The 115,343-nt window shown below is 47.3% G+C and carries 86 protein-coding genes and 3 pseudogenes (1 of these 89 running past the window's edge); 30 read left to right on the top strand and 59 right to left on the bottom strand.

Annotated elements, in window-relative coordinates; translation table 11 throughout:
• From EKM92_RS08090 to EKM92_RS08080, 3 genes are all read right to left on the bottom strand, one after another.
• Window positions 1-71: the 5' portion of an AraC family transcriptional regulator gene (locus tag EKM92_RS08090; RefSeq protein ID WP_125709672.1), read on the bottom strand. Its footprint begins 802 nt before the window's first position; the window shows 71 of its 873 coding nt (coding positions 1-71); its start codon is at window positions 69-71; its stop codon lies off the left edge, out of view.
• A gap of 11 nt (window positions 72-82) precedes the next feature.
• Window positions 83-889, bottom strand: a complete 807-nt coding sequence (locus EKM92_RS08085) for a Cof-type HAD-IIB family hydrolase (RefSeq protein ID WP_125709670.1) — start codon at window positions 887-889, stop codon at window positions 83-85.
• A gap of 68 nt (window positions 890-957) precedes the next feature.
• Entirely contained in the window at window positions 958-1,698 is a 741-nt protein-coding gene (locus tag EKM92_RS08080) for a LysR family transcriptional regulator (protein WP_125709668.1), read from the bottom strand.
• A 103-nt stretch (window positions 1,699-1,801) separates the two neighbouring features.
• Here EKM92_RS08080 and EKM92_RS08075 point away from each other — a divergent pair, with 103 nt between their 5' ends.
• The gene (locus tag EKM92_RS08075) at window positions 1,802-2,191 is read left to right on the top strand and encodes a tautomerase family protein (RefSeq protein WP_125709666.1); all 390 of its coding nucleotides are present in this window, start codon (window positions 1,802-1,804) and stop codon (window positions 2,189-2,191) included.
• 39 nt (window positions 2,192-2,230) lie between these two features.
• A complete protein-coding gene (locus EKM92_RS08070) occupies window positions 2,231-2,584 on the top strand; it encodes a PTS sugar transporter subunit IIB (RefSeq protein WP_125709664.1) in 354 nt (117 codons plus the stop codon).
• 152 nt (window positions 2,585-2,736) lie between these two features.
• Here EKM92_RS08070 and EKM92_RS08065 read toward each other — a convergent pair whose 3' ends face one another.
• Window positions 2,737-3,660, bottom strand: a complete 924-nt coding sequence (locus tag EKM92_RS08065; protein WP_225420754.1) for a DNA/RNA non-specific endonuclease — start codon at window positions 3,658-3,660, stop codon at window positions 2,737-2,739.
• Between the two features lie 9 nt (window positions 3,661-3,669).
• Window positions 3,670-4,431: a sunset domain-containing protein gene (locus tag EKM92_RS08060; RefSeq protein ID WP_125709662.1), complete on the bottom strand. Its 762-nt coding sequence runs from the start codon at window positions 4,429-4,431 to the stop codon at window positions 3,670-3,672.
• A 188-nt stretch (window positions 4,432-4,619) separates the two neighbouring features.
• Between EKM92_RS08060 and EKM92_RS08055 the strand changes: the two genes are divergently transcribed.
• Window positions 4,620-5,186, top strand: a complete 567-nt coding sequence (locus EKM92_RS08055; RefSeq protein ID WP_125709660.1) for a cadmium resistance transporter — start codon at window positions 4,620-4,622, stop codon at window positions 5,184-5,186.
• Between the two features lie 105 nt (window positions 5,187-5,291).
• Window positions 5,292-6,971, top strand: coding sequence for an ABC transporter ATP-binding protein (locus EKM92_RS08050; RefSeq protein WP_164509941.1), 1,680 nt, complete (start codon window positions 5,292-5,294; stop codon window positions 6,969-6,971).
• 178 nt (window positions 6,972-7,149) lie between these two features.
• Here the strand turns inward: EKM92_RS08050 and EKM92_RS08045 are convergent, their stop codons facing one another.
• Window positions 7,150-7,755 carry a TetR/AcrR family transcriptional regulator gene (locus EKM92_RS08045; RefSeq protein ID WP_125709656.1) on the bottom strand — a complete coding sequence of 202 codons (606 nt, stop codon included), beginning with the start codon at window positions 7,753-7,755 and terminating at the stop codon, window positions 7,150-7,152.
• 220 nt (window positions 7,756-7,975) lie between these two features.
• Between EKM92_RS08045 and EKM92_RS08040 the strand changes: the two genes are divergently transcribed.
• On the top strand, window positions 7,976-9,034 hold the full coding sequence (locus EKM92_RS08040; RefSeq protein WP_125709654.1) for an amidohydrolase family protein: 1,059 nt from the start codon (window positions 7,976-7,978) through the stop codon (window positions 9,032-9,034).
• A 15-nt stretch (window positions 9,035-9,049) separates the two neighbouring features.
• Window positions 9,050-12,784 carry an MMPL family transporter gene (locus tag EKM92_RS08035; protein ID WP_125709652.1) on the top strand — a complete coding sequence of 1,245 codons (3,735 nt, stop codon included), beginning with the start codon at window positions 9,050-9,052 and terminating at the stop codon, window positions 12,782-12,784.
• Window positions 12,785-12,831: 47 nt separating this feature from the next.
• Here the strand turns inward: EKM92_RS08035 and EKM92_RS08030 are convergent, their stop codons facing one another.
• Together EKM92_RS08030 and EKM92_RS08025 are read right to left on the bottom strand one after the other, a co-directional pair.
• Complete coding sequence (locus EKM92_RS08030) at window positions 12,832-13,308, bottom strand: MerR family transcriptional regulator (protein ID WP_125709649.1); 477 nt, start codon at window positions 13,306-13,308, stop codon at window positions 12,832-12,834.
• Between the two features lie 9 nt (window positions 13,309-13,317).
• Entirely contained in the window at window positions 13,318-14,454 is a 1,137-nt protein-coding gene (locus EKM92_RS08025; RefSeq protein WP_225420752.1) for an MFS transporter, read from the bottom strand.
• 326 nt (window positions 14,455-14,780) lie between these two features.
• Here EKM92_RS08025 and EKM92_RS08020 point away from each other — a divergent pair, with 326 nt between their 5' ends.
• Window positions 14,781-15,632 carry an aldo/keto reductase gene (locus EKM92_RS08020; RefSeq protein ID WP_125709646.1) on the top strand — a complete coding sequence of 284 codons (852 nt, stop codon included), beginning with the start codon at window positions 14,781-14,783 and terminating at the stop codon, window positions 15,630-15,632.
• On the opposite strand, the gene EKM92_RS08015 is transcribed toward EKM92_RS08020, so the two are convergent.
• The gene (locus tag EKM92_RS08015) at window positions 15,626-16,507 is read right to left on the bottom strand and encodes a LysR family transcriptional regulator (RefSeq protein ID WP_125709702.1); all 882 of its coding nucleotides are present in this window, start codon (window positions 16,505-16,507) and stop codon (window positions 15,626-15,628) included. The genes EKM92_RS08020 and EKM92_RS08015 overlap by 7 nt on opposite strands.
• Before the next feature lie 106 nt (window positions 16,508-16,613).
• Between EKM92_RS08015 and EKM92_RS08010 the strand changes: the two genes are divergently transcribed.
• The 4 genes from EKM92_RS08010 to EKM92_RS07995 are packed head-to-tail and all read left to right on the top strand — an operon-like array spanning window position 16,614 to window position 19,656.
• Entirely contained in the window at window positions 16,614-17,192 is a 579-nt protein-coding gene (locus EKM92_RS08010) for a DapH/DapD/GlmU-related protein (protein ID WP_125709644.1), read from the top strand.
• Entirely contained in the window at window positions 17,179-17,922 is a 744-nt protein-coding gene (locus EKM92_RS08005) for an SDR family oxidoreductase (RefSeq protein WP_125709642.1), read from the top strand. Before EKM92_RS08010 ends, EKM92_RS08005 begins: the two co-directional genes overlap by 14 nt.
• 13 nt (window positions 17,923-17,935) lie before the next feature.
• The gene (locus EKM92_RS08000; RefSeq protein ID WP_125709640.1) at window positions 17,936-18,580 is read left to right on the top strand and encodes an NAD(P)H-binding protein; all 645 of its coding nucleotides are present in this window, start codon (window positions 17,936-17,938) and stop codon (window positions 18,578-18,580) included.
• 59 nt (window positions 18,581-18,639) lie between these two features.
• Window positions 18,640-19,656, top strand: a complete 1,017-nt coding sequence (locus EKM92_RS07995) for an alpha/beta hydrolase (protein ID WP_125709638.1) — start codon at window positions 18,640-18,642, stop codon at window positions 19,654-19,656.
• A gap of 39 nt (window positions 19,657-19,695) precedes the next feature.
• Here EKM92_RS07995 and EKM92_RS07990 read toward each other — a convergent pair whose 3' ends face one another.
• On the bottom strand, window positions 19,696-20,553 hold the full coding sequence (locus EKM92_RS07990; RefSeq protein WP_125709637.1) for a LysR family transcriptional regulator: 858 nt from the start codon (window positions 20,551-20,553) through the stop codon (window positions 19,696-19,698).
• Window positions 20,554-20,642: 89 nt separating this feature from the next.
• On the opposite strand from EKM92_RS07990, the gene EKM92_RS07985 reads away from it, so the two are divergent.
• Together EKM92_RS07985 and EKM92_RS07980 are read left to right on the top strand one after the other, a co-directional pair.
• Entirely contained in the window at window positions 20,643-21,995 is a 1,353-nt protein-coding gene (locus EKM92_RS07985) for an MFS transporter (RefSeq protein WP_125709635.1), read from the top strand.
• A gap of 5 nt (window positions 21,996-22,000) precedes the next feature.
• On the top strand, window positions 22,001-22,603 hold the full coding sequence (locus EKM92_RS07980; RefSeq protein WP_125709633.1) for an NAD(P)H-binding protein: 603 nt from the start codon (window positions 22,001-22,003) through the stop codon (window positions 22,601-22,603).
• Between the two features lie 72 nt (window positions 22,604-22,675).
• Here EKM92_RS07980 and EKM92_RS07975 read toward each other — a convergent pair whose 3' ends face one another.
• From EKM92_RS07975 to EKM92_RS07960, 4 genes are all read right to left on the bottom strand, one after another.
• Window positions 22,676-24,889 (bottom strand): hypothetical protein, encoded by a 2,214-nt coding sequence (locus EKM92_RS07975; protein ID WP_125709631.1) that lies wholly within the window; start codon window positions 24,887-24,889, stop codon window positions 22,676-22,678.
• Between the two features lie 341 nt (window positions 24,890-25,230).
• The gene (locus EKM92_RS07970) at window positions 25,231-26,250 is read right to left on the bottom strand and encodes a WxLIP family cell surface protein (RefSeq protein ID WP_164509940.1); all 1,020 of its coding nucleotides are present in this window, start codon (window positions 26,248-26,250) and stop codon (window positions 25,231-25,233) included.
• 89 nt (window positions 26,251-26,339) lie between these two features.
• Window positions 26,340-27,020, bottom strand: a complete 681-nt coding sequence (locus EKM92_RS07965) for a WxL domain-containing protein (RefSeq protein WP_164509939.1) — start codon at window positions 27,018-27,020, stop codon at window positions 26,340-26,342.
• A gap of 201 nt (window positions 27,021-27,221) precedes the next feature.
• Window positions 27,222-28,016 carry a hypothetical protein gene (locus EKM92_RS07960; protein ID WP_125709624.1) on the bottom strand — a complete coding sequence of 265 codons (795 nt, stop codon included), beginning with the start codon at window positions 28,014-28,016 and terminating at the stop codon, window positions 27,222-27,224.
• 113 nt (window positions 28,017-28,129) lie between these two features.
• Between EKM92_RS07960 and EKM92_RS07955 the strand changes: the two genes are divergently transcribed.
• Window positions 28,130-28,666, top strand: coding sequence for a TetR/AcrR family transcriptional regulator (locus EKM92_RS07955; RefSeq protein ID WP_125709622.1), 537 nt, complete (start codon window positions 28,130-28,132; stop codon window positions 28,664-28,666).
• A gap of 88 nt (window positions 28,667-28,754) precedes the next feature.
• Here the strand turns inward: EKM92_RS07955 and EKM92_RS07950 are convergent, their stop codons facing one another.
• From EKM92_RS07950 to EKM92_RS07930, 5 genes are all read right to left on the bottom strand, one after another.
• Window positions 28,755-30,932, bottom strand: a complete 2,178-nt coding sequence (locus tag EKM92_RS07950; RefSeq protein WP_125709620.1) for an Ig-like domain-containing protein — start codon at window positions 30,930-30,932, stop codon at window positions 28,755-28,757.
• Window positions 30,922-31,239 carry a hypothetical protein gene (locus EKM92_RS07945; protein WP_125709618.1) on the bottom strand — a complete coding sequence of 106 codons (318 nt, stop codon included), beginning with the start codon at window positions 31,237-31,239 and terminating at the stop codon, window positions 30,922-30,924. Before EKM92_RS07945 ends, EKM92_RS07950 begins: the two co-directional genes overlap by 11 nt.
• Before the next feature lie 5 nt (window positions 31,240-31,244).
• On the bottom strand, window positions 31,245-32,261 hold the full coding sequence (locus tag EKM92_RS07940) for a WxLIP family cell surface protein (RefSeq protein ID WP_125709616.1): 1,017 nt from the start codon (window positions 32,259-32,261) through the stop codon (window positions 31,245-31,247).
• A gap of 91 nt (window positions 32,262-32,352) precedes the next feature.
• The gene (locus EKM92_RS07935) at window positions 32,353-33,000 is read right to left on the bottom strand and encodes a WxL domain-containing protein (RefSeq protein WP_125709614.1); all 648 of its coding nucleotides are present in this window, start codon (window positions 32,998-33,000) and stop codon (window positions 32,353-32,355) included.
• A gap of 408 nt (window positions 33,001-33,408) precedes the next feature.
• Window positions 33,409-33,723: a hypothetical protein gene (locus EKM92_RS07930; protein ID WP_125709612.1), complete on the bottom strand. Its 315-nt coding sequence runs from the start codon at window positions 33,721-33,723 to the stop codon at window positions 33,409-33,411.
• Between the two features lie 300 nt (window positions 33,724-34,023).
• On the opposite strand from EKM92_RS07930, the gene EKM92_RS07925 reads away from it, so the two are divergent.
• The gene (locus EKM92_RS07925; RefSeq protein ID WP_164509938.1) at window positions 34,024-34,194 is read left to right on the top strand and encodes a hypothetical protein; all 171 of its coding nucleotides are present in this window, start codon (window positions 34,024-34,026) and stop codon (window positions 34,192-34,194) included.
• Between the two features lie 384 nt (window positions 34,195-34,578).
• On the top strand, window positions 34,579-35,232 hold the full coding sequence (locus EKM92_RS07920; protein WP_125709608.1) for an MIP/aquaporin family protein: 654 nt from the start codon (window positions 34,579-34,581) through the stop codon (window positions 35,230-35,232).
• A 147-nt stretch (window positions 35,233-35,379) separates the two neighbouring features.
• On the opposite strand, the gene EKM92_RS07915 is transcribed toward EKM92_RS07920, so the two are convergent.
• Together EKM92_RS07915 and EKM92_RS07910 are read right to left on the bottom strand one after the other, a co-directional pair.
• Entirely contained in the window at window positions 35,380-36,057 is a 678-nt protein-coding gene (locus tag EKM92_RS07915; protein WP_125709606.1) for a type 1 glutamine amidotransferase domain-containing protein, read from the bottom strand.
• Window positions 36,057-36,389: an ArsR/SmtB family transcription factor gene (locus EKM92_RS07910; RefSeq protein ID WP_125709604.1), complete on the bottom strand. Its 333-nt coding sequence runs from the start codon at window positions 36,387-36,389 to the stop codon at window positions 36,057-36,059. Before EKM92_RS07910 ends, EKM92_RS07915 begins: the two co-directional genes overlap by 1 nt.
• 317 nt (window positions 36,390-36,706) lie before the next feature.
• On the opposite strand from EKM92_RS07910, the pseudogene EKM92_RS07905 reads away from it, so the two are divergent.
• Window positions 36,707-37,207 (top strand): annotated as a pseudogene (locus tag EKM92_RS07905) (helix-turn-helix domain-containing protein); the annotation flags it as partial.
• A 134-nt stretch (window positions 37,208-37,341) separates the two neighbouring features.
• Here EKM92_RS07905 and EKM92_RS07900 read toward each other — a convergent pair.
• The 3 genes and pseudogenes from EKM92_RS07900 to EKM92_RS07890 all read right to left on the bottom strand — a co-directional run.
• On the bottom strand, window positions 37,342-37,761 hold the full coding sequence (locus tag EKM92_RS07900; RefSeq protein ID WP_125709600.1) for a MarR family winged helix-turn-helix transcriptional regulator: 420 nt from the start codon (window positions 37,759-37,761) through the stop codon (window positions 37,342-37,344).
• 9 nt (window positions 37,762-37,770) lie between these two features.
• The gene (locus EKM92_RS07895) at window positions 37,771-38,691 is read right to left on the bottom strand and encodes an SDR family NAD(P)-dependent oxidoreductase (RefSeq protein WP_125709598.1); all 921 of its coding nucleotides are present in this window, start codon (window positions 38,689-38,691) and stop codon (window positions 37,771-37,773) included.
• Between the two features lie 294 nt (window positions 38,692-38,985).
• Window positions 38,986-39,527 (bottom strand): annotated as a pseudogene (locus EKM92_RS07890) (transposase); the annotation flags it as partial.
• 300 nt (window positions 39,528-39,827) lie between these two features.
• On the opposite strand from EKM92_RS07890, the gene EKM92_RS07885 reads away from it, so the two are divergent.
• The gene (locus tag EKM92_RS07885) at window positions 39,828-41,246 is read left to right on the top strand and encodes an MDR family MFS transporter (protein WP_164509937.1); all 1,419 of its coding nucleotides are present in this window, start codon (window positions 39,828-39,830) and stop codon (window positions 41,244-41,246) included.
• A 260-nt stretch (window positions 41,247-41,506) separates the two neighbouring features.
• Here EKM92_RS07885 and EKM92_RS13600 read toward each other — a convergent pair whose 3' ends face one another.
• The 4 genes from EKM92_RS13600 to EKM92_RS07870 all read right to left on the bottom strand — a co-directional run bounded on the left by EKM92_RS13600 (window position 41,507) and on the right by EKM92_RS07870 (window position 46,949).
• Window positions 41,507-41,647 carry a hypothetical protein gene (locus tag EKM92_RS13600; protein WP_164509936.1) on the bottom strand — a complete coding sequence of 47 codons (141 nt, stop codon included), beginning with the start codon at window positions 41,645-41,647 and terminating at the stop codon, window positions 41,507-41,509.
• 104 nt (window positions 41,648-41,751) lie between these two features.
• Complete coding sequence (locus EKM92_RS07880) at window positions 41,752-42,471, bottom strand: hypothetical protein (protein WP_125709592.1); 720 nt, start codon at window positions 42,469-42,471, stop codon at window positions 41,752-41,754.
• 250 nt (window positions 42,472-42,721) lie between these two features.
• Window positions 42,722-45,829, bottom strand: coding sequence for an AAA family ATPase (locus EKM92_RS07875; RefSeq protein WP_125709590.1), 3,108 nt, complete (start codon window positions 45,827-45,829; stop codon window positions 42,722-42,724).
• Between the two features lies 1 nt (window position 45,830).
• Entirely contained in the window at window positions 45,831-46,949 is a 1,119-nt protein-coding gene (locus tag EKM92_RS07870; RefSeq protein WP_125709588.1) for an exonuclease SbcCD subunit D, read from the bottom strand.
• 47 nt (window positions 46,950-46,996) lie between these two features.
• Here EKM92_RS07870 and EKM92_RS07865 point away from each other — a divergent pair, with 47 nt between their 5' ends.
• Entirely contained in the window at window positions 46,997-47,614 is a 618-nt protein-coding gene (locus tag EKM92_RS07865) for an HAD family hydrolase (RefSeq protein WP_125709586.1), read from the top strand.
• 129 nt (window positions 47,615-47,743) lie between these two features.
• Here EKM92_RS07865 and EKM92_RS07860 read toward each other — a convergent pair whose 3' ends face one another.
• Both EKM92_RS07860 and EKM92_RS07855 read right to left on the bottom strand, forming a co-directional pair.
• Window positions 47,744-61,849 carry a mucin-binding protein gene (locus EKM92_RS07860; RefSeq protein WP_125709584.1) on the bottom strand — a complete coding sequence of 4,702 codons (14,106 nt, stop codon included), beginning with the start codon at window positions 61,847-61,849 and terminating at the stop codon, window positions 47,744-47,746.
• A 632-nt stretch (window positions 61,850-62,481) separates the two neighbouring features.
• Window positions 62,482-64,104, bottom strand: coding sequence for an ABC-F family ATP-binding cassette domain-containing protein (locus tag EKM92_RS07855; protein WP_164509935.1), 1,623 nt, complete (start codon window positions 64,102-64,104; stop codon window positions 62,482-62,484).
• A 210-nt stretch (window positions 64,105-64,314) separates the two neighbouring features.
• Between EKM92_RS07855 and EKM92_RS07850 the strand changes: the two genes are divergently transcribed.
• From EKM92_RS07850 to EKM92_RS07820, 7 genes are all read left to right on the top strand, one after another.
• Window positions 64,315-65,109 carry a DNA/RNA non-specific endonuclease gene (locus EKM92_RS07850; RefSeq protein WP_125709699.1) on the top strand — a complete coding sequence of 265 codons (795 nt, stop codon included), beginning with the start codon at window positions 64,315-64,317 and terminating at the stop codon, window positions 65,107-65,109.
• An 84-nt stretch (window positions 65,110-65,193) separates the two neighbouring features.
• Complete coding sequence (locus EKM92_RS07845) at window positions 65,194-65,700, top strand: hypothetical protein (protein WP_125709582.1); 507 nt, start codon at window positions 65,194-65,196, stop codon at window positions 65,698-65,700.
• Window positions 65,701-65,885: 185 nt separating this feature from the next.
• Window positions 65,886-67,178 (top strand): ammonium transporter, encoded by a 1,293-nt coding sequence (locus tag EKM92_RS07840; protein WP_125709580.1) that lies wholly within the window; start codon window positions 65,886-65,888, stop codon window positions 67,176-67,178.
• Window positions 67,179-67,262: 84 nt separating this feature from the next.
• The gene (locus EKM92_RS07835; RefSeq protein ID WP_125709578.1) at window positions 67,263-68,165 is read left to right on the top strand and encodes a zinc-binding dehydrogenase; all 903 of its coding nucleotides are present in this window, start codon (window positions 67,263-67,265) and stop codon (window positions 68,163-68,165) included.
• A 38-nt stretch (window positions 68,166-68,203) separates the two neighbouring features.
• Window positions 68,204-68,419: a hypothetical protein gene (locus tag EKM92_RS07830; protein WP_125709576.1), complete on the top strand. Its 216-nt coding sequence runs from the start codon at window positions 68,204-68,206 to the stop codon at window positions 68,417-68,419.
• Window positions 68,420-68,549: 130 nt separating this feature from the next.
• Complete coding sequence (locus EKM92_RS07825) at window positions 68,550-70,298, top strand: 1-deoxy-D-xylulose-5-phosphate synthase (protein WP_125709574.1); 1,749 nt, start codon at window positions 68,550-68,552, stop codon at window positions 70,296-70,298.
• A gap of 90 nt (window positions 70,299-70,388) precedes the next feature.
• Window positions 70,389-71,144 (top strand): CPBP family intramembrane glutamic endopeptidase, encoded by a 756-nt coding sequence (locus EKM92_RS07820; RefSeq protein ID WP_125709572.1) that lies wholly within the window; start codon window positions 70,389-70,391, stop codon window positions 71,142-71,144.
• Between the two features lie 47 nt (window positions 71,145-71,191).
• On the opposite strand, the gene EKM92_RS07815 is transcribed toward EKM92_RS07820, so the two are convergent.
• A complete protein-coding gene (locus EKM92_RS07815; RefSeq protein WP_125709570.1) occupies window positions 71,192-71,470 on the bottom strand; it encodes a PspC domain-containing protein in 279 nt (92 codons plus the stop codon).
• 66 nt (window positions 71,471-71,536) lie between these two features.
• Window positions 71,537-72,424 carry an NAD(P)H-dependent flavin oxidoreductase gene (locus EKM92_RS07810; RefSeq protein ID WP_125709568.1) on the bottom strand — a complete coding sequence of 296 codons (888 nt, stop codon included), beginning with the start codon at window positions 72,422-72,424 and terminating at the stop codon, window positions 71,537-71,539.
• A gap of 174 nt (window positions 72,425-72,598) precedes the next feature.
• Here EKM92_RS07810 and EKM92_RS07805 point away from each other — a divergent pair, with 174 nt between their 5' ends.
• Complete coding sequence (locus EKM92_RS07805; protein WP_125709566.1) at window positions 72,599-73,954, top strand: amino acid permease; 1,356 nt, start codon at window positions 72,599-72,601, stop codon at window positions 73,952-73,954.
• A 42-nt stretch (window positions 73,955-73,996) separates the two neighbouring features.
• Here the strand turns inward: EKM92_RS07805 and EKM92_RS07800 are convergent, their stop codons facing one another.
• The 8 genes and pseudogenes from EKM92_RS07800 to EKM92_RS13740 all read right to left on the bottom strand — a co-directional run.
• On the bottom strand, window positions 73,997-74,491 hold the full coding sequence (locus EKM92_RS07800; protein WP_125709564.1) for a hypothetical protein: 495 nt from the start codon (window positions 74,489-74,491) through the stop codon (window positions 73,997-73,999).
• A 4-nt stretch (window positions 74,492-74,495) separates the two neighbouring features.
• Window positions 74,496-75,200 carry a TIGR00266 family protein gene (locus tag EKM92_RS07795; protein WP_125709563.1) on the bottom strand — a complete coding sequence of 235 codons (705 nt, stop codon included), beginning with the start codon at window positions 75,198-75,200 and terminating at the stop codon, window positions 74,496-74,498.
• Entirely contained in the window at window positions 75,200-75,400 is a 201-nt protein-coding gene (locus tag EKM92_RS07790; RefSeq protein WP_125709561.1) for a hypothetical protein, read from the bottom strand. The genes EKM92_RS07795 and EKM92_RS07790 overlap by 1 nt, the downstream gene beginning before the upstream one ends.
• Window positions 75,397-75,759, bottom strand: coding sequence for a hypothetical protein (locus tag EKM92_RS07785; RefSeq protein ID WP_125709559.1), 363 nt, complete (start codon window positions 75,757-75,759; stop codon window positions 75,397-75,399). Before EKM92_RS07785 ends, EKM92_RS07790 begins: the two co-directional genes overlap by 4 nt.
• A complete protein-coding gene (locus tag EKM92_RS07780) occupies window positions 75,756-75,986 on the bottom strand; it encodes a hypothetical protein (protein WP_125709557.1) in 231 nt (76 codons plus the stop codon). Before EKM92_RS07780 ends, EKM92_RS07785 begins: the two co-directional genes overlap by 4 nt.
• Before the next feature lie 29 nt (window positions 75,987-76,015).
• Window positions 76,016-76,549: a DUF805 domain-containing protein gene (locus EKM92_RS07775; protein ID WP_125709555.1), complete on the bottom strand. Its 534-nt coding sequence runs from the start codon at window positions 76,547-76,549 to the stop codon at window positions 76,016-76,018.
• A 99-nt stretch (window positions 76,550-76,648) separates the two neighbouring features.
• The gene (locus EKM92_RS13745) at window positions 76,649-77,170 is read right to left on the bottom strand and encodes a GNAT family N-acetyltransferase (protein WP_225420755.1); all 522 of its coding nucleotides are present in this window, start codon (window positions 77,168-77,170) and stop codon (window positions 76,649-76,651) included.
• A 9-nt stretch (window positions 77,171-77,179) separates the two neighbouring features.
• Window positions 77,180-77,536, bottom strand: a pseudogene (locus EKM92_RS13740) (GNAT family N-acetyltransferase); the annotation flags it as partial.
• Window positions 77,537-77,747: 211 nt separating this feature from the next.
• On the opposite strand from EKM92_RS13740, the gene EKM92_RS07765 reads away from it, so the two are divergent.
• Complete coding sequence (locus EKM92_RS07765; protein ID WP_164509933.1) at window positions 77,748-78,305, top strand: TetR/AcrR family transcriptional regulator; 558 nt, start codon at window positions 77,748-77,750, stop codon at window positions 78,303-78,305.
• On the top strand, window positions 78,305-81,223 hold the full coding sequence (locus tag EKM92_RS07760) for a YhgE/Pip domain-containing protein (RefSeq protein ID WP_125709549.1): 2,919 nt from the start codon (window positions 78,305-78,307) through the stop codon (window positions 81,221-81,223). Before EKM92_RS07765 ends, EKM92_RS07760 begins: the two co-directional genes overlap by 1 nt.
• A 46-nt stretch (window positions 81,224-81,269) precedes the next feature.
• Here EKM92_RS07760 and EKM92_RS07755 read toward each other — a convergent pair whose 3' ends face one another.
• Both EKM92_RS07755 and racE read right to left on the bottom strand, forming a co-directional pair.
• Window positions 81,270-81,788: a metallophosphoesterase gene (locus EKM92_RS07755; protein ID WP_125709547.1), complete on the bottom strand. Its 519-nt coding sequence runs from the start codon at window positions 81,786-81,788 to the stop codon at window positions 81,270-81,272.
• A 12-nt stretch (window positions 81,789-81,800) separates the two neighbouring features.
• Window positions 81,801-83,231: a glutamate racemase gene (gene racE / locus EKM92_RS07750; protein WP_125709545.1), complete on the bottom strand. Its 1,431-nt coding sequence runs from the start codon at window positions 83,229-83,231 to the stop codon at window positions 81,801-81,803.
• 118 nt (window positions 83,232-83,349) lie between these two features.
• Here racE and EKM92_RS07745 point away from each other — a divergent pair, with 118 nt between their 5' ends.
• On the top strand, window positions 83,350-83,823 hold the full coding sequence (locus EKM92_RS07745; RefSeq protein ID WP_125709543.1) for a DUF2507 domain-containing protein: 474 nt from the start codon (window positions 83,350-83,352) through the stop codon (window positions 83,821-83,823).
• Between the two features lie 941 nt (window positions 83,824-84,764).
• Here the strand turns inward: EKM92_RS07745 and trxA are convergent.
• From trxA to adhE, 17 genes are all read right to left on the bottom strand, one after another.
• On the bottom strand, window positions 84,765-85,076 hold the full coding sequence (trxA, locus tag EKM92_RS07740) for a thioredoxin (protein ID WP_056963025.1): 312 nt from the start codon (window positions 85,074-85,076) through the stop codon (window positions 84,765-84,767).
• Window positions 85,077-85,173: 97 nt separating this feature from the next.
• Window positions 85,174-87,528, bottom strand: coding sequence for an endonuclease MutS2 (locus tag EKM92_RS07735; protein ID WP_125709541.1), 2,355 nt, complete (start codon window positions 87,526-87,528; stop codon window positions 85,174-85,176).
• Window positions 87,529-87,601: 73 nt separating this feature from the next.
• The gene (locus tag EKM92_RS07730) at window positions 87,602-88,141 is read right to left on the bottom strand and encodes a CvpA family protein (protein ID WP_125709539.1); all 540 of its coding nucleotides are present in this window, start codon (window positions 88,139-88,141) and stop codon (window positions 87,602-87,604) included.
• The gene (locus tag EKM92_RS07725) at window positions 88,141-88,380 is read right to left on the bottom strand and encodes a cell division protein ZapA (protein ID WP_125709537.1); all 240 of its coding nucleotides are present in this window, start codon (window positions 88,378-88,380) and stop codon (window positions 88,141-88,143) included. Before EKM92_RS07725 ends, EKM92_RS07730 begins: the two co-directional genes overlap by 1 nt.
• Window positions 88,381-88,517: 137 nt before the next feature.
• A complete protein-coding gene (locus EKM92_RS07720; RefSeq protein ID WP_125709535.1) occupies window positions 88,518-98,492 on the bottom strand; it encodes a KxYKxGKxW signal peptide domain-containing protein in 9,975 nt (3,324 codons plus the stop codon).
• Window positions 98,493-98,735: 243 nt separating this feature from the next.
• A complete protein-coding gene (locus tag EKM92_RS07715) occupies window positions 98,736-99,047 on the bottom strand; it encodes a DUF1292 domain-containing protein (RefSeq protein WP_125709533.1) in 312 nt (103 codons plus the stop codon).
• Window positions 99,048-99,061: 14 nt separating this feature from the next.
• Complete coding sequence (gene ruvX, locus EKM92_RS07710) at window positions 99,062-99,496, bottom strand: Holliday junction resolvase RuvX (protein WP_125709531.1); 435 nt, start codon at window positions 99,494-99,496, stop codon at window positions 99,062-99,064.
• Window positions 99,496-99,756: an IreB family regulatory phosphoprotein gene (locus tag EKM92_RS07705; RefSeq protein ID WP_054714263.1), complete on the bottom strand. Its 261-nt coding sequence runs from the start codon at window positions 99,754-99,756 to the stop codon at window positions 99,496-99,498. The genes ruvX and EKM92_RS07705 overlap by 1 nt, the downstream gene beginning before the upstream one ends.
• A gap of 383 nt (window positions 99,757-100,139) precedes the next feature.
• Complete coding sequence (gene alaS / locus EKM92_RS07700; RefSeq protein WP_125709529.1) at window positions 100,140-102,782, bottom strand: alanine--tRNA ligase; 2,643 nt, start codon at window positions 102,780-102,782, stop codon at window positions 100,140-100,142.
• Window positions 102,783-103,241: 459 nt separating this feature from the next.
• The gene (locus EKM92_RS07695; RefSeq protein ID WP_125709527.1) at window positions 103,242-104,132 is read right to left on the bottom strand and encodes a hypothetical protein; all 891 of its coding nucleotides are present in this window, start codon (window positions 104,130-104,132) and stop codon (window positions 103,242-103,244) included.
• A 90-nt stretch (window positions 104,133-104,222) separates the two neighbouring features.
• The gene (locus tag EKM92_RS07690; RefSeq protein ID WP_125709525.1) at window positions 104,223-105,563 is read right to left on the bottom strand and encodes a DEAD/DEAH box helicase; all 1,341 of its coding nucleotides are present in this window, start codon (window positions 105,561-105,563) and stop codon (window positions 104,223-104,225) included.
• Complete coding sequence (locus EKM92_RS07685; protein WP_125709523.1) at window positions 105,563-106,513, bottom strand: DHH family phosphoesterase; 951 nt, start codon at window positions 106,511-106,513, stop codon at window positions 105,563-105,565. Before EKM92_RS07685 ends, EKM92_RS07690 begins: the two co-directional genes overlap by 1 nt.
• 1 nt (window position 106,514) lies before the next feature.
• On the bottom strand, window positions 106,515-107,831 hold the full coding sequence (locus EKM92_RS07680; RefSeq protein ID WP_125709521.1) for a DRTGG domain-containing protein: 1,317 nt from the start codon (window positions 107,829-107,831) through the stop codon (window positions 106,515-106,517).
• A gap of 59 nt (window positions 107,832-107,890) precedes the next feature.
• A complete protein-coding gene (gene dinB / locus EKM92_RS07675; protein WP_125709519.1) occupies window positions 107,891-108,997 on the bottom strand; it encodes a DNA polymerase IV in 1,107 nt (368 codons plus the stop codon).
• 339 nt (window positions 108,998-109,336) lie between these two features.
• Entirely contained in the window at window positions 109,337-110,821 is a 1,485-nt protein-coding gene (zwf, locus tag EKM92_RS07670) for a glucose-6-phosphate dehydrogenase (protein WP_125709517.1), read from the bottom strand.
• Window positions 110,822-110,854: 33 nt separating this feature from the next.
• Window positions 110,855-111,511, bottom strand: a complete 657-nt coding sequence (locus EKM92_RS07665) for a metal-dependent transcriptional regulator (protein WP_125709515.1) — start codon at window positions 111,509-111,511, stop codon at window positions 110,855-110,857.
• Between the two features lie 734 nt (window positions 111,512-112,245).
• Window positions 112,246-114,864: a bifunctional acetaldehyde-CoA/alcohol dehydrogenase gene (gene adhE / locus EKM92_RS07660; protein ID WP_125709513.1), complete on the bottom strand. Its 2,619-nt coding sequence runs from the start codon at window positions 114,862-114,864 to the stop codon at window positions 112,246-112,248.
• Window positions 114,865-115,343 lie beyond the last annotated feature (479 nt).

Here is a 115,343-nt window from a genome sequence, read left to right as displayed (position 1 = left end):
AAGGGATCATGCACATAATATTTAAATGGTAACCGCGGCATTTGCTGCACTTGTTCATATACCACGCCCATGTGACGCCTCCTTATTTCAACGCATACTCGCGAATCGCTTGGGCCACGCCGCCTTCATCATTGGTTGCCACCACATGATCAGCATGGGCTTTAGCGGCATCAGAACCATTGCCCATTGCCACAGCGCACCCGGCATAATCAAACATCGGAATATCATTGCTTTCGTCGCCGATCGCCATGACTTCATCAGCGGTGACGTTCAGTGCTTGGGCCAAAGCATGTAACCCAGCACCTTTATTGACATTGGCGTGCATCACTTCTAGAAATGGCTGGCCGGCACGGACAACATAACAATCAGAGAATTCACGTTCAACAGCAGGTTGAATGGCATCAAGTTGTTCAGGATCCCCAACAAACAAGCCTTTAGTAATGGTAAAATCTTCAGGCAGTTCATCAGGTGTGCGAATAAACATACCTGCTGAATTCTCGGCAGCTTGTGCCACGATCACCCAGTTCACATCGCGATCTGCAGTATAAATGTTGCTTTCATCATCTAACACGTTGAACGGGACGCTGTGTAATTTCGCAAATTCAAAAAGCCTGCGATAAGTCGCATTATCCAACAAATGCTTGGAGATGACTTTTCCTGACACGCTTTGCACGATTCCACCATTGTAAGACACCACATATTCATCTGGACCATCAATACACAGTTGTTGTAGCCATGGCAATAATCCAGCTAGCGGTCGTCCTGAACACAACACCACTTTAATGCCTTGGGCGTGCGCGTCATGAATCGCTTGAACCGTCGTAGGATGCAGTTGTTGTTGACTCGTCAATAATGTGTCGTCAATGTCGATCGCAATGATTTTAATCATATGTGTTCACCTCTTGGTCAGGATATCATACCCAGTAACGCTGATCGGACAAATTTCGAAGCAAAAGGTCACAGTTTTGTCCAAATCGTATAAGGAATATGGTAGTGGTGGGTCGGCCAAGCAATGGCGAAGTGGTGAGCCTTGGATAAATATTTTGGTAACAACGCCACACCTTGTCCTTGTTCGACGAGTTGCATAATGCTAGACCAAGAATCAATTTCTTGTACTGGTTGCGCTCGGCGCGACGCAAATTTCAAACTACGCTGACGAAACGGGCATTGCTGATCTGCATTCACTAAAATCGGCAACGCTTCTGGATCTGCTTGTACGCCTTGCATAAAACATGCACTCAGTTGATCGCGGTGATGTTTGTGATAGCCGCGCACATGAAATGGCGCATAGCTGATCACTTGGGCAGCATCGCAAAAAGTTAAGTTGTTCATTTCGGTAGAACTGGTCATTTCATACTCGGCTTGTTCTAAAGTGTAAGCTTGTTTTTCGACGACTAAATAATCAAATAGCAAGCTTGAGATCAAGATCTTCGGCTTGTTAGCTTGCGTTTCAAAATTTGCGCGAAGTTGTTGCGTCGCTCGGCACACCTCATCAGCATATTCAGCAAACTGATTTCCTGAAGGCGTTGGCACGATTCCTTGTGGTGTCCGCTTAAACAACTGCACGCCAAATTCTGACTCGATCACTTTCAACCGTGCTGAGATATTCGACTGCGCAAACCCTAGTGCCGTCGCAGTTTGATTGATCGAACGCAATTGATACAACTTTTGAAACACAGTGAGATCTTGTAATTGCATGATGCACCCCCTTATCACAATTTACGATAACCATAACATGATTTGATCATTCCGGAAAGCCGGTGAAACTTCTATATTAAAGTCATTCAGGAGGAATAATCAGATGCCATATTTAAGAGTACGTATCGCGACTGCTGACCAAAGCGTGTCAGCGCAACAAGTTGCGACCATGTTAACGAAGCTTGCGATCACCACTTTAGGGAAGAATGCCGCTGTCGCTGCTGTCGATGTTCAATTTCAAGACCCAAAACAATGGTTTATCAGCGGACAATCGTTAAAAACGGATCAATCAAGTTTTTTCATTGAAATTAAAATCACCAGTTCAACCAACTCCCGCGATGATAAAGCCGCCTTTGTCAAAGCCGCTTATCAACAAATGGCGACACTTTTGCCGAATGTTCAACCCACTAGCTACATTGTGTTGCAAGACGTCGCCTCAGATTCTTGGGGTTACGGCGGCTTAACGCAAGAATTTCGTTACATCCACGGCTGATTAGCGGTAAAATAAAGCGGATACAAAGGAGGCATCGCGATGTCAAAAATCTTACTGATGTGTGCTGGTGGGATGTCCACCTCGATTCTTGCCAAACGGATGCAACAAGCGTCTCGCGATCTCGGCCGCGCCGACACCATCGTCGCCCGCCCTGCCGCCGACATTCGCAATCGCCTGCTTAAGGAACAACCTGATGTCTTATTGATCGGACCGCAAATTCGTTTTATGCTTAGTCAGATTCAATCTGCTGCAGAAGGTTTTGACTTGCCGATGACGGTGATGCCAAATCACGAATACGGCACCATGAACGGTGAAGCGATCATGGCCATCGCCATCAACTTAATGAACGCACATAAAAACGAGTCCAAGACATCATTAAAGGTATCAAAATAAACACGACAATTACGAGATTGTACGAGCCATACGCAACGCATTTACGTAGAAGGCGCCTGCCAAGCAAATCCTAAGTTCGGGATTTACTCGGCAGGCGCCTTCTACTCTATGCTAAGTTCGCGTATGTCTCAGCCACGTTTTTTCGTGCAGATTTAGTTCGTGCTATATCCAGTGGCGTAATCGATGGTGTAACCAGATTCCACGTTGAAAATATAAACGTTGAAGTGAATCGTGTTATCCCCAAGACTTTGTGCACGCATTTGCACCCCGCGGGCCACCAGTTCGTTGCCGCGATACCAAGGTTTGACTTCATAGCGCACATAATGGCTGCTAGAGGCTTTCAAGTAAGCGGCAATATCCATTTCATGGGCTAACATCAACGGGTTATTCAACGACATGGTCCCTGTGATCAAGTTCTTGGGGTTGTTGTTTTCCCCGCTTAACTGAAACCCGATCAAGTGACTACGGTTGTACAACCAGCCATGGGCAGTGCGTTTGTTATGCCAACCAGTTGGATCCCAAGTGAGGCCTTCGCGTTTAGCAGTCGGCATCAAGCTTTGATTTAACAAGGCGTTGGCATCGACGGCACGGTTTAAGTTGTCGAGATCAGTATAACGCTCCCAAGCACCACTGGCAGTCGATAAGTCTGCTTGTGAAAAACCTGGATTATCAGAATTGATAGTAATTTCTTGTTGGCCTGCGTAATTACGATTCGCGAGGTTCTCGTTGTTTGCTGTCGCTTGAGCTTTGGCTTGAGACGCTGCTTGTTTGGCTTCAGAAGCGGACTTCGCAGACACTTCGCTGTTGACTTTTGCAGCTGAGGACTTTAACTCGGCTTCATCTTCTGAAGCAGTTTTTGCTTTGTCGTGGTCGCGGTTCAAACGCTTTTGTAAACTGGAAATGTCGGCTTCTAAATCGGTGTTAGCTTCAGTCTTAGAAGAAACCGCACGTGATTCAGATTTGTTGACTTTGGTGATGTGTTTCAGTGAACTAACTTGCGCATCACTCGCGGTTTTTTGCCCGCAACCAGTGAGGATCGCAGCAGTCATTAATAAGGCAGTGAGTAATTTTTCCATGTGCTCCCCCTAGCGCAGCGACTTGCGGTAACCCGCAGCGATGGCTTGTTGTTCGGTGTCAAAATATACCGCGTTGGCGGAATTCATGCGATAACTGGCTTGACCTGGCACATGATAAATGTGGGAATTGACATTGCCGACGATTTTTTGGACACTGCCTGTGGTCATATCACCGTTATTCACTGGCGCCGTGTGATTGGTGTTGGCAGCAGCGCGAGTGGCGGCAGCTTGACTGGCTGCGGCTGCGGCTTGACTCGCTTGTACTGCGGCCTGACTAGAAGCACTTGCAGCTTGGCGGCTGGCTTCTTCTGCACGAGAAGAAGCAGCAGCAGAACTTGATGACGCGGCAATACTTTCAGATTCTGCTTGTTTAGATTCAGCCGTTGCGATCGAGCTGCTGGTAGCATCGCGTTGATCTTCAGCCTTAGTTTTGGCTTTTTCAGCTTTTTTGACTTGTGCTAACAACAAACGCTTTTGCTTGCTGAGCTTGGTGTAGCGCTTGTCAGCAGCATCGGCTTTGGCATCAAGCGTTTGATCTAACTTCATTGCTTGGCGGATCTTCGTAGTTGCTTGTGCCGGCGTCAAATTAGTGGTTGGTGCGGTGACCACCAACCCGATAAAACTGATCACCAATACCCCAACGCTGATCAAACCGTTGCGTCCAAATGATCGACTCGGCAAATGCTTCACTTTGGTCATTCCAAAGCGCCCGCCAAAATACAACGCAGCAAAAAAGCTTGCGATCACGATGATCGTAAACACATTATTCATTTCTTCACTCCTCCATCAGTGTTGCTTTTATCATACCTAATATTCTGGAGCACGAATAGCACAACCACGCCAACTCTCATGAAATTCTTTCAAAACTGATCGTCAGTTCAGTTTCAGGCACGACTAACTTTTCCTTGAATCCCACATTTTCAGTGTTTATACTAGAAACCGTGAAAGTAGGGAGATCAATGAACTATTGGGTATTAGCACTGACATTTCTCAGTGTGAATTTGGACTTTTTCTTTATTTTGTTGTTTTTACTCAAGGAATACCGCTTTAATCAAGTGCTACTGGGGTATTGGCTGGGGATCTTGATCTTGATGACCTCCAGTTTTCTAGTTGGCAAAACTTTAGCGACGTTCCTGCCTGAATGGGCACTCGGCATTTTAGGAATTTTGCCGATTTACATGGCGTTACATGATGACGATGACAACGGCATGCAAAAACACAGCGTCCACGCGCCGGTGGTCACTGTGTTGATCACTTATTTATCTGTGTGTGCTGGCTGTAATCTCGCAATTTTCTTACCAGTGTTAGCCGGAGAGTCATGGGTACAATTTGGCATCACCTTAGGCTTTATCAGCATCCTCACCATTATCGTCGTGTGGTTGATCCGCGAAATTGCAGAAATTCCCGCAGTCACTCGCGTCGTGAATCGCTTCGGGGAACCGCTGATGAAAGTGTGTTACGTTCTGATCGGCTGTTATGTCTTTTGGGATAGTGGGTTGATCCATCAACTGATCAGTTGGATTTGAGCCTTATGTTGCGCCACTGAAAGCGTTTGTGGTATTCTGCACGTAAATAGAAACGAAGGATAATTGGCCGCGGAATCTATTCGAGGCTTTTTTTATGGAATGAACATGCTCAAGTATTTATTTCGTCACCCTTGGCGTTTGACTTTTGCTACCTTAGTCAGTATTTTAGCTGCGGCAGTGTTAGTGGCTTATGCTTACGTCTTGCAGTTGATCACCGACATTGCCACTGGTGCCAGTCAGCTTAGTTTCGCCTTGGCAGTGCCTGCAGTGATCACTTATTTGGTCATCCAAGCCTTAAGTGATGGGGCTGCAAAATATATGAATGAATCATTGCCAGCTAGAATTGGTCGTGAACTGCGCGCAGACTTGTTTGCCCATTACCACAAATTGCGCCCGTTGCATTTTCACCAAAAACAAGTTGGCCAATACGTCGCCCAGCTTACCAAACAAGTCGATGTGGTCACGGAAAGTTATTTCCATGTGATTTTGCGGGCGATTTATTTGGTCAGTTTACTGATTTTGGCCGTGTTAGGGACTTTTCTGATCAACCCAGTGATCACCATTGGCGTCGCATTATTAAGTGTGCCAGCTTTGATTTTCCCATTTTTAGTGAAGCAATGGCTCGAATCAGCGAAATCTGAAGTCGTCAACACCATCGAACACTATACCAGTGCCGTGACGGACATGCTTTCAGGCTTTACCACCATTCAATACGCCTTATCGACTCCACCATTTGCGCGCCTTCACGATCGACAAAGCTTCGCAGTTCAAAAAGCCACTATCCATGATCAACGTGTGCAAAAAATTACCAGTGGGATCTCAGATTTCTTAGGTGATGTGATGTATCTCGGCGCATGGCTACTAGGAGCATATTTTGTCCGCCAAGGGACGATCACGTTAGGCCAATTGGTGGCATTTTCACAATTAGCCAGCTTATTCAATTGGCCGATGGCGATGCTGACGGAATTACTGGCAGAGTTCTATGGTGGACGCAAACAAGCCCAAGCACTTGAAGTTGAATTGAACAGTCCTGACGATGGCGCATTGACGCTTGTTCAAACCACTTCCTTGCCAGCAAGCGCCGATTTCTTGACCCTTGATCATGTCAATTATGAAGTGGATGAGCAACATTTGCTCAAAGATGTTAGTCTGCATTTTGCGCCTGATCAAAAATATCTTGTGGTAGGTGCTAGTGGTAGCGGCAAAACCACGTTAATGCGCATGTTGCTTGGGGAGCTCATGCCCACCAGCGGTAAGTCACGACTATATGGTCAGCCGCTCACACAATACAATCGCGGAATCGTCTATCACTCTCTAGGGATGATGACGCAAAAGCCTGATATCTTTGCCGCAAGTGTTCGAGATAATGTCACCTTGTTCGATCCAACACCATCTGATCTCGCAGTCACGCAAGCTTTACGCCAGGCGGGTTTGGGACCGTGGTTAAGCCATCATGACCTCAACGATCAAATTTCGTCAGAAACGCCGCTGTTATCCGGTGGTGAAAAACAGCGATTAGCATTATCTAGACTGTTTTTGAGAGATTACCAATTTATGCTTTTCGATGAATTGACTACTGGCCTTGATCCGCATATTGCGGCACAACTACAAAACGACCTTTTCAATATGGCGCAAGGATTCGTCTTGATCACACATCAATATGATGCGGCTACCTTTGCTAAAGCCGATGAGATCATCGTCTTGTCACATGGCAAAGTCATCGCTCAAGGTCGGCTTCACGATGACGCAGTGATTCAATCCTTACGCACATTAAACTTGAGATAATTCAAAGTAGCTGAGACATACGCGAACTTCGCATAGAGTAGAAGGCGCCTGACGAGTAAATCCCGAACTTAGGATTTGCTTGGCAGGCGCCTTCTACGCAAATGCGTTGCGTATGGCTCGTACAATCTTGTAATTGTCGTGATTATTTTGTTGCCTTTGATGATGTCTTGGTCTCTTTTTAATCTTTGATCCCTAATAAGTCGTATGGGCTTAAAAAACGCGTCTTCATCATAATGTCAGCAATTTGCTCAGGGCTTTGCGGCACTGCTTCTTGCAGCCACGTTTTAATAATGGTAAACATCCCCGAAATAATTAATTCCCAGGCATAAGCTTCTGGAATGTAGCGCGTCACTGAAATATCACCTTTGACGCGATCTAAACCATTGCTGATGGCTTGTTTCATGATGCGCTTGAGCTTGAGTTCAAATCGCGGGTCACCATTAAGGCCGAGCAATGCTTGCCACAACGCAAATTCTTGGTGAATGAAGCCAACGGTTTTTTGCACCACCGGATAAGTGTACACGCCATTTTCTTTCACTGATTGATAAGTCATCGTGCCTTCAAAGTCATGCGTGAAATAGTCTTGGATCTGATCGATCAGGCGATTTTCATAATGATCGAGCAGCGCATACTTATCCACATAATGCAGATAAAAGGTCCCGCGATTGATGTGCGCAAGTTTGGTGATATCGCTGACGGAGATTTTTTCAAAAGATTTGGTTTGCAGTAATTCAATGAACGCTGCTTGGATCGCTGCTTCTGTTTCGAGAACTTTTTGATGCATATGGGCACGCTCCTTTTATTTTTCGTTTTTAGTATGCCCGTTCAAAAAAATTAAATCAACAACGTGTTGAGTTAAAATCCTATCGCGATCGGCCTTTCAGCGTTTCATGACATTTAACTCAACATTTCTGAAAATATTGATGATTGTTCCCTCGCACTGCTGGTCGTAAGCTAGCTATTGTAATCAACAGCGTGTTCATTTTAAAAAAGAGGGTTTTATCATGTCAGACATTATCGACGTTCACACACACTACTTACCTAAAATTTATACCGACGCTTTAAACCGCCACATTCCAGGTGATCCTGATGGTTGGCCAACGCCATCATGGAAGCCGGCGACCACTTTGAACTTCATGGCCAAAAACCATATCAGCTATTCACTATTGTCATTGTCTTCGCCACATTTCAACTTCGGCGACAAAGCGGAAACGTTAGAAATCGCGCGGCAATCAAATGTTGAAGGCGAACAACTCAGCATTGCCCATCCTGATCAACTCGGGTACTTAGCTTCACTGCCTTTGCCTTACACTAGCGAATCCGTCGCAGAAATCGACTGGGCGTTGAAACATCGCGCTCGCGGCTTCACGGTACCGACCAACACCCGCGGCATTTACTTTGGGACCCCGATTTTTGATGAAGTGTACCAACGCCTCAATGATGCCCATGCCGTCGTGGCGTTGCATCCTAATCAACCAGCAGCGTTGCCGATGAATGTGAATATCGACATGCCGACGCCATTAATGGGCTTTTTCATCGATACCACGATGACGTTCATGAACTTGTTGAAATATCACTTCTTCGATCGCTTCCCAGACATTCAATTGATCGTCCCACATGCCGGTGCCTTCTTAGGCATCCTCGCTGATCGCGATGCCACGTTTGTCAAAGAACAATATCAATCCGATATGTTTGCGGCAATGAAACATGTCTACTTCGACACTGCTGGTGCGGTATTCCCACGGCAGTTGCCGATGCTGATGACCTTGACCGACGAAAAACATATTTTATACGGTAGCGACATTCCATACACTAGCGCAACGTTGTCCAGTCAACTGCTCAGTGTGATCACCAACGCCGAAGATCCGAAAGCCGACAAAAAGCGGCAATTGGTAGCCACAGCACATAAATTCGATCATTTCTACGAACATTTCAAAAAACTGCAACAAGTGCCAATGATGCTAGACATGATCGTCCAAATGATAAATGGCGCCGATATCTTGACCCCTGAATTAAAACAAGAGATCCTCACTGACAACGCTACGCAGCTTTTCCACCTTTAGGAGGCAACCCCCAATATGCAAAAGTTCTTCAAACACCATGGCGCCGCTTTGATCGTCTGGGTAGTGGTGTGCTTAGCAGCGATGATCGGCATGCCAAATATCACCGCTTTAGTGCGCGACCACGGCAACACCACCATTCCTGCCAACATGCAAAGCCAAGTCGCCACTGCAATTCAAAATAAATGGGGCAAAGGCCAAAGCAATGCTCGTCAAGTCGCAGTCGTTTTCTCTAATGGCGACGACAAACTCACCAAAGCGCAACAAACCAGCATCAACGCCACCATTGAGAAACTACAAAACAATCGCTCACGTTATCACATCACCAGTATCATGGCACCAACTGATAACGCCGAAACCAAAAAGCAGCTGGTCTCTAAAGATGGCACCACCCAAATCGTCCAATTGATGGTCAGCAAGCACACCACGGTACAAGCGATGACGGATCAATTGACCAAAGCCGTCAAAACCCACAACGTCACCACTTCAGTCACTGGCGGAGATATTTTAAACGAATCGTTCAATGAAGCCACTGAAGCCGGCATTCAAAAAACCGAAGTGATCGCCGCGATTTTCATTTTCGTGGTGTTGATCATTGTCTTCCGCTCACCGATCGTCCCGGTGATCTCACTGACCGCTGTCGGCGTGGCCATGTTGACGAGTTTAAGTGTGGTGATGAACCTAGTTAAACACTTCGGCTTTCCGCTATCGGCTTTCACCCAAGCGTTCATGGTCGTGATTTTGTTTGGGATCGGGACGGATTACAATATTTTATTGTATGACCAATTCAAAGAAGAACTTGCGTCAGGGCTCGACAAGCTGGAAGCAACGAAACATGCAGTCAAAGTTGCTGGCCACACGATTTTATATAGTGGATCATCTGTTTTGATCGGCTTTAGCGTCTTAGGCCTGGCGAAGTTCTCGATTTATCGCTCAGCCGTCGGTGTCGCCGTTGGGATCGCGATTTTGCTGCTCGTGTTATTAACGCTGAATCCTTTCTTCATGGCGACTTTAGGTGAGAAAATGTTTTGGCCGGTGAAGAATTTCTCCGGTGCCAGCCACTCCAAGCTTTGGCAGTGGTTATCTGCAAAATCAGTCTTACATCCAATCATCGCGGTATTGTTGATGCTCGGTTGCGCAGTACCGGTGGCGTTGCTTTACAACAACGACTTGAATTACGACACTGTCGTTGAATTAAGCGATAATGCGCCTGCCAAACAAGGCTTTGAGCTGATCCAGAAGCATTTTTCCAAAGGGACTGCCGAGCCTTCAACGATTTACATTCAATCTGATCACAAACTCAATAACAACGGAACCTTGAAAGTCATCGATCAACTCACCCGTAAGCTCAAACAAGACCCTGACATTAAAACCGTAACGTCAGTAACGCAACCAGGTGGTAGCGAGATCTCAGGCTTATATGTCAAAAAGCAACTGAACACCGTCACTACTGGGATGGGTCAAGCCCACGCCGGTATTTCACAAATCAACAGCGGCTTAAAGTCTGCACAATCGCAATTGGCGTCTGCTGATATGCAAAGCGGATTAGACGGGGTCAAACAGTTAATCTCTGGCACTGACCAATTGATCAATGGTTCAAACGAATTACACAGTGGCACCACGCAACTGGCAACCGGTGCTAACACCTTACAAAATGGTTTAGGCCAATACACTAATGCCGTTGCGCAAATCAACGCTGGTACCACGCAACTTTCTTATAAGTCTGGTGAATTGACAGCTGGGATCTCAACGCTGACGCAACAAACATCGCAATTGCCATTAGCAGTCGCGGGCTTAACGGCTTATACCACTGGCATCAATGGTGGGATCTCGCAAATCAATTCTGCATTATCTAGTCAAACTGGTTCACTTGATCAACTGAGTGCCGCGCAAAATCAATTAACAACGCTGGCATCAGAATCTGAAACGATGCGCACGCAATTAGCATCAGCCAAAAAGTTGGAACCGCAACTGGATGCCGCATTGAAATTGATCGACCAACTGCAAAGTGCGAAAACTGATCTCAGTACCTTGCAAACCAAAGCAAGTGCTTTACAAACCACGTTAAATATCGTGAAGTCCTCAATGACGCAAGTGATGATGCGCAATATCGCCGCTACTAGTACCGAACGTGCGATCATCACTGCCGCGCAATCGATCATCGATGATGACCGCGCGTCAACAGCGTCTAAACAAGCTGCACAAACCATTTTGACGAAGGCCAATGCCAACTTGGCCAATAATTTGCAAAAAAATACGACGCAAATGACTGAAATGGCAAGTCAAACGAGCAACTTCACCATGCCTGACCTCACCCAACTTAACAAATTAGCTGCTGTTTTACCTTCTGACGATGAGATCAACGAATTAAAGTCAGAACTGACCAATGCCAAAGCCTTGATGAATTCTGCTGAAAACATGCTTGATCAAGCGGATGATTTGTCCACGCAAGCTGATCAACTCGGTCAAGTGGCCACTGCCTTTGCCCAATTACAAAATGGTTTAAAGACTTTGCAGTCGAATTCCAATGACGCTGTTGCCATTGCTCAGCAACTCAACCAAGGGGTCAATGGTTCAGGCGTTGATTTAACCGATCAAACCACGATCGCACAAACGATCAGCAATTCTAGCATGACGCAACAACTTTCAACCTTATCTAGTGGTGTCGATCAATATGTCACTGGCGTGAACACAGTCGCTTCAGGGGTCAGTCAAGTGAGTGCTAACTCTGGAAGTTTAACTAGCGGTGCCCAACAATTGACAACTGGTGCTAACCAACTCAACGCTTCTGTCCCATCATTAACTGCAGGTTTAGTCCAAGTTCGTGATGGGCAACAAACCATGTACACCACGCTTTCAGGATTGACTACCCAGATGAAAACTTTGCAAACTGGCTTAGGCGCTGCGACTAGCGGTTTGACCCAGATCAACACTGGCGTCACCCACGCAAACAGTTATTTGACTGGTTTGAAACAATCGACGACGGCAAAAGAATTCTACATTCCCAAAGCCACGTTGAAGAGCAAAGCCTTCAAACCGGCACTTGATCAATACTTATCTAAAGATCAAACCGCCACGCAATTAACTGTCGTGTTAAAAGCTGATCCTTCTTCTACTGAAGCCTTGAGCAAGGTCAACAGTTTGCAAAAAGAAGTGAAGAATCAACTTAAAGGCACCAGCTTGAAAGATGCAAAAGTCGCAGTCGGCGGCCAAACTTCCTTCACCTCTGATACCAAGACTGTGGCCACCAGCGACTTCATGCGCACCGCAGCGATCATGGTGATTGGGATCGCCATTGCGTTGATCTTCGTCACCCATTCGTTGCTTCAACCGGTTTATATCTTGTTAAGCTTGTTGTTTGCTTACTTTGCTTCATTGACCATCACTCGCGGTTTAAGCACAGTGATCTTAGGTCAGCCACACTTGACTTGGACCACCCCATTCTTTGCTTTCATCATGTTGATCGCATTAGGCGTTGACTACAGTATTTTCTTAATGATGAAATATCGCGAATTCGGGGTTGAATCAAGACCTCGCGTTGCCATCACCCAAGCAGCCGGTGTCATCGGTGCTGTCGTGATCTCTGCGGCGATCATCTTAGGTGGGACTTTCGCAGCGTTAATGCCATCCGGTGTGTTGACCTTGATTCAAGTCGCGATCGCAGTGATGATCGGCCTGACGATCTTAGTCTTTGTGTTGCCGATCACCATGTCTGCAGGCATCACTTTGACTTACGATCGGAAAAAAGATTAATTGAACAATAAAATCCGCTGCAAGTTGAATCCTTGCAGCGGATTTTTTTAGTCTTCTACAAAATGAGCAAAGTCAACAGCTTCAGGATGCAACCGCAGATACTCACGTTTGGCTTCAGGGTCAAAATCATGGGTGCCAGCTTTAAAGTGAATCGTCTCTGTCCCAGCCTCAATGGCAGTTTGGTAGTACCATTGTTTGAATTTCAAAAAGGCTTTTTGGCGCTTTAAGGCGCGGATCTGTTCATCTAACGCTTGCTCAGTATCTTCGAGATAAGCATAGCGTTGCACTAGCGTGTCATCCCCTTGCATACACAACTTGATGAAATCAGCAATTGTTGCCACTGGGACCCCACTTTTTTTCAACACAGTAATAACATCCAAATAGTTCAAATCATTATCGGTGAATTCGCGGTTTCCTTGCGCATCACGCTGAACAAAAGGTAATAATCCATGGGCGTCGTAGAAACGCAACGCAGAAGTTGAAATGCCTAATTTTTTAGCCACTTCACCGATTCGATAAGTCATATTGTCCTCCTATTTCAGGTGTTTGATGACGATCAACCACCCGAACATTGCCATCACTGCGACTAACCATGGGATCAGTATGACATGTCCGCTTTGGACCAGCAACCCACCGATCATACCAGCACCGGCGATTGAAATATTCCACACTGTGGCGTTTAACGACATCACTAGATCCAAGGCGTCGTTGTTCACACGCTGACCTAGTGCTGTTTGCAACAAGGTGGCCGCACCACCAAATGATAACCCCCACACGCCGACCAGAATATTCGTCACTACAGGGTCATGGACAATCGCTAATAAAACGGCTACAATCACGAAACTGCCCAATGACGCCACTGCTAATGGCCGCAAATGTTGATCGATCCAGATCCCTGTCAAGATGATTGAAACCAGTGCGGCGATACCAAAAATCAATAATGTCACATCGACATGTTGGATATGGCGAGTGGCGAGAAAAGGCGCAATATACGTATAAAAGATATTATGCGCGCCTAGCCAAAACAAGGTCACCAACAATAATGGGCGAACGCCTTTGGTTTGCCAAACCGCGCGATAAGTGACCTCGGCATTACCTTTCACGCCAGCAAAGTCCGGTAATACTCCCCAGACAAAAACAAATAATAACGCGGCAAAGCCTGACATGATGCCAAATACTGCATGCCAACCGACTAAGTTGCCTAACCAAGTGCCTGCTGGGACACCAAAGGATAATGCCACTGGAGTCCCCACTAAAGCAATTGCCATCGCCCGACCGGCAAGCGCTTCTGAAACCATCCGCCGAGCGTACCCAGCTAACATCCCCCACACCACACCGGCAGCAATACCGACCATAAAACGCGCAATGAGTGTCAACCAGTAGGCATTTGAGATTGCCGTTAAGGTATTAAATAAAAAAAATCCGGCAATCGCAGTCATAAACAAATGCTTACGCGTCCAGCTTTTCGTTGCGCCGATTACAGGAATTGCCGCGAGGATCGAACCAAATGCATATAACGTCACCAATTGACCGGCAGCACCAGTAGTGATATTTAAACTTTGCGAAATTTCAGGCAGTAATCCAGCAGGTAACGTTTCGGTCATGATCGCTAAGAATCCGGATAAAGCTAATGCAATCAAACCTGCTAATGGGAATTTTTTTGTTGTCATCATAATCTCCTTTTCATGTGCAAAATAGAGATTAGACCTTCAACATAGGTTTAAGGCAAGGAAAAGTTTTCAATTTACTTTGAGTCTGTTCATCAGCAATACTGAGGAAACCTTCAGGCGGTTGACACACTACTAGATCCCGATGGCAACTCCTTGTGATATGACGAGCCATTCGAATAACCTCAAACACCTTGGATCAGCCGCGATCCGAGGTGTTTTTGGATGCGTTATAACCTAAATGTATACTTATCTGTTTAATCTAAGTATTAGACATTGTCTGGCGTTCTCCGTAAGCTAGTCAACGAATCACTTATGGAGGTCAACTCATGAATCAACTTCAACTTAACAACGGCGTCACGATGCCACAACTCGGCTTCGGCGTCTTTCAAATCGACGATTTAATCCAGTGCGAACAAAGCGTTTTGGATGCCCTGCAAACTGGTTATCGCTTGATCGATACTGCCGCATGCTACGGAAACGAACAAGCAGTCGGCAAAGCGATCGCGAAATCAGGGATCGCCCGCGAAGATATTTTTATTTCCAGCAAAGTATGGATCCAAGATGCAGGCTACGAGCAAACCATGGCGTCATTTCAAAAGACCTTGGACAATCTGCAAACCGACTATCTCGATTTGTATCTCATTCATATGCCTTATGGCGACTACTTTGGCAGTTGGCGGGCGATGCAAGACTTGTATCAAGCAGGAAAAATTCGTGCGATCGGCGTTTGCAACTTCCTACCTGATCGGCTCGTCGACTTGATCGAATCATTCGATATTGTTCCAGCAGTCAACCAAATCGAGCTGCATCCTTTTTCACAACGTCGCGAGGTACAAGCCTTAATGGCGAAATATCGCATCTCGCCAATGGCTTGGGCACCTTTTGCAGAAGGCCAACATCACTTATTCACAGATTCGACATTAACTGCGATCGGTGACCAATATCACAAGACTCCGGCCCAAGTCACCTTGCGTTGGTTGATGCAATCAGGGATCATCGCAATTCCTAAATCGGTGCACCTCGCCCGTATTCGCCAAAACTTTGCGGTCGATGACTTTCACTTAACCGAGGGTGACATGCAACAAATCAATGCGCTTGATACTGGCAAACCATTGATTTTAGATATCGCCACTTGCAAAGAAGCTTATCGCCTCCACAACCTCACCTTTGTTCAATGATCGCTAGGCAACAACTCCCGTAATTCCTTTAAAAATGCCGTCGCGGCAGGCGACAATGGCGAATGCTTCGGCCAAATCAAACTGGCTTTGGCTTCCAAGCGCGGCGCCAACGGGATAAAGCGTAGATCTGATTGTGCGGTATTGATAATGCCATCTAAACACAACGCGATCCCAACGCCTGCTGCCACCATGATCGACGCATTATACAGCAAATTATACGTGGCGACGGTATTGAGTTGCACATCGCTGGTCCCGATCCAATCATCTAATAACGCGATACTACCTTGTTGTTGTGACATGATCACTCGCTGATCGACCAGATCTGAAACCGCTAGCGCATGCTTTGAAGCTAAAGGCGAATCTCGTCGGACCAGCACTCCCCAAGCTGTCGTCCCAGGTAAGCGAAGAAAGTCATTATCGTTTTTTTCCGTCGGCTCCATCACCACACCAAAATCAAAGATACCGGCTTTCAACCGTTGTCCCACATCGTTAGCATCAGTGCTATAGATCCCCACGCGAACATTTGGTGCCGTTTGTCCGAGTTGAGCGATGGCTTTAGCAACGGTGGTCATCATCGGGGCTTCGGCGCTGCCGATCAAGATGCTTCCGGTGATTGCTTGGGTTTGATTGACATTTGCGACAGTTTTATCTGCAAGCAGAACAATTTGTCGCGCTTGATTGGCAAAATACTCCCCTGCTTCAGTCAATTCGATTTGGCGACTGCCACGTTCAAACAAACTGATGCCAAGTTCGGCTTCCAAGTCCTTGAGTTGGCGTGAGATCGTGGGTTGAGACACATGCAGTTGCTCGGCAGCTCGAGAGATATTACGTTCATTGACCACCATTAGAAAATATCGCAACACGCGTAATTCCATTTTCGCATCTCCATACGTTTTACGCATAGTATATCATCCAATCTAAGTATTAGACATAGGGCGTCGCTGGTTTTAAGATAAACACATCAACAAGGAGGTCATCAAGATGGACTTAGATAAATTGATCGATGCCGGTCCAGTGGCTTGGGGTGGCGAAACATCCAAAGCAGTTGATCAAATCGTCGCTGAAACCGGGAATGACTTGATTCAATTGAATCAAGCCACCACTGAGGCAAAGCGTCGTGAAATCATGGGAAAAATTCTGGGAAGTGAATTTCCCCAAAGCGCAACTCTCAATCCCCCTTTTCAAACCGATTTCGGTCGTCACACTCAAATCGGTGAGCGGGTCTTCATCAATCGTGAGAATTTCTTCGTCGATCTCGGTGGCATCACTATTGACGATGACGTCCTCCTTGGTCCACGGGTCACGTTGATTTCAGTCAATCACAACGAAGACCCTGCCCATCGCCGTGACTTAGTCTTAAAATCCGTCCACATCAAATCAGGCGCGTGGCTAGGTGCCAACGTCACCGTCGTTCCCGGTGTGACCATTGGCGAAAATGCTATCGTCGCCGCCGGTGCAGTCGTCACCAAAGATGTGGCCGCCAACACCTTAGTCGCAGGCGTTCCAGCAAAATTTATTCGCAACATTCATACAGGAGAGAAAAATTATGATCAAAAATAAAGTCGTTGTCATCACCGGCGCTTCCAGCGGTATCGGCGCTGAAACCGCAAAATTATTAGCAAGCCAAGGGGCCAAAGTGGTGCTCGGTGCTCGCCGCGAAGAAAAACTTAAGGCGTTAACCGATGAAATCATCGCCGCAGGTGGTCAAGCGGTTTATCGCGTAACGGATGTTGTGCGCCCAGAAGACAATGAGAATCTGATCCAATTGGCCCAAGATGCTTTTGGTGGCATCGATGTAATGTTTTTAAATGCGGGGTTGATGCCTAACTCGCCATTGTCTGCTTTACATGTCGATGAATGGAATCGCATGGTCGACGTTAACATCAAAGGGGTTTTAAACGGTATCGCCGCAGCACTACCGATCTTCAAAGCCAAAAAGTCTGGTCACTTCATTGCGACCAGCTCAGTTGCCGGTTTGAAAGCATATCCTGGCGGTGCGGTGTATGGCGCAACCAAGTGGGCAGTCCGCGATTTAATGGAAGTGCTGCGGATGGAAGCTGCCCAAGAAGGCAGCCATATTCGCACCGCAACCATTTATCCTGCCGCCATTAAAACTGAATTATTGACCACCACCACTGATGAAGCCACAGCCAAAGGCATGCAGGAAATGTATGATACGTATGAAATCGGCGCTGATCGCATCGCTAAAGTCGTATCATTTGCCATCGACATGCCAGACGACACGAATGTCAATGAATTCACGGTTGGTCCTACTGACCAACCTTGGTAACAGGGGTTTTATTGTGACTAAAATTTTAATTCTCGGTGCGCACGGCGGCACAGCACAACTTGTGATCGATCGTTTACTCGCTGAAACCGATCACGAGCTAGTTTTATTCTTACGCAACGCGCAACGATTAAATCGCTATGCTGACAATGCACGGGTGACGTTGATCGAAGGCGATGCTCAAGATCTTGAAGCGTTAAAGCAAGCAATGGCGGATAGTGATGTGGTCTACTCCAATCTTGGTGGCATCGACTTAGCAAAATCCACCCAAGCGGTGCTCAATGCCATGCAGCAAACGCATCGCACGCGTTTGATTTTCTATTCTGCATTAGGGGCAATACATGAAGTGCCTGGCAAATTCGGTGAATGGAATGAACAAGCAATCGCCGCTTATCTCCCAGGTTTTCGTGAATCCGATCACTTGATCAAACAATTTCCTGATATCAACACCACGCAACTGCGTCCGGCGTGGTTGACTGATCACGAAGAAATCGATTATGAAATCACTCAAGCAGATGAACCTTTCAAAGGTACTGAAGTTTCTCGTCAAAGCGTCGCCGACATGATCGTGCGATTGATCAAAACGCCTAGCCTTTATCCCAACACCAGCATCGGCTTGAACAAACCGCATACTGACGGTGACAAACCTGCCTGGTATTAGCGTATAATCACAACTAGGGGAACAATTCGGCAGTGTCACAACTGAATGGAGAAATGAATATGACAGATTTCATGAATGACCCAAGATATTTAGCCGGTGAACAAAATGTTGCGACTCGCAATCCAGATTTACCCACAGGCGATCAACATCACGGCGCCAATAATTGGTATACCAGCCCACAAGTCGATCAACAAGCTGTCACCTTCTCCAATGTCTATGGCATGCAACTTGCTGGCAATTTGTTCACACCCAAAGACCTCGACTTTACGATTCAACACGCTGCAATCGTGGTCGGTGCCCCCAACGGTGCTGTTAAAGAGCAAGCGGCAAACCTTTACGCCACGAAAATGGCCGAAGCAGGCTTAATTGCATTAGCCTTTGATCAGGTGTTTTGGGGTGAAAGCGAAGGCCGTTTGCGCAATGCCATGGCCCCAGATTTATATTCAGAAAGCTTTTCTGCAGGTGCTGATTATCTTGGGCAACTCGCCTTTGTGGATGCCGAAAAAATCGGCGTATTAGGGATCTGCGCTTCTGGTAGCTTTGCGATCAACGAAGCAAAAATCGATACCCGCCTAAAAGCAATCGCGACGGTAAGCTTAACAGATATGGGCGCTGTCGCTCGTGGGATGCGCGACATGATGGGAAACCACGAAATGGTCGATCAAGCCTCGCAACAACGTAATGTTGAAGCAGCGGGTGGCGAGATTGCCTACACCTCTGGCACACCTGAAACCATCGATGAAAATTCAGATGCCTTCTCGACTGAATTCTTCGACTTTTACCGTACGCAACGCGGCGCTGCAGCAACCACCACGCACCCCACGTTAACAACTTTTGCTAAGTTATTGAACTTCTATTCATTAGCAGACATTGCAACCATCGCCCCACGACCGTTGTTGTTCATCGCTGGTGATCACGCGATGTCGTTAAATTTCAGTGAGGATGCTTACGCGCAGGCCAGTGAGCCGAAAGAACTTTACCAAGTGAATGGTGCTGGCCATGTGGATTTATATGATCGCACAGAACTGATTCCATTTGAAAAACTCAGCACATTCTTCCAAACACAACTCAATTAACCTCAAAACGCATGCCAACATTCTGGCATGCGTTTTTCATCAGGCGCTGACTTCTTCAACAATATCGCACAACGCTTTAGCGGCTGGTGACAATTGCTCAAAGTCTGTAGCGATCATCCCCACGTCAAAGCTGATCTCAGGCTTTACCGGACAACTTTTCAGCCCTTGACCTAAACTTGCAAGCGGCAATGCTGACATAATCCCGATGCCCAAACCAGCTGCGACCATTTCGATTTCTGATTCCACATTTTGCACGACAATACGATTCGAGATAGCTGCACGACTGCGATCGGCATTATCTAAAATAGTTTCTAACGCGGCTTGATTCAACAACAACGGCGCTTCGTTCGTCGCTAAATCGAAATGTTTCGGTGCTTTTTCACCAGGCGGAAAAGCGGCAACAATGTAATCAGTCATCACCTGCCGCGCTTCAAACGGGCCAAACGGTGCCGCAGTCAACGCAAAGTCGACTTGATGATGCCCCACTAACTCGAGTAATTCATTGGGATTGGCTTCTCGCAAATCGATTTCCACACTCGGATAACGCAGTCGAAACACACCTAACGCCTTAGTCAACAGCGTCGAAGTGAGAAACGGCATCGAACCCACAGTGATGCGGCCGCCGACAATTTGATTAGCCGCCAGGGCTGCTTGCGAAATCCGATTATCGACATTTGCCATTTCTTGCGCTAACGCTAAAATTTCTTTACCGACTGGCGTTAGGGTTAACCCACTGCGCTTATCACGGAAGAACAACGAGACATTCAGTTCTTCTTCCAGTTTTTTAATCGCGTTGGAAACTGCAGGTTGCGTAATGTACATCAACTTTGCAGCTTTGGTGATACTTTCGAGTTCAGCGACTTTAATAAAAATCTCCAAGTTGCGGTTCATCATCATTTGGTTATCTCCACATCATGAATTGCGAAATTGAGTGATGACTAATTCTAACATAAACTAAGAGCATGCCAAACAGAAAGGACATGCTCATGCAAACTAATACCACTGCTCAAGCTGTGAAAACCAGCTTCGGGATCATCTTACCGATTATTATTATCAGCTACTTCATGATCATTTTAGACAATTCAATTATTTTCACCGGAAGCGTTAAAATTGCTCAAGAATTTGGTCTCAACCAATCACAACTCTCATGGGTCAGCAATGCTTATGCGTTGACCTTCGGTGGCTTCTTACTATTCGGCGGCCGCGCCGGCGACATTTTTGGTCGGAAAAATATTTTCAATGCCGGCCTGGTGATCTTTGGACTTGGCTCTTTATTTGTCAGCATTGCCCCAAGTTTAGCAGTGATGATCCCAGCGCGAGCGTTTCAAGGTCTCGGTTCTGCGATCCTCGCACCGACATCGTTAGCGTTGTTGATGGACACTTACACTGGTGAAACGCGGACCCGTGCAATCGCATTATATGGGTCAACTGCAGGTCTAGGCGCTGCTGCCGGATTAATTCTCGGTGGCTTATGCGCGAGTCTTTGGACTTGGCGGATCGGCTTTTTGATCAATGTGCCAATTTCTCTGGTGATGTTATTAGGATCTTTACGCTTTGTTCACAGTTCCCAGCAAACAAAATCAGGAACGTTGGATTTACCTGGGACGATTTTATCAGTCGTTGGCATCGTCGCATTGGTTTACGCTTTAGTCGGTAGCGTCGCCCAAGGTTTGAGTTTAGTCATCGCGGTGTTGTTCATCGCCACTTTCATTCTCCGTGAAGCCAAAACTAAAAATCCAATGATGCCACTGCGTTTATTTGCGGACCGCGAACGTCTCACCGCTTACATTGGTCGCTTCTTTTATCTCGCTGCGATGATGACCTTTTGGTATTTCACCCCTCAAGCAATGCAACGAGTGTTAGGCTTTTCACCATTGACGACAGCGTTCATGTTTATTCCTTTGACTGTCGTTAACTTCATCGTCGCCTTGCAAGTCGCGCCACTGACTAAAAAATTCGGTAATCGTCGCGTGTTGCTGATCGGCGTCAGCCTCACCTTTGTCGGGTTGCTCAGTATGCAGTTATTCCGCGTTTGGCCCAATTATTTGATCGGCTTAGCGTTGCCGATGATTTTAACTGGTGCGGGGCAAGGGTTGGCGTTAAGTCCGTTGACCGTTGCTGGCGTTGCCAACACCACTGCCAGTGAATCTGGTGCAGCCTCTGGCGTCGTCAACATGCTTCATCAAATCGGCGGTGCCGTTGGGGTTGCCGTCGTGGTATCGATCACTGGTAAAATCGTCCCCTTCGTCCATCAATTCAATACCGCGACATTGCTCGTTGCCGCATTAATGGCGGTCAGCATTATTGCAGTCTGCTTCATGCCAAAACAGAAAGGATAAATCACATGTCTAAATTTTTAATTATCGGCGCCACTGGCACTGTCGGTCGTGCCACCACCAAAGCTTTACGCAAAGATACTTCGAATCAACTGGTGTTGTTTGCCCGCCACGCCACTCAACGCCTACGCTCTGATCACCAACAAACCGTCATTGATGGCGATGCGCTGCGCTTAGCCGACTTATTAAACGCAATGAAGGGCGTCGATGGCGTGTTGATCGCCGTCAGTGGCCCAATCGACAAAATCACCCAACAAGTTGTGTATGTGATGCAACAAGCTCATATCACGCGCGTGGTGTTGATCAGCTCTGTTGGCATCTACAACGAAGTCCCTGCGAATATTCCTACTGACAATCTCGACGACAGCGCGATTCTGCCACGTTATCGTCGTTCCGCAGATATTGTGGAAGCAAGTGATTTGAATTACACTGTTTTGCGTCCCGGCTGGTTCACCGATGGTCCCATCAATTATCAAATGACGAAAAAAGGTGAACCATTCGGCGGCATGTATGTGTCAGTTTCAAGTATCGCGGACGTGGTACGCCGCGCCTTTACGGAACCTGACTTTGGGCACCGCCAAAGCATCGGGCTGAACACACCTGAAGCTTAACCTAATCAAAAAAGCATCAAGATTCAGAAATCATCACGATTTCAAATCTTGGTGCCTTTTTAGTGCTAAATGTTATTGTGGCGTATTTGCCAACGTCCAGGTAAGACTCGAACCATATCGTCCAGCTCTCACCACAGGGATGCGATTAAAAGCTAATAACGCCTGATAGTCTAACGTTGCACGACCTGTACTTGGATCCGTTTTGCCAGAAGTAAGTACTGTTGCGGATTGATTGTCATCAAAAACCTCTGACTGCGTCCAATTCGTCCCATCTTTTAAACCAAAGGCAATCGCTGCTGAACCGCCATCAGCGTTGGTTAAATAAGCACTATCATCGGTTGTTCTGAAGGGCGACATTGACACGCTAAGATTAAAGCTAGTTGCACTCGCATCAGAAACTACTATTGGATCAGGATCAAGATTAGGATCGGGGCTCTTCGACACTAACCAGTTATTAGCGGCAGTCGTTAAATCGTTCCAATTAATGTTGGCACTGCCAGCATACTTGCCCATGATCAAATCATCAACCGTTGGTGCATTCATACTTCCAGTGCTATTTAAAGTGTAAAAATAATAATCAGGAACGCTCAGCAGAGCTAGACCTGCGGGATTGACGAACAAAGTAGTCGGATTACTGATTGTGGTGTTGCCGTTATTGGTCAATACCACGCGGAATTGTGCTTGATCATCAGCCGTGGCTGCTGTAGCTTTATAATCTTGATCGGTGGCACCGGAAATATTTTGCCATTGTTTTGTGGCGGCATCATAACGTTGCCACTGATAAGTACTGCCTGACACGGCTGGTGCGCTTAACGTATAACTGCTGCCAGTTGTGACAGCTTTCGTGTCAGGCTGGCGCGCAACGATCACATTAGTAGTTTTAGATTCCGTGGTCGTGCCATTTAGATAAGTCCCCGTCACTTTGACAGTACCGGTATCCCCAGTTGTATTGGCGGTCAGCTTGCCGCTGGTCGCATCAATCGTTGCCAGAGAGGTGTTGTCAACGGACCACTTCACATCAGAAGTTGATTGTCCTCCCCAAGTAGCAGATGCTTGCGACTGATTGCTACCTGTTGGGACATCATCACCGGTGTAGATAATCGGTGATGACACGTCCACTGCCAGTGAGGCAGAAACAACGTGCAATTTTGCAGTTGCCGGCACCCCTGAGGCAATTGACACTCCGTTTTGATTAACAGTAACAAGTGCTCTTATCGGATAGTCCGTGTCATCAGCTAATTTTTGCTTGCTAGGCGAAACTGTTATGGAATCAGTACCACTTCCCAAAAACGTATACTCGTTCAAGAGCCAAGTGCTACTACCAGCCGTCAAGCCGCTGGGCAGCTGAAGTTCAAATTTGGCATCTGAACTTAAAGAAACAGTTTGATCATCGAGCTGGCCAATGTAGGCAATTGAAGGATCATCAATGTTTACTTGGGTCCCACTGCTTGCGGGCCATGGCACGCTGACTGGAAACACAAAAGTTGCCGTGGTTGTTCCCAGTGCAGTAGGGGTGAATCGATTTACCCCACCAACAATTCCCCAAGTTCCGGCACCGCTAGTGGTACTGGTGGCGAAACTAGGTGTAACGCCATCAATCGTAGTGGGGGTAGCATTCATAAATGATCCTGGAAAAATCACCTTTTGATCCAACGAGGTTGTATATTTATAGTTGGTTGGCAACACTAACATCGCAAAAATCGTGGAACCGGCATATGATGCATTCGAGTCGTTGCTTGTAAACATCGATTGGAAATATACCCATGTTGGGGCGGAAACTTTTGGTGCAGTCAAGCGATAACCAATATTGGCAGATTTACTTGGCACAGAAGCATTTTTTAAGACAGGATCGCTATTGGTAAGCGCCGTAACATTAGTTTGGTTCGTGCTTGATAAATCTATGCTTTCACCGGACTTCGACGTCGGGTTGCCCGTGACGCGTAGCATATTTTTATATTTCACTTGACCTGCTCCACCGTAATAATAACGGGTATAAACATTGACACTTTGACCTTGGAACAACACTGCATATCGAGCTGACGCCTGAGTACTATCCGGTGACTGCCAATTCAAGGCACTACTGTATTGTCCAGAACTAGTGCCAAGCGACCCTTGGGGAATAAAATTTATCGGAGCCATCAAGCTGCTATATGCGGTCGTCGGGACCGTTGACACTGGTGGCACAATACTCCCTGCAATGTCAGCGTCAACATGCTCGATGCGACTACCAGTCACCATACTCAACAACACGACAAAGCCGATCAACCAAGTTTTCTTAAACTTCATGTTGACGCCTCCTTTCTTGATGCCACAGCAATCCCAGTTCTAATACTACCACTAAAACCAACCACCCAATCACTTGTAACTGAACATCGCCCATTTGTGGCAAGCGGTCACGATTACCCGGAAGTCTCGTAGGTTGATGACTATTCTGCTTAGTAGCTGCAGACTTGCTTCCCGCATGCCTATTGGTAGATTGACCTGATTTGTGATCGATCTTAGTAGGACTTGGTAAGACTTGAAACTGGGCAGTTGAGGATGAGGTTTGACCATGAACTGTCAACGGCGTTGCAAAACAGAACAGCAACACTAGCAACAACCAGAATTGACCTAGTTTTTCATTCCCTTCAGTCCTTTTCTGACTTGCGATTCCGACGTAATAACAAAATCAACAAGAAGATGATCACTAAGACTAAAATGCCAATGATGATCCATAACCATGGAATATGATGCTCAACTTTGAGATTAGCCTTACGGTTAGTTGTTGCGGCTTGTACACGCGTGATGGTGAAATTACGAGTAAATTGCCATTTCCAACCTTGCGCCTTGGCGGTGACATGCAAGGTGTAATCGCCAGCCACTAAAGCTTTTTCACTAAACACCGCATAAGTAAAATGTGAATTTGGTGCCACGGTCATATTTTGACCTTGCCGTGAAATCACAGTCTTCGTGTCGCCGCGTTTCGTCACCTTCATCTTCATTGACAATTGGTTAAACAGGCGCGGCTTTGAATTTTGAATCGTGGCCAATACTGCGGCTTGATGATCTTGAATACCGGGTTTAACTTGACGCAAGTGCAGTTTAGGGGCAACTTGTGTGGGATCGTTTTGCAACTGAGCGGCAACTACCATCGCAAAGTGATTGGTTAGGCCAATACCTTTGGAATTACTACCATCATAGCCAGCAGTATCTTCAACTCGCAAAGCGCCGAGAATTTGTCCAGTTAATGCCTGTTTAGGCATCGTCACTTGGTAGCTGACTACTTGTTGTGCGTTTGCCGGCACTTTCACGGTGATGGGTTTGGGATTTGCCACCAAATCCGTGAAGCGGTATTTTGCACTGGTGTCTCCTGCAGTTCCAGGATCATAACTCAACATCCCGCCGTCAGTCGTGCTGGCATTCACTGGTTGCACTTGTAGCGTCTTGGCCTTGTTGGTGAGATTCGTGATGGTTACTGCTAAGCGATTGGTTTGTTGTGGTGCCAGTTTTAAGTTGAAATAACCTTTAATACCGCCCGTCTGTTGGGCCGTTAACTGTGGTGCGACGGTAAAGCTTGCCCCAGTCGCCTGTACTGGCTGGGCATGGAAGAGCATTGCCAATCCAAACATCGCCACAACTAACCCAATTCCGTGAAAAAAATTTCGCATACTTTCCCCCATCATTCACAAACTGTATATCACTAGATTTATATGAAAAAAGCCAGAGACAACTGTCCCTGACTTAATTAAAGCCACACTTAATTACCGCTACCAGTAGAATTGGTGTCGCTACCGTCTGGGCCAGTTGTTAACGTCCATGTGATTGGTGCACGATACGTTCCGGCTTTAGCATTCTTCGACTGCGCAAGTGCCAACGTCGCGTCAGTCACTTTAGCGGTATTGGTCCCAGTCCCATAATTTTGGGTCGTTGCAGTTCGACTATCATCCGCTGTCCATAATACTGTCCCAGAATCCGTAATCGAACCTGTAGTGATAAAGGCATTAGCACTCGCACCGGTTGATGACACGCCTACAGTGTTAAACGTAATCCCAGTAACGTTGATATCTGCTGGGGACGTCGCAGTCCCAGAACCAAATAAGAATTGACCAGTTTGTGCAGACAAACTCCAGCCTTCGTTAGTCCCGCGATTATCGGTAACTTTAATCTGGGTGTTCGCTTTCCCATCGGTTGCACCAGTCAATTGATCAACCGTGCCACTTGACAACTTCAAGTCATCACCGGTAGAAACCGCCTTTTCAACCGTAATATCATTAAAGCGTAAATCAGGGACTTCATCGATGGTAATAGTCCCCCCACTAACGCCAAACTGGGCGGTCGTATTTTTACTATCTGTGTCATCAGCGTGGACGGAAGCAACTGGCACGAAAGCCAATCCAAGCGCCAAAGCAGCGGTGACAATACTCATTGTTTTTTTCAAATTGTTCATCCCCCAAACCATTTATGTACTTATCATCTAACACTGCTATATTACCATTTTTATACGTAATGCAAAAGTATTTTGTATAAAATATTTTTCAAGATAAAGTGGCAACAATATCAGATTTATTAAATCGCTAATTCAGTTGTCATAATTTTCAAAAAAATCAGCCTCAATAAAAATCAAGGTTGACGTGATAACTTACCAAATAGTTTTCTTGCTATTAAGCTGGGCAGGCTTTTGCGGCAAGCGATGTAATACCACTAACGCCCGGATCGCAAAACCGATGGCCACGATCCCAACGACATAAAACCAAGGATTATTTTGCATGCTGAAGTACGGACTGATGCTCGACCACATGTTGATCGGCGTGAATGAGTTGATTGTCCCTACTAAGATCACGATTGCTAAACCAAAGCTTGCACCCAAGCGCGTCCCACGCTTCTCCCAATAAAGTCCTGGCATGATTCCCATCAATATATTAGTGAAAATATACCATTTCAACATTGCCGGATCGTTCATAAAGACACGGAATAAGTTGACGGTAACGACCATCACCAACACCCAACCGCATACGCGTAACCATGCAGAACCAGTCGTCACGTTCGCTCCCCAAACGTCTTCACGTTCCACATACACGCACTTGACGAGATTGTAGACTTCAAACAACGTCCAAACTACTTCTGCCGCAGAAGCAAAGCCAAACACCCAAAAGCCGTGCGTGGCATGCGCGGCTAGTGCAAACACGAAGATCCCCATTGAATCGATGGCAAAGTAAAATGAGTGCATCAACAAGTTATAAGGTGACTTGGCTTCCCGCCGCACCAAAAAGAAGCTATAAATATATTCAATAAATCCAATGGCAAAGGTCAACCCTGCCACCACTAACGTCCGAGTAAAATGCTCAGCGCCTGGCGTTAACGCCGTGACAAAATCATTTACTTGATAAGTTGTCCCATTGAATGTGCCAAACAAACTGTGTAATAACGACCACATATAAATCCCTCCTGATATTGAACTGGATACCAGTATATTGCCGCCATCACGAGGTTGCGTGACACATCATAGGAAAAGTGTATACTAACAGTGAACTTTTTGGAGGTATGGCCATGGATCGACGCGTTAAGAAAACCCGCACAGCTTTTCGTCAGGCACTTTTTGCATTACTGGATCATAAGCCTATTGACGAAATTTCTGTTTCCGAATTATGTCGACAAGCAGGCGTGACGCGCCGAACTTTTTATATTCACTATGACCAGGTCAGCGATATTTTCAGTGACTATCAAGAAGATATGGCCGAACAAGTCACGCATGCCATCCACGCAGGCAAAATGGATCCGGATTCTTTATTAACGATTTTCGATCAAATCTTGATGGCAAACTTTAAAGCGTTTCGCTACTTGTGCCAACATCCTCAACAATCCGATTTGATCCCGCAACTCACCCAAATGCTCGTTGAGACGTTTGCTAGTCAACTGATTGCTGGTCGACCGGCAGCGTCACAGCAGTTGATTTTGCAATATGCCGCCGCTGGATTGATCAATGCTTATGTGTATTGGTTTGATCACGAATCAACAATTGACTATGGAACAGTCGTCAAAACCAATCGGAAGCTATTAGCCAGCACCCTTGCCCAGTTATCATGACAATGAACTAAAAACACCTATCAGCCTAAGTCAGCTTTGACTTAACCTGATAGGTGCTTGGTGAATTAAACGACATTTACCTGAATCTCTACGGCGCATCCACTAAGGTCCAGGTTATTGCAGATGAATATTGCGCCGCTAAGACATGAGGCAGTCGATCAAGTGACAACCTGGTTTGATAAGCTAACGTCGCGCGGCCAGTACTAGGGTCTGTCGCATCCCCACTATAAATGTTGACCGGTTCATCATCATCAAAAATTTCCGTTGCTTGCCACTGACTCCCATCATTCAAACCAAAGGCGATCGCAACTGAACCACCTTGATCATCGGTAAGATAAGCATCGTTTCCAGATTTAAATGGGGATAGGCTCACATTGAGTTTAAAACCGTTACCGATACTATCTGCGATCACCACTGGATCAGCAGTTTGTGGCAGCAACCAAGTGTCTGCAGAAGCTGAAGGCTCATCCCAATTGATCGTCGCACTACCACGATATTTGCCTGCAATCAATTCCGCGACTTTAGGATTTTCCCAAGTGCCAGCGCTATTTAATGCCGCAAACTGATAATCAGGCACATTCAAGAAGGCCAGGCCTGCTGGATTGACAATCAAGGTGGTCGGATTGCTGATTATAGTCACTTGATTGTGTGTTGTCCTCACTCTGAATTGCGCGCCATCATCTGCAAGAGAAGCGGTACTTTGATAAGTTTGACTAGTAGCATTTGCAATATTTTGCCATTGTTGGGTGCTTGCATCAAAACGTTGCCATTGATAACTGCCACTGCTGACTGCTGGTGCAGTGAGCGTGAAGTTGCTATCAACAGTCACTAACTGAGTTTCAGGCTGGCGTGCGACAGTCACTGGCACCGTTGCCGTCTGCTGCACTGATCCATTTTGATAAGTTCCAATAATCGTCACAGTGCCAGTTTTCCCGGTGGTGTTGGCAGTGAGTAATCCACTATGCGCATCAATGGTGGCTAACGATGGATCGTCAACGGTCCAAGTGACATTGTTTGTCGGCTGTTCACCCCAAGTGGCGGCTGCTTGTACTTGATTGCTTCCAGTTGGAACTTGTGAACCGGAATATACGATTGGAGACGTCGTTGTCAGGTCTAGGGTCGCGTCTGTTACATATAAATTGGCATAAGCCGCGACACTTTGTGCAATTGATTGACCATTTTGGTAGACATTCCCAATAATCGCCCTCACTTGCGCATTGTTTTGTTCGATCGTGGTCGGTGGCGTGGTCACTGTACCTTGAGTACCACTTAATTGCGTCGTGCCAACGAACCAAAGCACATCACTTGCCGTCAAGCCATCAGGGAGTTGGAGCGTGAAAGTCGCAGGCGTGCCGACTGTTGCGGTTTGATCATTGAGTTTACCAATGTACGCTGTTTGCGTATTGCCAAAATTCGTTGTGGTCCCACTGTTTGGCCAAGGTGCACTCACAGGCAGTGCATACGTTGCCGTTGTGATCCCTACGCCAGCGGCATCAAAGCGATTGATCCCGTTGACCACACCCCAAGTGCCGGCCCCACTGGTCGTCGTTGTCGTGAAACTTGGCGTCACCCCGGGGATACTGGTGGTCGTGCTAGCGGTTAATGAAAGTCCTGAGAAAATCACCGACGCACTTAACGAGTTCTGATATTGAAAATCAGTCGGTAACACTAAAATCGCAAAGATTCTAGAACCGACATAATTGGCTATCCAGTCACTACCTCGATACATCGATTGAAAGTACACCCAGGTTGGCGATGAAACTTCTGGCGCCGTTAACTCATAACCAACGTTGGCGGAATACTGTGGTGCTTGATTCGCCTGTAACACAGGATCATTGTTATCTAAAGCCGTCACCATGCCGGCTTGATTCGTCCCTGACAAAAGCTGGCTTTCTGGAGAAACTGTGAAAGAGCCTGGTTTTTGAAAAGCCGTCCGATAGCGCACCTGCCCGGCACCAGTATAGTAATAACGACTATAAACTTTCACAGTTTGGTTAGGATGTAAAACCGCATATTGCGTATTTGTCGTCGTGCTGATCGGTGATTGCCAATTCAATGGGCTGCTGTATTGTCCAGAAGCTGTTCCGAGGGTACCTGGGGTTACAAATCTGCTCGGTTCACCAGTGCCGCCGGGACTAGTCGCTAAGGTGGAAACTGGAGGGACGATACTGCCAGCAACATCAGCATTAACCTGAACCACACTACTCAAAGGCGTCAAGCCGATCAAGATCAACAAGGTCATGATCCATATTTTTTTAATCCTCATGCTGGCGCCTCCTTTCTTGATGCCACAATAAACCGAGTTCACTGATCACGACTAACACCAACCACCCAACGATCTGCAACTGCGAACTCCCAGTTTGCGGCAAAGTCGACGGTGTGCCTGGAAGCTTTGACGAATTCGATGCCTGCGGTGGATTCGCTGAAGCGTCAGGCAACTGCTCATGATCAGTCGGACTAGGCAAGACTTGAAACTGTGCAGTGGCCGTTGAGGTTTGACCCAATACCGTCACTGGCGCACTAAAACTAAAAATCACCGCCAATAGCAACCAAATTTTCCCTAATTTTTTCATACCTCTCATTCCTTTTTTGACTGATGACGTCGACGCAGTAATAAAAACAATAAGATAGCGATCAACACAAGTAAGCTCACGATCACAAACCATACCCATTGCCACTTGCGGTCAACTTTCAAGTTTGCTTTGCGATTAGTTGTCGCTGCTTGTTGCCGGGTAATGGTAAAATTGCGACTAAATTGCCACTGCCACTCTTGTGCTTTCGCATCAATATGCAAGGTATATTGACCAGCAACTAAGGCTTTTTGACTGAATACGGCATAGGTAAACCGAGAGTTTGGGGCCATACTCAATTGTTGTCCAGTGCGTGAAATCAAGGCTTTGGTTTCACCACGTTTGGTTACTTTTGCCTTTAAAGACATCTGATTAAACAACCGTGGTTCAGAATTTTGCAATGTCGCTAACACTGCTGCTTGATGATCTTGAACGCCTACTTTGACCTCACGCAGATGCAGCTTTGGGGCTACTTTGGCTGGATCATTTTGCAATTGCACGGCTACAACCATGGCAAAATGATTTACCACGCCGACCCCTGTTGATTTACCTGCATAACCTGCTGTGTCTTCAACCCGCAACCCACCAAGGATCTGACCGGTGAACGCCGCTTTTGGCATCGTTACAGTATAAGTGACTACCTTTTGTGTTTTTGCAGGTAACTTGATGGTGACGGGTTTGAGATCAGTCACTAACTCGGTAAAGCGATATTTGGCACTGGGGTCTTTTACGGTGCCTGGATCGTAACTCAACGTCCCGTTATTAGCAGTGCTTGCATTCACCGGCTGGACGCGAATCGTTTTTGACTGGTTGGTGATGTTGGTCACCGTCACCGCAATTTGATCAGTTTGCTGAGGAGCGAGCTTCAAGTTGAAATAACCTTTGATATTGCCCATTTGATTGGCAGTGAGTTGAGGAGCCACGGTAAAACTCGCCCCAGTTGCAAGCACTGGCTGCGCTGATCCGCAACATATCATGCCCAACCATACGACGACCATCCAGAATCCGAGATGAATTTTCCGCATATTCTCCCTCCCCAATTCACAAGTTGAAGGTGTTGTGACGACTTAAACGAAAAGAGTCAGAGAACCTTGTCCCTGACTCAATCAGCCACGCTTAATTGTTCGGGCCAGCGGTTAATGTCCATGTGATTGGTGCCCGGTAAGTGCCAGCCTTCGCATTAGGCGACTGTCCCAAAGATAATGTTGCTGCGGAAACTTTAGCCGTGTTGACCCCAGTCCCAATGTTTGGCGTTGTGGTAGTGGCATTATCTGCAGTCCACACTGTGGTATCGCCACCAGTAATGGATGCCGCAGTGATAAAGTCATTAGCAGTGGTCCCACTTGAGGAAACACCCACTGTATCAAACGTCAGTCCGGTCACGTTTAAATCTGCGGTTTCAACCGGATTATCCCCATCACCAAAGCGGAAGGTCCCCGCTTTAGCAGACAATTTCCACCCTTCATTGGTCCCGCGGTTATCCGTCACAACAATTTGCAGTTGGTCCGTCCCTTGATTGGCATCAGTCAACTTGTCCACTGTTCCATTGACTAAGCTCAGGTCATTGGGGCCTGAAATTAAATCTGCCACGGTCAGATCCGTAAACCGTAAGTCAGGGATTTCATCTAACGTCAGTTCACCAGGAGTCGCGGCAAATTGGGCCGTCGAGCCTGCTGGTGAATCGATGGCGTGCACTGCTCCGACAGGCACTGTTGCCAGTGTCAAGGCGAAGGCAGCGGTTGCCATACCAATCATTTTTTTCATCGCAGTCAGCTCCTATTCTGTCAATGTCTTATCTACCTACCAACTATATTATACCATGGATGCGATTATTTTGATAGCGTTATCATATAAAATAGTTTTCCTATTATGATCACTAAATTCAAATACTACTATTAATTAATCGTTATAGCAGCTGATTTAATCAAAATTATTAGACGGATCATGTGTCGCTGATGTTGACTCACATACTTGAATTGCGGCGATTCAAAGTCACTTAAATGAAAAAAAGCGTTGTGGATTCTCTTTTTAGAGATTCACAACGTGTAAACGAAACGAGGTTAGCATACTCTGATCATCGTATTTCTTTCAATATCAGTGCAATTTAGTCCCCAATCGGGAATCTTAGTCACTGAATATCACCAAGTTTTGGTATTTTTAGATGTCATCTTTTTAGTGAATTTCTTTCATCTCAGACTTCAGTTCAACTTCTTCAACGTTTAAAATCGCCGTCATATCATAACCTGCCATGTCGGCTTTAAAGTCATCACTGTACATATATTGGTCGTTTAACGTCGCCATGTCATCAGTATGCACCAACGCAAATACCCGACAAGGCGCATCGGCTGTTTTAACTTGTTCCAATTGGACCTGGTCAACCTGGATCCGGTATTTTGGCAGGCTGATCAAATGCCGTTGCCAATGAACATGATAGTAAAGATCGGCCATTGCTTGATTGCGTATGGTATAAATTCTTAATGCTTGCATCTGATGAACCTGCTTTCTTTTTTCAATAGTTTATTTTTATCATGACCGAGCAATGATTAGTACCAGCAGGTCACCCCCAGAAGTTGCTTAACCAACTTTAATAACCAATTAGTCGGATAAGCAACTTTTTCATGTCAATTGAATTTAAAATATCAGTATAATTAAGCTAGCAAAAGGAGTGACAAGCATGACTACCGACTTACGGGTCGTCAAGACGCAAGCAACCATTAAGCGTGGTTTTCTCCCTGTATCGACAAACAGTATTTCTCAAAATTAACCATTGCCGCCCTCACCAATGAAATGAAGATCAACAAATCGACGTTCTACCATTACTACGCCGACAAGTATGCCTTGCGCGCGACATTAATTGACGCGACGTTACAATTCTTTTCAAATTCGATCGATGTGTCTTACCTCACCTTGACGCCGGCGGAAATTCAGACCTACGAAGAGAAATTACCTGCTGCCTAAATGCCTCTGTCCAAGCAGCGCGCAACTTTCCTGACTTTGTGGCCCCCTAAACTTGAAAGCAATGTTTTTGAGCAAATGGAAAAAATTTTTGAGACGTTACCTACCACGACCGCTGACGAAACCAGTGTCCAATATCAAACCCTATAGGCGCGACTTTTTGCCGCATCGGCCATGCAAGCCATCAAGTGGTGGTTTGAAATTAGTCCGACCACTCCCGTAGCCGAAGTCTCAAAAATTATCGTCGCTTGTTTAACTTCAGGAACTTACGTGGCCTTTAATGATTCACCGTATCAAAAGTAGCAATCGCTTGATATATCGTCATTTTGCATATGATTTTTTCACGAAATTTGCTATCATTGAAGTCGTAACATAAGGAGGATAATGATGCAAAAATTAGTCGCAGAATTTATGGGGACATTCTTGTTGGTATTTTTGGGTAGTGGCGCCGTGTTGCTGGCCAAAGGCAACGCGTTGACCATCGCGTTGGGCTTTGGGTTGGCGATCACGGTGTCGGCCTACGCCTTTGGTGGCATCTCTGGTGGTCACTTCAACCCTGCCGTCACCACAGCAATGGTGATCAATGGCCGCACCCCAGCGTTAGAAGGCTTGATGTATGTGATTGCTCAAATCATCGGCGCCATTGCAGCATCTGCTTGCGTTCGCGTGGCAACCAGCGCTTTGAAGCTACCAGCTAGCCAAATGGCACAAACCGACTTTCCAAAAATCAGCGTCGGGGCAGCCTTTTTCGTGGAAGCTTTGGTTACTTTCTTATTCTTGATGGTGATCTTAGCCGTCACTGCCGATCGTCTCGGCAATCCTGACTTTGCTGGTTTGACCATCGGCGTCACCTTAGCATTGTTGATCTTATTTGCACTCAATTTAACTGGTGGGAGTTTGAATCCTGCACGTTCCATCGGTCCAGCGTTATTTGCTGGCGGCAGTGCTTTGAAACACTTGTGGCTGTATATCGTCGCACCAGAAGTCGGTGCCATTGTTGCAGCCTTTGCAGCTCGCTTCTTGTTGGATACTGAAGGCTAAACCATAAAGCGTTTATTTTAAAGTGCCTCTCAATTGTTAGACTGACGGTCTGGTGATTGGGAGGCACTTTTTGATTTTGTCTGTCTGCACCAATTAGTTCACCTAACCAAAAACCGGCATTCCCGATGATGGAATGCCGGCTTTTGGTTACTTAATTTCACTTAATAATAATTTTGCCACAGCGCGCACCGAGAAAGGATTTTGTCCGGTCAACAAGTGTCCGTCTTTCACCGCATATTCTTTATAGAAGCGTTTCTTGGAGAACTTTGCACCATGCGCTTGAGCGACTTTCTGATTTAAGAACGGGACGACAGATTGTTTACCAGCAAGGATCTCTTCGCTATGCGTGAAGCCAGTGATGGTTTTATCGGCAATCAGGTAATGACCTTGATCATCTTTAATGTTTAACAAACCAGCGATACCATGGCAAACAGAGGTAATGTAACCACCTTGATCATAAATGGCTAATGCCAGCTTTTGTAAATTAGGGTCATCTGGAAAATCCCACATTACGCCATGGCCGCCAGTATAATAAATCGCCACGTAATCTTCAGGGTTGACCTGCTCAGGTGACAACGTATTGACCAGCGCACGTTGCACAAAATCAGGATCTTCATAAACAGCCATAATGGCGTCATCTGTGTACTTCATACTGCGCGGATCAAGCGGCACGAATCCGCCTTTGGGACTGACATAATCGACTGCCACACCTGCTTGATTCATTTCATCAACGAATTCTGCCGCCTCACCTAACCACAAACCAGTGGGGTCTTTGGTGCCTTGATAGCGCGTCACATTGGTTTCAGCAATTAAGACTTTTTTCATTAAACATGGGCCTCCATCACTGACGCAACAGTATTTAACATTTGACGTAGCTGATTGATCGACGCCAGATCATGCGCCAAAAAATAATAGTTCTTCGTCCCGACGCGCTTAAAATCAATCAACTTAGCATCCCGCAAAACTTTCAAATGATGCGATACAGCTGGTCGCGATAGACCGGTTGCTTCGGTTAAATCAGTCACTTGCAAGCCATCACAGATATGTTCTGCTTCCAGTAACTTGATGATGATGGCTTGGCGTTTCAAATCACCTAATGCGATTAAGAAATCACTGCTGTCAGCAAATTCTTGTTTTAATTCTTTAAAATCAGGCATCCGTGTTCTCCGTTCAATATTTTAAACCATTAAACCATAATGTCGATTATCTGTCAATGAAGCGTGATTGACAACGCACACAAAATCGGTACCACTTGTTGGTGTCGGAGAGATTCAACACCGAGAGTTGTCCCTCGTGTGATTTTTAGAATCCCTTCCTCCCAGATCATTGTTACTTCCTAACACCTTAAGCAACATCACAAGTCTCATCCAAAGATAGACGGCTACCGCTTAAAAGTTGTGTCTCAGAAAATTGCCTCGTAAAATGAAATCGAGGTGATCACGATGATCGAAAACTTGGTCCAAACGTCAAAAAGTTTCGCCTAGCACGTAGCATGACGCAAAAGCAACTCGCCGAAAAAGTGCATATCATTCCAAAAAGCATTTCCGAAATTGAGAGTGGTGTCAGCTACACTTCGTTCGAAACTCTCGATTTATTGGCAGAAGCCCTCGATATTACAGCAGCCGACTTGTTCGGGTCGCCTGCGGAGCAGCACATTCATAGTGCTGGGGCAATTCTGGATCGAATCGACGACTATCTGCCGAAACTGGAACGAGTTGATCGACTAACGCGCCGGATGGAAGATTTCAGTCCACGCCAACTAGACCATCTCGCAGATCAGCTTGAGATGATATTCAGATATTTTGAACCAGATATTCCTTACGACGAAGATGGCGAACCTGATCCTGAATTAGACGAAAACGGTCAGATTGTGAAGCGTCCCTCGCGATACCGGCGACTGCCAGTTAAGAACATTGACGAGCTTTACAACAAAATACTAGTGATAAAAGAGTATGAGAAGCACGAGCACAGCTAACCATATCTGAAAAACTAATCCACAATGATGCCCACGTCGTTCATGATTTCACGCAACCTTTGAACAAAAGAAAAGGCGACGTCTATTTGAGACATCGCCCGTACTTTGGCATCTAATTATTCATCCTATGAGTATCACTCACCGATAATTGTCGACATCTTATCCATGAGTTTTAACATTTGTCGAAGTTCAGTTTCACCCATTTCATCAACAAAACCGCTGAAAGCTTGATCAAACTCAGCATCTGTCGAATTGAGCTGCGCGACGCCTTCGTCAGTCAACGCTAGGGTTAAATTCCTGCGATTCTCCGGATCGGTGGTGCGCGTGATCAGCCCTTTCTTCGCCAATGCAGTCGTACACTGGGAAACTGCCGCCTTGGTGATTCGCAAGTCCGTCGCGATTTCCACCGAACTCTTGCCAGCTTGAATACCTTGCAAGATCAATAGATCCGTCAAGCTCAACACATGTTGCTTGCCACGGCCAAATTCAGTATTGATCAGGTTCTTGAACTGAAAAATAGTTTTCAAATAGGTCATCTTGATATCGTCTGTCATGGGCTACTCCTATTTTAGAATCGTTTCGTTTGGTTGGACGTCTGCCAGTACCAGGCTTTGCTGCCAAAGCTTTGCTTGTGCTGCGCGGTCATAAGAGGCTGGCGATGACTTGGCATCTTTGCCGCGATCAATATATTTACCAGTGACGCCGGCATAACGGCTTTCAGTTACCATCTCTGCCAGTGCTTGCCCAGAAGTTTCTGCACTCCCATGACGACCGATCAAATACGAGAAAGCGTTCATCGTGAATTTCATTATGGGGTTTGCGCCAGAATCACCGTTCAAGTTAGTCCCAGTCATTAACCCTGGATTAAACGCGTTGACCGTGATGTGCTTGTTCGTTTGCTCAGCCACCTTATCCGAAATAATGTAAGCTGCCATCAGGTCCAACAATTTAGACGTCGGGTAGCGCAGTAAGGCATTACTGTCAGCAGTAGGATGCGCCAATGGTTCAATATCTTCAAAATGCGGCGCCGGGAAAGGAAACAGCTTCGGCGGATTGTGGGTGTCACTAGAAACAAAGACGATTCGCCCATTCTCAACCACTGAGCTCAGCAACAAGTTGACTAACAGAAAGTGTCCCAGATAATTGACGCCAAAGGTAGTTTCAAAGCCTTCTTTAGTATAACTCAACGATGTTGGATTCAAGCCAGCATTGCAAACCAATGCATATAAAGGTGGAAAGTCGGCTTGCTTGAAGTCACTAGCAAAATCTCGCACTGATTGCAGCGATCCCAAATCTAATGGCCGCGTAAAAATGTTGTGATTCCCAGTTTCGTTCACCATCCGCTTGCGAGCTGTTTCTGCTTTTTGTTGGTTACGGCTGGCGATGATGATGGTTTCGTTTTGTTTGGTGTGGGCAATGTTCTTGGCGGCTTCATAACCTAAGCCTGAATTACCACCAGTCACGATAATCGTATGTTCACTCATATTAGTTCTCCTTAGTTAAGTTGTTTACAGTTTAGAACTTAACCATTTGTTCGTCAAGCATTTTTGATAAAACAATCCCACCAAATTTTGACTTGAGGTGATCTTCGCGTGAATAGCATCTGGACAATACAGCTCTTACGCCAGATTATCGACTGCTTTGGTGGCCATAAAACGATGAGCATGTGGTTAAACAAACTTCGCGTAAATAGGGGGTGGTGAATTAGTCCTCGTTTTCAGCTGAATTCACGATAACTTTGTGATCAATCTTCACCGCGGTTTTATTTTTTTGGCAGTCACTAAAATTGGTCCATCTAAGACTGCGAGTAGATTCTCCAAATTTGCCATGACGACACCAGTATCTACGGCAACCGCAATCGTCTCGGCAGTCTTCTCTTTGACCAGATCCAGTCCGAGATTGCCTTTTACGAACGAGAATCAGCGTTCAATTTCGCAGCGACAGTTCTCTGCGTCTTGATCTTGCCGGCACTTCGCTGGATCCACATGCCCTGGCTTACGTCCAAGCCGCGGTCCACTGACACGGAATACCAAGGTTGGCACACATCTCGATGTTTTCGCGAGTTCGATACAGTGTGTCCCAACAGCACCTCGTCCGGATGCACGTCGTAATAATGATCAAGCGTTGAGCCAAGGTCGCCACTTTCGTTGAAGGCATTAAACGAGAACTGCTCAATATCAATGACAACATCCATGATTGAAACATTGATCTTCGGTACAAATTCAATCGGAGACTTTGATTTTCCCCGCATGATCGGACGAATTTCCGGCTGGCTCAAGCTTATGATCCGATTTTCAACGCGATGTGTGTGGTTGCGATAACTGCATAGGAAATTACGGATATGCCGGAAAAACGGTGCATTAATTATACAAAGATAACAGGTTAAGCAACTGTTACAAATCACTTGGACAAATTATTCACCAGCCACTAAATACAACAACTTTTAACCGGACACTTAGGGGTTGTCAACAATCATCAGTTTTGCTAAAATTACTGGAACAGTGCACCACGTTCATCGGAGGCAGTATCGCCGGATAAGATGTCGGTTTCGACCGGATATCTTATCCGGCTTTTTTTGTCCTGATTCGTGATGCAAATTTGCCCAAGGAGTTATTTTATCATGTCTAAATCAATGTCACGTTCTGCAAAGACTGTAATGATGGCAACGCTACTGATTGGGAGCTTTATCACCACTTTCTCTGAAACGCTCATGAACAATGCATTACCAACCATCGCCCGAGAATTGTCGGTGGCCGAAGCTCAGGCCCAATGGTTGAGTACCGGTTATATGTTGATTGCCGGGATCATGATGCCGGCGGCGGCTTATTTCATTAACCGCATCCAACTACGTCACTTGTTTTTAAGCATCATGACGATTTTCTTGGTCGGGGTCTTGGTGGCAGCCTTTGCGCCAAGTTTCCCAGTTTTGTTGGCAGGACGCTTGCTGCAAGGCATGGCCGTCGGCATCAGCATGCCCTTAGTACAAAATGTTTTGACCCTCATGTTTCCCAGTAATCAACGCGGTTTAGCGATGGGAATTGCCGGCATTGTGATCAACCTAGGTCCTGCCGTCGGGCCAACAGTATCAGGGGTGATTGTGGATCACTACTCTTGGCGTATGCTTTTTCTCTGCTTAATTCCGTTGATTCTCGTCGGTATTATCTGTGGACTACTTTTTGTGAAAAATGTGACCCACACCCAACCCGATACGCTTGATATTCCCTCGCTATTGAGTTCTATGCTGGGATTTGGCTTGATGCTTGAAGGATTCTCTCGCATCGGCATGATTGGTCGCATCGATCAATTAGTTGGGCTCATGCTATTGGGAAGTTTGGTGACCATTGCCTTCTTTGCGAGACGTCAGTATCAATTGGTGAAACCATTACTTGAATTACGGGTCTTCAAATCCCCTGCATTCCGATTGTCCAGCCTCTTAGCCATACTGACGTCTGCCGCAGTAATGGCCCCTGAACTGATTTTGCCACTGTATGGTCAAAGTGTTGCCAAATTTAGCCCCACGATATCAGGTCTCATTCTCATTCCGTGTGCAGTGCTCACTGCGATTTGTTCACCGATTTCTGGACGGATCTATGATCGAATCGGCATCAAAAGAATTGCCGTGATCGGATTAACGTTATCCGTGATCACGACAATTCCAATGATTTTTTTCAATGCTGGCAATAATCCTTGGCTCATTGCTGGCATTTATGGCTTGCGTGGTATCGGCATCACCTTGGTTTACATGCCAGTGAGCGTCTATGGCTTAAATGCGTTGCCAAAACAATATTTGGTGCATGGCAGTACGGTCATCATCACACTGCGCCAGCTCGCCAGTGCGCTAGGCACCGCGGCGACTGTTTCGGCGACGGCTGTCGGGACGCGTATTGCCACCAACGTTTGGCATCAGTCTGCCCAGCTTGCCAACCAAATCGGTTACCAGTGGGCTTTTGCCGCAACGCTTTTGATCACATTGTTATGCTGGCTTTTTTCCTTTTGCTTGAAAAATAAGAGTAGCATTGAAATCGCTCTGAAAAACTAACTATCGATACTGAAATTCACGACACCACCTAGCCAAGAAATTTTCAAAATCATTCCGACTGGTACCATTGAAAAAAATTGATGAACTCTATGTCAAAATCAAAACGATAGAAGACTTTCAGGACTCAGAAGCCACTGACCTAAGAAAAAAGCGCCCTTCTTATTAAGCTCCACATCCACCTATTGATCAAATGAAACACCAGCAAAAAATCCCGCCAAGTTTAACCTTGGTGGGATCTTCGTGTGAATACGATCTGGATACTACTTCTCATTTTCGAGCTTCTCGGCTTCTTTGTCGATTGTAGCAAATCCGGACTCGGTTTTCTTAACTGGATGCTCGGAGCGTTCCTTTTCAGCTTCTTGGATCAGTTCCTTGCGTTCTGCTTTACTGAGTTTTGCCATGATTCTCGCCTCTTATTCATTAGAATTAGAGTTGAGGGGGTTGTTGGCTCTCTCTCGACACTCTTGTTATACCACGAATTCTTAGCAAACGTAAGGGTTGATTGCTAAGCGATCGCAACTTCCGGCTGACCGATGGTGATCAAAGTCTTGCGACCATTCGCCAAAACTGCCTGTAATCCTTGCCGCTCTGCGGTTTGCGTGAACAGAACTGAATCTTCTTTCAGTCCGGCGTCGGCCCAAACCACTGCGGTAATTAAATCTTCAGCTTGAATGGATAATTGTTCAAATCCTGCCTTCACCGTCGCTAATGCCGCATTTTGCAATTCAAAATGGTAAGCGAAGCGTTCAGGGTTGGCCGGTGTGGTATAGCCAAAGCCCCAATGCCAGTCAGAGTCTTTAGCAACGCCTGCTAAAATATCATCGCCACCTTGCAAGGCGACGGCGACTAACTGACCGTTATCCAGTAACGGTTGCAAAATATCGGTGAAGGCTTTTTGAATCATCCAAGCACGCACCAAGTTTTCAGGCAGTTGAAAGCCGTGACGATATGGTGCGTACACACCGTTAGTCGCTGCGTGCGCTCGCATCATCACCTGCGTCAACTCACGCATGGCAGTTGGCCAGTCGGCATTAGGCAACTCATGACGCAAGCGACGATTAGGTAAGGAATCTTTGCCGTTGAAGCCGGCATCGATTTCCGCGAAGAATTGACGCAAGGCTGAGTTCGTTTGCCCCATCGGTACTGGAGATTCGCCTTTGTGAATGTAAATTACGGTAATATCAGTATTTAATGCGTTCATGGTTTCGGTTTGATGTTGGGTCATGAGCGTGCCTCCGATATTCTGATCTCTGTTTGCGAATTGTGTTGAACGGTCCAATACCCATCAATGACGAGCACTGCGACTAGAAACAATAGGAATGTCGATTTCAACGCTAACTTCATGTCACATCGCCTCCTACAATGAATAGTATCGCGTCAAAAGTTGAATAAAAGGTGATGAATTCCTTGCAAAAATGCTAAGCTTCAAAAAAGACGATGATCTCGTAAAGTTGAGATCATCGTCTAACTATCGTTTATTCTCCTAAATGCACAAGGTCGATGTGACTGTCGCCTGCCCCAGTTGGTGTGACTCGCAATTGATCAGGGATCCCAGTTTGCAACGACTCGACGTGAGAAATGATCCCGATCATTCGCGACTGTCCTTCAATCGACTCTAACGCTTCAAGCGCAGTATCCAAAGAACTTTGATCCAGTGAGCCAAAGCCTTCGTCGATGAACAGCGCATCGATGGATACCCCGCCTGCTTGTTCTTGGATCACTTCGCCTAACGCTAAGGCTAAAGCAAGCGCCGCGATAAACGATTCCCCACCAGACAACGTGTGCACTGAGCGGGTTTCGCCGACTTGATCATCATAAACATCGATTTCCAAACCAGAATCATTTTTATAACTGCCAGGCTCTTGATGCAAAGCCAATTGATAGCGGCCATCAGATAATCCTTCTAAACGCTTGTTAGCAACGACTAACACTTGTTGTAAGTAGGTCCGCAGCACATAGCGCTCCAACGATAAACGTTGCGCGTTGTTGCCGTTGACCACCGCGGCAAGGTTTTGCAAGGCGATATTTTCTTGTAGCGCCGCTTGATTATCGCCGTATTCTTGTTGAATCGTGGCGACTAAGCTTTGGGCTTGGGTCAACGCATGTTGCGCTGAAGCGGCTTGTTGGGTCGCTTGCGTGTTAGCCAATTCAGCTTGTTGCCGTGCTTGCGTGAGTGCCTCTAAGTCAGGTTCTGATCGTTCGCCGATTTGCTTTTCAGCAGAAGCTTTCAACGCCTGTTGTTGTGAACGTTGCGTTTTGGCTGTTTCAATTTGCGTTTGTAACGCTTTGATCTCGCCACTAGCTTGCATCAACGCGTTGAACTCTGCTTCAGACATATCACCATGTGCGTGCAACGCTTGCGTCAGTTTTGCTTGCGCCGCTGATTCAGTCGCTTCAAGCGTTTGAATTTGGGTGTTGTGGTCTTGAATGCTAGTCGTCAAACGCGTCAACGCTTGATTGTTTTGTTGCAAGCTTTGCGTATTGGCAGTGGTAGCTTGCTCATAACTTGACAACTGCTGTTGCAAGGTCTGTTGCTGGGCGTTGATGTCAGCCAAGCTTAACGTCGGATCCGCCAGCGCATGACTTGCCGCTTCTACTTGTGCAGTGAAGCCGGCAAGTTGCAACGCTTGTTGTTGTACCTGCGCTTTGGTGTCATCGACGGTCACTTGCGCCGCCTGCACTTTTGTCGTCAATGTCTCAACTTGTTGGAGTAATTCTACGTTTTGCGTTTGCCATTGCTTTTGAGCTGTTCGTAACGTGATCAGTTGTTGACGCAAAACGTCTAATGTCGCTTCGGCGTCGCCTTGCGCGAGCTCCCCGGCTTGCGTTTGAATCGCTTGGGCATTGTCGTCAACGTCTTTCGTTAATTGCAAAAGCTGTTGATTTAAACGTGCCGTATTCGCTTCTGCTTGTGCTAAGGCGGAAGATGCGGCTGTACGCTTGGCATCGGCTTGTTTCAACGCTTCAGGGGTGACCATTTGACCGGCTTCAACTGTTGCGGGATGGGGATGATCTAAACTTCCACATACTGGGCATGGCGCATTTTCGAAAAGTTGGCCAACTAATGCCGCAATTTGATTAGTGAGGCTTTGGTCGTGCAATTGTTGATATTGCGCATCAGCTGCAATTGCTGCTGCGTCTGCTTGACTGGCAATTGTTTCGGCTTGAGTGAGTTGTGCTTGCGCATCTGTTAGGCGTTGACGACTTTGTTGCCAACTGCGCGCAGTTGCAGATAAGCCTGCAGTCAAAGTTTCTAACTTAGCCAATTTGGTGGTTTGATCTGACTTTGCCAGTTCGACCAAGGCTTGTTGCTTTTCAGTCAATTGCATTTGCAACGCATTGAATTGCGTCAACGCTTGATCGGCATGCAAAGCTAATTGTTTTTGCGTTGCGGCTGCTTGTTGTTGCGTGGCCTGCAGATCTGCGAGTTTTTGAAGCTGAGCTTTGGTTTCTTCAAGCTTTGATAATTGTTGTTCTGCAAGTTTCATGGCTGGGCTTTGTGCTTGCAATTCTTTTTGTTGTGATTGCGCGTCGTCAAGTTGATGCTGTGCTTTGGTCAATGAAATTTTTGCCTCAGCGACTTGCTTCAACAACTTTTGCCGATCCACTTGCGCTTTGGCAATTTGTTCAGCAGTCGGTTGCCATTCATGCGCCCATTGCAAGTCTTTCAAGTGCTTGGTTTGCGCGGCTAACTGCGTGGCTTGAAGATCAAGTTCTGCTAACGCTGCCGTGGCTTGATGCAAACGTTGAAAAGCTTGTGCCAAGGCACTGCCAGTTTGATAAGCAGCGTTGGCTTGATCATAGTGCGTTTTAGCTTGGGTTGACTGGGTCAGCAAAGCATTTAACGCTTCAGTTTGATACGCGAGTTGTGCGGACATCAGTTCAATTTTATCCGCTAACGTGGCAGTTTCTGAAGGTACATGTTCGCCATAATCAAATTGCGAACTTAACGTTTCGAGTCGTGCTTGCTTGGCGTCTAGCTCGCGGCTTTGTTTCTTGGCGGCAGTTTGAATGCTGGTTTGCCAGCGCAAATACAGGTCTGTCCCAAATAAATGCCGCAACAGATCTGCTTTGGCATCAGAATTCGCATCTAAAAATTGCCGGAACTTCCCTTGTGGTAACAACACCATTTGGCGAAACTGATTAGCGTCTAGTTGCAATAAACTGTCGATGCGATCACTGACGGTTTGCACTTTCGTCAATTCATCAACTTCAGCGCCGTCAACGAAAATTTTCAACGAGACTTTGGCTGGAACATTGGTGAGGCCATCACCGCGCTTCTTCGCTAAAAGCTGTTGCGGCGAGCGCGTGATCACGTAGTCACGGCCACCATGAGTGAAACTCAAGGTCACATTAGTCGATTCTTCAGGGGTCGCAAAGTTCGCTCGCATTTCATTGCCAGTCCGTTCACCACCTGTGGTCGTCCCATACAACGCAAACACCATCGCATCAAAAATCGTCGTTTTCCCCGCACCAGTTTTCCCACTGATCAAAAACAATGGCGTGGTATCGAAAGCTTCAAAGTCCACTTGCTCATCGCGATAAGGTCCAAAGTTTTGCATGTGTAATTGTTTTAAGCGCATGTCAGTCCTCCTTTTGTGCGGTGGTCAACGCTTGATCGGCCCAATGACGCTGAGCATCAGTCAATTCACTATCTGACACATGATCGTAGAAGTCACCGAGTAATTCTGTCGGCGATAATTTTTCTAATTTCGCGACAGTTGGTCGATCTGCCAGTTGCACCCCATGTTGACGATCCAAACCGATCACTTGCGGAAAAATCTCACGCAATTGCGCCATGACATTAGGAATGACTTCCGTATCCGTCAACGTGATCGCCGTATAAGCATCGCGATCGAGCTCTTGATAAATCGCCGGGTCTGAAAGGTGCTCGAAGCTATCAGTCAGGTGTTGGACTTCTCGTTTAGGTGCTAAGGCGATGAATTTGCGCGTCATCGTGTCGGTATCCAAAATGTAGACGCCTTTTTCTTGGGCGACTTCTGACACGGAATATTTCAACAAGCTACCTGAATATTGAATTTTCTCAGCGTCTAATGCGTGGCGGCTGTGCAAATGACCGAGGGCGACATAATCAAATGGCGAAAGATCGCCGACTGCTACTGCATCTAACCCGCCGACATTCACGCGTGTCTCAGAATCTGAGTGTTCACTGCCTGCCGCAAAAAAGTGACCGACTAAAATATGGCGTTTGTCTGGGGCAAACAAAGACTGCATTTTCTCAACCACAGGAACCATTGCCTTGGCAATGTTCGTCAAGCTGTCATCGTTGAAATACAACCGCGCCGCCACCGGTTCGAAGTATGGCAATAAGAAAAATTGACTATCGCCAAGGGTGATCGGCGTGAAGGCTTGATCAAGTTGCGTATTTAAGTAAAGTTGTGTCGACGCATACCAGTCGCGGCCAGTGTTTAGGCGCACTGCCGAGTCGTGGTTGCCTGACACCACTAACAACGGGTAGTTTAATTTGCGGTTCAATTCAAACAACATGTCGTTGACTGTTTCGACTGCGGCTTCATTGGGAAGTGCTCGGTCATATAAATCGCCGGCGATGATGATCGCATCAACTTGTTCTTGTTGGGCGACTTTCACTAACTGTTGGAAAATCGCCTTTTGATCGTCGAGCAAGTCAAATCCCGCAAGTTTTTTGCCGATATGCCAATCTGCTGTGTGCAAAATTTTCAAAATACGCCAACTCCTTTGGTATACTAGTTGAGAAAGGAAGTGCTTCCATGTCTGCATTTATTTTTGATATCGACGGCACCTTGATCGATTCCGTCGCCATGTACTTAAAAGGATTACAAGATACCATGCGTCGCTACGACCGTGATTACACACTTGAAGAGCTGACTTTCTCCAATGGCATCCCGTCTCAAGATACCGCCAAGCACCTAGGATTTTCCGGAGACGCCGCCACTGAAATGATCAACCAATGGATCGCAGATTCAAAAGTTTACGCCCCGGCTGTCGACTGGATCGCCGGTATGCCAGAAACATTAAGTGCTTTGCGCGACGCCGGCCATAAAATCGGGATCGTCACGTCAAAAGCGGCACCTGAGTTTGCCATTGACGATCAGCGTTATCACTTCTCTGATTATATCGATACAGCAGTGCTTGCGCATGACGCTAAGCGCAATAAGCCGTTTGGCGATCCGATTTTGTTAGCGCTGGACCGCTTAGGTGAAACCACTGCGAATGCGGTTTATATCGGCGATACCGTTACCGATTCACATGCCGCAAAAGATGCCCAAGTGCCTTTTGCATTAGCGACTTGGACCAATCAACCAAGCGATGAACTTCAACCGATTGCTTATGCGCTGAAGACACCTAGTGACTTACTGACATTATAACCGTGAATTTCATCTCGGTCACTTAAGAGTGATCACAGGAGTCCGAACGCTGCTTCGGACTCCTGTTTTGTTGCGGAAAAAAGAGACCTCCCAATTGGAAGGCCTCCTCGTTAAACTTAAGGCTTCAGGTTATTCATCTTTGCGTCGTTTCTTACCAGCAAGTCCAAAGATCCCCATTAACGTGGCGAGGATCACGCCGATAATTGAAGTGGTTGGTGCTTGTTCATCTCCCATCTGTGGTAAAGCTGCTGGTTTCACATTTGGTTTTGCCACTGGTGCAGGTGTGACAGTTTGTGTTGCATTGACTTGCGGCGCTGGCGTCTTCGGTTCCAGAGCCGGTGGGTTCGGTGTCGGTTGCGGTACTGGTGCGACTGCCGTGTAGGTTACAGTCGTCACGGTATCATCTGCATCAGGATCCGCAACTTGAGCATTGACGCCTTTTGTCGCAGTCGTCATGCCATTGATCACAGGACTCGTCACTGCAGCAAAGGTGCCGCTAGTGACTGGTGTCCAAGCAGAGTAGCTGACAGTTGCGTTACCTTGCGCATCAAAGACGATTTTGGCAGTTCGTGTGAAGCTTATCGTTGCAATGTGCGCTTCGGCAACTGGCTTGCCTGCTTGATCGACGTACTTGATCGTTTGCGTGATCGTTTTGTTCAAGTCACTGGCACTAACGCCTTCAGGATATTTCGGTCCTTGATCATCGCCTTCAACCACTGGTGTGCCGGCATCTTTAGGATTTTCAGGTGTGACTGTGACTTCAGTTGCATAATACTTTACAGTCACATTGAAAATGCGATTGCTTTCAACATCGCTGACAACGACATCTTGTGCTTCAACATCTTTTGCTGACGTGTAGTAGCCCGTGATCACTGGATTAGTAACGCCTGCAAATTCGAAGTCGCCACTCCAATCCGTGTAGATGATAGTCGGTGCGGTGATGCCATCGGTATAAATCAACTGAGCGTTTCGCGTAAAGGTCAGCGTTTGTTCAGCGGTCTTCAGCACATTGCCTTGAGGGTCCACATAGTTGATCTTGCGCACCACTTGATGCGTCAAATCACTGGCACTGACGCCTTCAGGATACTTCGGTCCTTGGTCATCGCCTTCAACCACTGGTGTGCCTGCATCTTTTGGATCGTCAGCAGTGACTGTTACTTCAGATGCGTAATACTTAACTGTGACATCAAAGATACGACTGGCATCAACGTCACTAGGCAATACGACTTGTGCATCGACGCCGCTCTTCGAAGGGTAAAATCCCGAAATCGTTGGATTATCTACCGCAGCTAACTCGAAATTGCCGATCCAGTCAGTATAGGTGATTGTCGGTGATTCGCTACCATTGATATAAACCAGTATCGCATCACGCGTGAAAGTCTGCGTTTGTTCCTTGGTGCCTAATACATTGCCTTGAGCGTCAACATACTTAATTTGACGGACGACTTGATGCGTCAAATCACTATCACTGACACCCGCAGGATACTTCGGTCCCGCCTCATCCCCTTCGATGACTAGTGTTCCAACATCTTTAGGATCTTCGGCAGTCACTTTAACTTCTGCAGGGTAATACGTTACTACAACGGCGAACAGTTTGTTGACTTCAACGTCATCCTGAGTCACCACTTGCTCACCGACGTCATCGGCAAGCGTGAAGTAATTTGGAATTGAAGGATTTGCAACACCCACAATTTCAAAATCACCCCGCCAGTCAGTATAGGTGATCGTTGGCTCTCCGGAAATGTCGTCAAAAGTAACCAGTGCATCTCGTGTAAAGCTCAACGATTGTTCTTTGGTGGACAAGATATTACCGTCAATATCCACATAACTGATTTGACGAACAACAGTGTGCGTTAAATCACTAGCACTCACACCTTCAGGATATTTCGGTCCTTGTTCATCGCCGTCAATGACGGGTGTGCCTGCATCTTTAGGATCATCGGCAGTGACTTTAACTTCAGTTGCGTAATAGATCACCGTCTCGTTGAAGACGTGACTATTATCAACATCATCAGTACTTACACTCTGGGGTTGGACGTCCTTTGCTAATGTGAAGTAGCCTAAAATTGAAGGATTCGTCACACTACCAAATTCGAAATCACCACTCCAATTCGTGTAGGTGATCGTCGGTGCTTTTTTACCATCGCTAAAGTCTAGCAAGGCATCACGGGTGAAGGTCAGTGTTTGTTCATCGGTCTTCAGGACATTACCTTGAGGATCCACATAACTGATTTGGCGGACAACGGTGTGCGTTAAATCACTAGCACTGACGCCTTCCGGATACTTTGGTCCTTGATCATCGCCGTCAATGACGAGTGTCCCGGCATCTTTAGGATCGTCAGCAGTCACTTTCACTTCAGATGCGTAATACGTCACGGTTTCGTTAAATACGTGGCTAGCGTCAACATCACTCTTAGTGACCGGTTGAGTTTCCACCCCACTGTTGGGGGTGAAGAATCCTGAAATCGGAGGGTTCGCAATACCTTCAAATTCAAAAGTCCCTGCCCAGTCCGTATAGGTGATCGTCGGTGTTGCCGATTCTGCAGAATAGACTAAGTCCGCATCACGCGTATAAACCAGCGTTTGCGTATTTGTGTCTAGCACGTTACCTTGCACATCAACGTATTGGATTTGGCGCACAACTTGATGCGTTAAGTCACTAGCACTGACGCCTTCAGGATACTTCGGCCCGGAATCATCTCCGTCAATGACCAGCATTCCAGCATCTTTAGGATCGTCGGCAGTCACTTTGACATCAGTTGCATAGTACTTCACGACTGTTTCAAAGACTTTGTTCGCTTCAACATCATCTTTTGTCACCGTTTGACTTTCTACTTCACTAGTTTGGGTGAAGTAACCGGAAAATGCCGGATTTTCAACAGATACAAAATCAAAGTTGCCGGTCCAGTCAGTATAAGTGATCGTCGGTGTTGGCGAATCAGCTGTATAAACCAATGCCGCGTCGCGTTTGAAGGTCAGCGTTTGATCTTTAGTCCCTAAGACTTTGCCTTGCGCATCAACGTAGCTGATCTGCCGAACAACAGTGTGTGTCAGATCACTCGCACTGACGCCTTCAGGATACTTCGGCCCAGCATTATCCCCGTCAATCACAGGAGTCCCTGCATCTTTTGGATCATCGGCAGTGACGTTAACTGTGGAGGCGTAATACTTCACAGCTACTTCGACGACGCGATTAGCTTCCACATCGGCAACAGTTACATCCAGCGCTTCAACATTTTTTGCCAACGTGTAGTAACCGGAAATTGCAGGATTTTCCACACCATCCAAGCTAAAGGTTCCAGACCAGTCACTATAGGTGATCGTCGGTGCCGTGTTCACATCGCTATAAACCAGCACTGCCTCACGCGTATAGGTTTGTGTCTGTGCTTTAGTAGCCAAAACATTGCCTTGCGTATCCACATAGTTGATTTGACGAATCACTTGATGCGTCAAATCACTCGCACTCACGCCTTCAGGATACTTCGGTCCGACATCGTCACCTTCGATTACTGGTGCCCCTGCATCTTTAGGATCATCAGGGGTTACCTTCACTTCAGCGGCATAATATTTGACCTCGACATTAAATCCATGATTTTCTTCAACGTCATTTGTGGTGACCACTTGCGGCCCCACGTCACTGGCTGATGTGAAGAAGCCTGGAATCGTTGGATTTGAAACCCCCTCAAGTTCAAAGTTCCCTTGCCAGTCCGTATAGGTTATCGTCGGTGTTGGTGAGTCAGCCGTATAAACTAACGCAGCATCACGAGTGTAGAACTCCGTTTGTTCCTTCGTATTCAAAACGTTGCCTTGTGCATTGACATACGCAATTTGGCGCGTGACTTGATGCGTTAAGTCACTGGCACTGACGCCTTCAGGGTACTTCGGTCCGGCATCATCCCCATCGATCACTGGCGTACCAGCATCTTTCGGGTCATCGGCGGTCACCGTAATGCTCGACTGATAATACTTCACGGTCGCTTCAAAGATGCGACTCGCATCAACATCTGCAACAGTTACTGTTTGTGCTTCAACATCTTTGTCCAGCGTGTAGTACCCAGAAATTGTAGGATTGGCCACACCAACCAATTCAAAGTCCCCAGTCCAATCAGTATAAGTGATCGTCGGCGTCGCTGATTCACTGGTGTAGACCAGGTTCGCGTCGCGCTTGAAAGTCAAGGTTTGAACCTCTGTGGCCAAGACTTTGCCTTGAACGTCAACATAATTAATCTTGCGTACCACGGTGTGATTCAAATCGCTTGCACTGACTCCTGCTGGATACTTCGGCCCTTCAACATCTCCTTCAACTACCGGTGTTCCTGCATCTTTAGGATCGTCGGCAGTCACGGTCACGTCGCTGACATAATACTTGACGGAAACTTCAAAGACACGATTGGCGTCAACATCAGCAGCTGTCACGACTTGTTTTTCAACGTCTTTTGCTAACGTGTAGTACCCCTCGATCACTGGGTTCACAACGCTATCAAATTCAAACTTACCAGTCCAGTCGCTGTAGGTGATCGTCGGCTTTTCAGTCACACCCGTGTAGACGAGTGCGGCATCTCGCGTATACGTCGATGTTTGTGATGTGGTGTCTAGGACGTTGCCTTGAGCATCGACATAGTTGATTTGGCGAACAACGTCATGTGTCAAATCACTTGCACCCACGCCTGCTGGATACTTCGGCCCTTGGTCGTCACCTTCAACCACTGAGGTACCAGCATCTTTAGGATCTTCGGAAGTTACTGTCACCTTGGTTGGATAGTAAGCGACGATCACATCAGCAAAGTTGCGACTGACATCAAAATCTTCAGTTGTCACAGCTTGTGCCTCGACCATTGGAATCGCCGCATACAAGTCGGGATATTCAGGACTTGCGACACTATCTAATTCACCATTGATCTTCCATGGCGAATAGACGATTGTTGGTGCGCCATCAAGCGTCTGATACGTGATGGCCGCTGAACGCGTCGCGACGGCAGTTTGCGTTTCAGTTCCTAACACTTCACCCGTCTGCTTGTTAATATATTGAATCACCCGCGTCACTTCATGCGTCAAATCAGTGTCGCTGACACCTTCAGGATATTTCGGACTATTCGCGTCGCCAGGTATCGTTGCTTCGCCTGCTTGCTTTGGTGCATCAGGTTCAACGATGATCACTGCCGGATAATACAAGACATCCGTTGTTAAAATCGTTTGGTTATTCGGCAAAACTGTTGCGAGATCCACCTCCTGAGCAGCAGTCGTTGCGTCACTTGCGCCGACGATCAAACTGAGTTGATCGCTAGTCGCCGTCGTCAACGTTGGGTTCTCCACTGCGATAAAGGTGCTTGCAGCAGCAATTTCCGCTTCTGTTGCGGCTTTTGATAAATCAGGCGTCCACGCAGAATAATCAACTTGTGTCGTACCGTCTTTAGCAAAAGTGATCGTGGCCGTCCGTACAAAATTCAACGTTGCCGTATGATCGGCTGTCGTCGTTGTGCCCCCATCACGTTGATCGACATAGTGGATGATCTGCGTCACTGTCGTGTTTAATGCCTTAGTATCCACTCCTGCCGGATATTTCGGACTCTCAGGATCTGTTTGTGTCGGCGTGCCTTCTGTCTTGGGATCATGGGGATCAACAGTGATCGTGGTTGGATAATACTTCACCTCAAACGATAATTCGGTGCCGTCATTATCAATCGCAGTTGTTGGAATGGTCGCCACATCGACAGTTTGTTCAGTGATAGTAGCTGGGTCTGCCCACATGTCTGTGACATCAGGACTAGAAACTGCAGCAAATAAATCATCGCCACTCGCAACTTTCCAATCTGAATAGCTGACGCTTGGTTGCCAGTCTGCATCGTAGGTGATGGTCGCAGTGCGTTGATAAACTTTTGCGGTGGTGTAGGTTTCTGGCATTGCGACAGTTGCCACACCACTACCATCAACATACTTGATCACCTCAGTCACTGTCGCATGCAACGCATCATCATCAACACCTGCCGGATAAAGTGGGCTATCGACGCCGCCAGTTGCTTCACCACTATCATGTGGGGCGTCTGGAGTGACGGTGATCGTCGTTGGGTAATAGTTAACAGTTTGATTTATCGTGCTTGCCTCGGTCGTCAAGGTGGTGAGGTCAACCTTTTGTTCGACGGATTGCTTCGTTGCAGCTTGTAACGCTACACCATCAGCATCGCTAACGCCGGTTGGGTTGTCAGTGGCAACAAACTTGTCACTACCGCCAGCAACCGGAATCCAATCACTATACGTCACCGTTGACACACCATTGGCATCGCGTTGATCATAATGAACAAATGCGGTACGTTCAAAGATTAACGTCGCCGTTGCTGGTTCATGAACTGCGCTGCCATCATGGCTATCGACAAACGCAATAATCTGCGTCACAATGCTGTGCAAGTCACCATAATCTACACCCGCAGGCAAAAGCGGGCTGTCTGGTTTCGTCGGATCTGATGGTTTGCCAGATTTGTCTGGGGCATCAGGGGCACCAGGTGTGACGGTCACAGTATTTGGCCAGTAAGTCACTGTATGCGTATTGGCCGCATTCAATGCTGTGACGTCAACTTTTCCAGTTGCAGCAGTCGCAGCATCAAGATCGGATGCACTCACAGTGGTCGCGGCAATACTGAGTTGATCAGCAAATTGATCTGTTCGCTCAGGCGTCGGCACCGCTGGAAAACTGGTTTTATCATCGGCGTTTTGCCAAGGATCATAGCTCAACGTGCCAACCAACTGACCACTTGCATCACGAACAAAGGTTACCGTTGTGGTACGCTTAAATTCGATATGATCAGTTACTTGACTGACCGTTTCACCCGTTGAGCCGTCAACATAGGTGATGGTTTGCGTCACAGAGGCCGATAAATCAGTATCTGTGACTGTGGCTGGGTAAACCGGTGCGTCGGTATCTTCAGGATGATCGGTGTTGATGCTATCTCCTGCAGTCACTGAATCGGCAGGATTGATGACTACTTTTTCTGGATAATACTTCACGACGACAGATTCTTGAACCGTCGTTAAATCTGTATCCGGTGCAAGCGTACCTGTTGGTGTTGCTCCAGGAGTGGAAACAACTGCGGTGAGGTAACCAGGGATCGGTGGTGTAACTTGCTCAGGATAACTGTCACCCGATTTCAAAATCCAATCGGAATAAGCATTGGTTTGCGCATTATACGTCCGCGTATAGGTTACCGGTTGTACCACGGATTCAGCAAGTTTCTGCGTCGGATCCAGACCATTCACGTAATCGATGGTCCGGTTCACTGTTGCTTGCAGTTTGTTGATTGCTCCAGCAGTCCCGTCAGTACCAGGATTGTCAGTGGTGAAAATGTTGCGCGTGTAGGTCACAGTCACTGTCGAATCTTTTGGTTCTTCCTTGAAGAAACCTGAAATTGGCGCAATCGCCGCAACTTCAGTAACATCTGGCAGATACTCACCTAAATCATTGGCAACCTGCTGTGAATCGGTTTCGTCGGCAGCGGTCAGTGGACTCTTAACCGCAGGCACAACTGCCGTTTGATCAGCTTGATTGTAAAAAACACCATTCGGATTGATATTGATGGTCACAGGCATGGTGGCATCACCAGTAGCCTGAATATACAAATCTGTATTTTTCGTCCAATCAATCGTCTGCACAACAGATTGTGCGGCACTTCCGACACCTTCTCCTGCTTTGACATAATCAATCGTGCGCGTGGTCGTCAACGGATCATTGTCGACTAAATGCACAACTTCGATGCGATACGTCTGACCATTGACGCCGGTGAAACTTTCGGAGCCGTCAGACTCAATTCTCGCACCATCACCTTCTCCGGCTAATGCTGCAGGATCATTTACTAACTTCAACAAACCCCAATGTGGAATGTCTGCCGTATCCATTTGATAAGATGGGCCAACATTTTGGGTGACGCCAAGTTGCGTGCCCTTAGTGGCGTAATCCGCAACATCTAATCCAGTCACATCAATAAATTTAATGTGATAGGCGTTATCGGCATACGAAACTACGCGTGTCACACTTGCCATCGTCGGATCAACGACCACTGCCGTATTCGCGGAAGTCTGGGTTGGCTCGCGTGTCAACGTTTGTTCAGTAGATGACAACTCAGGATCATTGAGGGTCTTGATCGTCGTTTGTTCCGTTGCGATAAAGCTGTTGCCATTAGGATTCGTATCAGTATCTAGCGCATTAACCACAGTGAGGTCAATTGCAGCAATCGTCTGACTTTGATCAGCTTGACTGGTGGTTTGACCGTCAACATTGGTTGTCCATACCGTAAAGCCGAAGTTGCCATTTTCAAAAGTTGGTAGGCGATGGAAAATTACCGTTTGGACCTCATCGCTGTGCGCAGGATAATTTGTACCGTTGTTATCGGTGTAAGCTGCATATTCAGTTGTTACAGTCACAGCACGTTGTAGCAAGTCAGTGTTGAAATACTTGATCGTTGAATTAAAATCAGTGTCATCCCCAGTTTTATCGATAGTTGGCACTTGTCCAGCAGGAGCCACATACCCATCAATAGCTGGTGCATCAACATTGTCAAACGTTTCAACATTCCAATCGTCATACGTGACAATACCGACCAATACCCCTCCAGCATCATAGGCATAGTGAATATGCGCTGTGCGTTGGAAGTCTTTGGTAACTGTCGCAGAACTTTCACCAGTAGCAGGATCAATTAACGCGGTTCCTGATTCATCGACATAATTGATTGTCTGCGTGATCTGTTTATTCAAATCATTCAATGCAACGCCAGTCGGATACTCCGGACTAGTCGGATCGCCTGGAATGACATTATCTGAGTCGTTATCTTTGTTTCCCGAGTCATGTGGTGTGTCTGGGGTCACATCAATATTTTGCAGATAATAATTGACCGTTTCTGAATATTCGGACTTAGTAGCATCAGTAATCGTTGAAGCAGGCACCGAAATAGCATCTACTTGATAGACGCCTGCAATCAAACCAGTGACATCAGGTGGACGTACTGCAACTAATGTCTCACCATCAACGGCAGTCCAAGGCGAATACTCGATGCTCGACGCGAAGTTTCCTGTCACATCTTTACTGTACGTGATTGTCGCATCTCGGGTAAATTTGATGATTTGAATCGTATCTTCAGGCATTACAGTGCTAGGATCACCGTTTACATCTACATAGTGAATCGTGCGCGTCACGGTCAGATTCAAATCATTTTCGGCAACACCCGCTGGATACTGAGGACTATTTGCATCCCCAGCAACTGTTGGTTCACCTTCATCTTTTGGAGAATCGGCAGTCACCGTAATCGTGGTTGGATAGTATTTCACTTTCACGACTTCTGGATCAGAGACACTGACTTGTGCATCATCGCTTGGTACAGGTACTGCTTTTTCAGCGACGTCAGCTTCAATCGTTACAAAATTAGGGATGGCTGGATTCGTAACTGCATCAAAAGTCGCTTTATCTGTGGTCCAATTCGTGTAGTGCCCTGTGTTATCGACAAGATTATCGATCACATAGGTGCGTTGATACGTCACTGTTTGCGGCACCGTAGCCGCAATATTGTCACCATTTGCGCCATTGACGTAACTGATCTGACGAACAGCCTCATAAGTCAGATTCGCACCATAACTACCTGGCGCGTCAGGTGTGAAGGTGGTTTGGACATACGTCACTTTTACTGTCGTATTTTGTGGTACATCCGAAGTATCAGCAACACTCGCTTGAGCAACGACAGTCGCGACATCTGGCGTAAAGTTAGTGACAGTTGGACTATCTAGTGCTGGATAGCCAGTATCTAAGTGGTAAGTGGTTGCTTTAGCCGGATCCGTCTGATAAACCACAACGTCGGTATCTGCCTTCCAATCAGCAGTTTGCGTAATAGTCGGCGATGCTTCAGTCCCATCATTAAAGACATAACTAATGATGCGATTCGTTTGAATTGGCGCTGTCACATGCGTATGCCGTAATTCGATGGTATACGTGCCACCTGCTAGACCTGTAAAGGATTCCTCTTCACCAAACATCGTGCCTGCCTCAGCAACAATTCCAGCGGGATCAATATAATAGTTATCAACTGGTTCACCTGCCGGCGTCGACACAGTTTCACTATAATCACTCGATCGTGTAATAAACGAACCAGGCTTAACGAAAATAGGTTGATCTGGGTTGACTACTGCACCACCATTGTCCATGTCGACGAAAATGATATGCATATACTGATCAGTGTATACAACATCACGCCTGATTTGCGTATCTGCAGGGGTGAGCGTGATTGCACCATTGACGGCATCGGTACGAGCCACACCATCAACAGTGACTGTCGTTGCAGACTTCCAACGGGCACTGTTGGGATTCTTGGAAGCATCAATGGCCGGAATCGCGATACTTTGATCTGCAACATTTGTGCTAATACCATCAATATTTGTGGTCCAAGTGGTAAAACCAAACGTTGTCGTACCATCATCGTCAAAAGTTTGCGTCGGTTGGCGATAGAATTGGTAAGCCGTCATCATCGTTTGATCGACTGGCAGACCGTAATTGGTCGTTACCCTAACCGTATGCGTCAAATCAGCGTCACTGAAGTATCCAACTGTTTTTTCAATATTGGAGGAATCTTCTGATACCTTCACCGCATCAACATCACCAGTTGACGTGTAATCGGTAATCTTAGGTGATTCTACCGCAGCAAATGAATCACTCGTTGCACTCCAGCCGGAGTAGGTCACATTATTCGTCAGAACCCCGTCATCATCATAAGCATAGGTGATCTGTGCTGTTTGAGAAAATTCGATTGGGTCCGCCAGATAATCAGGGCTTGCAGTTCCAGTCTGGTTACCATTCGCATCAACATAAACGTAATGAATCGTTTCATTAATTGCCCGAGATAAATCGGCTGCCGTTATTGCTGGATACAGTCTTGGGTCATCACCACCTGCGACTGCTGTTCCTTCAACGGTTGGTTGAGATACCGTGACGGTTGCTGGATAATAAATCACCGTATCGGCAATATCATTATAGTTCAACGCATCTCTACCATTATTGCCTTGTATCGCATCAGTCACATTGACAGCAGTGATTTGAAATTGATTGGGAATCAATTCTTCTGATGAAATCATCACTTGAGGGCTCTTGACTGCAACAAAGCCATTATCATTGGACCCCGCTGGCGCTTCGATACCATTAGTCGTGATGGTTTTCAATACCCAGTCGGTATAGGCAACACTGGTCGTCTCGTCGTCATGAAGTTCAAGGGCTGCTGTCCGCGTATAATACAGACTTGTCGTGGCATCTGGTGCAACGGCATCACCAGCTTCATTCACGTAGTAGATTGTTCGGGTGATAGTCTTCGTTAAGTCACTCGTACTGATTCCAGCAGGATATTTTGGTGAATTTGGATCCTCACTGTTTAAAACAACGTCCTCGTCTTTTGGCGTGATGGTTCCAGGTATGCTCAACCCATCATCCGGTGCGTTCGGGTCAATCGTCAACGTTGTCGGATAGTAGTAGATCTTCACAGTTGGGTTATTGACCACTGCTGACGGGTACTCTGACTCAAATGTTCCGGCGTCATAAATATAGTAATCAATTGGATCAACACTACCGGAAGTTGTATACCCATCGATCTGATTGAGCGCCTCATTGCTGATGGCGGCAAACTGGCGTCCCCCATCGATATCTTTGAGACCTTGAATTTGACCAGAAAAGCCAACCAACGACGAGAAAACATTAGTTACTGCCCCTTGTGGTGTCGTATAAGGCGCATTTGCAGCACTTGCTGACAACTTTCCCGCTTTAACTTGAGCCAAGATTTGCGTATTGGCTTGAACGACATCAACAGATATCGTCTTGTTCCAAGCTGGTCTCACCGTTAAATCATACTCGTCTGCTGGCACGATGCTGATGCCACCATAGTCGCTATATACCGTTACAACAACAGTGGTAGGCAAATCAGTGTCGATCAAGTTGCCAGTCACACCATCAATGTGCTCAATAGTCTCAGTTGCTGGCTTGGGGGTTGGGATTCCCATAACTAATCCAGGAAAATCGCCTAAGGTATTACTTTCATAAACGACCAGTGTCCAATCTGTCCAATTAGGTTCCACCGTAATTGTCCAAGTCCCATCGGGTTGAACCGTCGTTGCTTCCCAATAGCCACCACCTTTATTTAGCATGATGATATCATCACCTGGAAGGGTGCCAGTACCAGAAACTGTCCGAGTTGAAGGGTCCATAACCTTAATCGTCGGAGTCAAGGCAAAGTAATCATAAACAAAATTTTGATTGATATTTGTTTGCGCGTTAGTGACTGCAGCAGTCACTTGATCCTGCGTTAATTGAATCGCGTTAACTCCAGTCGAAACTTTATTCATGCCTTTGATGTCGCTAAAATCTGCTTCAGACAAGGCTGGAAAACTGAGATCAGTTTCATCTGCAACCTCAGTTCCGTCAATGGTCTTGAGTACCCATTCGGTGTACGTGACCGTTGGATTGCCATTGGCGTCAAGCGCCGTGAAGTCAAGCTTCGCTGTCCTCGTGAAATAAGCCGTAACGGTCTTGAGTGGTTGGCCGACGATTGCTTTTCCAGCAGCATCAACTGAAGTAATTGTTTCGGTGATAGTCCGCGTCAAATCGTCCGTCGACACCCCTTGGTAACGTGGTGAATTGGGATCAGCTGAATTGATAGGCATCTCATCTTTTGGTGACACAACACCTGCAGCAAAATCATCTGAACGGTTGGGATCTACAATTAAGCTAGGTGGGTAATAATAAACGGTGACTTCTGGACTGTTCCTCACTAATTGTAAAACGCCATTTTCATCTGCAACCATTTTGTCGTAGGATTGTGCTTCAACCGATGCAATTGTGACATACCCAGGTATTTGTAAATCAGCAATATCAATCGCGGCATATTCATTCTGACGATTGATATTGATCCAATCTGTCTGTACAACTACAGTACCACCAATATTTGGATCACCACTGAGTTGAAAATACAGAGTACTATCTAACTGATTTGCAGCGTTACTTCCCGGGACAAGTACAGTTGGATCTTTTGCGTATGCAGCGGCCAAAGCCTGCGTGTTCGCTTGAACGATATCTGCCGAAATCACACCCTGAACTGTTGGATCAAAATCGGATTCCAAAACAACTTTATTATTTAAATACTGTCGGTATAGTGTCGCTTTTACAATATCAGGTGATTGAATTTCCAAATTCGTCAACGCATCGACATATTTAATCGTTTCTGTCGCCGAGCTAGGTTGCCAGTATGCGATATCTAACCCTGGCAAATTTCCAAGCGAATTGCTCTCATACACCATAAAAGTGGCACTCTGGTTTCGCCCTAGCAATGTGCCCGCCTGTGTATATGAGTACTGCCATCTGCCATCCGGTCCAACCTTTGTCGCAGCCCATCCTTGACCGTTCAACGAAACGATAATGATATCATCACCAGGAAAAGTCCCAGTACCACTAATAATATCCGGGACCTTGTCTCCATCCGTATCAGGAATAATCAAATCAATTTTTGGTGTGAGCTGAACTTTATCAAAGGCTAGCGCTTGAACCTCAGTTAACACTAATGGCTGGACTGGCGCCACTTCAGCGGTTAGTGCCGTAACAGAAGCTGGTGTAACAGGATCCGTATTTGCATCCGTAGATGCTGGATTGATGTTTTCTTGCTGTGCTGAATCAATTACCTGAGTGATAGCGTCAGTAGTCGCCGCCGGTACGGCCGTTGCGGTGCCACTCGCTTCTGAAGTCGCGGAGGTTGTTTGACTCACAGCGGGATTAGCAACCGTTGACGTCGTTGTGTTATCGCTTACATTTTCAGGCGTACTTACAGATGCTTCCGCTTGAATTGCACTAGTATTCGGTTGTGAAATAGAAGCTTGCAGGGTCGCCGTTTGATTGACAGGCGTATCAACAACCTGCTCTGCTACACCAGTAGTTTGATCCGGATCAGAGACCGCTGGCTCTGCTACACTACTTTCCTCAGTCGCTGCAGGCGGTGTCTGCAACGTTACTGAGGATTGATTTGCAATCGACGACTCATCCCCATTAGTTTGAGCATTGTCGATCGTATCTGCTTTAACCAGCTGCGGCGTCGAATAGATCCCGATGCCAAAAATCAAAGTTGTCATACCCGCAATCACCCAGTTGCGGCCACTTTTATATAGTCGAAAGCGCACGCGCTTGTCGACGGTATCTCGCGCTAGTTTTCTATGCGCGCGGTGTGTTTCTTTTTGCATGTTGATGCTCCCCTTTACCTCAACGGCTGTGCGTTGAGGCAACGTCTTATGCAGTAAAAATCATATGCTGACGTTGGTCTCAAATTAAACGGCCACGGCGCACACCCAAAAACACTGGTTTGATAGTGGTCAGCCATGCGACTAACGTCAAATCCTAGACGGGTTCAACTTGAATGAACGAAACGTGATCCGGGGACACAAATTGACTAGTGTAAAAATGATCGAATGGATCAACGACACGCCACCCACATGCAGTTGATCGCCACACCGAATCGTTTTCGTTCTGCGTGATTTGGAAAAATTCACCTCCTCGTAATTAGGAGCTTATTATACCGAATTCACGTTCGATGTCAAGCGTGTAGACCGAAGATCTCAAATTATAATAACTGCAATAATATATTTGTTGACACAACAATTTTGCATTATATTGTTAACGAGATCAGATGCCTTGTTTACCTGATAATAAGCGATAAATTGAGTTCAAGTTTGTGTCAGAATTCCGATTGTCAGGTATTGATTTTCGCATCATTCAACCATTTAGTCAACTATACCAATCACGTTATTCATCACAAAATATCCGTTTGAAGCCAAAAAAATACCTCCCTCAATCGAGGAAGGCACTGCGCAATGGTTTAGTAAATATCTTGCACTTGTTTTTGGGCGATTTCATGCGCCATGAATTCATCATAAGTGGTGTCGGCACGATCAACAATACCTTTCGGTCCAACTTCGATGATGTGATCAGCAATCGTTTGAATGAATTGGTGGTCATGTGAGGTAAAGATCATAGCACCAGGGAAGTCGATCAACGCATCGTTTAAGCTGGTGATGGATTCCAAGTCCAAGTGGTTGGTTGGATCATCTAACAACAAGACGTTGGCTTTGCTCAACATCATTTTTGCCAGATATGAACGCACTTTTTCGCCACCTGATAAAACGGTGACTTTCTTCAATGGTTCATCGCCGCGGAACAACATTTGACCTAAGAACCCGCGCAAGAACGTGTTGTCGGATTCTTCTTTGGCAGCGAATTGACGCAACCATTCCAAAATGTCGAAGCGTTCGTCAGAGAACTCTGGGTTCAAGTCCTTTGGCATGTAAGCACGCGCTGTGGTCACACCCCAAGTCACAGTCCCAGCATCAGGTTGAATGGCACCGGCGATCACTTGCATCAAGTAGCTAGTCGTCACATCTGAGCGAGAGATGAACGCGGTTTTGTCGCCTGGGCGCAAAATGAAGGACACATTATCGAGCACTTTTTCGCCTTCAACAGTCAACGACACGTTTTCCACGCGGAGTAAGTCGTTACCAAGTTCGCGTTCTGGGACGAACTTGATGAATGGGTATTTACGAGAAGAAGGCTTGATGTCATCAAGGGTGATTTTTTCCAATTGCTTCTTACGCGAAGTCGCTTGTTTGGACTTGGAGGCGTTAGCAGAGAAGCGCGCCACGAATTCTTGGAGTTGCTTGATCTGTTCTTCTTTTTTGGCGTTGGCGTTAGCGCGGAGTTGTTGGGCTAACTTCGAAGATTCCATCCAGAAGTCGTAGTTCCCGACAAACATTTCGATCTTGCCGAAGTCCACGTCACACATCATGGTGCAAACGGCGTTTAAGAAGTGACGGTCATGGCTGACAACTAAAACAGTGTTGTCGTAGTCCGCTAAGAAGTCTTCCAACCAAGCGATGGTTTGAGGATCAAGCCCGTTGGTCGGTTCGTCTAAAAGCAGTAAGTCAGGCTTCCCAAACATGGCTTGGGCGAGCAAGACTTTAACTTTTTCACCTTCTGGCAATTCAGCCATCATCGTTTGGTGTTGAGATTCTGGGATCCCAACTGATTGCAACAGTTGAGACGCATCAGATTCTGCGTTCCAGCCATCCATTTCAGCGAATTCGCCTTCGAGTTCTGCAGCCTTTAAGCCATCTTCTTCAGAGAAGTCTGGTTTGGCATACAAAGCGTCTTTTTCAGTCATCACTTCATAAAGTCGCGTCCAGCCTTGGAGCACGGTGTTCATGACCGTTTGATCATCAAACGCAAAGTGATCCTGACGCAGCGCGCTCATGCGTTCGTTTTGATCCATCGAAACGGTCCCAGTGGTTGGCGTGAGCTTGCCTTCTAGGATCTTCAAAAAGGTCGACTTGCCGGCCCCATTAGCCCCGATGATGCCGTAGCAGTTGCCCGGCGTGAATTTCAAATTGACATCTTTATACAAAGTTCGATCAGAAAACGTCATCGACACGTTGTTAACAGTAAGCAATCTTTTCCCTCGCGATCATTTTTTGTCGTAATTTTTCACATTGCCACTAATCATATCAGAAATAAAGCATTCCGACAATCTATAGTAGAAAAATGTCACGCACTCGATATTTTCATCGCATTCTTGTAAACTGGATACACGGAGGATCACGTGATGTTAATTTTAGGAATTATTTTAGTGGTCGCTGGTGCGGTGGTCGGCCTCGGGAAAATGCCGCGACAAAAGCGTGCTCGTACGCGCCGGCGGAAACTCGCAACAAGCCTCATTGTGTTAGGTGTCGCCATTGGCGGTGGTCAACAAGTTCAACAAAAAGTCTTCGGACCAAACGACGCCGCCACTTCAAGCAGCGCTAGTAGCAGTGCTTCCACCCAAGGCACTACGCAAGGCGCGCCAACTAAATCTGCAGACAACACCACCGCCCAACCAGTTGCTAAACTTGCGGCGCTGACTTATAACGGTGATCAAGAAATCACCATCAACAATAACGATCCTGCATTTGCAGAAAGTGAATTGTCGACAAAGTCCGGCGGTTGGACCACCTTTTCAAATCTCGATTCACAAAACCGCGTCGGCCCTGCTGAAGCAATGTTGAATCGCAGTATCATGCCCACTGAAAAACGTGAACCGTTGAGTTGGGACCCCACTGGTTGGCACAACAAAAAAATCAATGGTCAATGGTTGTACAATCGCTCGCATTTGATCGGCTTTCAACTTTCTGGCGAAAACAACAACCCCAAGAATTTAATGACTGGCACCCGTGAACTCAACTCCCCGTTGATGCAAGCACATGAAGATGACATTGCCCATTACTTGAAACAATCAACCAGTCATTACGTTCGCTATGAAGTCACCCCAGTTTTTCGTGGGAATGAACTGTTAGCGCGAGGGGTGGCGATGCGCGCGCAATCAGTCGGCGACAACACCATTCGCTTTAATGTATATATCTTCAATGTGCAATCTGGGGTGATATTAAATTATTCCGATGGCACCAGCCGCGCGCAATAAGCTGAGAAATTCCGCCTCAAGGCCGACGCTGACATGCAACACTTTAGGTATGATAAAATCGAGTCTTCGTTTGGAGGAGTTTACATGACAAAACAAACCACTACCAAAGGCATCGACAGTCAAACGGCGATCAGCTTTTGGGAAAAAAATGAACATCGCGCGCGTTTGACTGCTTTAGGCATTGCCGTGTTAATTGCTGCGTTAGCCTTACCGATTGCGTTATCTGACAATGGCAACGATGGCTTAGGCGCCGGCCTTTACTTATTAGGTACAGCAGTCGGTGTGATGTTGATCATCGCCCCACGACTTGGACATTCAGGTCACAAACATCGCCGCGTCTTGATTTCCGCTGACGCGCGACAACTCGCAAAACAAGAACTTAGCGCTTATCAACATTCCCGCACTATCGGGATGGTGTTTGGTATCGGGATGTGTATCGCATCGATCGCGCCAGCCGCGATGTTGGATAATAGCTTTGGGGCTGCATGCTTTATGCTATTTGTTGCGATCGGTGTTTTCTTCTTAGTTTATGTGAATTTGATAAATGGTGCTTATCGACGATTGACTAGAGAACGCGCGCGTTTAATTTAACGTCAATCGATTCTGTCAGGATTACTCACACTGAATTTTAATTTTTAAACGCCGCTGGGTCGGCGTTTTTTTGTGTTTTCCGAACGTTTTGCCTACTGAGAAACCGATTCCAACATCAACTATACCAAAAACCGGGTTTACAATGACAAAAACTGTTGGAACGCATGATTCAGGAGGTAACCAATATGAGTATTGCCAACACTGCCTTTGTCATTCTTGCAAGTGTATTAGTGTGGTTCATGACACCAGGCCTTGCCTTTTTCTATGGTGGCTTGGTGTCAAAGCGCAATGTGGTCAATACCATGCTTTCTGTGTTTTATATCACTGGCATCGCGATTTTATTGTGGGCGTTGATCGGTTATGAACTTGCCTTTGGACCAGATATCGGTGGGATCATTGGCAAAGTTCAAGGCTTGTTTATGAATGGGGTTAACTTGACGAGCTTGCGAACTGATCACCTCAGCGTTGGCACCTTCGCGTTATTTCAAATGATGTTTGCAATCATTACCCCGGCTTTATTCATTGGGGCTGTTGTTGGTCGGATGCGTTTTTCATTTTTGACGTGGTTCATTGTGTTGTGGAGCGTGTTGATCTACTATCCGCTGGTGCACTTAATTTGGAGTCCCCATGGCTTAATGGCAAGCTGGGGGGTGCTCGATTTTGCTGGTGGCACGGTGATTCATATCAATGCTGGGATCACAGCGTTAGTCTTATCATATTTTCTGGGGGCGCGACGAGCAAAGCAAACTGCTCCTAACAACCGACCTTGGGTGTTGTTAGGGACTGCGATTTTGTGGATCGGATGGTATGGCTTTAACGCAGGCTCTGCTCTTGCTGCCAACACAACCGCAGTCAATGCCGCGTTGACCACTAGTTTAGCTGCAGCCAGTGCCTTAGTGATGTGGATGTGTTTAGATGTTTATAAACATGGCAAGCCAACGCTGATCGGTGTTTGTACCGGGGCACTATGCGGTTTAGTCGGCGTGACCCCTGCTTGTGGGTACGTGACCTTGTTTGGGAGTTTCATGATCGGGATCTGCGCGACGGCGACGAGTTACTTTTTTATCGAATACCTCAAACCACGTCTCAAAATCGATGACGCCTTAGATGCCTTTGGGTGTCATGGGGTTTCAGGGATCGTCGGGTCGATTCTCACTGGCGTATTTGCCACGAAAGCTGCTAATCCGTCGATTGCAGAAAATGGCCTCGCTTACGGTGGCGGCTGGCATTTATTCGGGATCCAACTTGCTGGGACTGTGGTGACGATCTTATTAGTGGGTGTGATGGCAATCGTCATCACCTTAGTGTTGAAGCATTTGATCCCGATGCGTGTCACCCAACGCGATGAAGCAGTGGGCTTAGACATCGCAGAACACGGTGAAGTCGCCGAGTCTAGTGATCGTGATTCTGATGTGTTGCGTTATCCAGATGAATTCTTAGGACAGATGCGTGGCTTTGATCCCCGTTCCCCAAAATAAAAATGCTTCAAAATTGCCAAATGTCGTTTTCCATTGCACAATAATAGTGTTGTCATCGTTGATTTGTGCAAGGAGGATAGACTCATGCAAGCATTTGGCCTCAACCATCCCAATGGACAATTTATGCAAGTTGAAATTCCTGATCCAGTGCCGCGCCACGGGCAACTGGTGATCCAACCACTCGCCGTCGGCTTAAACAATCGCGATCGCACCGAGCGCTTCAATGCCCCTGATGGCCGCTTTACCATTCCAGGCCATGATGTTGCTGGCACAGTCGTTGATGCCGGGACGACGGATTTTAAAATCGGTCAACGCGTCTTAGCCCATACTGATCGCGCGTATGCCGATTATGTGTTAGCAACTGAAGACACTGCCGTGTTAATGCCGCAAAGTTTGAAAATGGACCAAGCGGCAGCGCTCGTGACGCCTGGTATCACCGCTTGGCGCATCGTTCATCGTTTCGCGACGATCGAACCTGGTCAAACTGTGATCGTCAAAGGCGCAAACGGTGGCGTCGGCGCCTTAGTCGTGCAACTGGCGACGGCAATGGGTGCAGATGTGATCGGCATCGCTTCTGCACGTCATCAAGAAGCGGTGATCAAAGATGGGGCTTTGCGCGCAGTGCCTTACGATAATGCAGACCTCGTTTCAGTACTTGCCAACGCTGGTGATATTGTGATCAACGTCGCCATGGATGGCGTGGGTTTTGCAGAAGATGTCGCGATGACCCGCTTAGGTGGGCAATTAGTGACAGTCGCACATGTGAATAGTCGCGCGGATTCAAAAGCGATCGACATCGTCCATGTGCATCCAGTCGCCGAACCTAGCGACGCGATCGCGTTAGGGGCCTTAGCACCGGCGTTGGCAGTCGGACAACTCAAAATCCAACTCGCCGAAGAATTACCTTTTAATTTAGCTGGTGTGCAACAAGGTCATGAACTCCTCGGCAAGCCTCATGATGGACGCTTGGTATTGGTCAAAGCGTAATTTGAGGTTATAATGTAACTATTGAGGAGGCGCATTTCATGGCATTCAAAAAATTGCGCAACACCGCCACAAAAATCAAAGCTGACACCCCTAAGCCCACCATCGAAGGCACTGTTTATTCAATCGTCTTTGGTGCTACGGCGATTGCCGGTTTGTTAAGCTTTGGGGTTTACAAGTTATTGACGCCAGAACGCGTTTTAGCTAAAAAAGCGAAAGCCACTGTCGCCAAGCATCGCGAACAAGAAGAGAAATAGTTCTGATTTAACCACTGTCTGAGGGCGGTGGTTATTTATTTACCGATAAAGGCACTTTCAAGTGCGTTCTTGCACGCTTAAAAATTTAAGTATAAATTAGATACTATAAATTAATTAGTGGAGGCGCCTTTTGTCAATTTTAGAAACCATTAACCAACCTGCAGACCTACGCACTCACAGCGTCGCCGAACTGCAACAACTCGCCAGTGAAATTCGCGAGTTACTGTTAACTAAAGTTTCGGTCACCGGCGGCCACGTCGGCCCAAATTTAGGTTCAGTTGAACTCACCATTGCTTGGCACACTGTTTTTGATTCCCCACATGACAAAATCGTTTTTGATGTGTCGCATCAAAGCTACACCCATAAGATTTTAACTGGTCGCAAACTTGCTTGGCTCGACCCTGAGCATTATCACGATGTTTCCGGATTCACCGAACCGCGGGAATCTGAACATGACTTTTTCACCATCGGGCATACGTCAACTAGTGTTGGCCTTGCTTCTGGATTAGCGTTAGCGCGCGACGATCAACACACCAACGATCACATTACTGCAGTGATCGGTGATGGCTCCATGTCTGGTGGCTTAGCTTATGAAGCTTTAGACAACGCGGCAGTGTTGAATCGTCAATTGTTGATCGTGGTCAATGACAATCAATGGAGTATCGCTGAAAACCACGGTGGCATTTACCAAAACCTTGCTGAGCTCCGCAAAACTAACGGCGAAGCGCCTAACAACTTGTTCAAAGCCCTGGGTTTAGACTATCGCTATGTTGCTGACGGCAATGATATTCAAAGTTTGATCGACGCTTTTGAAGCCGTCAAAGATATCGACCATCCTTTAGTCCTACACATCAACACCCAAAAAGGCCGCGGCTTTAAACCTGCCTTGGAAAATGAAGAAGCTTGGCATTGGCATGTCCCATTCAACTTACCTGATGGCTCTCCCAAACATGTCTCAACTGGCGAAAACTACTGGGATCTGATCTTGGCAGATTTAGATGAACAAGTTCAACATGGTGTCCCAATTTATGCAATGAACGCTGCTGTTCCTGGTGGCTTCCACTTGAAAGATTGGGCGGCAAAGTATCCTAAGCGCTACATCGATGTCGGCATTGCGGAACAAGAATCCATCACCTTAGCGGCTGGTATGGCCAAAGGTGGTTTGCGTCCTGTAGTCTTTCACTCGGCAACCTTCTTACAACGCGCTTATGATCAACTTTCCCATGACCTTGGTATCAACTCGTTACCAGTCGTCATGTTGATCAATGGCGGCCGCATCTCTGGTGGCGATCCCACGCATCAAGGTGATTTAGATCAAGCGGAATTATCGAATATTCCCAATCTGAAATATCTCGCCCCAACCACTAAAGAAGACTTGCTTGCCCAACTGGACTGGGCCTTAGCACAAACTGACGGACCAGTTGCGATCCGCGTGCCTAGCAACGGTGTACACTCTGATCCCTTAGCCGCAGATTTCGCCCCAACGAAAATGCATGTCTTGCATCACGGCACTCAAGTTGCTTTGATGGGCCTAGGTTCCATGCGGCCGCTTGCAGAACAAGTCCTAGGTAAGTTGTCTGCGCAAGGCATCGATGCCACCTTGATCGATCCGCGGAGCACCAACACCTTAGATGTTGACGGCTTAGAACAACTTCGCGGCTTCCACAAGTTGGTGGTCACCATGGAAGAAGGCACGCTAGATGGCGGCTTCGGACAAAAAATCGCCGCTTACTACGGTCCCACTGATGTAAATGTGTTAACGTTAGGGGCAGCACGTCGTTTCAATCACAATGAAACGCGCGAGGCGCTAATGAAAGAATTCAAGTTAACGCCTGACACTGCAACGCAAGCCATTTTAGACGCACTCAAAGAAATTTAAAGTTAAAAAGCTTCGCGTCGATCGTTGGCGGGAAGCTTTTTAATTTACCGACGCGAATATTGTGGGATAATAGTCGCGGAGGAATTGAAAATGAAAAATTGGCAAGCAGTGGCACACTTTGGGGTAAAAGTGTTGGCCACTTACTTCTTAGGATTCATCGTGGCATGTATCGCCATGACCACGATCACGATCGCCGGGCAATTGCATTTAAAAGATAATGTGTCAGATGATGTGCTGATGCTAGGTTTTGCCCTCGCCTTATTGGCTTTATCGCATTGGTGGCTACACATTCCATTATTCAAGCGTCCACAACATGTCAAAAGCGCGACATTGATCGTCGTGATCATGATCGCGTTGAATTTGGTCGATAATGAGTTACATTGGGGCATGTTTCCCACGGCATTGCTCGATGGCTTGTGCATCGGGTTGGTTGAAGAGCTCATGTGTCGCGGACCGATTCTATTTTGGTTATGGACCAAAGCACCAAGACGTTGGTCGCCTTATTGGTGGACTGCCATCACTAGCGGCATTGCCTTCGGGTTGTTACATTTGACCAATTATTCAGTCAACCCCGACTGGACGCAAGTGTTGATTCAAGTCGGATATGCTGCAGCGATGGGCTTTGCCGCCGCAGGATTGTTCATGTACACCCAAAATCTCAGCTTCACGATCATCATGCACGCCGGCTTTGATACCTTGGCAGGCCTTTCTGGCTACTCAAATTCTTACGTTGGCATGAATTTTCAAGATATTGCCAGTTTATTGCTGATGGTCATCGTCGATTTGGTGATCGGCATTTGGTTAATGAAACAACTCAGTCGCGAAAATCACGAGTTACGTTTCTAAAGTGCAAAAGCGACCAGCTGCAGCTGATCGCTTTTTGTGATGCATCTTTAGAAATCTGACCACTCGTCATCGTCGTGATGGTCGTCTTCATCATGTGGTGCTTCTTCTTCTTCAAAGTGAGGTTCTGAGCGCGTCGCTTGTGGAATCACCAGCCACAAGATCAGATACAGCCCGAAGCCAGTGCCGTAAACAAAGAACGCCACCGCAAAAATGATCCGAAAAATCACAGGATCAATGCCGAAGAATTCACCTAAGCCACCACAGACACCACCCATCACACTGTTGGTCCGTGAGCGGCGCAACTTGCGATATTGATTACCTGCCATCAACGCCACCTCCTAGTGTCATTATTATAGCATGCTGAAGATGAATGTTTTAATCAGACTCGAGGCTTAATTTGGGAATAAGCGATGAACAATTGTAGCAACCGGTTCAATACGATCGACCATCCCGGCGATTTGACCGGCCATCAAGGTGCCGTGTTCAACATCCCCAGCAACGGCGCGACCTAAACTCCCATCTAACAAGCCGTGTAAGACTTTCGCATCGGCACCGCTGGCTTCAGCTTCAAAGTACTTGGCGGTGAGCGAATTTTGCAAACAACGCACCGCATCCCCTAACGCATGTCCCGTGACCACAGTGCTGGTATCGCCAGCTTGAATGACTGCTTGTTTATAAGCGTCTGAAATCGGTGTTTCATCTGCCGCTAGGAAGGCTGTTCCAACTTGCACGCCGACTGCACCGAGCGCTTGCATCGCGGCAACGGAACGCGCATCGATGATCCCACCAGCCGCAAACACTGGCAAGTCGACAGCATTGATCACTTGTTGCACCAACGACAACGTGGTTTGTGTGCCGATGTGGCCACCTGACTCCATGCCTTCTGCCACTAAAGCATCAACCCCTAATGCCGCCATTTTTTGCGCGACTTTCACATTCGGGATCACAGCGATCACTTTCGTCCCGATTGCTTGTAGTTGTTGGGCGAAGCGCTTCGGTGAACCGGCACTCGTCGTCACTGCAGGCACTGGATGCGCGAGCAAATACGTTACCATGTCCACAATATTAGGCTGTTGCAACATCAAATTCACGGCAAAAGGTTGATCGGTCGCTTCACGGATCTCAGCAATTTGTTGTGACAATTGTTCAGTCGTCAAGCCGGCAGTAGTCAAAACGCCTAGCCCACCAGCTTTGGCCACTGCAATCACCAGTTTTGGCGTAGAGATTTGAGCCAGCGCCCCTTGGATCAAAGGATATTTGGTGCCTAAAATGTTCGTCATCTATGTGAGTCCTTTCTTGCGCGTATTCTATGATAAGAATACCCGTGTTCACGCGAAAACGCCACCATTTTCATTTTGTCTACGCTGTGTGACACCTGTTTGCAAAACGTGAATAAACAGCGTAAAATGGTGAACGTTGTTTTTCTCCCGTTAACGAAAGTGAGTCTTGAATTTATGCAGCGAAAACTTTCTGCCCGCCATATGCAAATGATCGCCTTAGGAGGCACCATCGGCGTCGGTTTATTCATGGGGGCGACCTCGACGATCAAGTGGACTGGCCCTTCAGTGTTACTAGCTTATGGCATCGCCGGCATTTTTTTATATTTGATCATGCGCGCCTTAGGTGAAATGTTATATGTGGATCCGGCAACTGGCAGTTTTGCCAAATTTGCAAGTGAATACATGCATCCAGTATTCGGCTACCTCACGGCTTGGAGCAATGTCTTTCAGTTTGTGGTGGTCGGGATGTCGGAAATGATCGCGATCGGCGAATACTTTAAATTCTGGTGGCCGAATCTTCCCGGGTGGTTACCAGGGTTGATCGCCATCACCACTTTAGTCTGTGCAAACTTGATCTCAGTGCGGATGTTTGGGGAAATGGAATTTTGGTTCGCCTTGATCAAGGTGGTCACCATTATTTTAATGATTGTTGCAGGCCTGGGCGTGATTATTTTTGGGATCGGCCATGGTGGCAAACCAGTCGGTATCTCGAATTTATGGACGCATGGTGGCTTCTTCACTGGCGGCGTCAAAGGATTCTTCTTTGCTTTGGCGATCGTGTTAGGGTCGTATCAAGGCGTTGAATTACTTGGGATCACCGCTGGCGAAGCGGAAAATCCGCGACCGACGATCGTCAAAGCGGTCAAAGATACTGTCGGTCGGATCTTGATTTTTTACGTTGGGGCGATTTTTGTGATCGTGTCGATTTATCCATGGAATCAATTGTCTGCCATCGGCTCCCCATTCGTGCAAACTTTCTCAAAAATCGGCATCACCTTTGCAGCAGCGTTGATCAACTTTGTCGTCATCACCGCCGCCTTGTCTGGTGCGAACTCAGGCATTTACTCCGCGAGTCGCATGCTTTACACCTTAGCAGAAGAAAAGCAGTTACCAAAGAAATTCAAACTCCTTAACCGCCATGGGGTGCCGCTATATCCTGTGTTGTTGGTGGGATTAGGCATCGGTCTCGGGGTGTTGCTCAACGCGTTGTTACCGTTGATCGCCCCTGCCGCTGGCAATGTCTTTGTCATGGTGTACTCAAGTTCCGTGCTTCCTGGTATGGTGCCTTGGGTCGTGATATTAGTTTCCGAAACGCAATTTCGCAAAGTCCACGCCGACAAAATGGCAGAACATCCGTTTAAAATGCCAGGCGCACCTTTCACCAATTACTTAACGCTCGCTTTCTTAGCGTTGACGCTGGTGTTCATGATCATGAATCCTGAAACCCGGATCTCACTTGGGATCGGTGTGATCTACTTGGCAATCATCGTTTTGATCTATTTCAAAAAACATCATCATCGCACAGCATAACAACAATGCCGACCACTCAGATAATCGAGTGATCGGCATTTTTCATTTTACGGATAAGATGTTTTGTTGGATCAAGAAATTACTTGGCAAGATTCCACTGGTCGTCACCTTCACCCGTTTATCGCTGACATGTAAGTGCAAGTAATCGGATTTGCCAAGAAAAACATTTCTCGAATCTTCAAGGTGATACGTTTGCTTGCTGTTTTTCAAGGTGATCGCATAATGATGACTGCTGTGGCGGTCTTCCACGCGAGTAACTGCAGTGATATGTCCTGTATAGGTGTGGCGACCAAACATCGTCAAACCGACATACGACACCACAACGATCAGACCCACCAACCAGCGATATTTGTCCCAAAGGCTGCGATTTTGCCTTGGTCCTAGGCTCAAATCAAACAGGAACATGCCAATCACCATCGCAACCAGTCCGATCAATCGCTGATGCAAAACTAAATAACAAACGACCGCAATCACGAGAAATAAAATGCCGGCGCCAATCAAGAGTTTTCCCCAAGGTACTGTGCGTTTTTTCTCCATTAGCTTAACTCTGTTTCGTTGCGATGTATGGGGAAACCATATTCGCTAGCGCTTCGATGTTACGCGTTTGAATGTACACGCGCCCGCGGCCAGTAAACCGATTGACCAAGCCTTCACCGGTGGTAAAGCCAAAGGTCCCGCTTGCCGCTTCGATCGAATATTGTAAACTCGTTTGCCAAGCGACGACATGGGTATTGTCGATCACGTAATCATGGCTGCCGTCGAGGTCGATCGCCAGCAGATCCCCGTATGCACTGACCAACATCGTCCCAGTGCCGCTGGTTTGCATGATGAATAACCCGCCAGTGCCGCCAAATAAAGCTTTGCCAACATGTTGGCGGATCATTTGATAACTGGTGCCAGCATCCCCTGCCAAAAACGCCCCAGTGTTCAAGCACCACTGCGAATCATCATGTAAGTCTAAGGCTTGAATCGCGCCGGGATTACCAGGCGCAATGCCTAACTCCCCACCTTGTTGGGTCCCGCTGGCAGTGGTGATAAAGAAACTTTCACCGCTAGTCATACTGCGAGCTGCCGCTTTTAACATCCCGCCGAGGCCTTTGGACCCGTTAGCATTCATGCGCCCTGATAATTCGATGCCACCGTTATGAAATACCATCGCCCCTGATTCGATTTGCACGCTGTCGCCGCGATTTAAGTTGATCGTGACTAACGGAAAAGTCCCACTGCCTAATACTTTATATTCCATTATTTTCTCCCTAAAATGGTTTCGCGAAACGACCACCAGCTATAGCTCATCAGCACAAACATCGCAAAACTCGGAATAATCACAAGCCAGCGATGTAGCCATACTGAAATCAACAACATGATGAAAAAGCCAATGGCAAAAAACAGAAACCACCGCATTTTCTTTAAATACTCTTTTTGCAGTGCTGGCGTCCATTTCATCCTAAAGTCTCCAAATCTCGTTCAAGTTGGTCTGTTACTTGCGCGATCACGGTATCGCTTGGTTGAAATTGCAAATTGTCAGGATGGGCCAACTGCCAATCGATGCGACCATATTTTGGGGTAAATTGCGCAATTTTCGCTTCATCATACCCCAATTGATCTGCTAGATTCCAAAGTTTCGTCAAGGCTTGGCGTTTGCGTCTGATATAGCGGTCAAATACCAATTGCACAGTGATCAGCCATGCAATTTCCGCAAGCCAGCCATACCAATGAAGCCATTGCACGATCGACACATAGATCAATGCCGCAACGATCAACCCGATCCCCATCACGATACGATTTACCCACTCGGTTTTCATAGCGACTCCTTTTGAAATGCACGAATAGCTGTGAACAACAAACTCACCCCGACGACCACAAACAACACGACAAAAGCGATCATCGCACCATTCAACACCGCACTTCTCGCCAACCCCCACACCATCACACCAGCTAACGCGAAGCAACCAACACCAACGATTGCGACCACGACCGCTAAGGCGCGACGCATCATACCATCAGGTCCTGCCCATACATAACGCCACACATAAGCAAGCACCGCACCGATCAAAATCGTCAGCGCACTTTTGATGATTCAGCCCATGAATCCGTTTCATCAACAGGCGGATTTTTCGTCGGCAAAATCGCGATCACCAACGACACCAAACTGATTGCCGCCGTCAAAAGCGATTGAATGGTGGATTGATCATGCAAAAGAAACAAGACGGCGACGGTTGCCACTTGCAGCGCCACATACACACCCCAATGCACCCCTGCATCACGGAAGCGGCGGATCCCTAACGCTAAGCTTGGCAATAAAATCGCGAGACTAAACAATAACGCCACTAGCAAGAATCCCAACATGCTCATGATCAAGCTGGTCGGGTCTTTCTTCAAGCTAGTCAACCCGACCGAACCGATGATGATCCCCCAATAAATCGCCCCAAGTAAAAAGTGCCACAACGTCCACCACCAATACTCCCGTCTGGTGCTGCGGCCGGTGAAATTCACGTAGTTGCCAAAGAATGCAGCAATTGCCACCAACCCACCTGCCCCATAAAAATGATTCCCTGCTTGTGAAACGATCGCATCACTTGCTTTTTTTGCCATGGTGCTGCCTCCCAAGTCTCACTGATTTTTTATTCCATTGTTAGTTTACGCCCTAACGTATACGTTCACAACGAACAAAATCGTCACCTCACGCCACTATTATCGACGAATACTGAAGCCGTAATGTGGCATATTGAGATCATAATAATGCTTCACAATTTTTCCACGGACTAACATGCCATTGCGGATCGCGACATTCATCGACGCAAAGTTGTTATCGCGAATGATCGACCAGACTTCTGGGAGCAATAAGTGGTTGAAGGCATATTGCTTGGCTCCGCGCGCGGCTTCACTGGCAAAGCCTTGATGCCAGTGATCACGTTGGAGGAGATAACCAATTTCAACAACCGGTTGTCCTTGCCATTGTTGTTTCGTCAAGCCGCACTGACCGATGAATTCCCCTGACTTTGTTTCCACGGCCCACAGTCCGAAGCCATCGTCTTGATAACGCCGCAGTTGATTGTTCAACCAACTGTCGACTTCTGCATCGGAAAAAGCATGCGCATAAGCATACATCGCCTGTTCATCTTGCAAAGTGCGCGCAAGGTTTGCGCGATCGCTTGCGTTCAGTTGTCGCACCACTAACCGTTCAGTCTCATAAGTCACCGGCGAGTTGGTCATCGTCCAATCCCACACCCCAAGTTCTTCATCGAATTGTTTCTGCGCAGGGTGAAAGCCGTGATGTTGATAAAACTGTTGGGCCCGCGAGTTTTGATCAAAGACATTCAATGTGATCAAAGGATGTCGCGCGTGCAAAGCCCGCAATAATTGTGTCCCTAATCCTTGATCACGATACTTTGCATCGATAAAGATCCCAGCTAAATAATCGTCTTGCATCCCGGCAAAGCCGACGATTTTGCCATCGACTTCCGCAACAGTAATTTCTGCTTGCGGCAACAATTGTTTCACCGCATCAAAATTGTCATGCCAATAACTCGCCGAGACAAAATCATGCGCATCAAGGTTGCTGGCCAGCCAAATCGCCATGATCTCATCGAGTTGTTCAGGACTCACTGTGGTTAATGTGGTGATCATTTTCCCTACCTCCTACTGGTAGAATACCGATTTATTTCATCACTTGCCAAAAAAATCTTCATAAACTTCATGCTGTAGCTTGTAATCTTCATAGATAAGTCGTATATTCGTATCTTGTAATGTTAATATGTTTTCTCGTGAATATTCAAAAAAGGAGGTCCCCATGGTCAAACATCGCGTGTTGGATCAACAAAAAGTCCTTGCCATTGCAGGGGTTATGGCTAGCGAAACAGGCGTTGCGAACTTAAATTTTAAAGCGTTAGCCTCGCGTTTAGACATTCGCTCCCAATCGCTTTACAACTATTATCCCAACATCGAAGCGTTGATCGAAGCGTTAGGTGCCGACTTTTTAGGGCAACTTGATACGAAGCTGACGCATGGACTAGTCGGACTGTCAGGCGTCGACGCGCTGAAGCGTTTTGCTGAGATCAGCCATGATTATTTCGACTCAACTGGCAATCGCGTGCAATTGATCTACTACGTTCATCGCTACGCCGAAGTCAGTCCTTTTGTCCAAGCCATGCAAGCAGTCATCGATTTGCTCAAACGTTTAGTCGCCGGTGTGCACTTGTATCACATGTCGCAAGAAGCTTATGTGCAAGGCTTCATCGCCAGTGTCTTAGGCTTCACGGTGCTAGAAATTATGAATTATTTGCCTGGCATCGACCGCGACATCAATTACCATCAAATGCTGCAACTTTATTTAGACGAGGTTCAATAATGATTAAAGACGAATTCAAATTTATCCGCCACAACAAATTGATCATGTTGTCGGTGATCGTGATCATGTTCATCCCCTTTTTATACGCGATCTTCTTCTTGAAGTCCGTGTGGGATCCTTATGGTGACACGCAATCATTGCCTGTGGCGGTGGTCAACAACGACGTGCCAGTCGACTATGAAGGCAAAACTTTAGACGTCGGCGCGCAAACGGTCAAAAAGCTCAAACACAACGATCAACTCGGCTGGCAATTTGTTTCTGCGAAAAAAGCCGCCGATGGCTTGAAGCATGACAAATACTACACGGTCGTCACCATTCCCAAGAACTTTTCCAAAAATGCCGCAACAGTTCTTGATGCGCATCCTAAGAAAATGCAACTCAAATACACCACCAACGACTCGCTGAACTACTTGTCGCAAGTGATTTCCGGCATCGGCGTCGACAAACTCGACAAAGAGATCCGCGCCAACGTCACCAACGCTTATGCCAGTGCAGTATTTGATCAAATCAAAACTGTTGGCAAAGGTTTCTCTAAAGCTGCCAAAGGCGCAACTCAATTGTCTGATGGCACGGTGACCTTAGATGATGGCGTTTCTCAATATACTGTCGGTGTTTCCACGGTCAACAAAGGCGTACAAACCTTGAAAGTCAGCGTTAAACCGTTGACTTCTGGGGTCCAACAACTTGCTGACGGTGGCAATCAATTGAAAGCTGGCGTTGAGCCGTTAACTTCCGGCGTCCAACAACTTGCCGATGGCGGCAACCAACTCAAAGCTGGCGTTGGACCGTTAACTTCCGGTGTCCAACAACTTGCTAATGGTGGCAATCAATTGAAAGCTGGCGTTGGGCCACTGACTTCAGGGGTGCAACAACTTGCTGATGGCAGTCAACAATTACAAGCAGGCGTCACACCACTGGCATCTGGCGCTAAGCAACTAGTCGATGGCGCTGTCGCCTTGAAAACTGGCACCAGTCAGTTGAACGCGAAAGTCTCACCACTAACAGGTGGCATGACCCAATTAAGTCAAGGGGCAACTAAGTTAAATGATGGGGTGCAAGCTTACACCACTGGCACCAGTTCATTAGTTGCTGGCCTTAAAGAATTACAAACTGCTAATAATGACGGTGATCAACAAACGAAGACCCCAGCTATTAGCACTAGTATCAACCAATTGGCTCAAGGCAGTGATACCTTGAATCAAGGGGCTGGCGCTTATATCGCTGGCGTCAATCAGTCTTTTAATACGATTCGCAATGGGCTCACGCAACTTCAATCAGGCGTCCAAGCCAACACCCAACAAGCGACGAAAACAAGCGAACAAATCAATCAAGATATGGTGGCGTTGACGCAGTTAGCCAAAGGCAAATACAGCAATGATCCCCAACTGAGTCAAGCTGTCGCCGATCTCACCACGCACTTAACTACTTTGTCTGCGCAACAAACTGCTGGCACCAAAGCTTTGACCACCGGCTTGCAAACCATGGCGGCAGGTTTATCCACGAAAAATGATGACTATAACCAATTAACTGCTGGTGCTACCCAACTGACTCAAGGGGCTAAAGCGTTAGCGACTGGCGCCACTGCCTTGAATACTGGTTATCAAACCTTCACCACTGGGTTGAATGATGCTGTAGACGGTGGTAACCAACTGCTTGCCAACAACCAAAGCTTGACCAGCGGCGCGGCGGAACTTAACGGCGGCTTAGCACAAATTAATCAGAAGCTGCCTGAACTGACTGCCGGTGTCTCAAAACTTGATAATGGTGCTGGCACGCTTCAAGGTGGCCTCACCGAACTCAATGCCAAAGTTCCTGCCTTAACCGAGGGCGTCAACCAACTCGCTGGTGGCCTCAACACGCTGAATGGGAAAACCCCTGCCTTAGCTAGTGGCGTCAACCAACTCGCTGGCGGCCTTAACACCTTAAATGGGAAAACTCCTGCTTTAGCTAGTGGCGTCAATCAACTTGCTGGCGGCCTCAACACCCTGAATGGGAAAACCCCTGCGTTAGCAAGTGGCGTCAACCAATTAGCTAGCGGCTTGAACACGTTGAATAGCAAAACCCCTGCATTAGCAAGTGGTGTCAACCAACTTGCTGATGGTACCGGCCAACTTGCTGATAAATCCAAGCAATTGACTGATGGCACTGGTCAACTTAAAGACGGTTCCAAGACGTTAGCGACAAGCTTAACGTCAGGTGCTAAGCAAGTTAACGGCATCAAGTTAACCAACGAAACGGCAAAAATGTTTGCCGCACCAACGCACACCACGCAAAAGCATTATAGTTTTGTTTCAAACTACGGACATGCCTTAGCGCCTTACGTCTTGTCCTTAGCCTTATATGTTGGGGCATTGGTCTTCAACTTTGCTTATCCGATCCGCAAAGTCTCCCACAAAGATGGGACACCGACGCAATGGTTTGCTTCTAAAGTCGTGCTTGGTGGCTTAGTTGCGATCGGCATGGCAGTGATCGAAGCCACATTGATCATGCTTGGCGGGTTAACCGTCGATCATGTCGGGTTGTTCTATGCCTTTGCGATCGTCTTCTCAATCACGTCAATGTATTTTGTCATGATGTTATCAATGGCCTTTGATAACCCTGGACGTTTTGTCGCGATGATCATGTTGATGCTGCAACTTGGCGGTGCTGGTGGGACCTTCCCATTGGAAATCACCAACGGCTTCTACAACGCGATCCATCCGTTCTTGCCGATGAGCTACTCCGTATTAGGATTCCGTCAAGCAATCACTAGCGGCATTTACTCAGGCTCTGTGGCCAACTGCTTTGCTTTCTTGATCGGCTTTGCTCTGCTGAGCTTATTGCTGTTATGGGTCGCGATGCAGATCTTGCAAAAACGCCACTTAATGGGCGTTTCTCAACTCGACGACAATCAAAAGCTCCAAGACGTCGAAAAATAAGCCTTAAAAAAGAAGCGCCGCTCACAATGAGCGGCGCTTCTTTGCTTTATCGCGTAAATGTACGAGTCAGTTTGTCGACAACTTGCCCATCGCGAGTATGAAATTGGACGGTGATCGTTTTGGCATCGAAATCAACAGTGGCATAAGTCCCATGTAACGGCGCAAATTCACCACGCGGTTGAGAGATCGACCCAGGGTTTAACAACACCATGCCGTCGCGTTGTTCAACGCCTAATTGATGGGTGTGTCCGAACAACACCAAATCTGCGTTGGCATCGTGGCCTGCTTGGATCAACACATCAAGCGTCCAGTTGACGTTGAAGCGGTGGCCATGGGTCATAAAGACTTTTAAATCAGGATATTGCGCCGTAAGCGTCAATGGGAAGTCTTGATCAAAATCCATATTCCCAGTCACCGGTTGATAAGTTTCAAAGATCTCATCGCTGGCAGGCAACTCTGAATCCCCACAGTAAAAATACCCGTCTGCATCAGGTTGTTGCTGTTTGGCGATCATCCGCAAAATTTGCTTATCACCATGGGTATCGCTGACCACAACTAATCGCATATTTAATTCCTCCTAGCCTTTAAACCAACCATCCCAACGTGCTTCCAGTTTCCGTAAGGCGTCGCCGCGGTGTGAGACTTGATTTTTCTCATCAGGGGTCATTTCCGCCATGGTTTTCCCAAATGCTGGTAAGTAAAAGTAGGGATCATAGCCAAAGCCGTTATCGCCTTGAGGGATCCCGACGATCAGCCCATCGACTTGACCACGCACCACCAGATCTTCATCGAGTTTACCCGGCCGCGCCAACGCTAGCACACTGACAAAATGCGCGGTACGCTGATCTGCTGGAACTTCTGAAAGCTCTGCGATCAACTTCGCATTGTTAGCCGCATCGTTGTGGCCTTTGCCAGCATAACGGGCGGAAAATACCCCTGGCATGCCATCTAAGGCATCCACTTGCAACCCAGAATCATCAGCAAGCACTGGCAATTCTAATGCTTGAGCGTAGCCGTCAGCTTTTAAGCGAGCATTTTCTTCAAAAGTCGCCCCAGTTTCTTGCACACTTGGCAATTCTGGAAAATCTGCCAATGACTTCACTGCCACACCGAGTTTATCAAACATTGCCGCGATTTCTCGGACTTTGCCGGCGTTCTTAGACGCGACCACAACAGTTGTTGGCAAACTCGTCACCACATCTGTTGGTTGATCAGAAATATCGACGCGATCGGCGTGAATCGCTTGGCCCATCCAGTCGCTGGCAATGGTTTCAAACATCGAAGCCGACCCGGTGGTGTGATATTCACGCAAAGGCTTTGGGTTGTCGGTGTTCGCCAAATCAAAGTAATCGAGCAACATCGAGACTTCGCTGACCGTTTCAGCACCAGAATCGATCAAGGTGACATCAGGTCCCATCACATTTTGAATCAGTGGCCGCAGCAGTGGATAATGGGTGCAGCCCATCACCAAGGTGTCGATGCCTAAACGCTTGAGTGGCTGTAAACCTTCGGCGACCACTTTCTTAGCGACTGCAGAATGTGCTTCGTTTGATTCCACGACTGGCACAAACTTTGGTTCCGCCATGCTAGTGACTTTGGCACGACGATCTTTTGAGCGAATCGCCTTGGCGTATGCGTCAGATTTCACGGTGCCTTCTGTTGCAATCACGCCAATGTGACCATTTTTCGTGGAACGCAACGCCGCGCGACTACCAGGTAGGATCACGCCGACCACTGGGATCGACAACTTCGCGCGCAGATCATCTAACGCTGCGGCGGTGGCGGTGTTGCAGGCGATCACTAACATTTTGATATGCTTGGCGAGCAAAAAGTTAACCATTTGCCAAGTAAATTCGCGGACTTGTTCTGCTGGCCGTGGTCCATAAGGTAAGCGAGCTTGATCGCCTAAAAAAATAATGTTTTCGTTAGGAAGCTGCCGCAGTGCCTCAATGACCACAGTCAGTCCCCCAACGCCGGAATCGATAAATCCGATCGGTTGCTTATTCATAAGTGCGCTCCCTTCTTGAATCTACATTATACACCCTAAAAAAATTCAAGTCGCATGCTAGCGGCGTTTTGGCTATAATAGAACAGACAGCGCATTGCGCGAAAATAGGAGGCGCCTCATGGCCAATAGCTATAAAGATTTGTTAAACCTGTCTGCGACTGGACCATTGTTTGGTCAGTTGATGTTGCGCGACTTGTTGCTCCCTGATTTGTTGGGCAAAGAAACTGAAAGCATCACTTATTGGGCTGGGCGTTCTTTGGCGCGCCGCTTGCCAGTAAGCGAAGATGATTTGACAGAATTATTTACGCGTGTGGGCTTCGGCACTTTAGCGCCTGCTGCCAGCAAACGGCATCAGCGGGTGTACACGTTAAGCGGCACCACTGTCGAAACGCGGATCGCAAACTTTGACGCCCCAGATTTTCGCATTGAAGCGGGATTCTTAGCCCAAAGCTTACAGCAAGAACTCGGCTGTGTCGTTGAAGCCCATGAAACCGTTGATCGCCACAAAAAAGTGGTCACCTTAACGGCAGTGATCGATGAAAAAACGCCGCAACCTAAAACTGAAAGTCATATCAGCTTAGCTGAATTGTAAAAATGATTGAGGACAAGACAAAATTTAGTCTTGTCTTTTTTTGTACCATCGCACCGGCATTGTGAGTGTTTCATGCCGCCATTAAGGAACAGTGGTCTAGCTCCTCTGCGGTCATTTGAAGAAACGGTCTCCAGTTGTCTCGTTGCTGCATAGTGAGGGTCCTCGGGAAAGCTAGCCTGGATGTCTCGCTACGCTCATCACCAGTCGGATCTTCCCCTGCGGCTTTCCGTAAGCGACAAGTCGCCAACGGAAAGCCCACTATGCAGCAACGGACGCCTTCCGACCGCTTTTTCAAATAACCTTCACTCCGCCAGACCACCGGCACCTGGTAGCTACAAAGCACATGTTGCAAAATCATATCACTCGCATCAAAACCGCTAGGACCGAATTTTGCTTATCGATATTATTTTCAGCGCCATGAAGGCACAACAAATCCACGAAACAGTATTCTGCTTCGTGGATCCGCGGCTTCTAACCGATTCAATTACGTGTCTACAGTATCAAGCATCTCAAGGACGTTGCTGCGGGCCTTGGCTTATTAGACCTCAACCACGTTCGTTGCTAATCGGCTTTGCACTGCCTTTGGCAAACAGACGTCGCCTTGCGTCTCACGTCACCGTGAGGGCACTACTCCCGGCTGTAACTGGTTTGAGTCCACGACTGGGACCCTTCAGTACCGGCACTTTGGAACTGGAGATCTAGCAGCGCTCGACAGTTAAGCCCAGATGCTACGGGATGGTCTCCGAGAGTTTAGCGGGCACTTCCACCCGTCGCGAAGTGATACGAGTGACCTGCGCTAAGCCACTCACTCCTCATAGAATTCGACATCATGATAACGCCTTCAAAAACTAAAGTCAAGTATTTTTTGTCAACGATTTCAAAACTTTTCCCAAAATAAAAACCGAGGCACTTGGCCTCGGCTTCTAAGATCTAACAAGTGCTTATGCCGTGTACTTGTTGAGGATCTCGTTGAGTTGATCTTTGGTATGATAACCGACGATTTTCTCGACCACATTGCCGTCTTTTTTCACCAGCAAGGTCGGGATCGCCATGATCCCAAAGCTTTGTGGGGTGTTCGGGTTTGCGTCGACATCCATCTTCACAAACTTCACATCTTGGCGATCGTTCGCTAACGATTCCACCACTGGGCTTTGCATCCGACAAGGACCACACCAGGTCGCCCAAAAATCAGTGAGCGTCACACCGGTGCCAGTCACAGTTTCAAAGTTTTGATCCGTAACAGCTTCTACCATTGTGTTTGCCTCCTCTTACTTTTCGTAACTTAATCATACCACGTTGCGGGAAAAAATGCTATTACCTTGGATACAATTGATTTGTGTCGCGTATCGCCTATTTGAATTGCACGATCGTAGCGCCTGAACCCCCAGCATTTTGAGGGGCAAAGCCAAATTTCTTCACTTGACGATTCCGTTGTAAATATTGGGTCACGCCATTGCGAATGGCACCAGTGCCTAAGCCATGGACGATCGTTACTTGCGCATAGCCTGCCAACAACGCAGAATCGATATATTGATCCAAGTTGGTCATTGCTTCTTCATAACGCTGACCCCGTAAGTCGAGCTTGGTCGAGGGGCCAGTGGCACCTTTAACGACTGTCACCCGACGCTTAGGTGCAGAAGATTTCTCCGGTTGGACTTTTTCAATTTCGTTGGTGGCCAAAGTCATCCGCATGATGCCGACTTGCACTTCCCAATGTTTGTCATCGACTTGCTTCAACAACTCACCAGTTTGGTCGTAAGCTAAGACTTTTACCGTATCGCCGCGATGTAACGCTTGTTTGTTCTTCGCTTGGCGTAAAATGCGATTTTTCGGCTTGGCCTTTTCTTGATGGAGATTCTTCAGTTCGGTGGTGGCTTCGATCAACTGATTTTCTTTGACGTTGGTCCCAGATTGCAGCTGCATTTGCCGCAAGTTCTTGACGATTTTCTCGGCTTTGGTTTGGGCTTTGTCGACGATTTCGTTGGCGCGGTCTTTGGCCGCATCCATTTGCCGTTCACGTTCAGCGAAAAATTCTTCGTAAGCTTTTTGCAATTGATCGTGTAGTTCTTGGGCTTCTTTAAGTTGATGACGCGTTTCCAAGTACTCAGTTTCAGCGGCTTTACGTTGTGCTTCCAAATCTGAGATCATGTTGTTGAGTTCATGAGAGTCGTCTGCGATCAACGACTTCGCTGCGGTGACGATCGTCGGATTCAAGCCTAACCGTTGGGAAATATCAAAGGCATTCGAACGTCCAGGCACCCCGATCAACAAGCGATAAGTCGGCTGCAAGGTCGCCGCGTCAAATTCCATCGACGCATTGATGGTGCCTGGGGTGTTGTAGCCGTATAACTTGAGTTCTGGATAGTGGGTCGAGGCAACGACTTGAGCGCCGGCCGCACCGACGGCATCAAGGATCGCGATCGCCAAGGCTGCACCTTCTTGCGGATCAGTCCCGGCACCGAGTTCATCAAATAAAATTAACGCATGATCATCCATGGCATCGAGAATTTCGACAATGGTTTTCATGTGAGCTGAGAATGTCGATAAGCTTTGTTCGATCGATTGTTCATCCCCGATGTCGGCAAAGACATTGGAGTAAACCCCGATCACAGACCCTGCTTCTGCTGGAATAAACAACCCAGATTGGCCCATTAACTGCAACAAGCCGAGAGTCTTTAAGGTGATAGTTTTCCCACCAGTGTTCGGACCAGTGACCACGATTGCTTGATAATCAGCGCCAAGGGTAATGGTGTTGGCGACGACTTTGTGGCGGTCGATCAACGGGTGCCGCGCTTCGATCAAATCGACGTGATTTTCTGCAGAAACATCAGGTTCTGTGGCTTTGATGTTTTTGGCATAGCGGGCTTTGGCATTGATAAAGTCAAAATGTCCCAGCACTTGGTTGTTGTTGCGCAACTCACGGGTGTACGGCGCGACTTCATTGGTGAGTTCTGCTAATAACCGTTCAATTTCTGCTTGTTCTTCCAGTTGTGCTTGACGCAATCGGTTGTTCATTTCGACAATGGCTTGCGGTTCGATGAACAAGGTTTGACCACTGGCAGATTGGTCATGCACGACCCCGCCGAACTGGCCGCGATATTCTGCTTTCACTGGGATCACATAACGATCATCGCGAATAGTGATGATCGGATCTGATAAATATTTTGATGAGCTACCACGGGTGTAATTTTCCATGCGGCTGCGGATCTCACCTTCCAGATTCTTCACTGCCTGGCGAATCCCGTGGAGTTCTGGACTGGCTTCATCCGTTAAGCTACCATCTTCATCGACAGCAGTACCTAAACGCCGCTCCAAAGCAGGCAAGGCAGTGAGTTGTTGTTGCAAGTCATATACCCGCCGCAACTCAAGGCGTTCATTTAAATCATTGAGAAACTTATCAACGGCACTGACTGTTTTCAACACGCGACCGATTGCCGCCAGTTCGCGACCATTGAGCATTGCGCCAATGTCCACGCGCCGCAACGCCGGATCGATGTTTTCCAATTGGGGAACAGGAATGCCGCCAGCTAGCCGTAGGATCGATGCCCCATCAGCAGTTTCATCCAAACTAGTTTGCACCACGTCAGGATCGCTGCTAGGTTGCATTTTTGCGACTAAATCAGTCCCTGCCGCCGTATTCACTAAAGCTTGCAAGGCGGAACGGATCTTCCCGTACTCCAAAGTTTTTAATATTTTAGAATTCATAATTCCTCCAAAACGCGAAAAAAATCGACGCCAACACCTGGTGTCCCCACCATGAATTGCCGTCGAATCAACTTTACGCTGCGATCCACAAATTCGTGAACAACTGCGTTAAACCTGGGGTATACCGCACGATCGCAGAGGCGATGCCAGAGTGCGCTAACATATCCTGAATACCACTCACTGGGATCAACGCCAGCAAATACAAAATCAGGAAGATAAACAAATACCCCATTAAAAAATTCATCGCACCACCAACCATCATACTGACAGTTTCGTCGGTTTTGCGATAAGTGAGATCGTGAAACCACATCGCGATAAAGCGTGTGATCAACCACCCCACCATCAACATGAACACGAAAGCCACCCCATTATAGAAGGCATGGTCTAAGGTCAACCCGACTTGATGCGTGAAAAAAACAAATTTGCTTTGTTCAGTGGCACTGGGATACGGCACCCATTGCGTCATGAAGACGCCCAACGGCAGGTAGGTGAACCGCGCCAGCACTAAACTTAATAAATATCCCACCACATGGACGAGTTGTAACCACATCCCGCGCCGCGCGCCGGAGTAGCAACAATACGCCAAAATGGCCACAACGATCAACGATAGCATTAATTATCCTCTTCTAACTGTTGCGCTACTTTGGCTTTGACTTGATCGGACAAGGCATTAAAAGCCAGTAGTACCGCAGCGTCTTGCAAGGATAAGTCCGGTGCGAGTTGTTGGATCTGGGTGAGTTGTTGGTTGAGCAACTCCGTCGTCGCTTGAAAATGCGCCGTCGACCCAGGGCCGATGATGGTGTACGACTTACCTGCAATTTCGGCTTTAAAGCGCCGCTTTTCTTCGGTCAAAAGGCTTGCCTCCTCGATAATATACCAGACTATTTTACCATGAAATGCTTGTAAATTGTATACCAGTGCTTTTTGGATAGTAAACACACAAAAACGACCTGCAAAGAGGTTTTCTTTGCAGGCCGTTTGGTTGTGCTTTAGTCTTGATCTTCGCGACGTTTCTTCGCTAAACCAAGGATCCCAAACAACCCAGTGACCGCTAAACCAATGGCGCCTAATGCGCTGGTCGATTCACCAGTTTGTGGCAACGCTTGGTGAGTTGTCGTTGCTTGAGTCGTTGGTGCAGCAGATGGTTCACCGTCAGTTGCCGGCAATGTGGTGCGAGTTTGGTTAGCTGCTTCGATGGCATCGCCTAAAACGGTGATGGCAGCTTGCAGTTGACTCGTACTTGCTAAGCCTTGTTGTGCTTGGCGAACCACTTGTTGGTAAGTTGCCAAAGCATCAGCGACAGCTGCGTTAGAAGACTTTTCGGCTTGTTTGATCAATTGACTCCCTTGCTTTAAGACTTCCTCACGTTTAGCAGCAGCGGTGGCAATGGCTTGACTGACCGCTTCAGTGGCTGCTTGAAGGTCTGCAGTTGTAGCTTTACCAGCTTCGACTTGTGCTTTCACTTTGTCATAAGCGGCAATGGCTTTCGTCACTTCAGGTTCTTGGGCAACAGCCTTAGTCGTTGCTTCTGCCTTCGTGGTTTCGCCATTGTTGATAGCAGTTTGACGTTGAGCTTCAGCAGTGTCGATCGCTGTTTGCAAGGCTTCAGCGGCGTTGGCAATGTCCGCAGTTGTTCCTTCGCCATTGGCAGCCTTAGTCTTTGCATCTTCATAAGCTGCGATGGCTTTGGTTACTTCTGGTTCTTGGGCAACAGCGTTCGTGGTTGCGTCAGTCTTCGTCGCATCACCATCTTCAATGGTAGTTTGACGTTGAGTTTCGGCACCATCGATTGCAGTTTGCAAGGCTTCAGCGGCCTTTGCGATGTCTGCGGTTGTTCCTTCACCATTTGCGGCCTTAGTCTTCGCATCTTCATAAGTTGCGATGGCTTTAGCTACATCTGGTTCCTGGGCAACAGCGTTCGTAGTTGCAGTCGTCTTCGTCGCATCACCATTTGTAATAGTAGTTTGACGTTGAATTTCTGCACCATCAATTGCGCTTTGCAGATCTTGAGCAGTCTTCGCAATGTCCGCAGTCGTTCCTTCGCCATTTGCAACCTTAGTCTTCGCATCTTCGTAAGCTGCGATGGCTTTAGCTACGTCGGGTTCTTGAGCTACAGCGTTGGTGGTTGCAGTCGTCTTCGTCGCATCACCATTTTTAATAGTAGTTTGACGTTGAGTTTCGGCACCATCAATTGCGTTTTGCAAGGCTTCTGCAGCCTTAGCAATATCTGCAGTTGTTCCTTCACCTTCTGCGGCCTTAGTCTTCGCATCTTCATAAGCTGCGATAGCTTTGGTTACTTCTGGTTCTTGCCCAACAGCATTGGTAGTTGCAGTGGTCTTCGTCGCATCGCCATCTTTAATGGCAGTTTGACGAGTGATTTCTGCACCATTGATTGCAGTTTGCAAGGCTTCAGCGGCCTTCGCAATATCCGCAGTTGTTCCTTCACCATTTGCTGCCTTGGTCTTCGCATCTTCATATGCTGCGATAGCCTTAGCTACATCTGGTTCTTGAGCAACAGCGTTCGTGGTTGCGTCCGACTTCGCCGCATCACCATCTGCAATGGTCGTTTGACGAGTAGCTTCTGCGTCACCAATTGCAGTTTGCAAGGCTTCGGCAGACTTCGCAATGTCTGCAGTTGTTCCTTCACCTTCTGCGGCCTTAGTTTTCGCATCTTCGTAAGCGGCGATGGCTTTGGTTACTTCTGGTTCTTGAGCAACAGCATTGGTAGTTGCGGTGGTCTTCGTCGCATCGCCATCTTTAATGGCAGTTTGACGAGTGATTTCTGCACCATTGATTGCAGTTTGCAAGGCTTCAGCGGCCTTCGCAATATCCGCAGTTGTTCCTTCACCATTTGCTGCCTTGGTCTTCGCATCTTCATATGCTGCGATAGCCTTAGCTACATCTGGTTCTTGAGCAACAGCGTTCGTGGTTGCGTCCGACTTCGCCGCATCACCATCTGCAATGGTCGTTTGACGAGTAGCTTCTGCGTCACCAATTGCAGTTTGCAAGGCTTCGGCAGACTTCGCAATGTCTGCAGTTGTTCCTTCACCTTCTGCGGCCTTAGTTTTCGCATCTTCGTAAGCGGCGATGGCTTTGGTTACTTCTGGTTCTTGAGCAACAGCATTGGTAGTTGCGGTGGTCTTCGTCGCATCGCCATCTTTAATGGCAGTTTGACGAGTGATTTCTGCACCATTGATTGCAGTTTGCAAGGCTTCTGCAGCCTTAGCAATATCTGCAGTTGTTCCTTCACCTTCAGCGGTCTTAGCTTTCGCATCTTCATAAGCTGCGATGGCTTTAGCTACTTCTGGTTCTTGAGCAACAGCATTGGTAGTTGCGTCAGCCTTTGTCCCATCACCATCTTTAATAGTAGTTTGACGTTGAGCTTCGGCACCACCGATTGTAATTTGCAAGGCTTCTGCAGCCTTAGCAATATCTGCAGTTGTTCCTTCACCTTCAGCGGCCTTCGTCTTCGCATCTTCATAAGCTGCGATGGCTTTAGCTACGTCCGGTTCTTGAGCAACTGCTTGAGCGGTTGCGTCAGTCTTCGTCGCATCGCCATCAGCAATGGTCGTTTGACGTTGAGTTTCTGCACCATCGATTGCATCTTGAAGATCTTGAGCAGCCTTCGCAATGTCCGCGGTTGTTCCTTCACCATTTGCTGCCTTCGTCTTCGCATCTTCATAAGTTGCGATAGCTTTAGCAACGTCTGGTTCTTGAGCAACAGCATTGGTAGTCGCAGTCGTCTTCGTGACATCGCCATCTTTAATGGTCGTTTGACGAGTAGCTTCTGCGTCACCAATTGCAGTTTGCAAGGCTTCGGCAGCCTTCGCAATGTCTGCAGTTGTTCCTTCACCTTCTGCGGCCTTAGCTTTCGTATCTTCGTAAGCGGCGATGGCTTTAGCGACGTCTGGTTCTTGAGCAACAGCGTTGGTAGATGCAGTCGTCTTCGTCGCATCACCATTTTTGATGGTGGTTTCACGTTGGGTTTCTGCACCATTGATCGCAGTTTGCAAGGCTTCGGCGGCTTTGGCAATGTCAGCAGTGGTTCCTTCACCTTCTGCGGCTTTGGTCTTCGCATCTTCATATGCTGCGATTGCCTTAGCTACGTCTGGTTCTTGAGCAACTGCTTGAGTGGTTGCGTCATTCTTCGTTGCATCACCATTTTTAATAGTCGTTTGACGAGTAGTCTCTGCACCATTGATTGCAGTTTGAAGATCTTCAGCAGCCTTCGCAATGTCCGCAGTTGTTCCTTCACCATTAGCAGCCTTAGTCTTCGCATCTTCATAAGCTGCGATGGCTTTAGCTACATCTGGTTCCTGGGCAACAGCTTGAGTGGTTGCGTCATTCTTCGTCGCATCGCCATTTTTAATGGTAGTTTGACGTTGTGTTTCGGCGCCATTGATTGCAGTTTGTAAGGCTTCAGCGGCCTTCGCAATGTCCGCAGTCGTTGCAGTTCCTTCTGAAGCTTTGGTCTTCGCATCCTCATAAGTTGCAATGGCCTTAGCTACATCTGGTTCTTGCGCAACTGCTTGAGTGGTTGCGTCAGTCTTTGTCGCATCACCATCTGCAATAGTAGCTTGACGTTGAGTTTCCGCACCATTGATTGCAGTTTGAAGATCTTCAGCAGCCTTCGCAATGTCGGCAGTGGTTCCTTCACCATCTGCCGCCTTAGTCTTCGCATCTTCATAAGTGGCGATAGCTTTGGCTACATCTGGTTCTTGAGCAACAGCGTTGGTAGTTGCGTCAGCCTTCGTCGCATCACCATCTGCAATAGTAGCTTGACGTTGAGTTTCCGCACCATTGATTGCAGTTTGAAGATCTTCAGCAGCCTTCGCAATGTCGGCAGTGGTTCCTTCACCATCTGCCGCCTTAGTCTTCGCATCTTCATAAGTGGCGATAGCTTTGGCTACATCTGGTTCTTGAGCAACAGCGTTGGTAGTTGCGTCAGCCTTCGTCGCATCACCATCTGCAATGGTAGTTTGACGTTGTGTTTCTGCACCATCGATTGCATCTTGAAGATCTTGAGCAGCCTTCGCAATGTCGGCAGTGGTTCCTTCACCTTCAGCAGCCTTAGTCTTCGCATCTTCATATGCTGCGATAGCTTTAGCTACTTCTGGTTCTTGAGCAACAGCGTTGGTAGTTGCGTCAGCCTTCGTCGCATCACCATCTGCAATGGTAGTTTGACGTTGTGTTTCTGCACCATTGATCGCAGTTTGCAAGGCTTCAGCTGCCTTCGCAATATCCGCAGTCGTTCCTTCGCCTTCAGCAGCCTTAGTTTTCGCATCTTCGTATGCTGCGATGGCTTTAGCTACTTCTGGTTCTTGAGCAACAGCGTTCGTGGTTGCAGTGGCCTTCGTCGCATCACCGTTATCAATAGCAGTTTGACGAGAAGTTTCTGCACCGTTGATTGCGTTTTGAAGGGCTTCTGCAGCTTTCGCAATGTCCGCAGTTGTTCCTTCACCTTCAGTGGCCTTAGTTTTCGCATCTTCATATGCTGCGATGGCTTTAGCTACTTCTGGTTCTTGGGCAACGGCGTTGGTGGTTGCGTCAGCCTTAGTCGCATCACCATCTGCAATAGTAGTTTGACGTTGAGTTTCTGCGCCATTGATTGCAGTTTGCAAGGCTTCTGCAGCTTTCGCAATATCTGCAGTTGTTGCCGTTCCTTCTGCGGCCTTAGTCTTCGCATCTTCATAAGCGGCAATGGCTTTGGTTACTTCTGGTTCTTGCGCAACAGCTTGCGTTGTGGCACTAGATTGAGTCGCATCACCCTTCACAATCTCTGCTTGACGGGTTGCTTTAGCCGCATTTAAAACATTTTGCAAAGTTTCGGCAGCTGTTTGAACAGCTTCTGTACTTGCACTATTTCCAGCAGCTTCGTCTGAAACATCATTGAAATCAGAAATTGCTTGAGCAACATCTGGTTCTTGGGCAAGGCCTTCCGTTTCTGCTTGCTTAGTTGCCGTCGTCCCAGCAGTCACTGCTGCCTCACGAACTGGCGTGGTTTGGGCAATCGCTGCTTTCAAGTTAGCAGTGGCTTGGTCAATGGCAGTGGCGCTAGATGACTTATCTGCTAATAACGCATCTAAGGCATTTTGTGCAGTGATCACCACGGCATCCTTGCTGTATGGAGAAGTAACAGTGTTCTTAGCAGTTTCGATCGCGGTGTTCAGTGTGGCTTGTGCCTGAACCAAGTTTGCCGTTGCTTCTGCCAGTTTAGCACTGGTGACAGCGTCAACAGCTCCAGTTGCGGCGTTAGTCTTCGCGTCTTCATAAGCCTTGATCGCAGCAGCGACGTCGGCGTTAGCGTTGTAGCCCGTGTCTGTAATGGTTGTGACTGTATCATCACCAGTCGCGACCACATCAGTACGTTCCGCTGTGGCAGCTTGCGTTGCGGCGTTCAATGCAGTAGTCGCCGCTTCAATATCTTCAGCACTAGCAGTACTGTCTGATGTCAAAAGCTTATCCAAAGCTTGCTTAGCGGCAGCCACTTCAGGTTCTTGACCAACTTCTGCAGTCGTCGTGTTGTTAGCAGTTTCGATTGCAGATTGGATTTTCTCTAAAGCAGCCTTCAAGTCGTCAATGGCTTGTTGAATACTTTGTGTGACATCCTTGTTTGCAGCAGCGTTTTCAACGGCTGAGTTGTAAACTGCAATCGCCGCAGCGACGTCAGAACGGAATTGCACCGCTAATGCAGGTGCTGACTTGGTAAGAGCTTCCCCTTCTGCCACAGTTGCTTCACGCTTGGTTGCCGCTGCATCAACAGCCGCTTGCAAGGTTGCGGTTGCTTGTTGAATCGCACTGGTGCCGCTAGTTGGATCTGCCAGAAGCTTATCCAAAGCTGTTTGTGCATCAACGACTGCCGTTTCTTTGCTGTATGGAGTCGTCGTAACCGTTACCGCGCGGGCGGCAGCGGCATCATCGATGGCCTTTTGCAAAGCATTGGCTGCAGCAGTGACTTGCGCAGTCGTAGCTTGTTCAGCGTCAGCGTCTGTTACCACATCGTTGAAGTTCTTGACTGCCTTTTGTACATCAGCATCAGCGGATGCAGTGTCAGCAATCGCGTCACCAGCATCAACTGCTGCTTTACGAGCAGCCTGCGCCTTAATCACGGCATCATTATAAGCACCAGTTGCCGCAGTAATCGCTGTCGTACTTGGCGTGTCAGCGTCCAAAGCATCAGCTAATGCCTGCTTAGCCGTGGATACAGTCTCTTCATTACCAACAGGTGTAACGATTTGAGCTAACGCAACTTTACCATTTGTTTCAGTACTGGTTGCAGCGTCATTAGCTGCTTTGACTGCTTCAGTTGCCTTGACAATAGCTTCAGTCGTGGTGTTCCCTTTGTCAGCCTCGCCAACAACTTGGTTATAAGCATCAATGGCTGCTTTAACCTCGGTGTTTTTCGCATCCGCGTTGTTAACAACATCAGTGCCATCAGCTTTTGCTTGGTCGCGATCTGCTTTGGCATCGATCACAGCTTGGTTATAGTCATTAGTTGCTTTGACAAGATCCTCTGTAGAAGTCTTTGGATCGTCAACAGCAGCTTGAAGCACCTCCTTGGTATTTTTAACATCAGTTTCCATTTGAACATCTGTTGCACTTTGAGTTAATGCGGCATTTGCATTGGTATTTGCAGTGTTGGCAGCATCGATTGCGTTTTGCAAGGTTGTCGATGCGGCTTCAATCTGTGCAGTAGTTCCATTATCAAGAGCCGCTTGTGTCTTTGTCCTTTCAAGCGCAGTCTTTGCGGCTACAACAGTTGCGTTTTGTGCAATTGCTGGTGTTACTTGAGCTAAGACGCCTTCAGCATCGATATTTGCTTTCGAGCGAGGGCCTTCAGCTGCTTCCACTGCCTTATTCAACACATCAATCGCGGATTGTTTATCTGCTGGTGTAGCGGTTGCTGGCAAACCTTTAAGGGCTGTAATCGCATCAGCTACTTCCGGTTCCTTGCTGTATGGATAAGAGAGCGCCTGAAGATTATCAAGGACTGCATTAAGTGCGGTGTCAATAGCCGTTTCCAGCGTCTTTGTTGCATTTGTAATATCGTCAGTCGTCCCAGTACCTGCTTCTGCGTTGTCTAACGCAGTTTGTAAGTTTGTTTGGGCTGTGGTTACGCCTTGATCCGTGCTTACGCTATTTGGCACCGTTACTGCTTTTGCGGCGTCTTTCGCATCACTACGTGGTTGCGTTGCGTTGGTTACTGCTTCATTCAATGCTGTTAAAGCATTGTCTTTGTCAGTTGCGGACGCTTTGTCACCTAATTTTGCGATGTTTTCTAACGCTGCTTTCACGTCAGGTTCTGCTTGATATTCAGTAGCTTTTGTCTTGGCTTCGTCGATCGCATTGTCCAATGCTGTTTGAACTGCTTCTTCTAATTGACCGATAGCCGTATTGATCTGGTCAGTTGTCCCAGTCCCTGCATCTGCGTTCGTCACTGCCGTCGTCAATGCTGTTTGTGCATCTGTAACGGCTGTTTTGATGCTATCTGGAACTACGACGTTACCTGCATCTGTCTTCGCATCACTACGTGGTTGCGTTGCGTTGGTTACTGCTTCATTCAATGCTGTTAAAGCATTGTCTTTGTCAGTTGCGGACGCTTTGTCACCTAATTTTGCGATGTTTTCTAACGCTGCTTTCACGTCAGGTTCTGCTTGATATTCAGTAGCTTTTGTCTTGGCTTCGTCGATCGCATTGTCCAATGCTGTTTGTACTGCTTCTTCTAAAGTACCGATAGCTGCGTTGATCTGATCAGTTGTCCCAGTACCTGCTTCTGCATTCGTCAATGCCGTCGCCAATGCACCTTGCGCATCGGTAACACCAGGAACCTCTTTGATGCTATCTGGAACTACGACGTTACCTGCGTTAGTCACGGATGTACTACGTGAAGCAGCCAACGGATTAACAATTGCATTAAAGGCATTTAATGCAACTTCTTTCTCAGATGGCGTTGCATCAGCTGAAAGGCCTTCAAGTGCCGCAACAGCATCAGAAACGCCTGGCTCCAAGCTCAACGGTTTAGCATCATCAAGTGCCTTGGAAATTGCTGCATCAATAGCCGCTTGCAATGCTTTTGTAACTGCAGCCCCTGCATCTTTGACGTCAGTAGTAGTCACATCGGTGTCTTTGATTTTTTCATAATTCGTGATTGCAGTTTGCACAGCGGTATCATTGGCAAATGTTGAAGTTTGTGCATCGGCTACCGCTTGATCAGCTGTGCTACGCGCAGTTTTCGCATTCTCAACAAGCGTGTCATATGCTGTTGAGGCATCATTCAATTGATCTGCTGTAGTTGCCGCGTTGTTTAAAAGAGAATCCAAGGTACTCTTGCTTGTCGTGATGTCAGATTGAGCTGTAACTGGCGTGGTTGGCTGGGCACTGGATGTTTGTGCTTGCTTTACAGCATTGACCAACGCCTCAAGATCATTTAAAGCCTTTAAAATATCATCAGTAGTTTTTGACCCATCACTACCTGCTGCGGTAGGATCAGCATCCTTAACAGAAGCATTGTAGCTGTCGATAGCGGCTGCGATTGCTGGATTATTTTCAATTCCCGCTGTAGTTGCTGCGGTAATTGCATCTGCACCGATTGAAACGGCTTTGTCACGTGCATCTTGTGCTACTTTAACTGCGGCTTGGTACGTGGCAGTTGCCTCATCCAAATCAGCAGAGTCCGTTGCAGCATTGATTGCATCCTTAAATGCTGTTGTTGCATCCTTAACGCTTTGTTCATTGCTGACAGGCGTAACTTTATTCGAAGCTTCGTTTGCAGACTTTACTGCATCTGTGGCATCAGTAATGGCCTGAACTGCGGATGTCAACTCTGCGGTTGTGGCCTCTTCGTTATTGGCTTTAACCACTAAATCGTTATAATCCTTAATGGCGGTAGAAATCCATTGAGAAGCTGGATAAGATGATGCAGCGGCGATTGCCGTAGGGCCAGAACCAGTTACATCACTGTTGTTGCCAACAACGGTGGTACGAGCATCTTTCGCAGCTTGAACAGCCGTCTGATAAGTGGTAACGGCTTTGTCTAAAGTATCTGCGTCTGTAGCATTATCAATTGCATCTTGAAGGTCCTCTTTAGCATCACTTACAGCCTTTTCATTGCTGACAGGGGTTGTTTCAGTATCATCGAGAACTGACTTAGCAGCCGTTTTGGCATCGTCAAGTGGAGTAGTTGTTGATGGTAATGGATCTGAATCTGGATCGATTTTTCCATCTGTGATTGCAGTCCTGACAAAGCCAACCGCATATCCAACCGCCTTTGTTGCATTATCTAATGTTTCGCTGACGAAAGTTTCTGGAGTAGAGGACTTTTGCGTTACTAACAACCCCTTCACGATTGCAAATCCAGTATTTAGTTTTGTCCAATCTACAGTAGGATCATCAACGTGAGAAGCGAGTACAGTTAAGAGCCTATCCAGCTCAATCATATTCGCATCGTCCATCAGTTTGGTTCCTGCATAATCGGTTACATATGAATTAAAAACCGTGATTGCTTCGTCAATATTTGAATAACCTGTTGTTTTGATCTGTGCGAAAGTTGCAGCCTTAAAGTTCAACTGCACGCCTTTATCCAAGCTGTACCCGCCGACTAACGCTTTAATCGCAGTCGCATCCGCAGTTGCAGGCAAATCAAATACATATTGACTATCAGTAGTCGTCAAAGTAGACCCTGCAGGCAACAACTTCAATAAGTCTGCTGCAGAAATCGAGGTTTTCGCACTAGAGGACAGCTTCACTGACGAATCGGTCACATGCGCCGTTGTCGCGCTGGAAGCGGTGGTGGTCGTGCTAGTGGTTGGGGCGCTGGTGTCGGCTTTGACTACTTGATGGTTCAAGGCCACTTCAGTCATCCCAAGCAAGGTGATCCCAGCGTAAAGCCACATTTTACCGGCACGGTACATCTTCTTGTGCGTGGTTGCACCCATGCGAGCTGATTTTTGTTTTAATGCGTTCATCGTATAAACTCCTCCCAATCGCGATTACGCGAGTTGTGCTGAATATATAATATTCATTGAATATTCTTACTATAATATTTATTGACAGGTGTAATCGTTCAAGATTCATAAAACCTCTTTATAAAAAATGGTCTAATGGAAGCATAAGAATAATGATTTTGTAATCGATTGTGGGTGTTTATCCAAAAAATTGTATAAAAAAATTACCCTACACATCTATGTAGGGTAATTCAGGGGTGAAACCTATTCGTCGTCTTCGTCAGCTAAGAAGGTGTTTAAGACTTCTTCGACCATTGACCATTCGTCATCGTCTTCGATCGGATATAAGTCACCTTGGCTAGCGTCGCCGTTAGCATCTGGGGTAAAGGAGAACGCTTGGATCTCCAATTCCTCATCGTCGCTGGCACTTTCTGGGTACAACAGCACGTATGACTTGCCATAATCTTCAGAGTCGAAGGTAAACAGCACTTGATATAATTCTTCGTTGCCTTTGTCGTCGATCAACGTGATTTGTTGATCATCTTTGCCTGGTTGGACGTTTTCTTGTTCTGCCATAAGGGCCTCCTAGATTATTGCTTCGTCAGTTTGCCGTGTCCGTCTAAATAGTTTTGTAAGATCATTTGTGCGGCGAGTTTGTCGATCACCTTTTTTTGCTTTTTGCGGCTGGTGTCGGCTTCTTCGATCAACATCCGCGACGCTTCAACTGTGGTCAAGCGCTCGTCGGTAAAATCAACCGGCAACCCAAAACGTTCTTCCAACATCGCGCCATACTCACGGGCTTTTTCAGCACGTGGGCCTTGAGTGTTGTTCATGTTTTTGGGTAAACCGCAGACAAAGCCAGTGACTTCGTATTGGTTGACAATTTCTGCCACGCGATCGAGGCCAAATTCCCCTTTGTCTTCGTTGATGCGAATGATCTCTAAGCCTTGAGCAGTCCAGCCAAGTGGATCGCTCAACGCTACGCCGACTGTGCGCGAGCCGACGTCACATCCCATTAGGCGCATTAATCTTTCACCTTGCCTAAATAGTTACGAACGAGCTCTTCAATGATCTCGTCGCGCTCGTGTTTGCGGATCAAGTTACGTGCGTCGTTATAACGCGGGATATAAGCTGGGTCGCCGGAAATTAAATAACCGACGATTTGGTTGATCGGGTTGTAACCTTTTTCCTCTAAGGAGTTGTACACCGTTTCAAGGGTTTCGTGAACGTTCTTCGGGTCGTTATCGTGAAAGTCAAAGTGGACCGTTTGATCTAATGTGCTCATTCCTAACACCTCTATTCTGTCCAATTCATCTTTATTCTACTTGATAATGCCAAAAAGCACAATGAACCGCGGGGATTTTCGCAAGCGTTACCAAGGTTTTGTCACATTCGGGGTTTGCGATTTGGACTTGGGACTCCGGCTAGCTCGTCTACACATAGTGAGGGTCCTTGGGAAAGCTAACTTGGATCATCGCTACGCTCTGATTCAAGTGGATCTTTCCCTGCGGCTTTCTGTAGGCGGTAAACCGCCAACAGAAACCTCACTATGTGCCGACGGCCAGCCTCCGTCCCAAGTCCAAATCGCGTGTCTGACCATCAACCTTCACCCGCACGATTCGTGAAGATTGGGTGATTGAGTGGATGATCAAAAAGTTAAAATTCAGTTTACAATTCAGCTAAAACTTTAACCGCTTCAGCTAATGCATCTGGGATACCAGCAGGGTTCTTCCCACCGGCTTGGGCCATGTCTGGACGACCACCGCCGCCACCTTGCACTTTAGGGGCAATGGCTTTGATGATGTTGCCGGCTTTGACGCCTTGCTTGATTGCTGAATCAGATACAGCAACTAACAAGTTGGCTTTGTCGTTAGCTTCAGTTGCTAAGACTAAGACGTCAGACGCATTCTTGGCCTTCCATTGATCAGCCAGTTGACGCAATTCGTTCATCCCAGCGACTTTAAGTTGCGCTTTGATCAATGAATACTTGCCTGCAGGCTCTGCAGAATCGAACAAACCACTGGCTTGTTGGGCAGCAAGTTTTGCTTGTAAAGCTTCAACTTCTTTGTGCGCTGCTTTCAAATCACTTTGCAAACTAGCAACTTTAGCAGGCACAGCATCCAATTGTTCAGATTTCACCGCTGCGGCAACTTGATTCAACAAGTTTTCTTGATGGGTCAAATATTCAAACGCTTCTTTAGAAGTAACGGCTTCGATTCGACGAGTGCCGGCGCCGATCCCTGATTCACCTGTGATCTTGAACAACCCTAATGCACTGGTGTTCGTTGGATGGGTCCCACCATCAAATTCTTTGTTGAAATCGCCGATAGTGACCACGCGGACGGTATCGCCGTATTTATCACCAAACATCGCAATGGCGCCTTCTTTTTTGGCGTCTTCGATCGGCATTTCTTTCCAAGTGATCGGCAAGGCGCGCCAGATCTGAGTGTTGACGATGTTTTCAACTTGTTTGAGTTGTTCAGGGGTCACTTGACCAAAGTTCGTAAAGTCAAAACGCAAGTAGTCAGGTTCCACTAATGACCCAGCTTGATGGGTGTGGTCGCCTAAAACTTGACGCAATGCAGTATCCAACAAGTGAGTCGCGGTATGGTTCATGGAAACTTTTTGACGACGAGTGAGTTCAACTTGTAAGTGGTAAGTGGCACCAGTTTCCAAGTGACCTTCGACGTCGATAGTGTGCAAGTTTTGACCGTTTGGTGCATGTTGGACGTCAGTGACTTTAGCGACAACGGCGCCATTGTCATCAACAATGTCACCATGGTCAGCGACTTGGCCACCCATTTCTGCATAAAATGGCGTTTGATCAAAAATCACTTGCGCCACGCCTGCTTCAACATGATCAACTAACGTGTCATCAACGATAATGTCCATTAACTTGGCATCATCGTCAGTATCAGTCCAGCCAGTGAATTTCGATGCCGTGTCGATGCTCATTAACAGCTTATCTTGGTTACCCATAGATTGGGCATCCCCACGGGCAGCACGGGCACGGTCGCGTTGCGCTTGCATGTTTTCTTTGTAGCCGTCCATGTCGACAGTCAAGCCGTCATCTTCAGCGAGTTCTGCAGTCATTTCCACTGGGAAGCCGAAAGTATCAAACAACTTGAAGGCATCAGCGCCAGGGATCACAGTTTTGCCGTCAGCTTTAACGGCAGCGATCGTTTGGTTAAGCATGGTGACACCGGCATCCAAGGTTTCGCGGAAACGCGCTTCTTCAGAGCGAATCACCTTTTCAATGAAGTCTTTGTTTTTCAAAACTTCTGGGTAGTAACTTTCCATGATCTCGCCGACCACTGGCACCAATTGATATAAGAAGTCTTTTTCAATGCCGAGCTTCTTGCCATTCAATACCGCACGACGGATCAAGCGGCGTAAAACATAACCGCGGCCTTCGTTTGATGGCAAAGCACCGTCGCCGATAGCAAAGGTTACTGTGCGGGCGTGATCAGCGATGATCTTAAACGAAACATCGTCTTTATCATTGGCGTTGTATTTCTTGCCAGCAGACAAACTTTCAGTTTTTTCAATGATCGGCATGAATAAGTCAGTTTCGAAGTTGGTGCGGGTGCCTTCGATCACAGACACCAAACGTTCCAAGCCCATGCCAGTATCAATGTTTTTATGTGGTTGGTCGACATAGCGGCCATCTGGTAAGTGGTTGAATTCGGAGAACACAATGTTCCAGATTTCTTCGTAGCGTTCGTTTTCGCCACCAGGATAGTTTTCTGGATCGTCTTCAGCGACATCATTGAAGCTTTGGCCGCGATCAAAGAAGATTTCAGAATCGGGACCACAAGGACCGACACCGATATCCCAGAAGTTATCTTCCACATCAAAAATGCGGTCTTCAGAAAGGCCCACGACTTCATGCCAAATGCGCTTAGCTTCTGTGTCTTTTGGATAAACGGTGACATAGAGTTTGTCTTTGTCTAAGCCTAACCATTCGTCAGAGGTTAAGAATTCCCATGCCCACGGAATCACTTCTGGTTTGAAGTAATCGCCGACTGAGAAGTTCCCCAACATTTCAAAGAAAGTCAAATGGCGCGCAGTTTTCCCGACATTTTCGATATCGTTGGTCCGGATGGATTTTTGGGCGTTGGTGATCCGAGGGTTCTTTGGAATCACGGAACCGTCAAAATACTTCTTTAAGGTGGCGACACCAGAGTTGATCCATAACAATGATGGGTCGTTGACTGGGATCAAGCTGGCAGAAGGTTCGATATCATGCCCTTTTGATTTGAAAAAGTCCAGAAACATTTGACGGATCTGAGCTGAGTTGAGTTGCTTCATAAGTTCCTCCTAAGGATTTGTGGTTTTAGACATAAAAACACCGCTGCAATTCAAGGACGCTTACGCGCGGTACCACCTTGTTTGCAACGATGTTGATCGTTTACCACTTCATTGATTACTGTTTAATTGTCGATCAGGGAGCACAAGTCACTACCGTCGCCGCGTTCTCAATTTATCGCGACTTCCTGTGGATCGGAGTCATCACTTGCATATCCTAACGACGTCATTATACGGATACCGCGGGGTCGTGTCAATGGTACGCGGGTTTCAAGTCGGGATTCCGCAAGCAGGCCGGCACGTGGTGAGGGTCCTCGGCGGAGCTAACTTGAATGGTCGCTTCGCTTCCATCCAAGTGGATCTCCGCCTGCGGGTGCTTGTAGGCGGCAAGCCGCCAACAAGCATCTCACTACGTGCCAACCTGCTTACTCCATCCCGACTTGAAACCCGCGGCACCGTCGCTTAATCTACGGTGATCAGCGTGACTGGGCGATAGGTGTGTTGGGCAAATGGTGCATCGTGCAGCGAACGATACGCTGGTGACCATTGCAACAAGCCTTCCCCACGTTTATCTGGCCCGACTAACAACAATTCTGGTGAGGCGTCGTTAGTTTTGACCGTTAAGCCGAAGCGATTCGGGAGATATGGTGGGAGTTCATCGACGAGTTGGTTGCCCCAAGGGAAGACCTGGGCGAGGCCGCCGCCTTGTAAATATTCGTATTGATCTTCGTTAGGAAGCGTTTGTCCGAAGCCGCCTAGCGCTTTGGTCAGTGCTTGGGCATCCCAATCATGGACTAAGCGGACTTGATAGTGATGGGGACTTTGTTGAATCAAGCGGACATGGCCACTTTCAAGGATCGGCGGCCATGATTGCGCATTGGGATCAAGGCTTTGAGCATGGCGATTCAACAAGGTCATCACAGTCGGCTTGTAAGGCACATAGGCAAAATGATTCCCTCGAAATACTTGCGTCAACAAATTCACTTGACCGATCACTTGTTCATTCACAGGAATTGCTTGGCGTGCCACTAACATCGGTGGGATGTCGACATAACGTTTCGGTGAAAGTTCAGCCTCAGGTAATTGTGCGAGCAACGTTTTCGTCGCGGCATCGTCGCGATCAACACCTAGCGGCACTTGCATTGCCCCTGGGACAAATCGCAGCCACTGCCCGCCGATCAAGGTATCAAAGGTGTTGAGCGTTTGGCCGAAGTAATCAACAGATACTGGCACCAACGCGTCGACAGACAATAGCGGACTTAAAAAATAGCGGGTCAACTGTTGCAAAATAAACTTTTGACGGTCACTCGCTAAACTCGCCCATTGTGGTAATAACAGATCTGCTTGTGCCATACTTCCCCACTCCTTATAAAAAAACAAACGGCGACGGGTTCAGCGGAGACTGTTAGACAGTCTTGCTTGAACGCGTCTCCGCTGGTCAAATTACTTAGATTTCTTAGCTTTTCGAGAAGCCCGCAATGCTTCACGCTTTTTAACGCGGGCATTGAACCATTGTTCTTTGGCTTCTGCTTTTTTGATCTTTTTCTTGTAGCCAGGTTTATGTTTCTTGGCTTCTTTAGCTGCCAGGCCGCGGATCTTCAAGCTACGAGGATCAACTTTGGCTTTACGGGTCACCCGACGATTGCGGTCGTAGGAATCGACCACTTCACCATTTTTAATCGCTTTAGGGGTGAAGTGAATGCCGAGATGTTCGAGTTCAGCGATTTGATCTTCTTGACCAGGCGTATACAAGGTGATGGCCGTGCCATGCATGCCGTTACGACCAGTCCGACCGACACGGTGAATGAAGAATTCATTGTCGCTTGGGATCTCAGCATTGATCACATGAGATACCCCTTTGATGTCGATCCCACGGGCTGCTAAGTCAGTGGCCACAACATATTGATACTTCAGTGCGGCAACTTCTTTCATCACCCGTTTGCGTTCACGAGGAGGAATGCCGCCGTGAATTTTCGCGACTTCAAGGCCTTGATCCGTCAAGAATTGATGAATATGGTCAACAGCATGTTTGGTGTTGGCAAAAATCAACACTAAGAATGGTTGCCCGATCGTCAACAATTGATAGATCAATTGATTTTTGTCACGGCCTTTTGCGGCGATCAACCAGTTGTCCACAGTGTCTGCGATCACAGATTGTGGCTTCAAGGTGAAAATCGTTGGGTTGGCCATATACTTTTTCAAGAATGGTTCGAGCTTTTGCGGGATCGTTGCCGAAAAGACTAACATTTGTAAGTCTTTCGGGAAGGTTGCGGCAATTTGATCGACTTGATTCAAAAAGCCCATGTCTAAGGTCATGTCCGCTTCATCGACCACAAAAGTTTGGGCCGTATGGGCAGCTAACGCACCAGACTTGATCAAATCTAAGATCCGACCAGGGGTGCCGATGACAAGTTGCGGTTGATTGTTTTGAAGTTTTTCAATTTGCTTGGCTTTGTCAGTCCCACCGACATAGTTGTGGATCCGCAAATTTGGTAAATGCTTCGCTAATGTCGTCGCCACGGTATAAATTTGAGTCGCCAGTTCACGACTAGGTGCCGTGATCACCGCTTGCACTGTGTCTTCATCAGCGTTCAAACGATCAATGATCGGGACTAAGAAGGCATGGGTCTTCCCAGAACCAGTTTGACTTTGACCGATCACAGACTCCCCTCGTAAAACCGCAGGGATCACTTTTTCTTGGATCGCCGTTGGGGTGTCGATGTGCATGTCCGTTAAACCGTCGATGATCGGCTGGCTCAACGCGTATTGCTTAAAAGTTGCCATTAATGCTCGCTTTCTGCCACTAAGGCTTCGAGTTGTTTTGTAATTGCTTCAATTTCTTCACGGTTTTGGGCTTTAGCGCCAGAGGCTAAAGGATGGCCGCCGCCGTTATGTTGCTTGGCCAAACCATTGATGATCGGGCCTTTGGAACGGAGGTTCACGCGATAAGGTTCACCGTCTGCTTGTTCAACGAAAATCACCCAAGCGATCACTTCACCTAACCGTCCAGGCGTGCCCACTGCCGCATGGACTTGATCTTTAGTCAAACCAAGTTCATTGACGACACTTAAGGGAATTTCCACAGATCCGGCACCGGCTTCTGAGATGTGCAAGTGGTTGAACACGTAACTTTGCAATTTCGCTTGGGCAAAGCTGATCGCATTCATGCGGTTGTTCAATGCGGTTGGGTCAAAATCTTCTTGGATCAATGCCGCGGCGACTTGCAAGGTGTGTGCTGAAGTATTGTTGTACAAGAAGCGCCCAGTGTCACCGACGATCCCTGCATATAACAGCCTTGCGACTTTCGCATTGAGTTTTAACTGCCCATTACTGTGTTGGATCAAATCAAAAATTAATTCAGAAGTGGAACTGGCATCTGGTACCACCCATAACAAATCACCGTACGCATCGTCGTTAGGATGATGATCGATTTTGATCAAATACTTCCCAGTGTTGAACCGTTGATCAGAAACCCGCGGGGTATCAGCAGTGTCTACTGAAATCACCAACGCATTTTGATAATCAGCATCTTGGACGTCATCCATAGTGGACAACCAATCTAAGTTCCCGACGTCGCCGCCAGCTTTTAACACGCGCTTATCAGGGTAAGCCGCTTGAATGCTTGCGGCTAAGCCACCTTGAGACCCCAAGGCATCAGGATCAGGATTGATGTGGCGGTGAATGATGATGGTATCGTAGGCTTTGATTTGTTCGAGGATGTTGTCTAACAACATGTTAATTCCTTTCCAGCAATTGGCAAGTGACCAACGCTTTGGCAACAGGCAAGCCGTCTGTTTGCAATTCGATATCTAACGTCGCTTCATGGCGCGTCAATTCTAACGGCCGCACATGAATGTTGACCGTGGTTTCCAACTGGATCGGTCGGAAGGTATGCAAGGAAAGTTGCGCGACCAACACATTGCGCCGCCCTGCCCGATTCAAAAAGCCAGTCGCTGCGGTATTGACCGCTTCATTCAACACCCCAAAACTCAAGGTCCCGAGTTGATTGGTCATCATCGGAGTGGTGTGCAAGCGGTAGTCTGCAACATCAACGCGCGTTGATTCGATCAAACTCATTTGCCGTGCGACTTGATCCGCATAAGTCGCCGCATCGCGATTGTGATTGAGGTCTGCCATGCTTGCAAACACGGCATGGCGGGTGACGATCCCCAGCAATTGCCAAGAATCATCAACCACTGGCAACACGTCTAAACCGTTGCCTTGCATGGTGTGACCAACTGAAGTAACAGACAAGTAAGGTTTCACCGTCAAAGGATCTTTGACCATCACTCGTTCTAGCGGTGTGGTCGTTTTCTTGCCGTGGACTTGCGCTTCTGCCACCATCCCGACTAAGCGGCCGCCAGCGGTGATGATCGGTAGCGCAAAGTCGCTGCGATCGCCGCGCAACCGCAAGAAATCAGCCACCGTGTTATCAGGGGTACCAGTTTTCACTTTGCTAAGGGGTGAATAAACTGCTGCCACAGTTAAAATGTCTTGTTTGATTGCTTGATCAGACAGCGCACGGTTGATCATCGTCGCCACAGTGAAGGTATCATAGCTCGTTTGCATCACTGGCAAACTTTCGGCGTTAGCTTTGGCAATCACCGCATCGCTAGTCATGAAGCCCCCAGTGATCAACACGGCGGCGCCATTTTCTAAGGCCAGCTTTTGGGCATCTTCACGATTCCCGATGATCATCAACGCATTAGGGGTGATGTAGCGGATCATTTCATCAGGCGTCATCGCCCCGATCACAAACTTGTCGAGCTTTTTCGTCAAGCCAGCAGAGCCGCCAAGCACTTTGCCGTCGATCAACTTCAACAACGCTTTTAAGGTCAATGAGTCGATGTTGTTGATCGGCTTTTGTTCGATGCGAATGGTGCCGACACGTTCGATGGTCGACACTAATCCTGTATTTTCAGCTTCTTTGATCGCACGGTAAGCCGTGCCTTCAGAAACTTGTTGTTGCTTGGCGATCGTCCGCACCGAGATTTTGGTCCCGACTGCCAAGTTTGCAATATATTGTAGGATCTGTTCATGCTTTGTCGCCATCGTCTTACCTCACGTGTCCTCAGTTACGATTAGTATAACACATTCACAGCCTGTACCAATCACAGTGGGAGATCAAGATTTTCAAATTGTTGGGCTTCTAGGCCAGTCACCGTGATCCCTAGCAATCGAATGGCGATGTTATCCGGTTTGATCTGTTGCCACAACTGCCAAGCCACAGCGAAAATATCGTCGGCTTGATTGATAAACTGTGACAAACTGGTCCGCTTCGTCAAGGTATTAAAGTCACGGTCCCGCACTTTGATCACCACGGTTTTGCCATGTTTTTGCTTTGATGCCAAGGTTTCTGCGACCATTTGGGCTAATCGTTTGAGTTCTGCTTCCACTTGGGCATCAGTAGTTTTCACCGCGCGATACGTGCGTTCTTTCCCAATGGATTTGCGATCACGCACTAACACTGGGCGATTGTCGATGCCTCGGGCATGTTGATACAGGCCTAACCCCATTTTTCCAAAATGTTGCACCAAGTCTGCTTGACTGTATGCAAGCAAGTCAGCACCAGTGTTGATGCCCATGTCTTCAAGAATCGGCTTGGTTTTTGCCCCAACACCGCGAAATTCTCCGATCGCCAGGCGTTTTAAGAAGGCTTGCGCTTGTTCTGGAAGGATCACCGTGCGGCCGTTGGGTTTATTATATTCACTTGCTTCTTTTGCCAAAAACTTGTTATATGACAACCCGAAACTACAAGTGAGCCTCGTCGCTTGTTTGATCGCATCTTGCAGCCACAGCGCTAAATCAATGGTCGTTTTGAAGTCTTGATTCGCCGTAACATCTAAATACGCTTCATCGAGTGCCACTGGTTCGATCAAATCGGTAACTTGATGAAACAAGGTGTGAATTTGATCAGATACGGCGCGATATTTGGTAAAATCAGGATCTTTAAAAGTCAACACTTTCTTAGGCACCAAGCGCATTGCTTCTTGGGCACTCATCGCCGAATGCACGCCGTATTGTCGCGCGACGTAATTTGCAGTGGTGACCACGCCTTTGCCCCCAGTTTTTCTCGGGTCGTGAGCGATCACTAAGGCGCGCTTTTTTAAACTGGGATCATCGCGTTGTTCGATCGATGCATAAAAAGCATCCATATCAATATGCAAGATCCGGCGACTGGTATCGTTAATTTCTGGAACTGACAACCATTCTCCCATTGCGCGCCTCCTTTCTCCTGTGATTTGAAACTGGGACTCCAGCTGACACGGTGGCACGTGGTGAGGGTCCTCGGGAAAGCTAACTTCATTCACTCGCTACGCGCCTGAATGAAGTGGATCTTTCCCTGCGGCTTCTTGTAAGCAGTAAACTGCTAACAAGAATCTCACCACGTGCCACCGGTCAGCTTCCGTCCCAATTTGAAATCACCATCACTTCATGTCAACCAAGCTTCTGAAATCATCTGAATAGTGAATCACTTTCAACCTTGTGGTGATAAAGACACAAACGGGGTCAAGACGATGTCGTCGAGACCCTGTGTGGATTACCGTTATTTCAAATTAGTCCGCCATTTTCACATGCGTTGGTTGCCAGTGCCACTGATTGCCATCGCGTGCCAGTAAGTCAAAGCTTTCCTTTGGCCCCATAGTACCGGCAGCATATTCAGGCATGGTGGTATCGTTTTGCCAAGCATCCAAAATGGAATCTGTATATTGCCAAGTCTTTGCCAACTCGGTCCAGCGCGTGAAGTTGGTTTGATCACCTTGTAAAGCATCTTGAATCAAACGTTCATACGCTTCAGGGGCTTGCTTTGCGAGCTTTGGATCATGGCGATAAGCCAAGTTTTCTGGGATCAAGTCATTGCTTTGGCCAAGCTTTTTGCCGTTTAAGACCAAATCAAAGCCTTCGCTTGGCTCCACGTAAATCGTTAAGGTGTCGGGTTCATTTGAGGTATTGAACAAGTTATCTTGAGTTGGCTTGAACACCACTGTGATTTGGGTGGATTTACGAGTCAAACGTTTGCCAGTACGGACATAGATCGGCACACCTTCAAAGTCAGGGGTATCGACTAAGATCTTCCCAGCAACAAAAGTATCGGTCAACGAATCTTTTGCCACCCCAGTTTCATCGCGATAGCCAGTGACTTCATCCCCATCGATCACCGCTGCCGTGTATTGGCCGCGGACGAAGTTTTCACATGCTTCTTCAGGCGTGTACACATGCAAGTGATCAAAGACATCGCCTTTGACTTTGTGCACTGCTTCAGACGTCAAGCTTTCAGGACGTGCCATGGTAAGGTCGGCAACCAGTTGCATCACGTGATTTTGGATCATATCACGGATCGCACCAGATTGTTCATAATACCCAGCCCGTTCTTCAACGCCGACTGCTTCAGCCAAAGTGATTTGAATATTCTGAATAAAATCTTTATGCCAAATATTTTCCACCATTGGATTTGCGAAACGCAACGCCATGATGGCTTGGGCCATTTCTTTGCCGAGGTAGTGATCGATGCGATAGATCTGCGATTCATCAAAGGTCGCAGTGATCGAATCATTCAACGCTTTAGCAGAAGCGTAATCATGGCCAAATGGCTTTTCGATCACGAGGCGGTTGAAGCCGTTATCTGTCAACAACGCTTCAGACTTCAAATGCTCCGCAATGGTGGCAAAGAAGTTCGGCGCCATAGCCATGTAGTAAATGCGGTTGCCGCCGACTTGATATTGATCATCAAGCTTGGCGGCTAAAGTCTTTAACGTGATGTAGTGATCAGCGTCAGTAACATCATGTGATTGATAATAAAAATGACTGGCAAAATCTTGCGCTTGGGCGATGGTGGCGCCAGGCATGGTTTTAACGGCATCCACCACGATTTCGCGTAAATGTTCGTTGGTCCAAGGCCGCCGTGCAGTGCCGATCACGGCAAAACGCTTTTTCAAATAGCCGCGTTGAAACAATCCAAACATCGCGGGATAAAGTTTGCGGCGAGCTAAGTCTCCTGACCCACCAAAAAGAATGATCACTGCTGCTTGTTCTTTTGCCATATGCTCCTATTACTCCTATTGCGTCAACAACGATTAATCAACGATCGCCGGATCGATGAAAATATGGGCGGCTCGCACCCGATCAACGGCGAGGTCTTGATCGGTGCGGGTCAAATGAATGGTGATGGCGGCATCACTGACGCCGATCACGGTAAAATGATCTTCAATTTGTAAATCGATATCGCGAATGTAATCTAACACCACGACTTCATCGACCACCCGTTCAATGTGGCCTTTTTCACCAACCGTCACATTCGATAACGGTTTGCGGCTTTGATCGAAATAATGACCATCAGCATCTGGGATCACCCCACCATGAGGGCAATATTGTGGGTGGCCTAACATTTCTGCTAAGCGATCCGCCATATCTTGCGTGGTCGCATGTTCCAACCGTTCTGCTTCTTGGTGAATGGAATCAACCGGATAATGCAATGATTCCACCAAAAAGACTTCCCACAAACGATGGTTGCGCACTAATAAAGCCGCCCGCTTTTGGCCGGTGGCAGTCAGTTTGATCCCTTGATATGGGGTGTGGGTCACATAGTGTTGTTCAACTAATTTGGTGATCATCTCGCTGACCGAAGCCGCCGAAACATCCAAGCCGATCACGATTTGTTTATTTGAGATCAGCTGGGTGTCCCCGCCCAGTTCAAAAATCATTTTAAGATAATCTTCTTTATTAGGTGTCATAACTCATCCTTACTTTTAGTGGCAATTGTCTAAGTCTATTATGGCATGAAATCAACAAAAATAGAAGTCAAGGCATCGCAAACTTTTTAATGTCGCATCACGGATCGGCAATGGCGACTCCAGCTGACTCGGCGCTGCATCGTGAACGTCCTCGGCCGAGCTAACTTTGATGGTTCGCTTCGCTCATCATTAAAGTGGATCTCGAGCTGCGGAACGCAGTAGGCGATAAATCGCCAACTGTGTTTTCACTATGCATCGCCGCCCAGCTTCCATCGCCATTGCCGATCACTGTCACTAAAAAGTCTTGTTTGATGGCTCTATGATTTTAATGATCAATTTATGGATTAGCTAAATTGATCACCGTTGACAACAGCGACCGATTGACTTGTAACTGGTGGTTTCCAGTGCATTGTCTTCATTTTGCAACGATTGCTCAACTCTCTCATTTATTAACGACGTCGCTGCCTGCCATGATCCAGAAGTTTTGCATTTGGCCTGGAGGCTGACCGCTGGGACATGGTGAGATTCTCGTTAGCGGTTTACCGCTTACGAGAACCCGCAGAGAAAGATCCGGCGAGTGGGGAGCGTAGCGAGACACCTCGGCTAGCTTTCTCGAGGACTCTCACCATGTCCCAGTGTGTCAGCCGGAAGGCCAAATGCAAAACTTCCCCCACCCCATCAAAAAAGCGCCGCGCAAGCGCGACGCTTTCGATCAACCGTGGCAGGAAGATCAATTATGGACGAACGGATTCGGAGGATTCAGTGCCTTCGTATTCGTCTAAGACGATTTGTTTCATATCAGCGATCAAAGGTTCAACTGGGTTAGTGACCGTGCAGTTATCTTCGTATGCTAATTCAGCAATGCGATCAACACTAGCCAACATGTCTTCCTTGCTGATACCTTGATCCTTCAAGCTCAACTTCACCCCAACGCGGTGAGACAAGTCAATGATCGCTTGAACATAAGCTTCAACCAATTCTTCAGTGGTGTTACCTTTCAAGCCAAGGTAACGTGCGATTTGAGCATAGTCTTCATCAGCCTTGAAGTAGTTGTACTTCGCCCATACTTGGCGCTTGGTTGGGCGCTTAGCATTGTAGCGGATCACGTGAGGCATAGTGATGGCGATGCAACGGCCGTGAGGCAAGTGGAACGTTTGACCAAGCTTGTGGGCGATACTGTGGTTGATCCCCAGTAATGCGTTGGCAAAGGCCATCCCAGCAATGGTTGAGGCATCATGCATACGTGCTTTTGCTTCTAAGTCGCCGTTGTAAGACTTTTCCAAGTTGTCAAAAACAGACTTGATGGCTTGAAGCGATAAACCGCGAGTGTAGTCAGATGCCATTGCGGAAACATAAGATTCAGTCGCATGGCACAAGACATCCAAACCAGTATCAGCAACAACCTTTGGTGGCACTGTTTCGATAAATTGAGAATCGATCAACGCCACATCAGGAGTCAAAGCATAGTCAGCTAATGGGTACTTGATGCCAGTTTCAGAGTCAGTGATAACTGCAAATGGTGTGACTTCAGATCCAGTACCAGAAGTGGTTGGCACACAAATCAACTTAGATTTCGTTGGCTTAGGGAACTTGTAAGTCCGCTTGCGGATATCCAAGAACTTTTGCTTAGCGCCGAAGAAGTCACCTTCAGCATCGTAGAACAACCACATCCCTTTAGCAGCATCCATGACGGAACCACCACCAATGGCAACGATCGCATCTGGCTTGAAGTCCTTCATCATCGCTGTGCCTTTGTAAACAGTGTCAGATGATGGATCTGGTTCAACGTCAACGAAGGTTTGAATTTGAACTGGGTTGTTACGTTTAGCTAAAACATCTTCGACGATCTTCACGTAACCGAGTTTTTCCATCCCGCGGTCCCCAACGATGAAGACGCGATCCAAACCAGACATTTTTTCCAAGTAGTTGATCGAGTTGCGTTCGAAGTAGATCTTCGGTGGCAATTTGACCCATTGCATGTTGTTGCGGCGCTTTGCCAAAGTCTTAATGTTCAACAAGTCGATCGTCCCCACGTTATGCGAAATCGAGTTACCACCGTAAGAGCCACAGCCTAAGGTCAAACTTGGGATCATGTTGTTGTACAAGTCCCCGATACCACCCATTGTGGATGGCGTATTGACCAAAATGCGGCAAGCTTGCATACGATCAGCATATTCCAAGGCTAAATCTTGGTTTTGCGTATGGATCACAGCAGTATGGCCTAAGCCGCCGATGTCGAGCATCTTTTCTGCTTTAGCAAAGCCATCAGCGTGGTCCTTTGCTTTAAACATTGCCAGCACTGGGCTGAGCTTTTCATGAGACAGCGGATATTTGTCGCCTGGTTCTGGGAGTTCAGCAATGATCAATTGGCAATCTTCTGGAACTTCAATGCCAGCCCAGTTAGCAATTTGCCATGCAGATTGACCAACGATCCGAGGTTGAACAGCCATCTTTTCCGTGTTGATGACCGTTTCAGTGAACTTCTTCATATCTTTAGGTTGAATGAAGTAAGCGCCTTGATCCAAGAATTCTTGACGGACTTTGTCGTAAATCGACGCATCAACGATCATGCCTTGTTCAGAGGCACAAACCATCCCATGGTCAAAACTCTTAGACAAGATAATGTCATTGACTGCTTGCTTGATGTCGGCAGTTTCTTCGATGTAAGCTGGCGCATTGCCGGCCCCAACGCCTAAAGCAGGCTTGCCTGAAGAATATGCAGACTTGACCATGCCAGGACCGCCAGTGGCGAGGATCGTGGCAACACCTGGGTGATGCATCAAAGCTTGACAAGCTTCAATACTTGGGACTGGAATGAATTGCAAAGCCCCTGCTGGCAAACCAGCTTTAACCGCTTCATCGCGTAACACTTCCAAAGCCCGAGAAGAAGATTGTTGGGCGCCTGGGTGGAAGGAGAAAATAATTGGGTTACGGGTCTTAATGGCAATTTCAGCTTTAAACATCACCGTTGACGTTGGGTTCGTCACAGGTGTTACCCCGGCAATCACGCCAATTGGTTCAGCAATGGAAACCACTGCTTTTTGTTTGTCTTCTGCGATCACGCCGACAGTTTTGTCGTCTTTGATCGAGTGCCAGATTTCTTCAGTGGCAAACATGTTTTTAATGGCTTTATCTTCATAAACGCCACGGCCAGTTTCTTCAACTGCCAATTTCGCCAATTCCATATGGTGATCCAAACCAGCGATCGCCATGCGGTGAACGATATGATCGACTTTTTCTTGATCAAAGCCTTTCATGACTTCCAAGGCAGCTTGAGCGTTTTTGACCAAGTCATCGATCATTTTGTTGACGTCTAACTCGGACTTTGCTGGCGCGGTTTTATCTTTAAGCATTTGCGTATCCTCCACGGTTGAATGTTTTTTCGTTAACCATTTCACAAGAACATCATATCAGGAGGTTGTGAATTTGTAAACAGGTTCAGTGAAGTTTTTCACGATTATTTTTAAAATGCCTATTTGTTGCGGTTTATGGGCGCAATTTATTTTTCGTCAATGTGATTAAGTGAGCGTGAGCCGCTTACATCTGTTTTGTGAGATGCTGTTTACTGTATCACAAAGTTTGATCTTATTTCGAAATTTGTTGATTGTATCTGCTTTTTCATCATCACAGACCGATCAAAGTGTGATCATCACCGTAAAAGCAACCGTTTACATTTTTTGCCGTATTTCATCAGCTTTCTCTTTTTCAAACGAGGTAAAACCCGCGGCTATTGGCTTTCTCGCGATAATTGTGAAAGTCAAAAACCACCCGTTAAACGGGTGGCTTGCTCTGGGGCTATAAGCCCCCGTTACCGGCAGCGTCTCAAGGCGCT

The organism is Lacticaseibacillus porcinae, from assembly GCF_003946305.1.
In the GTDB taxonomy this organism is placed as follows: domain Bacteria; phylum Bacillota; class Bacilli; order Lactobacillales; family Lactobacillaceae; genus Lacticaseibacillus; species Lacticaseibacillus porcinae.
This window is presented reverse-complemented; position numbering and strand designations above follow the sequence as displayed.

What these genes read in the sequence shown, in the direction of transcription:
- EKM92_RS08085 (WP_125709670.1), bottom strand. Translation starts at nt 889, where the DNA reads ATGATTAAAATCATTGCGATCGACATTGACGACACATTATTGACGAGT.
- EKM92_RS08080 (WP_125709668.1), bottom strand. Translation starts at nt 1,698, where the DNA reads ATGCAATTACAAGATCTCACTGTGTTTCAAAAGTTGTATCAATTGCGT.
- EKM92_RS08075 (WP_125709666.1), top strand. Translation starts at nt 1,802, where the DNA reads ATGCCATATTTAAGAGTACGTATCGCGACTGCTGACCAAAGCGTGTCA.
- EKM92_RS08070 (WP_125709664.1), top strand. Translation starts at nt 2,231, where the DNA reads ATGTCAAAAATCTTACTGATGTGTGCTGGTGGGATGTCCACCTCGATT.
- EKM92_RS08065 (WP_225420754.1), bottom strand. Translation starts at nt 3,660, where the DNA reads ATGGAAAAATTACTCACTGCCTTATTAATGACTGCTGCGATCCTCACT.
- EKM92_RS08060 (WP_125709662.1), bottom strand. Translation starts at nt 4,431, where the DNA reads ATGAATAATGTGTTTACGATCATCGTGATCGCAAGCTTTTTTGCTGCG.
- EKM92_RS08055 (WP_125709660.1), top strand. Translation starts at nt 4,620, where the DNA reads ATGAACTATTGGGTATTAGCACTGACATTTCTCAGTGTGAATTTGGAC.
- EKM92_RS08050 (WP_164509941.1), top strand. Translation starts at nt 5,292, where the DNA reads ATGCTCAAGTATTTATTTCGTCACCCTTGGCGTTTGACTTTTGCTACC.
- EKM92_RS08045 (WP_125709656.1), bottom strand. Translation starts at nt 7,755, where the DNA reads ATGCATCAAAAAGTTCTCGAAACAGAAGCAGCGATCCAAGCAGCGTTC.
- EKM92_RS08040 (WP_125709654.1), top strand. Translation starts at nt 7,976, where the DNA reads ATGTCAGACATTATCGACGTTCACACACACTACTTACCTAAAATTTAT.
- EKM92_RS08035 (WP_125709652.1), top strand. Translation starts at nt 9,050, where the DNA reads ATGCAAAAGTTCTTCAAACACCATGGCGCCGCTTTGATCGTCTGGGTA.
- EKM92_RS08030 (WP_125709649.1), bottom strand. Translation starts at nt 13,308, where the DNA reads ATGACTTATCGAATCGGTGAAGTGGCTAAAAAATTAGGCATTTCAACT.
- EKM92_RS08025 (WP_225420752.1), bottom strand. Translation starts at nt 14,454, where the DNA reads ATGACAACAAAAAAATTCCCATTAGCAGGTTTGATTGCATTAGCTTTA.
- EKM92_RS08020 (WP_125709646.1), top strand. Translation starts at nt 14,781, where the DNA reads ATGAATCAACTTCAACTTAACAACGGCGTCACGATGCCACAACTCGGC.
- EKM92_RS08015 (WP_125709702.1), bottom strand. Translation starts at nt 16,507, where the DNA reads ATGGAATTACGCGTGTTGCGATATTTTCTAATGGTGGTCAATGAACGT.
- EKM92_RS08010 (WP_125709644.1), top strand. Translation starts at nt 16,614, where the DNA reads ATGGACTTAGATAAATTGATCGATGCCGGTCCAGTGGCTTGGGGTGGC.
- EKM92_RS08005 (WP_125709642.1), top strand. Translation starts at nt 17,179, where the DNA reads ATGATCAAAAATAAAGTCGTTGTCATCACCGGCGCTTCCAGCGGTATC.
- EKM92_RS07995 (WP_125709638.1), top strand. Translation starts at nt 18,640, where the DNA reads ATGACAGATTTCATGAATGACCCAAGATATTTAGCCGGTGAACAAAAT.
- EKM92_RS07990 (WP_125709637.1), bottom strand. Translation starts at nt 20,553, where the DNA reads ATGATGATGAACCGCAACTTGGAGATTTTTATTAAAGTCGCTGAACTC.
- EKM92_RS07985 (WP_125709635.1), top strand. Translation starts at nt 20,643, where the DNA reads ATGCAAACTAATACCACTGCTCAAGCTGTGAAAACCAGCTTCGGGATC.
- EKM92_RS07980 (WP_125709633.1), top strand. Translation starts at nt 22,001, where the DNA reads ATGTCTAAATTTTTAATTATCGGCGCCACTGGCACTGTCGGTCGTGCC.
- EKM92_RS07975 (WP_125709631.1), bottom strand. Translation starts at nt 24,889, where the DNA reads ATGAAGTTTAAGAAAACTTGGTTGATCGGCTTTGTCGTGTTGTTGAGT.
- EKM92_RS07970 (WP_164509940.1), bottom strand. Translation starts at nt 26,250, where the DNA reads ATGCGAAATTTTTTTCACGGAATTGGGTTAGTTGTGGCGATGTTTGGA.
- EKM92_RS07960 (WP_125709624.1), bottom strand. Translation starts at nt 28,016, where the DNA reads ATGTGGTCGTTATTACACAGTTTGTTTGGCACATTCAATGGGACAACT.
- EKM92_RS07955 (WP_125709622.1), top strand. Translation starts at nt 28,130, where the DNA reads ATGGATCGACGCGTTAAGAAAACCCGCACAGCTTTTCGTCAGGCACTT.
- EKM92_RS07950 (WP_125709620.1), bottom strand. Translation starts at nt 30,932, where the DNA reads ATGAGGATTAAAAAAATATGGATCATGACCTTGTTGATCTTGATCGGC.
- EKM92_RS07945 (WP_125709618.1), bottom strand. Translation starts at nt 31,239, where the DNA reads ATGAAAAAATTAGGGAAAATTTGGTTGCTATTGGCGGTGATTTTTAGT.
- EKM92_RS07940 (WP_125709616.1), bottom strand. Translation starts at nt 32,261, where the DNA reads ATGCGGAAAATTCATCTCGGATTCTGGATGGTCGTCGTATGGTTGGGC.
- EKM92_RS07935 (WP_125709614.1), bottom strand. Translation starts at nt 33,000, where the DNA reads ATGAAAAAAATGATTGGTATGGCAACCGCTGCCTTCGCCTTGACACTG.
- EKM92_RS07930 (WP_125709612.1), bottom strand. Translation starts at nt 33,723, where the DNA reads ATGCAAGCATTAAGAATTTATACCATACGCAATCAAGCAATGGCCGAT.
- EKM92_RS07925 (WP_164509938.1), top strand. Translation starts at nt 34,024, where the DNA reads ATGAAGATCAACAAATCGACGTTCTACCATTACTACGCCGACAAGTAT.
- EKM92_RS07920 (WP_125709608.1), top strand. Translation starts at nt 34,579, where the DNA reads ATGCAAAAATTAGTCGCAGAATTTATGGGGACATTCTTGTTGGTATTT.
- EKM92_RS07915 (WP_125709606.1), bottom strand. Translation starts at nt 36,057, where the DNA reads ATGAAAAAAGTCTTAATTGCTGAAACCAATGTGACGCGCTATCAAGGC.
- EKM92_RS07910 (WP_125709604.1), bottom strand. Translation starts at nt 36,389, where the DNA reads ATGCCTGATTTTAAAGAATTAAAACAAGAATTTGCTGACAGCAGTGAT.
- EKM92_RS07900 (WP_125709600.1), bottom strand. Translation starts at nt 37,761, where the DNA reads ATGACAGACGATATCAAGATGACCTATTTGAAAACTATTTTTCAGTTC.
- EKM92_RS07895 (WP_125709598.1), bottom strand. Translation starts at nt 38,691, where the DNA reads ATGAGTGAACATACGATTATCGTGACTGGTGGTAATTCAGGCTTAGGT.
- EKM92_RS07885 (WP_164509937.1), top strand. Translation starts at nt 39,828, where the DNA reads ATGTCTAAATCAATGTCACGTTCTGCAAAGACTGTAATGATGGCAACG.
- EKM92_RS13600 (WP_164509936.1), bottom strand. Translation starts at nt 41,647, where the DNA reads ATGGCAAAACTCAGTAAAGCAGAACGCAAGGAACTGATCCAAGAAGCT.
- EKM92_RS07880 (WP_125709592.1), bottom strand. Translation starts at nt 42,471, where the DNA reads ATGACCCAACATCAAACCGAAACCATGAACGCATTAAATACTGATATT.
- EKM92_RS07875 (WP_125709590.1), bottom strand. Translation starts at nt 45,829, where the DNA reads ATGCGCTTAAAACAATTACACATGCAAAACTTTGGACCTTATCGCGAT.
- EKM92_RS07865 (WP_125709586.1), top strand. Translation starts at nt 46,997, where the DNA reads ATGTCTGCATTTATTTTTGATATCGACGGCACCTTGATCGATTCCGTC.
- EKM92_RS07860 (WP_125709584.1), bottom strand. Translation starts at nt 61,849, where the DNA reads ATGCAAAAAGAAACACACCGCGCGCATAGAAAACTAGCGCGAGATACC.
- EKM92_RS07850 (WP_125709699.1), top strand. Translation starts at nt 64,315, where the DNA reads ATGCCGCGACAAAAGCGTGCTCGTACGCGCCGGCGGAAACTCGCAACA.
- EKM92_RS07845 (WP_125709582.1), top strand. Translation starts at nt 65,194, where the DNA reads ATGACAAAACAAACCACTACCAAAGGCATCGACAGTCAAACGGCGATC.
- EKM92_RS07840 (WP_125709580.1), top strand. Translation starts at nt 65,886, where the DNA reads ATGAGTATTGCCAACACTGCCTTTGTCATTCTTGCAAGTGTATTAGTG.
- EKM92_RS07835 (WP_125709578.1), top strand. Translation starts at nt 67,263, where the DNA reads ATGCAAGCATTTGGCCTCAACCATCCCAATGGACAATTTATGCAAGTT.
- EKM92_RS07830 (WP_125709576.1), top strand. Translation starts at nt 68,204, where the DNA reads ATGGCATTCAAAAAATTGCGCAACACCGCCACAAAAATCAAAGCTGAC.
- EKM92_RS07820 (WP_125709572.1), top strand. Translation starts at nt 70,389, where the DNA reads ATGAAAAATTGGCAAGCAGTGGCACACTTTGGGGTAAAAGTGTTGGCC.
- EKM92_RS07815 (WP_125709570.1), bottom strand. Translation starts at nt 71,470, where the DNA reads ATGGCAGGTAATCAATATCGCAAGTTGCGCCGCTCACGGACCAACAGT.
- EKM92_RS07810 (WP_125709568.1), bottom strand. Translation starts at nt 72,424, where the DNA reads ATGACGAACATTTTAGGCACCAAATATCCTTTGATCCAAGGGGCGCTG.
- EKM92_RS07805 (WP_125709566.1), top strand. Translation starts at nt 72,599, where the DNA reads ATGCAGCGAAAACTTTCTGCCCGCCATATGCAAATGATCGCCTTAGGA.
- EKM92_RS07800 (WP_125709564.1), bottom strand. Translation starts at nt 74,491, where the DNA reads ATGGAGAAAAAACGCACAGTACCTTGGGGAAAACTCTTGATTGGCGCC.
- EKM92_RS07795 (WP_125709563.1), bottom strand. Translation starts at nt 75,200, where the DNA reads ATGGAATATAAAGTATTAGGCAGTGGGACTTTTCCGTTAGTCACGATC.
- EKM92_RS07790 (WP_125709561.1), bottom strand. Translation starts at nt 75,400, where the DNA reads ATGAAATGGACGCCAGCACTGCAAAAAGAGTATTTAAAGAAAATGCGG.
- EKM92_RS07785 (WP_125709559.1), bottom strand. Translation starts at nt 75,759, where the DNA reads ATGAAAACCGAGTGGGTAAATCGTATCGTGATGGGGATCGGGTTGATC.
- EKM92_RS07775 (WP_125709555.1), bottom strand. Translation starts at nt 76,549, where the DNA reads ATGGCAAAAAAAGCAAGTGATGCGATCGTTTCACAAGCAGGGAATCAT.
- EKM92_RS13745 (WP_225420755.1), bottom strand. Translation starts at nt 77,170, where the DNA reads ATGACCAACTCGCCGGTGACTTATGAGACTGAACGGTTAGTGGTGCGA.
- EKM92_RS07765 (WP_164509933.1), top strand. Translation starts at nt 77,748, where the DNA reads ATGGTCAAACATCGCGTGTTGGATCAACAAAAAGTCCTTGCCATTGCA.
- EKM92_RS07760 (WP_125709549.1), top strand. Translation starts at nt 78,305, where the DNA reads ATGATTAAAGACGAATTCAAATTTATCCGCCACAACAAATTGATCATG.
- EKM92_RS07755 (WP_125709547.1), bottom strand. Translation starts at nt 81,788, where the DNA reads ATGCGATTAGTTGTGGTCAGCGATACCCATGGTGATAAGCAAATTTTG.
- racE (WP_125709545.1), bottom strand. Translation starts at nt 83,231, where the DNA reads ATGAATAAGCAACCGATCGGATTTATCGATTCCGGCGTTGGGGGACTG.
- EKM92_RS07745 (WP_125709543.1), top strand. Translation starts at nt 83,350, where the DNA reads ATGGCCAATAGCTATAAAGATTTGTTAAACCTGTCTGCGACTGGACCA.
- trxA (WP_056963025.1), bottom strand. Translation starts at nt 85,076, where the DNA reads ATGGTAGAAGCTGTTACGGATCAAAACTTTGAAACTGTGACTGGCACC.
- EKM92_RS07735 (WP_125709541.1), bottom strand. Translation starts at nt 87,528, where the DNA reads ATGAATTCTAAAATATTAAAAACTTTGGAGTACGGGAAGATCCGTTCC.
- EKM92_RS07730 (WP_125709539.1), bottom strand. Translation starts at nt 88,141, where the DNA reads ATGCTATCGTTGATCGTTGTGGCCATTTTGGCGTATTGTTGCTACTCC.
- EKM92_RS07720 (WP_125709535.1), bottom strand. Translation starts at nt 98,492, where the DNA reads ATGAACGCATTAAAACAAAAATCAGCTCGCATGGGTGCAACCACGCAC.
- EKM92_RS07715 (WP_125709533.1), bottom strand. Translation starts at nt 99,047, where the DNA reads ATGGCAGAACAAGAAAACGTCCAACCAGGCAAAGATGATCAACAAATC.
- ruvX (WP_125709531.1), bottom strand. Translation starts at nt 99,496, where the DNA reads ATGCGCCTAATGGGATGTGACGTCGGCTCGCGCACAGTCGGCGTAGCG.
- EKM92_RS07705 (WP_054714263.1), bottom strand. Translation starts at nt 99,756, where the DNA reads ATGAGCACATTAGATCAAACGGTCCACTTTGACTTTCACGATAACGAC.
- alaS (WP_125709529.1), bottom strand. Translation starts at nt 102,782, where the DNA reads ATGAAGCAACTCAACTCAGCTCAGATCCGTCAAATGTTTCTGGACTTT.
- EKM92_RS07695 (WP_125709527.1), bottom strand. Translation starts at nt 104,132, where the DNA reads ATGGCACAAGCAGATCTGTTATTACCACAATGGGCGAGTTTAGCGAGT.
- EKM92_RS07690 (WP_125709525.1), bottom strand. Translation starts at nt 105,563, where the DNA reads ATGGCAACTTTTAAGCAATACGCGTTGAGCCAGCCGATCATCGACGGT.
- EKM92_RS07685 (WP_125709523.1), bottom strand. Translation starts at nt 106,513, where the DNA reads ATGTTGTTAGACAACATCCTCGAACAAATCAAAGCCTACGATACCATC.
- EKM92_RS07680 (WP_125709521.1), bottom strand. Translation starts at nt 107,831, where the DNA reads ATGGCGACAAAGCATGAACAGATCCTACAATATATTGCAAACTTGGCA.
- dinB (WP_125709519.1), bottom strand. Translation starts at nt 108,997, where the DNA reads ATGGGAGAATGGTTGTCAGTTCCAGAAATTAACGATACCAGTCGCCGG.
- zwf (WP_125709517.1), bottom strand. Translation starts at nt 110,821, where the DNA reads ATGGCAAAAGAACAAGCAGCAGTGATCATTCTTTTTGGTGGGTCAGGA.
- EKM92_RS07665 (WP_125709515.1), bottom strand. Translation starts at nt 111,511, where the DNA reads ATGACACCTAATAAAGAAGATTATCTTAAAATGATTTTTGAACTGGGC.
- adhE (WP_125709513.1), bottom strand. Translation starts at nt 114,864, where the DNA reads ATGCTTAAAGATAAAACCGCGCCAGCAAAGTCCGAGTTAGACGTCAAC.